This is a genomic window from Bradyrhizobium sp. Tv2a-2, assembly GCF_000472425.1.
GTDB lineage: Bacteria > Pseudomonadota > Alphaproteobacteria > Rhizobiales > Xanthobacteraceae > Bradyrhizobium.
Map to the genome: position 1 here is coordinate 227,481 of NZ_AXAI01000010.1, position 83,677 is coordinate 311,157.

Annotated in this window: 73 protein-coding genes and 2 pseudogenes (1 of these 75 running past the window's edge); 35 read left to right on the forward strand and 40 right to left on the reverse strand. The window is 63.1% G+C overall.

Translation table 11 applies throughout. The features are described from left to right. Positions 1 to 212: the 3' portion of a nuclear transport factor 2 family protein gene (locus A3AI_RS0122420; RefSeq protein ID WP_024517725.1), read on the forward strand. The gene continues 142 nt to the left of window position 1, outside the view; only the last 212 of its 354 coding nucleotides appear in the window; the start codon falls outside the window, past its left edge; it ends in the stop codon at positions 210 to 212. Between the two features lie 94 nt (positions 213 to 306). Here the strand turns inward: A3AI_RS0122420 and A3AI_RS0122425 are convergent, their stop codons facing one another. Together A3AI_RS0122425 and A3AI_RS0122430 are read right to left on the reverse strand one after the other, a co-directional pair. Beyond that, a complete protein-coding gene (locus tag A3AI_RS0122425; RefSeq protein WP_024517726.1) occupies positions 307 to 1,395 on the reverse strand; it encodes a Zn-dependent alcohol dehydrogenase in 1,089 nt (362 codons plus the stop codon). A 77-nt stretch (positions 1,396 to 1,472) separates the two neighbouring features. Then, positions 1,473 to 3,254 (reverse strand): acyl-CoA dehydrogenase family protein, encoded by a 1,782-nt coding sequence (locus tag A3AI_RS0122430; protein WP_024517727.1) that lies wholly within the window; start codon positions 3,252 to 3,254, stop codon positions 1,473 to 1,475. 109 nt (positions 3,255 to 3,363) lie between these two features. Between A3AI_RS0122430 and A3AI_RS0122440 the strand changes: the two genes are divergently transcribed. The 3 genes from A3AI_RS0122440 (at position 3,364) to A3AI_RS0122450 (ending at position 6,044) form a co-directional block, all read left to right on the forward strand. Beyond that, a complete protein-coding gene (locus A3AI_RS0122440; protein WP_024517728.1) occupies positions 3,364 to 4,359 on the forward strand; it encodes a glutathione S-transferase family protein in 996 nt (331 codons plus the stop codon). 36 nt (positions 4,360 to 4,395) lie between these two features. Then, positions 4,396 to 5,097, forward strand: a complete 702-nt coding sequence (locus tag A3AI_RS0122445) for an SDR family NAD(P)-dependent oxidoreductase (protein WP_024517729.1) — start codon at positions 4,396 to 4,398, stop codon at positions 5,095 to 5,097. A 116-nt stretch (positions 5,098 to 5,213) separates the two neighbouring features. Further along, entirely contained in the window at positions 5,214 to 6,044 is an 831-nt protein-coding gene (locus tag A3AI_RS0122450; RefSeq protein WP_024517730.1) for an enoyl-CoA hydratase, read from the forward strand. Position 6,045: 1 nt separating this feature from the next. Here A3AI_RS0122450 and A3AI_RS0122455 read toward each other — a convergent pair whose 3' ends face one another. Together A3AI_RS0122455 and A3AI_RS0122460 are read right to left on the reverse strand one after the other, a co-directional pair. Beyond that, positions 6,046 to 6,657, reverse strand: coding sequence for a GNAT family N-acetyltransferase (locus tag A3AI_RS0122455; protein WP_024517731.1), 612 nt, complete (start codon positions 6,655 to 6,657; stop codon positions 6,046 to 6,048). A 73-nt stretch (positions 6,658 to 6,730) separates the two neighbouring features. Next, positions 6,731 to 6,934 carry a DUF1127 domain-containing protein gene (locus A3AI_RS0122460; protein WP_024517732.1) on the reverse strand — a complete coding sequence of 68 codons (204 nt, stop codon included), beginning with the start codon at positions 6,932 to 6,934 and terminating at the stop codon, positions 6,731 to 6,733. Between the two features lie 115 nt (positions 6,935 to 7,049). Between A3AI_RS0122460 and A3AI_RS0122465 the strand changes: the two genes are divergently transcribed. From A3AI_RS0122465 to A3AI_RS0122485, 5 genes are all read left to right on the forward strand, one after another. Further along, positions 7,050 to 7,949, forward strand: coding sequence for a transcriptional regulator GcvA (locus A3AI_RS0122465; protein WP_024517733.1), 900 nt, complete (start codon positions 7,050 to 7,052; stop codon positions 7,947 to 7,949). 207 nt (positions 7,950 to 8,156) lie between these two features. Continuing rightward, on the forward strand, positions 8,157 to 9,470 hold the full coding sequence (locus A3AI_RS0122470) for an MFS transporter (RefSeq protein WP_024517734.1): 1,314 nt from the start codon (positions 8,157 to 8,159) through the stop codon (positions 9,468 to 9,470). A 102-nt stretch (positions 9,471 to 9,572) separates the two neighbouring features. After that, positions 9,573 to 10,970: an FAD-dependent tricarballylate dehydrogenase TcuA gene (gene tcuA / locus A3AI_RS0122475; RefSeq protein ID WP_024517735.1), complete on the forward strand. Its 1,398-nt coding sequence runs from the start codon at positions 9,573 to 9,575 to the stop codon at positions 10,968 to 10,970. Positions 10,971 to 11,043: 73 nt separating this feature from the next. Then, entirely contained in the window at positions 11,044 to 12,159 is a 1,116-nt protein-coding gene (gene tcuB, locus A3AI_RS0122480) for a tricarballylate utilization 4Fe-4S protein TcuB (RefSeq protein WP_024517736.1), read from the forward strand. A 384-nt stretch (positions 12,160 to 12,543) separates the two neighbouring features. After that, positions 12,544 to 14,040 (forward strand): AMP nucleosidase, encoded by a 1,497-nt coding sequence (locus tag A3AI_RS0122485; RefSeq protein WP_036049149.1) that lies wholly within the window; start codon positions 12,544 to 12,546, stop codon positions 14,038 to 14,040. On the opposite strand, the gene A3AI_RS0122490 is transcribed toward A3AI_RS0122485, so the two are convergent. The 4 genes from A3AI_RS0122490 to A3AI_RS0122505 all read right to left on the reverse strand — a co-directional run bounded on the left by A3AI_RS0122490 (position 14,034) and on the right by A3AI_RS0122505 (position 17,764). Further along, a complete protein-coding gene (locus tag A3AI_RS0122490) occupies positions 14,034 to 14,930 on the reverse strand; it encodes a bifunctional helix-turn-helix transcriptional regulator/GNAT family N-acetyltransferase (RefSeq protein ID WP_024517738.1) in 897 nt (298 codons plus the stop codon). The genes A3AI_RS0122485 and A3AI_RS0122490 overlap by 7 nt on opposite strands. A gap of 229 nt (positions 14,931 to 15,159) precedes the next feature. Continuing rightward, positions 15,160 to 15,573 (reverse strand): Rieske (2Fe-2S) protein, encoded by a 414-nt coding sequence (locus A3AI_RS0122495; RefSeq protein ID WP_024517739.1) that lies wholly within the window; start codon positions 15,571 to 15,573, stop codon positions 15,160 to 15,162. Continuing rightward, entirely contained in the window at positions 15,573 to 16,682 is a 1,110-nt protein-coding gene (locus A3AI_RS0122500; protein WP_024517740.1) for an amidohydrolase family protein, read from the reverse strand. The genes A3AI_RS0122495 and A3AI_RS0122500 overlap by 1 nt, the downstream gene beginning before the upstream one ends. Further along, positions 16,679 to 17,764 carry an amidohydrolase family protein gene (locus A3AI_RS0122505; protein ID WP_024517741.1) on the reverse strand — a complete coding sequence of 362 codons (1,086 nt, stop codon included), beginning with the start codon at positions 17,762 to 17,764 and terminating at the stop codon, positions 16,679 to 16,681. Before A3AI_RS0122505 ends, A3AI_RS0122500 begins: the two co-directional genes overlap by 4 nt. A gap of 237 nt (positions 17,765 to 18,001) precedes the next feature. Between A3AI_RS0122505 and A3AI_RS0122510 the strand changes: the two genes are divergently transcribed. Further along, on the forward strand, positions 18,002 to 18,484 hold the full coding sequence (locus A3AI_RS0122510; RefSeq protein WP_024517742.1) for a CinA family protein: 483 nt from the start codon (positions 18,002 to 18,004) through the stop codon (positions 18,482 to 18,484). A 228-nt stretch (positions 18,485 to 18,712) separates the two neighbouring features. On the opposite strand, the gene A3AI_RS0122515 is transcribed toward A3AI_RS0122510, so the two are convergent. The 10 genes from A3AI_RS0122515 to A3AI_RS0122560 all read right to left on the reverse strand — a co-directional run bounded on the left by A3AI_RS0122515 (position 18,713) and on the right by A3AI_RS0122560 (position 29,735). After that, on the reverse strand, positions 18,713 to 20,050 hold the full coding sequence (locus tag A3AI_RS0122515) for an HlyD family type I secretion periplasmic adaptor subunit (RefSeq protein ID WP_024517743.1): 1,338 nt from the start codon (positions 20,048 to 20,050) through the stop codon (positions 18,713 to 18,715). Then, entirely contained in the window at positions 20,047 to 21,792 is a 1,746-nt protein-coding gene (locus A3AI_RS0122520) for a type I secretion system permease/ATPase (RefSeq protein WP_198030173.1), read from the reverse strand. The genes A3AI_RS0122515 and A3AI_RS0122520 overlap by 4 nt, the downstream gene beginning before the upstream one ends. Before the next feature lie 208 nt (positions 21,793 to 22,000). Next, positions 22,001 to 22,270 (reverse strand): GlsB/YeaQ/YmgE family stress response membrane protein, encoded by a 270-nt coding sequence (locus A3AI_RS0122525; protein ID WP_024517745.1) that lies wholly within the window; start codon positions 22,268 to 22,270, stop codon positions 22,001 to 22,003. A gap of 107 nt (positions 22,271 to 22,377) precedes the next feature. Next, complete coding sequence (locus A3AI_RS0122530) at positions 22,378 to 23,361, reverse strand: ABC transporter ATP-binding protein (RefSeq protein WP_024517746.1); 984 nt, start codon at positions 23,359 to 23,361, stop codon at positions 22,378 to 22,380. Continuing rightward, the gene (locus tag A3AI_RS0122535) at positions 23,361 to 24,770 is read right to left on the reverse strand and encodes an Asp-tRNA(Asn)/Glu-tRNA(Gln) amidotransferase GatCAB subunit A (protein WP_024517747.1); all 1,410 of its coding nucleotides are present in this window, start codon (positions 24,768 to 24,770) and stop codon (positions 23,361 to 23,363) included. Before A3AI_RS0122535 ends, A3AI_RS0122530 begins: the two co-directional genes overlap by 1 nt. After that, on the reverse strand, positions 24,767 to 24,964 hold the full coding sequence (locus tag A3AI_RS0122540; protein ID WP_024517748.1) for a hypothetical protein: 198 nt from the start codon (positions 24,962 to 24,964) through the stop codon (positions 24,767 to 24,769). Before A3AI_RS0122540 ends, A3AI_RS0122535 begins: the two co-directional genes overlap by 4 nt. Beyond that, complete coding sequence (locus tag A3AI_RS0122545; RefSeq protein ID WP_024517749.1) at positions 24,961 to 26,028, reverse strand: ABC transporter ATP-binding protein; 1,068 nt, start codon at positions 26,026 to 26,028, stop codon at positions 24,961 to 24,963. Before A3AI_RS0122545 ends, A3AI_RS0122540 begins: the two co-directional genes overlap by 4 nt. 4 nt (positions 26,029 to 26,032) lie before the next feature. Beyond that, complete coding sequence (locus A3AI_RS0122550; RefSeq protein WP_024517750.1) at positions 26,033 to 26,935, reverse strand: ABC transporter permease; 903 nt, start codon at positions 26,933 to 26,935, stop codon at positions 26,033 to 26,035. A gap of 1 nt (position 26,936) precedes the next feature. Next, the gene (locus A3AI_RS0122555) at positions 26,937 to 27,890 is read right to left on the reverse strand and encodes an ABC transporter permease (protein WP_024517751.1); all 954 of its coding nucleotides are present in this window, start codon (positions 27,888 to 27,890) and stop codon (positions 26,937 to 26,939) included. A 171-nt stretch (positions 27,891 to 28,061) separates the two neighbouring features. Continuing rightward, positions 28,062 to 29,735, reverse strand: a complete 1,674-nt coding sequence (locus A3AI_RS0122560) for an ABC transporter substrate-binding protein (RefSeq protein WP_024517752.1) — start codon at positions 29,733 to 29,735, stop codon at positions 28,062 to 28,064. A 211-nt stretch (positions 29,736 to 29,946) separates the two neighbouring features. On the opposite strand from A3AI_RS0122560, the gene A3AI_RS0122565 reads away from it, so the two are divergent. Beyond that, entirely contained in the window at positions 29,947 to 31,542 is a 1,596-nt protein-coding gene (locus tag A3AI_RS0122565; protein ID WP_024517753.1) for an ABC transporter substrate-binding protein, read from the forward strand. A gap of 170 nt (positions 31,543 to 31,712) precedes the next feature. Here A3AI_RS0122565 and A3AI_RS0122570 read toward each other — a convergent pair whose 3' ends face one another. Together A3AI_RS0122570 and A3AI_RS45420 are read right to left on the reverse strand one after the other, a co-directional pair. Further along, positions 31,713 to 33,941, reverse strand: a complete 2,229-nt coding sequence (locus A3AI_RS0122570) for a CHASE2 domain-containing protein (RefSeq protein WP_024517754.1) — start codon at positions 33,939 to 33,941, stop codon at positions 31,713 to 31,715. 123 nt (positions 33,942 to 34,064) lie between these two features. Further along, complete coding sequence (locus A3AI_RS45420; protein WP_024517755.1) at positions 34,065 to 40,997, reverse strand: FecR domain-containing protein; 6,933 nt, start codon at positions 40,995 to 40,997, stop codon at positions 34,065 to 34,067. A gap of 607 nt (positions 40,998 to 41,604) precedes the next feature. Between A3AI_RS45420 and A3AI_RS0122585 the strand changes: the two genes are divergently transcribed. The 5 genes from A3AI_RS0122585 to A3AI_RS0122605 all read left to right on the forward strand — a co-directional run bounded on the left by A3AI_RS0122585 (position 41,605) and on the right by A3AI_RS0122605 (position 46,893). Continuing rightward, positions 41,605 to 42,402: a transglutaminase-like cysteine peptidase gene (locus A3AI_RS0122585; RefSeq protein WP_024517757.1), complete on the forward strand. Its 798-nt coding sequence runs from the start codon at positions 41,605 to 41,607 to the stop codon at positions 42,400 to 42,402. Between the two features lie 104 nt (positions 42,403 to 42,506). Continuing rightward, complete coding sequence (locus A3AI_RS0122590; RefSeq protein ID WP_024517758.1) at positions 42,507 to 43,622, forward strand: lysozyme inhibitor LprI family protein; 1,116 nt, start codon at positions 42,507 to 42,509, stop codon at positions 43,620 to 43,622. 299 nt (positions 43,623 to 43,921) lie between these two features. Then, positions 43,922 to 45,589 (forward strand): methanol/ethanol family PQQ-dependent dehydrogenase, encoded by a 1,668-nt coding sequence (locus tag A3AI_RS0122595; RefSeq protein ID WP_024517759.1) that lies wholly within the window; start codon positions 43,922 to 43,924, stop codon positions 45,587 to 45,589. A 15-nt stretch (positions 45,590 to 45,604) separates the two neighbouring features. After that, entirely contained in the window at positions 45,605 to 45,952 is a 348-nt protein-coding gene (locus A3AI_RS0122600; RefSeq protein ID WP_036049153.1) for a c-type cytochrome, read from the forward strand. 65 nt (positions 45,953 to 46,017) lie between these two features. Next, the gene (locus A3AI_RS0122605; RefSeq protein ID WP_245286934.1) at positions 46,018 to 46,893 is read left to right on the forward strand and encodes a substrate-binding periplasmic protein; all 876 of its coding nucleotides are present in this window, start codon (positions 46,018 to 46,020) and stop codon (positions 46,891 to 46,893) included. A gap of 102 nt (positions 46,894 to 46,995) precedes the next feature. On the opposite strand, the gene A3AI_RS0122610 is transcribed toward A3AI_RS0122605, so the two are convergent. The 6 genes from A3AI_RS0122610 to A3AI_RS0122635 form a co-directional block, all read right to left on the reverse strand. Continuing rightward, a complete protein-coding gene (locus A3AI_RS0122610; protein ID WP_024517762.1) occupies positions 46,996 to 48,198 on the reverse strand; it encodes an ABC transporter substrate-binding protein in 1,203 nt (400 codons plus the stop codon). An 86-nt stretch (positions 48,199 to 48,284) separates the two neighbouring features. Further along, positions 48,285 to 50,123, reverse strand: a complete 1,839-nt coding sequence (locus tag A3AI_RS0122615) for an AMP-dependent synthetase/ligase (RefSeq protein WP_024517763.1) — start codon at positions 50,121 to 50,123, stop codon at positions 48,285 to 48,287. A gap of 77 nt (positions 50,124 to 50,200) precedes the next feature. Further along, positions 50,201 to 50,980, reverse strand: a complete 780-nt coding sequence (locus tag A3AI_RS0122620) for an ABC transporter ATP-binding protein (protein WP_024517764.1) — start codon at positions 50,978 to 50,980, stop codon at positions 50,201 to 50,203. Between the two features lie 9 nt (positions 50,981 to 50,989). Beyond that, positions 50,990 to 51,748, reverse strand: a complete 759-nt coding sequence (locus A3AI_RS0122625; protein WP_024517765.1) for an ABC transporter ATP-binding protein — start codon at positions 51,746 to 51,748, stop codon at positions 50,990 to 50,992. Next, a complete protein-coding gene (locus tag A3AI_RS0122630; RefSeq protein WP_024517766.1) occupies positions 51,745 to 52,896 on the reverse strand; it encodes a branched-chain amino acid ABC transporter permease in 1,152 nt (383 codons plus the stop codon). Before A3AI_RS0122630 ends, A3AI_RS0122625 begins: the two co-directional genes overlap by 4 nt. 5 nt (positions 52,897 to 52,901) lie before the next feature. Then, entirely contained in the window at positions 52,902 to 53,777 is an 876-nt protein-coding gene (locus A3AI_RS0122635; protein WP_024517767.1) for a branched-chain amino acid ABC transporter permease, read from the reverse strand. A gap of 285 nt (positions 53,778 to 54,062) precedes the next feature. Here A3AI_RS0122635 and A3AI_RS0122640 point away from each other — a divergent pair, with 285 nt between their 5' ends. Beyond that, positions 54,063 to 54,815: an ABC transporter ATP-binding protein gene (locus A3AI_RS0122640; protein WP_024517768.1), complete on the forward strand. Its 753-nt coding sequence runs from the start codon at positions 54,063 to 54,065 to the stop codon at positions 54,813 to 54,815. Next, positions 54,812 to 56,338, forward strand: a complete 1,527-nt coding sequence (locus tag A3AI_RS0122645) for a hypothetical protein (protein WP_024517769.1) — start codon at positions 54,812 to 54,814, stop codon at positions 56,336 to 56,338. Before A3AI_RS0122640 ends, A3AI_RS0122645 begins: the two co-directional genes overlap by 4 nt. On the opposite strand, the gene A3AI_RS0122650 is transcribed toward A3AI_RS0122645, so the two are convergent. Continuing rightward, a complete protein-coding gene (locus tag A3AI_RS0122650; RefSeq protein WP_024517770.1) occupies positions 56,319 to 57,257 on the reverse strand; it encodes an alpha/beta fold hydrolase in 939 nt (312 codons plus the stop codon). The genes A3AI_RS0122645 and A3AI_RS0122650 overlap by 20 nt on opposite strands. Positions 57,258 to 57,382: 125 nt before the next feature. On the opposite strand from A3AI_RS0122650, the gene A3AI_RS0122655 reads away from it, so the two are divergent. From A3AI_RS0122655 to A3AI_RS0122665, 3 genes are all read left to right on the forward strand, one after another. Next, positions 57,383 to 58,198: an MBL fold metallo-hydrolase gene (locus tag A3AI_RS0122655; RefSeq protein ID WP_024517771.1), complete on the forward strand. Its 816-nt coding sequence runs from the start codon at positions 57,383 to 57,385 to the stop codon at positions 58,196 to 58,198. 70 nt (positions 58,199 to 58,268) lie between these two features. Then, positions 58,269 to 58,811: a hypothetical protein gene (locus A3AI_RS0122660; RefSeq protein WP_036049225.1), complete on the forward strand. Its 543-nt coding sequence runs from the start codon at positions 58,269 to 58,271 to the stop codon at positions 58,809 to 58,811. A 52-nt stretch (positions 58,812 to 58,863) separates the two neighbouring features. Then, a complete protein-coding gene (locus tag A3AI_RS0122665) occupies positions 58,864 to 59,913 on the forward strand; it encodes an amidohydrolase family protein (RefSeq protein ID WP_024517773.1) in 1,050 nt (349 codons plus the stop codon). Positions 59,914 to 60,011: 98 nt separating this feature from the next. Here the strand turns inward: A3AI_RS0122665 and A3AI_RS0122670 are convergent, their stop codons facing one another. Beyond that, on the reverse strand, positions 60,012 to 60,467 hold the full coding sequence (locus A3AI_RS0122670) for a cupin domain-containing protein (protein ID WP_024517774.1): 456 nt from the start codon (positions 60,465 to 60,467) through the stop codon (positions 60,012 to 60,014). Positions 60,468 to 60,610: 143 nt separating this feature from the next. Then, entirely contained in the window at positions 60,611 to 61,528 is a 918-nt protein-coding gene (locus tag A3AI_RS0122675) for a hotdog domain-containing protein (protein ID WP_024517775.1), read from the reverse strand. Between the two features lie 220 nt (positions 61,529 to 61,748). Here A3AI_RS0122675 and A3AI_RS0122680 point away from each other — a divergent pair, with 220 nt between their 5' ends. Together A3AI_RS0122680 and A3AI_RS0122685 are read left to right on the forward strand one after the other, a co-directional pair. After that, complete coding sequence (locus A3AI_RS0122680) at positions 61,749 to 62,534, forward strand: COG4705 family protein (protein ID WP_024517776.1); 786 nt, start codon at positions 61,749 to 61,751, stop codon at positions 62,532 to 62,534. Between the two features lie 158 nt (positions 62,535 to 62,692). Further along, a complete protein-coding gene (locus tag A3AI_RS0122685; RefSeq protein WP_036049157.1) occupies positions 62,693 to 63,112 on the forward strand; it encodes a DUF4399 domain-containing protein in 420 nt (139 codons plus the stop codon). 158 nt (positions 63,113 to 63,270) lie between these two features. Here A3AI_RS0122685 and A3AI_RS0122690 read toward each other — a convergent pair whose 3' ends face one another. The 5 genes and pseudogenes from A3AI_RS0122690 to A3AI_RS0122710 all read right to left on the reverse strand — a co-directional run bounded on the left by A3AI_RS0122690 (position 63,271) and on the right by A3AI_RS0122710 (position 68,557). Beyond that, positions 63,271 to 64,527 carry an aminopeptidase gene (locus A3AI_RS0122690; RefSeq protein ID WP_024517778.1) on the reverse strand — a complete coding sequence of 419 codons (1,257 nt, stop codon included), beginning with the start codon at positions 64,525 to 64,527 and terminating at the stop codon, positions 63,271 to 63,273. A gap of 113 nt (positions 64,528 to 64,640) precedes the next feature. Then, positions 64,641 to 65,621 (reverse strand): annotated as a pseudogene (locus A3AI_RS49375) (sensor histidine kinase); the annotation flags it as partial. A 427-nt stretch (positions 65,622 to 66,048) separates the two neighbouring features. Continuing rightward, positions 66,049 to 66,741 carry a response regulator transcription factor gene (locus tag A3AI_RS0122700; protein WP_024517780.1) on the reverse strand — a complete coding sequence of 231 codons (693 nt, stop codon included), beginning with the start codon at positions 66,739 to 66,741 and terminating at the stop codon, positions 66,049 to 66,051. A gap of 102 nt (positions 66,742 to 66,843) precedes the next feature. Next, positions 66,844 to 67,458: a hypothetical protein gene (locus tag A3AI_RS48825; protein WP_024517781.1), complete on the reverse strand. Its 615-nt coding sequence runs from the start codon at positions 67,456 to 67,458 to the stop codon at positions 66,844 to 66,846. 163 nt (positions 67,459 to 67,621) lie between these two features. Continuing rightward, positions 67,622 to 68,557 carry a Gfo/Idh/MocA family protein gene (locus A3AI_RS0122710; RefSeq protein WP_024517782.1) on the reverse strand — a complete coding sequence of 312 codons (936 nt, stop codon included), beginning with the start codon at positions 68,555 to 68,557 and terminating at the stop codon, positions 67,622 to 67,624. Between the two features lie 194 nt (positions 68,558 to 68,751). Here A3AI_RS0122710 and A3AI_RS0122715 point away from each other — a divergent pair, with 194 nt between their 5' ends. Beyond that, complete coding sequence (locus tag A3AI_RS0122715; RefSeq protein WP_245286931.1) at positions 68,752 to 68,961, forward strand: cupin domain-containing protein; 210 nt, start codon at positions 68,752 to 68,754, stop codon at positions 68,959 to 68,961. Positions 68,962 to 68,990: 29 nt separating this feature from the next. Here the strand turns inward: A3AI_RS0122715 and A3AI_RS0122720 are convergent, their stop codons facing one another. Beyond that, positions 68,991 to 69,791 (reverse strand): SDR family NAD(P)-dependent oxidoreductase, encoded by an 801-nt coding sequence (locus A3AI_RS0122720; protein ID WP_024517784.1) that lies wholly within the window; start codon positions 69,789 to 69,791, stop codon positions 68,991 to 68,993. A gap of 188 nt (positions 69,792 to 69,979) precedes the next feature. Here A3AI_RS0122720 and A3AI_RS0122725 point away from each other — a divergent pair, with 188 nt between their 5' ends. Beyond that, positions 69,980 to 71,155: a YncE family protein gene (locus A3AI_RS0122725; RefSeq protein WP_024517785.1), complete on the forward strand. Its 1,176-nt coding sequence runs from the start codon at positions 69,980 to 69,982 to the stop codon at positions 71,153 to 71,155. A gap of 86 nt (positions 71,156 to 71,241) precedes the next feature. Here A3AI_RS0122725 and A3AI_RS0122730 read toward each other — a convergent pair whose 3' ends face one another. Next, complete coding sequence (locus A3AI_RS0122730; RefSeq protein ID WP_502685756.1) at positions 71,242 to 71,730, reverse strand: hypothetical protein; 489 nt, start codon at positions 71,728 to 71,730, stop codon at positions 71,242 to 71,244. A gap of 210 nt (positions 71,731 to 71,940) precedes the next feature. Between A3AI_RS0122730 and A3AI_RS0122735 the strand changes: the two genes are divergently transcribed. Next, complete coding sequence (locus A3AI_RS0122735) at positions 71,941 to 72,234, forward strand: hypothetical protein (RefSeq protein WP_024517787.1); 294 nt, start codon at positions 71,941 to 71,943, stop codon at positions 72,232 to 72,234. A 159-nt stretch (positions 72,235 to 72,393) separates the two neighbouring features. Here A3AI_RS0122735 and A3AI_RS0122740 read toward each other — a convergent pair whose 3' ends face one another. Next, positions 72,394 to 73,584 (reverse strand): hypothetical protein, encoded by a 1,191-nt coding sequence (locus A3AI_RS0122740; RefSeq protein WP_024517788.1) that lies wholly within the window; start codon positions 73,582 to 73,584, stop codon positions 72,394 to 72,396. Between the two features lie 25 nt (positions 73,585 to 73,609). Continuing rightward, complete coding sequence (locus tag A3AI_RS0122745; protein ID WP_024517789.1) at positions 73,610 to 74,239, reverse strand: NUDIX hydrolase; 630 nt, start codon at positions 74,237 to 74,239, stop codon at positions 73,610 to 73,612. Between the two features lie 67 nt (positions 74,240 to 74,306). On the opposite strand from A3AI_RS0122745, the gene A3AI_RS0122750 reads away from it, so the two are divergent. The 6 genes from A3AI_RS0122750 to A3AI_RS0122775 all read left to right on the forward strand — a co-directional run bounded on the left by A3AI_RS0122750 (position 74,307) and on the right by A3AI_RS0122775 (position 79,537). After that, positions 74,307 to 74,732: a PaaI family thioesterase gene (locus tag A3AI_RS0122750; protein WP_084801001.1), complete on the forward strand. Its 426-nt coding sequence runs from the start codon at positions 74,307 to 74,309 to the stop codon at positions 74,730 to 74,732. 78 nt (positions 74,733 to 74,810) lie between these two features. Beyond that, positions 74,811 to 75,827, forward strand: a complete 1,017-nt coding sequence (locus A3AI_RS0122755) for an aldo/keto reductase (RefSeq protein ID WP_024517791.1) — start codon at positions 74,811 to 74,813, stop codon at positions 75,825 to 75,827. Further along, positions 75,824 to 77,146, forward strand: coding sequence for a tetratricopeptide repeat protein (locus tag A3AI_RS0122760; protein WP_024517792.1), 1,323 nt, complete (start codon positions 75,824 to 75,826; stop codon positions 77,144 to 77,146). Before A3AI_RS0122755 ends, A3AI_RS0122760 begins: the two co-directional genes overlap by 4 nt. 108 nt (positions 77,147 to 77,254) lie before the next feature. Next, positions 77,255 to 78,067 (forward strand): CoA transferase subunit A, encoded by an 813-nt coding sequence (locus A3AI_RS0122765; RefSeq protein ID WP_024517793.1) that lies wholly within the window; start codon positions 77,255 to 77,257, stop codon positions 78,065 to 78,067. Next, the gene (locus tag A3AI_RS0122770) at positions 78,068 to 78,811 is read left to right on the forward strand and encodes a CoA-transferase (protein ID WP_024517794.1); all 744 of its coding nucleotides are present in this window, start codon (positions 78,068 to 78,070) and stop codon (positions 78,809 to 78,811) included. Positions 78,812 to 78,913: 102 nt separating this feature from the next. Beyond that, positions 78,914 to 79,537, forward strand: a complete 624-nt coding sequence (locus A3AI_RS0122775) for a hypothetical protein (protein WP_502685757.1) — start codon at positions 78,914 to 78,916, stop codon at positions 79,535 to 79,537. Between the two features lie 85 nt (positions 79,538 to 79,622). Here the strand turns inward: A3AI_RS0122775 and A3AI_RS0122780 are convergent. Both A3AI_RS0122780 and A3AI_RS0122785 read right to left on the reverse strand, forming a co-directional pair. Further along, positions 79,623 to 80,222 (reverse strand): annotated as a pseudogene (locus A3AI_RS0122780) (glycosyltransferase family 9 protein); the annotation flags it as partial. Between the two features lie 284 nt (positions 80,223 to 80,506). Beyond that, positions 80,507 to 81,859 (reverse strand): metal-dependent hydrolase family protein, encoded by a 1,353-nt coding sequence (locus A3AI_RS0122785; RefSeq protein ID WP_024517797.1) that lies wholly within the window; start codon positions 81,857 to 81,859, stop codon positions 80,507 to 80,509. 447 nt (positions 81,860 to 82,306) lie between these two features. On the opposite strand from A3AI_RS0122785, the gene A3AI_RS0122790 reads away from it, so the two are divergent. The 3 genes from A3AI_RS0122790 to A3AI_RS48830 all read left to right on the forward strand — a co-directional run bounded on the left by A3AI_RS0122790 (position 82,307) and on the right by A3AI_RS48830 (position 83,604). Further along, on the forward strand, positions 82,307 to 82,729 hold the full coding sequence (locus A3AI_RS0122790; RefSeq protein WP_024517798.1) for a hypothetical protein: 423 nt from the start codon (positions 82,307 to 82,309) through the stop codon (positions 82,727 to 82,729). A gap of 186 nt (positions 82,730 to 82,915) precedes the next feature. Next, positions 82,916 to 83,431, forward strand: coding sequence for an AAA family ATPase (locus A3AI_RS0122795; RefSeq protein ID WP_245286932.1), 516 nt, complete (start codon positions 82,916 to 82,918; stop codon positions 83,429 to 83,431). 5 nt (positions 83,432 to 83,436) lie between these two features. Further along, on the forward strand, positions 83,437 to 83,604 hold the full coding sequence (locus A3AI_RS48830) for a hypothetical protein (RefSeq protein WP_198030177.1): 168 nt from the start codon (positions 83,437 to 83,439) through the stop codon (positions 83,602 to 83,604). The last annotated feature ends 73 nt before the right edge of the window (positions 83,605 to 83,677 follow it).

Sequence of the window (83,677 nt, forward strand, 5' to 3'; positions counted from 1 at the left end):
CCGGCTTCCTGAAGCAGACGGCCGAGCCAGTCACGATCAGGAATCTTCTCGAACATGATGTGAAGATTCGCGTGATGGGCGACTTCGCCATCATCCACGGCGCAACCAGCTACACCACCGCCGACGGCAAGCAGGCCTCCGGCCGCTACACCGATTGCTGGGCGAAACAGAACGGCCGCTGGCTGGCCGTCTCCGCCCACGTATCGCGGTGATCCCGTCATTCCGGGGCGCGCGATAGCGCGAACCCGGAATCTCGCGCCAAATAACAGTTGCGAGGTCGTCCCGGCTCTTCGGCCGGGACGACGGCTAAGCATCAAACATGATCACGCTGCGCAGCGTTTTGCCGGCTTTCATATCGGCAAAACCCTCATTGATCTCCGGCAGCTTCAGCTTGGCCGAGATCCAGTCCTCCAGATGCAGCTTGCCGCGCATGTAGAACTCGACCAGCCGCGGCATGTCGACGCGGAAATGGTTGGAGCCCATCGACGAGCCCTGGATGCGGCGCTCGCGCAGGAAGTCGAAGCCGTGCAGCTCGATCTTCTGGCCGAACGGGATCATGCCGACGATGGTCGCGGTGCCGCCAGGCGCAAGCATCGCAAAAGCCTGCTCCGCGGTCTCCTTGCGACCCAAGACCTCGAAGGCATGATGCACTCCGCCCTTGGTGAGTTCGCGCACCTGCTGCACCACCTCACCCCTGTTGGGATCGACGATATCGGTCGCACCAAGTTTGGTTGCAAGCTGCAGTTTGGCGGGATTGGTGTCGATCGCGATGATGCGGCCCGCGCCGGCAATCGCAGCTCCGTTGATCGCCGCCATGCCGACCCCGCCGCAACCGATCACGGCGACAGTTTCACCCGCCTGCACTTTCGCAGTGTTCACGACAGCGCCATAGCCAGTGATGACGCCGCAGCCGATCAAGGCAGCAAGATCGAGCGGCATGTCCTGGCGGATTTTGACGATGGCGTTCTCGTGCACCAGCATCTGCTCGGCAAACGATGACAGGTTCAGGAACTGGTTGAGCTTCTCCGGCTTAGACCATTGCATGCGGTTGGACACGCCGGGCAGCATCTTCACCGTGGTGTCGGTGCAGAGCACCGGCCGCCCCGTGGTGCAATTGTCGCAGGTGCCGCAGAATACCGAGAGGCAGGTGACGACGTGATCGCCCGGCTTCACATAGGTGACGTCGGAGCCGACCTTCTCGACCACGCCGGCAGATTCATGGCCGAGCACAGCCGGCAGCGGATGCGGATAGAGCCCTTCGATAAAATGTAGATCGGAATGGCAGAGGCCGGCGACCGCGGTCCGGATCAAGACTTCGCGCGGACCCGGATTGGGCAGGCTGACATCCTCGATGACAAGCGGTTTATTGACTTCATAAAGGACGGCGGCCTTCATCGGTGTTTCCTCATTTGTTTGTTTCTTCTCACAACTCCCCATCGGGAAGTGGTGAGTCCGTGTGTGCGGCTTCGAGCCTACGCTGCCAGAAGCAATTCGCCAACCTCCGCCATGCCGGCCGAACGCTCGCCAAGCAGCAGCGCTGCAATCGCGCCTTGCGTCACATTTTCCGTGAGCCGGAACGGATCGCCCGAGGAAAGCCGGTGATCGAGCACAAGGCGCGACAGCAGCAGCCGTCGTGCATCGCCGCGCATCTGATCGATGCGCGCGCCTTCCCAGGCGAGCGTCACCGCGCTTGCGACATGGTAGAGCAAGGTGGTGGCGCGCCTCGCATCGCCCTCATTGTCGGCCCGCGAAGCGACCTCACGAGCAAAGCCGACGGCGCGGTCGACGAGACCGCGCAGGCGGTCGCGCCAGGCCTGCGGCACTGTGACGCTCTCATCCAGCCGCGCGTGCAGGTCGGCGGCAAGCGCGGACTCCGCGCCATGTCGCCCGACCGCGCGCTTGAGCGCGTCGATCGCGACGATGTTGCCGGTGCCTTCCCAGATCGAGCCGAGATGCGCGTCGCGCAGCAGACGCGCAGTCGCAAACTCCTCGATATAACCGGTGCCGCCGCGCATCTCCATGGCGTCGCCGCAAACCTTTCGCGCATCGCGCGTGGCGCGGAATTTCAAGGTCGGGGTCAGGATACGCAGTAGTGCCGCGGCGTCCTGGCTACCGGCCTCCGCTCGGTCAAGCGCATCCGCGGTGACAAAGCTCATCGACAGCGCCTGCTCGGTCGCGAGCATGATCTTCATCAATTGCCGCCGCCCGAGCGGCAGATCGACGATGCGGCTGCCGAACACCACGCGATTCCTCGCCACCGTCATCGCGTCATGATAGGCGCGCCGCATCAGCGCAGTCGATTTGACGCCGTTGGAGAGGCGCGAGGAGTTGACCATCTCCGCCATCTGCACAAAGCCACGGTCGAGCCGACCGACCGCATAGGCAATCGCGCCTTCGAACTTGATCTCGCCCGAGGCCATCGAGCGGGTGCCGAGCTTGTCCTTGAGCCGAACGATCCGGTAGTGGTTCTGCGATCCGTCGTCGAGAAAGCGTGGCATCAGGAACAGCCCGACGCCGCGCGTGCCGTCGCCAGCGCCCTGGGGCCGTGCCAACAGCATCACGACCTTCGCATCGGCGTTCGAGCAGAACCATTTCTCGCCATGCAGACGCCAATGGTCGCCTTCCTGCACCGCTGATGTCGTGAGCGTGCCGACGTCGGAGCCGCCCTCCTTCTCCGTCATGAACTGGCCGCCCTGGGTCAGCTTGCTGATATCGGTCTGGGTCAGGCCGTCGAGATATCTTGCCTTCAATTCGTCGCTGCCGAAATTGTTAAGCAGCTTGGCGCAACCGTCAGTGACGTTGATCGGGCAGCCCAGCCCGAATTCCGCCTGGTTGAATAGAAAAGTAAAGGCGTGCTTGGCGGCGACAGGATATTTTTCCGGCCAGCCCATGATGCCCTTGCGGATGGACATGGCGTGGATGCCGAACTCGCCGAAAGCGGCACGCTCGAGCTCGCGATAGGCCGGATGATACTCGATCGACTGCACGTCGCGCCCGAAACGGTCGCGCGGGTGCAACACTGGGGTATGTCGATCGGCGAGCCGCGCACATTCGTCGAGATGGCCGCCGGCGAGTTCACCCAACCGATCCAGATGCGGCTCGATGTGCCGGAACAGCGCATCGGGCAGATGAATGCGCAAGAGATCGCTCAGCGCCGGATCGGCGCGATAGAAATTGATGCCCGTGGTATCGGGCGCCAACAGTCTCGACCGGTCGGTGTCGGCCGCAACGTCATCTTTGATGAGCTGGTGCATGTTTCAATCGCCCTCGTTCTTTTCCACCCTGTCTTCCCGGCTTTGAATGCTGTAGATCATTTGCCAGGCGGCCGCTGAAGCCGCGAAATTCTCAGGGAGGCATGATCCCATGGCGGACCTCTTTTCGCTCGTCGGGGCAGAAATGTCGCCCTACTCCGTCAAGGTCCGCTCCTATTTTCGCTATAAAGCCATTCCGCATCAATGGATTTTGCGTAACGCGGAAAGCCAGGCCGATTACCAGACCTACGCCAAGCTGCCGATCATACCGCTGGTGGTGACACCCCAGCAGAACGGCATCCAGGACTCCACCCCGATCATCGACCAGCTCGAGAAACTCTTTCCGGAACCCTCGGTGCATCCCGAAGGTGCGCTGCGATTCCTCTCGGCGCTGATCGAGGAGTTCGGCGACGAGTGGGGCAATAAATGGATGTTCCACTACCGTTGGGCGCGCGAGGTCGATCAGCTGGCGTCCGCCGGCCGCATCGCCCGCATGCAGGCACCGAACGCCAGTAATGATGTGCATGCCGCACTGGTCGAGAAGATCCGCACTCGCATGGTCGAGCGGGTCTGGTTCGTCGGCTCCAACGAGGTGACAGCGTCCCAGATCGAGACCGGCTTTGCCGAGATGCTCGGGATGCTCGAAACCCATCTCGCAACACGGCCTTATCTGTTTGGCGGCCGCCCCGCTTACGGCGACTTCGGCCTTTGGGGACAATTTTATGAGCTTTGGACGGACCCCACGGCCGGATCCTTGATCGAAGGGCGCGCGCCGCGCGTGCTCGAATGGATTCAGCGCATGCTGTGGCCGCGGGCGGATAGCGCCTTCGAGAACTGGGCAAGGCTACAACCGACACTGATGCCGATTCTGAAAAACCAGGTAGGCAGACAATTCATGACCTGGACGCAGGCGAACGAGAGAGCGCTTGCCGAGGGCAAGGAGGAGTTCTCAGTGACCCTCGGCAACAATGTCTGGGTCCAGAAACCGCAAAAATATCATGCACGCGCGCTTGCCCTGCTGCGCGGCAAATACGCCGATGTCTCGGACAAGGCCGCGCTCGATCCGATCCTCGAGGAGGCCGGTTGTCTCGCCGCCTTGTGCGCCTAGATAGAGAGTCCCAGTAAAGTCAGAAGGACGGCGCCCATGGATCTCCCGAAATACAAGACCGCACTTATTGTCGGCGCCGGCGAGGGCTTGAGCGCCTCGCTTGCCCGGCTGTTCGCCAGCAAGGAGATTCGCGTCGCGCTCGCCGCGCGCAAGATCGAGAAGCTCGGCGCCCTGTGCCACGAGACCGGCGCGCGCGCCTATGCCTGCAATGCTGCCGAGCCCGACGACGTCGAACGCCTGTTCGGTCTCGTGGAGCGCGAGATCGCCGCGCCCGACCTTGTCGTGTATAATGCAAGCGGTCGCGCCCGCGGTCCCTTCGTCGACCTGGTGCCTGCCGAAGTGGCGCAGGCGATCATGGTCAGTGCCTTCGGCGGCTTTCTGGTGGCGCAACAAGCGGCATCGCGCATGCTTCCCAAAAAGCATGGGGCGATCCTGCTCACTGGAGCGTCGGCCAGCGTGAAGGGCTATGCGCAATCCGCGCCCTTTGCGATGGGCAAGTTCGGCCTGCGCGGCCTCGCGCAATCGCTCGCGCGCGAGTTGTCACCGCAGGGCATTCATGTCGCCCATTTCGTGATCGACGGCGGCATCCGCAGCGCGGGGCGAACCGAGCCGGCGGACCGGCCGGATTCCATGCTCGATCCTGACGCCATTGCGCTAAGCTACTGGAACGTCCTGCAACAGCCGCGCAGTGCCTGGACCTGGGAGATGGAATTGCGGCCGTGGGTCGAGAAGTTCTGAAATCATCCCGGGCCCCGAAAGGCGAGCTCTGATGTGCTGTTACACATCCGAGAATCTCGAGATTGCGGGTTCGGTGCTGGCGCACCGCCCCGGTATGACCGAACAAGGGAGGCAACATGACCACCGAGACAAAGATCGACACCGGTACCGATGAGCTCCTCTGCGTTATCCGCGACCGCGTCGCGATCATCACGCTGAACCGCCCCGAGGCGCGCAATGCACTGTCGGACACTCTGTCGCCGGCGTTGCGCGCGATGATCAAGACGTGTGGCGAGAATCCCGATGTCGGGGTGCTGCTCCTGACCGGTGCAGGCACCGCCTTCTGCGCGGGCGGCAATGTCAAGGGAATGGGCGCACATCGCGACAAGGCAAAGCTCGCGATGTCGTTCGACGACAAGGTCGCCGACTTGCAGGAGCGGCAGCGCCTTCTCACCGGGGCTCTGGCCGCGCTGCGCAAACCGACCATCGCCGCACTTCCCGGCCCCGCGGTGGGCGCGGGGCTCGCGCTCGCGATGGCCTGCGACATCCGTATCGCGGCGCAATCGGCTTTCGTCTCCACCGGCTATCTGCGCGTCGCGCTCTCTGGCGATTATGGCATCGCCTGGCTCTTGACGCGATTGGTCGGCACCGCGCGGGCGCGCGAGTTGATGTTCGCGGCCGAGAAGGTCGATGCCGAACGCTGCGAGCGCATCGGCCTCGTCAATCGCGTGGTGCCGGACGCCGAGCTACAGGCCGAGGCTTTCGCGCTTGCCAAGTCCATGGCCGAGGGCCCGACGCTGGCGTTGCGCTACATGAAGGACAATCTCGATGAGGCTTTGTCTTTTGACTTCGCTACCGCGCGCGACCACGAGGCCGAACGGTTGATCCGCCTCACCTCCACGGCCGATCATCGCGAAGCGGTGCAGGCCTTCATCGAAAAGCGCAACCCGGTATTCGGGGATCATTAGATCAGGCGACCGCAAGCTGCCGAGCTTCCGCGGCGAGCCGCCAGCTTGCGCAGGGGATGTCCTTCGGCGCGACGTTGATCTCTTTCTCGAAACGTACCAGTTTCCAATCGTCGGGATGGTTGGTGAAAGCGAAGCCGGATTTGCGGGCGAGCGCAATCATTGCGCTATTGGAGCGCAGCGTATCACCAAACAGGATGGTCCCACCCAACGACGCGGCCCGGCATTCCAGATTCTTCATCAGCGCCGCGCCGATGCCATGACCCTGCCAGCGATCGTCGATCGACAGGCCGAACTCGATGCTCAGGTCCTCCGCGTGGAAGGCGTATCGCGCCTCGCCGACAATGCTCTCAAAGCCGTCCACCTCGATCGTGGCGACCACGGTAAACGAATCGTCCAGGCCGACATGGGTGAAATGATCGAGCACCGATTTCGGCAGTTCGCTCATCGCACCGAGAAAGCGCTTGTAGCGGGAGGCGGCCGACAGCGATCGGTAGTAGTTCTGCAGTTCTTCTGCATCGCGCGGCTCGACGAAGCGGACCGTCACCGCCTCGCCGCTCCGCGCGTGCAAAGTGTCGGAATATTGCGCAAGAGCATCAAACCGAAGCGATGTCATGGCCAACTCCCGTCATTTTCCGAAAAGGCCGCCGATCGGCATCCCCTGAGGCAATGCCAATCAGGCTGCTCGCTCAAGCCCGCCAGAACGGCTTTTCGGCTTCGTCGACGACGTCGCTCCAGGACAGACCGACATCGTGCAGATCGCGATCGGACCAGTGGGTCAGTTCCTCGCGGGTGCGATGACGCTCGCGCCACACATGGAGGGTTTCACCCAGGTTGGCCCAGAACCCGTTAACATGATGATTTGTCATCGTATGGTGGGTGCAGGTAGACATGATTAGCTCCTAAAGCTAAACTTTGAGGGCTAATATCTGCCCCCGACAGCTGTTCCACAAACGACACTTTGTCCCGTTTCAGATGACAAAACCTCATGAATTTGAGATTTGTTAAATGACTACGCGGCTGCCGTCCCTCAATGGTTTGCGGGCCTTCGAGGCTGCCGCGCGACATCTGAGCTTCACGCTCGCCGCGGCCGAACTGAACGTGACCCAGACCGCCATCAGCCACCAGATCAAGCGGCTGGAGGAGGAGCTCGGGCTTCGCCTGTTCCTCCGCAGGAATCGCGCGCTGGCGCTGACCCCGAAGGCCAAGGACTATCTCCCGGGCGTGCGCGCCGCCTTCAACGACCTTCGGCTTGCGACCGACAGATTGTTGCGCAAGGACGAGGACAACGTCCTGACCATCTCGACGCTGGCCTCGCTTGCCGCCAAATGGCTGCTGCCGCGCCTCTCCTCCTTTCAGGAGGCTCATCCCGGCATCGATGTGCGCATCACCACCTCGACCACCCTGGTCGATTTCAGGAGCGGCGATGTCGATGCGGCGCTCCGATATGGGCGCGGCCACTGGCCAGGACTGCGCGCGCAATGGCTGATGGCGGACGAGCTGTTTCCGGTCTGCAGCCCGGCGCTGCTCAAGGGCGACAAGCCGCTCACCTGTCCGCAGGACCTCGCGCGCTACACGCTGCTGCATTCCAGCGGTGGCTATGACGATGACTGGCGGCTCTGGCTGACGGCGGCGGGCTTGCCGACCGACATTTCCAAGCAGCCGGGCCTGACCTTCGACCTCATCTTCATGACCGTGCAGGCCGCAATCGACGGCATCGGCGTTGCGATGGGGCGGACCTCGTATGTCCAGGACGACATCGCCAAGGGACGCCTCGTCGTGCCGTTCAAGATCACCCTCCCCGCCGATGCCGGCTTCTACCTGGTCTCGCCCGAGGCGAGCGATGATCCGCCGAAGCTGAAGCTGTTCCGCCAATGGCTGCTCGCTGCGGTGCAGCACAAGTCTTGAAAATCGGCGCTTCCGCGCGACGCTAGCTGAAAATATAAGGCGCTTTCCGGTTGGTCGGCCGCCATGGGCGTGGCAGATTGACTTTTCATTGAGCGCGATCCGTTCGGAAAGCCGGCATCCACTTTTCCGGATCGCGCTCCCATCAACTGTCGGCTGGCGTGAAGTTTTCCCGCAACCGGCTATTCCTGACGGGGGAGGAAGCTCACGATGTCGCAGACGTCGACGACGACACAGGTACCAGCGATCAAGTCGCGCCTCGGCGCCATCATGCGCGCCACAAGCGGCAACTTCCTCGAGCAGTTCGACTTCTTCTTGTTCGGCTTCTACGCGCCCGTGATTGCGAAGGCGTTCTTTCCGTCCGAGAACGAGACCGCGGCGCTGCTCAACACCTTTGGCGTGTTCTGGCTGGGCGCCTTGATGCGCCCGGTGGGAGCGGTCGTGCTCGGTGCCTATATCGACCGCATCGGCCGCCGGCAGGGCCTGATCACCACGCTCTCCATCATGGCAGTCGGCACCGTGGTGATTGCGTTCTGTCCGAGCTACGCGACCATCGGGGTCGCCGCTCCGGTCATCGTGCTGATCGGCCGCCTGTTGCAGGGTTTCTCGGCCGGTGTCGAGCTCGGCGGCGTATCGGTATATCTCGCCGAGATTTCCACGCCCGGCAACCGCGGCTTCTACACCTCGTTCCAGTCCTCCAGCCAGCAGGTCGCAATCTTTGTCGCGGCAATCCTGGGTTATGTGCTGAACGAATCGATGTCCAGCGCCACCATCGCCGCCTGGGGCTGGCGTATCCCCTTCTTCATCGGCTGCCTGATCATTCCCGTGATCTTCTTCCTGCGGCGGACGCTGGAAGAGACCCCGGAATTCCTGGCGATGAAGAAGCACCCCACGGCGAGCGAAGTGTTCGCCTCGGCGATTGCCAACTGGCGCATCGTGATCCTCGGCATGATGATCGCGGTGCTGACCACCACGACCTTCTATTTCATCACCGTCTATACCCCGACCTTCGGCAAGACTGTGCTGAAGCTGTCGACGGCCGACGCATTGCTGGTCACGCTGCTCGTTGCCGTCACCAACTTCATCTGGAATCCGGTCGGCGGCGCAGTGTCCGACCGCATCGGGCGCAAGCCGGTGCTGATCGGGATTGCCACCCTGTCGCTGCTGACGGCCTATCCGGCACTGCACTGGCTGGTGAGTGCTCCCTCGTTCGGGAAACTCCTGGCGGTGCAGATGATGTTCTCCTTCTACTTCGGCACCTATAGCGGCACCATGCTGGGCGCCCTGGTGGAGATCGTGCCCAAGCACGTCCGCACCACCTGCTTCTCGCTCGCCTTTGCGCTGGCGGCGGCCCTGTTCGGCACCTTCACGCCGTTCGCAGCAACCTGGCTGATCGAAACGACCGGCGACAAGGCCTCGCCTTGCTACTGGCTGATGTTCGGCGCCGTGCTCGGCATCATCGCAGCGCTCACGGTCTACCGCGGAGGCGAGACCGTCGAGAACCGCGAAGCAGTCACCGCCTGATATCCCACGATATGAAAGGCGTCGCGCAGCGCATTCCTGCTGCGCGGCGCCTTTATCCTGTCCGGCCCTTCCCTTTCCATGCGAACCGGATAACAAGGGCGCATGGTTGATCTCAATCGCAAGTTCGACGTGCTGGTGATCGGCGGCGGCAACGCCGCGCTTTGCGCCGCGATCAGCGCGCGACGGCAGGGCGCCTCCGTGCTGGTGCTGGAGGGTGCACCGAAATTCTACCGCGGCGGCAACACCCGCCATACCCGCAACATGCGCTGCGCCCATGATGCGGCGACCGGGATTTTGACCGGTCCCTACACCGAGCAGGAGTTCTGGGAGGACCTGCAGCGCGTCACCGGCGGCGAGACCGACGAGGAGCTCGCGCGCTTCATGATCGCCGAGTCCAAGGACATCCTCAACTGGATCGTCGAGCAGGGCGTGCGCTGGCAACCCTCGCTCGGCGGCACGCTCAGTCTCGGGCGCACCAACTCCTTCTTCCTCGGCGGTGGCCGCGCGATGCTGAACGCGCTCTACCGCACGGCCGAGGCGCTCGGCGTCGAGATCATGTACGATGCCGAGGTGATCGATCTCGAGATCGACAACGGCATGTTCCTGTCGGCCACACTCAAACAGCGCGACGGCCGCATCAGCGTTCGCGCCGCTGCCCTGGTCGCCGCCGCCGGTGGCTTCGAGGCCAACATCGAATGGCTGAAGCAATATTGGGGGGAGGCCGCCGATAATTTCCTGATCCGCGGCACGCCCTATAACCGCGGCTCGATCCTGAAGATGTTGCTCGGCAAGGGCGTCAAGGAGGTCGGCGATCCCACCCAATGCCACGCCGTCGCGATCGACGCCCGCGCGCCGCGCTTCGACGGCGGCATCATCACGCGTCTCGACTGCGTGGTATTCGGCATCGTGGTCAACCGCAGCGCGATGCGCTTCTACGACGAGGGCGAGGACATCTGGCCCAAGCGCTATGCGATCTGGGGACGCCTCGTCGCCGGCCAGCCCGGGCAGATCGCCTACATCATTTTCGATTCCACCGTGCTGACGAGCTTCATGCCGTCGCTGTTTCCTCCGATCAAGGCGAACACGATCGCGGAGCTCGCGGGCCTGCTCGAGCTCGATCCGGCCGCACTGGAGAGGACGGTTGCCGGCTTCAACGCCGCGGTGCGGCCCGGCACCTTCGACCACACCGTTCTCGACGATTGCCGCACCGAGGGCATCACCCCGCCCAAGACGCATTGGGCCCGCAAGCTCGAGACGCCACCCTATTATGCCTATCCGGTGCGGCCAGGCATCACCTTCACCTATCTCGGCACCCGCGTGAACAGGGAGGCGCGGATGCTGATGAAGGACGGCAAGCCGTCGGCCAACATGTTCGCCGCCGGCGAGATCATGGCGGGCAACGTGCTGGGACGCGGCTACGCCGCCGGCATCGGCATGACCATCGGTAGCGTGTTCGGGCGCGTCGCGGGGCGGGAGGCGGCAAAGCATGCGCGGAATTAGCAACCGGCGCGGATCACCTCGCCTCGCCTGCGGGGAGAGGGAGATAGACGCACGCGGACAGGAAGCGGCATAGATGCACGGAACCAAGATCCTCGACGAAGCCGACCGGCTGATGACGGTCTGCAATTCCTGCCGCTATTGCGAGGGGCTGTGCGCGGTGTTTCCCGCCATGGAGATGCGCCGCGCCTTTTCGGACGGCGATCTGAACTATCTCGCCAACCTCTGCCACGCCTGCGGCGCCTGCTATGTCGACTGCCAGTTCTCGCCGCCGCACGAGTTCAACGTCAATGTGCCAAAGACGCTCGCGATCGCGCGCGCCGACTCCTACGCCGCCTATGCCTGGCCACGCGCTTTTGCCGGGCTGTTTGCGCGCAACGGGCTTGCGATCAGCCTGATTGCCGCGATCAGCGTGGCGGCTTTCATCTTCGGCTTCGCCGCGGTGAACGACCACGCGGTGCTCTACGGTATCCATACCGGCCCCGGCGCGTTCTACGCGCTGATGCCGCATAATGCGATGGCGCTGTTGTTCGGCGCCGCCTTTCTCTACGTGATCCTTGCGCTCGCGATGAGCCTGCGCGCGTTCTGGCGCGACATCGGCGAGCCCGTCGGCATGAAGGCCGATGCGCCCTCGCTGTGGCAGGCCATTCGTGACGCCGGCGAGTTGCGCTATCTCGATGGCGGCGGAGTCGGCTGCTTCAACGATGACGACCAACCGACCGACCGGCGCAGACTCTATCATCACTTCACGCTCTACGGCTTCCTGCTCTGCTTCGCGGCGACCTGCGTCGGCACGCTCTATCACTATCTGCTCGGCCGCGAGGCGCCCTATGCCTGGTGGGATCTGCCGGTCGTGCTCGGCACACTCGGCGGCATCGGCCTGTTCGTTGGCCCTATTGGCTTACTCGCTGCAAAGCGGCAGCGCGATGCCGTGCTGGTTGATGAAACGCGCACGGGCATGGACACCGCCTTCACCGTGATGCTGCTGCTCACCGGCGTGACCGGGCTGGCAGTGCTGTTGTGGCGCGACACCAACGCCATGGGCCCGCTGCTGGCATTGCATCTCGGTTTCGTCTTCGCGCTATTCATCACGCTACCCTACGGCAAGTTCGTTCACGGTCTCTACCGGTTCGCAGCGCTCGTGCGCTATGCGCGCGAGCGGAGGATGATGGCCGGCGGGGTAGCCGAGTAGCCGCTGTCTCCGATCTCCCTCGCACCGCTTGCCGGGCAATGCGGATTCAATTGTCCAACAACCCGCTCCGTCATTGCGAGGAGTGAAGCGACGAAGCAATCCAGAGCCATGCATGCGGCTCTGGATTGCTTCGCGATTCAATGACGAGGGAGGACTACACGCATTCGCGTTCTCGCGGCGCCGTTCGCCCGAGCTCTGCATCGTCCGTCACCCTCTCAGAAAGCAGAGGGCGTAGGCATGGCCGGGGGCCGCTACACCGCGGGCGCCAGCGAAACCCACCACGCCCGCCGGAACAGCAATCGGTTTTGCTTCGCTCTCACCAGTCTGCGGGGCTATACTTGGAATCGTTGAACCGTCTCCCGAGAAAAAGCCCGTATCCCGCAAATGTCGTCCGCACATCCCATCGAAACGCCACCAGCCATTGCAACCGAGGCCTTCACGGATGCGGCCGCGGCCGTCGCCCGGCTCGACGAGATCTACCAGCGCAACACCCAGTTCCTGCGCGATCGCTTTGAGGCCTATATCAATGGCGAGCCTCTCGCCGCGCGGGTGCGCGCGACTTACCCGTTCGTGCGCATCACCACCGCCACGCATGCGCGACTGGATTCACGTCTCTCTTACGGGTTTGTCGCGGGTCCCGGCGTGCACGAAACCAGCGTGACGCGGCCGGACCTGTTCCAGGCCTACCTCACCGAGCAGATCGGACTGTTGATCAAGAACCACGGCGTCTCGGTCGAGATCGGCGAGTCCAACGAGCCGATCCCGATTCATTTCGCCTATCGGCGCGACATCAACATTGAGGCGGCACTGACCAACAACGATCGTTCGACCGTCGTGCGGGCGCTGCGCGACGTGTTCGACATGCCCAATCTTGCGGGCATGGACGACGCCATCGCCGACGGCATGCTCGAGCTTCCGCCGGGCGCTCCCGAGCCGCTGGCCCTGTTTCGCGCCGCGCGCGTCGATTACTCGCTGCGGCGGCTTTATCACTACACCGGCACCGATCCGGAGCATTTCCAGAATTTCGTGATCTTCACGAATTACCAGTTCTATGTCGATGCCTTCGCGCAGCTGTGCCAGCAGCGCCTCGCCTCTGGCCGGATCGGCCCCGATGCCTTCGTTGCGCCCGGCAATATGGTCACACACAGCGCTCGTCTCGGTGGCGGCACGACCGGGGTCGCGCCGGCGCGAACACCGCAAATGCCGGCCTTTCATCTCGTCGAGCCCGGCTACCGCGGCATTACCTTGATCAACATCGGAATCGGCCCCTCCAACGCCCGCAATATCACGGACCATGTCGCGGTACTGCGGCCGCATGCCTGGCTGATGCTCGGCCATTGCGCGGGCTTACGGAACACGCAGCGGCTCGGCGACTATGTGCTGGCGCACGGCTATGTCCGTGAAGACCATGTGCTTGATCACGAGCTGCCGCTATGGGTGCCGATCCCCGCGCTGGCCGAGATGCAGGTCGCGCTCGAGGAGGCGGTCGGCGAGGTTACGGGATTGTCGGGCTTCGAACTCAAGCGGCTGATGCGCACCGGAACGGTGGCGAGCGTCGATAACCGCAATTGGGAGATCAGCGGTCCGGAGGTTATCAGGCGCATGTCGCAGTCGCGCGCCGTCGCGCTCGACATGGAGTCGGCGGCGATCGCGGCCAACGGCTATCGTTTCCGCGTCCCCTACGGCACCTTGCTCTGCGTCTCCGACAAGCCGCTTCACGGCGAGATCAAGCTCGCAGGGATGGCGAGCGAGTTCTACCGTCAGCGCGTCGAGCAACATCTGGAGATCGGCCTGAAGGCGCTGGAGCGACTGAAGCACCAGGAGTCCGAACGTCTGCATTCGCGCAAGCTGAGGAGCTTTGCGGAAGTGGCGTTTCAGTAGGACGGCCTGCTATCGGGCAACACGCTCTTCTCGAAGAATAGATCCGGATATGGATCATCGTTGAAGCGCTCGATTTCGGTCCAGCCGGTGCTGCGGTAAAGCTGACGAGCTTCGGGCAGCGCGCTGTTGGTATCCAGGCGAAGGATTTTGACCGACAGGTTCCGCGCGGCGTTCTCTGCGGAGTCCATGAGGCGTCGCCCGACTCCGAGTCCGCGTGCCGAGGGCGCGACCCATAGTCGCTTGATTTCGGCAAGCTCGCCTCCTGAGCCCTTCAATCCGACGCAACCCAGCGGCAGGCCATCGGACATCGCGACAAAGAATGCACCGCGCGGCGCCATCATATCGGTGGCGTCTGGATCGCGCGAAAGCGAAACCTCGAAGCCGCCTTTGAAGCGACGCGAGAGTTCGCCGTAATATTCGCCAAGGCAGTAGCGCGCCTCTTCGCCCTTCGGGTCCATTTCCTCGATGCGGATCCGGCTGCGTCCGAATGCGGAGGCAACCATGTCCATTGCAGCCAGCAGCGCTTCGGGCTTGTGGTGGCGGGCAAGGATGAGTTCGGCCTGTGAATTGGAGATCGCTTCATAAGCGCTGAATTCCTGCCGACCGCTCCTCGTGAGCTTCGCGATACGGCGCCGCGCATCATCCGGATGCGGCAAAGTGTGGATGAGACCTTCGTCCTCCAGGCCGCGGAGCAGACGGCTCATGAGCCCCGAGTCGAGGCCGAGATAGTCGCGCAGCTCTGCGACATCGCCGCGCCCGAGGCCGATCGCGTTGAGCACGCGTGCCGCGCCCAGCGGCCGGCCACGCCCGAGAAACGAGGTGTCGAGTGCACCGACTTCCGATGTGACGGCGCGGTTGAAGCGGCGGACGCGGGAGATGGGGTCCAGCATATTATCTGACTTTAGTCAGATAATATGCTTTGTCAATCCAGGAGGCCGTTACGTTTATGTCCGAAAGAACGGCGGGCTACGCAACGCCAACTCGCCCAACACTCGCCCTCATGGCCTGGCCTTGTCCCGGCCATCCACGTCTTGGCAGCGGTAGAGAAGGCCTGGATGCCCGGGTCAAGCCAGGTCAAGCCCGGGCATGACGAGTTGAGTATGCGGCTCGGTTGGAGTCCTACAACTCCACCACCACATAGTCGCTCTCGACCGCGACCTTGATGGTCTCCGCGACATATGGCCCTTTCACCACCGTCGCGCCCGCCTCGACATGCGCCGGATAGGCCTTCACCCGGAAGCGGCGTGGGTCGCAGTAGGACTGGCCGGTGCGGACGTCGAACTCCCAGCCGTGCCAGGGACAGCGGATGATCTCGCCAAGTTTTGTATATTCGATCTCGCCGGGATCTTTGGATCGCGCGAGCCCGATCAGCGGTCCTTCGCACAGAGCCGCGCCCTGGTGCGGGCAGCGGTTCAGGAGGCCAAAGAACTCGCCCTTGATGTTGAACACGGCGATGGGGCGGCCGTCGATGGTGAGAAATTTGCGCGTGCCCGGCGGCAGTTCGTCGACCGGAGCGATCACATGACGGGCCATCAGTCTACGCCATACACCTTCCGCGCATTGCCAAGATAGAACGCCGCGCGATTGTCGTCAGACACACCGGGCGGCAGCACGCGTGACGGCTCATCAAAATCCCAGTGCGGATAGTCGGTGGCGAACAGGAGCTTGTCCCAGCCGATCCAGTCGATCACGTCGAACAGGTCCTGCCGGCGCTCCGGGTCTTCCATCGGTTGCGTGGTCCAGTAGATGTGATCGCGGATATACTCGGACGGCGGGCGCTTCACATGCGGCACCTCGCTGCGCAGCCGCTGCCAGACCTTGTCCAGCCGCCAGGCGAGCGACGGCGTCCAGCCAAATCCGGCTTCGATCATGATCATGTTCAGCTTGGGATGACGCTCGAACACGCCTTCCAGCACGAGGCTTGCCAGCGCCGTCTGCTGGCATTGCGAATGGCCGACCATTTCCTCTATGTAGTAGCTCGGCCAGCCCGATGCGGTGATCGGATTGCCGCCGAAGCCGAAGGCATGCACGCCGACAGGAAGGCCGACTTCCTCGGCGGCCTCATAGATCGGCCAATAGCGGCGTTGGCCGAGCGGTTCGACATTGCGGCTCAACAGCAGCACCTGGACGAAATTCCTATCGCCCGCGCGCTTGCGGATTTCAGCGGCAGCGGCCGGGCCGTCTTCATTGGCGACGACGATCGACGCTTTCAGCCGCGAATCCTTGGACGTCCATTTTTCGATCTGCCAGTCGTTGATCGCCGAGCAGATGGCGGCGGCGAGATCCTGGTTGCGGATGCCCTGTCCGGTCTGCAGCGGGTTGAGCACGCCAAGCACGACATTGTTGGGGTCAAGATGCTGCTTCTGCATGAAGGAGAGCGAAGAGCCCTGCGGGCCGCCCTCCGGCGGATAGGCATCGCGGCGCGAGGCATTGGGCTGCGCCTTGGGATAGGGCGGGCCTTCCATCATGCCCTGATAGGCGTGCTTGTCGTAAGTCTCCAGATGCTCCTGCCAGCGCCTGGCGAGGAAGGGATATAGCTCCGTCTTGGTCGCGCGCGCCGGATGGATGTCGCAATCGGCGATCGCCGTCTTTGCCGCCGAGGTTGCCGACTGCTCGGGAAGGTCGCGGAACTGCATGTTCATGGCGTTATCTCCCTGGCCGCCTCTTGTCGCAGCCGGCCGTAGGTCGCAAACGGATTGTCGATCATGATCTTGCGCACGAGATCGGACGACAACCCTTTCGGCAGTGCGTCGTCGCCGTCGAACTGCCAATGCGGATAGTCGGTGGAGAATAGGAGCAATTCGTCCGACTGCATATGGTCAAACAGCCGATGCAGCACTGCGGGATCCTCGGGCGCATCAACCGGCTGCAGCGAGAAGCGGATGTTGCTTCGCACAATCTCCAGCGGGGCACGGTCGACCCATGGCGTCTCCATGCGAATGCCGCGCCAGAACTTGTGCAAGCGCCACAGGAACGGCGGCAGCCAGGTGAAGCCACTTTCCAGCATCACCATTTTCAGATTCGGATGGCGCGCGAAGACGCCCTCGACAATCAGGCTCGTTAATTGGGTCTGGAAGGCCTGCGCCTGCGCGACATAATCCTCGATGTGATAGGAACCCCAGCCGATCGACGATGGCGGGTTGTGATAGTTCGAGCCGGCGTGAATGCCGATCGGCAATCCCAGCAGCTCCGCCGCGGCATAGATCGGCCAGTAGTGGCGCTTGCCAAGCGGCAGGTCGCCCATCACAAGCATCAGCACCTGGACAAAGCGCTTGTCCTGGGCGCAGCGCTCGATCTCGGCCACGGATTTCTCGACGTTCTGCACGGGGATCACGATCGAGCCGCGCAGTCGCGTATCCTTGTCCAGCCACTCCCTCACCAGCCAGTCGTTGAGCGCACGGCAGAAGGCGACCGCCATGTCCTCGGAGAACACCATCTGCACGCCATAGAGCGGATTGCAGATGCCAAAGGCTGCCTGAAACGGGTCGAGCGCCTGTGCCTGCAGGTCCTGTAACCGCGATCCCGGCTTGCCCTGCGTCGGCCGCCAATCCGGGCGCGCCGAGATCGGCGAATTCGGCGGATAGGACTGCGACACGAGATCGACCATGCCACGGGTCGTCACCTGGTCGCGCCAATAGTCGTTCAGGTAAGGCAGCAGGCTGGTCAAATGCGGCACCGCCGGATGCAAATCGCAATCGACGCCGCCCGCGACGATAGACGTCATGGCGTTTCCTCGTGCTCGCCTCACGGCGCTTGGCGCCTTGTTGGTGGAGGCCATTGAAGCAGGCCCACGCGGGCCCCGCAACAGGCGCAAATGGCACGCGCCCATGCTAAAGCATGATCCGGAAAAGTGTGTAGCGGTTTTCCGAAAAGATCATGCTCAATCAAAGAGCTAAAGCACGATAACGATTCAACCAAACCTCATCGCGCTTTAGGAACGCGCGAAACGGGAGAGAAGCCAATGAAGGAACTTATCGGCATCGCCGGGCAGATCGCGACAAAGCTGGTGGCGCGGAAGCAAACGATTGCGGTCGCCGAATCCTCGACCGGCGGGCTGATCGCCTCCGCGCTGCTCGCGGTGCCCGGCGCGTCCGCTTATTTCAAGGGCGGGGCCGTGGTCTATACCCGCGAAGCACGCCGCATTCTGATGGACATTCCGGACGAGGCGATGAAGGGCATCCGCTCGGCGTCGGAGCCTTATGCAAGATTATTGGCCGAGCAGATGCGGCGGCGTTTTGAAACAGATTGGGGCGTGTCCGAAACCGGCGCCACCGGCCCCACCGGCAACCGCTACGGCGACGCTGCCGGCCACTCCTGCATGGCGGTTGCGGGCGTTGCGACCAAAGTGATCACGCTGGAGACGGCCAGCAACGATCGTGCCGGCAACATGCAGGTGTTTGCAAAGACGGCGCTGGAGTTGTTGTTGAAGGAACTATCGCAATAGCTGTCATTCCGGCGACGGCCGAAACCCAACCACAGGCAGCAGTGAAGCAGCAAACCGCCAACCCCACGCGTCATGGCCGGGCTTGTCCAGGTCAAGCCCGGGCATGACGGAGGAGAGAGATGGGCCGCAGCTATTGTCAGTGGTTATGAGCCTTGGCTTTCGTCCTTTGGACAGGACGACAACGCGATTCCGACGGCCGTCGAGGATTTATCACGCGCGATCTAACACTCATTTCTCCCGAAACGCGCGCATCAGCTGGTCGTGCAGGGGCTTCATCAGATAGGACAGCACGGTGCGGTCGCCGGTCTGCACGAAGGCTTCGACCGGCATGCCCGGGATCAGCTTGACGTCGCCGAGGCGGGCGATCTCTTCCGGCGGCATCGAGACGCGGATGGTGTAGTAGCTCTGGCCGGTGCGCTGGTCGGTAGCGACGTCGGGCGAGACGCGGCTTACCACGCCGTTGAGCTCCGGCGTGGTGCGCTGGTTGAAGGCGGACATGCGCAGAAGCGTCTTCTGGCCGACCTGCAGCTTGTCGATGTCCTGCGGATTGACCCTGGCCTCGACCTGCAGATCGTCGCTCTGCGGCACGATCAGCATGATGGCGTCGCCTGCATTGATGACGCCGCCAACCGTGTGCACGGTCGACTGCTCCACGACGCCGTCTTGGGGACTGCGGATATCGACACGGCGGAGCTGGTCCTCCGCGGTGACCTTGCGCTCGATCAATTCCCCGATCTTGTCATTGGTCTCGCGCAAATCCTTGGAAACCTCGCTGACCATGTCCTTGTCGATCTGGATGATCTGCAACTCGGTCTCGGTGATCTTGCCCTTCGCCTGCGCCTTGGAGGCGATGTATTGCGCGCGCTCGCCGTTCAGCCGCGCGGCGTCGCGCTCCAGCGTCGTCAGGCGCGAGATCTGCACCAAATGCTTGTCGTAGAGATCGCGCACCCCCGACAGTTCCTGCTGTACCAGCGCGATTTCCTGGTTCTTGGCGTTCTCTTGCGCGGTGAGGCCCTCGATCTCCTCGTTGAGCTGGCGGATGCGCTCGTGCAATTGCGACTTCTGCCCGGCCCGCCCGGTGACACGGACGTCGAACAATTTGCTCTCGCTCGCCATTACGTTGGCGACGTCAGGGTCGCTGGCACGGTTCGTCAGCTGCGGCGGAAACTTGATCTCGAACATGCCGCGCTGCTCGGCCTCCAGCCGCGCCGCGCGCGCCATGGCGCCATCGAGATTCTTGGTGACGATCGCGAGGTTAGCCTTGGTCACGGTGTCGTCGAGCCGCACCACGATCTGGCCGGACTTGACCATGTCACCGTCGCGCGCCAGCAATTCGCCGACGACGCCGCCGGTCGGATGCTGCACTTTCTTGACATTGGATTCGACCACGACCTGGCCCGGCGCGATCAATGCGCCGGAAATCGCCATGGTCGATGCCCAGCCGCCAAAGCCGCCGGCGACGATGGCGACCACCGCAAGGCCGGCGATCACATGGGCCCGGATCGAGCGCCGCGTGCTCTTCAAGCCATTGCCGGTGACCGGCGCCTGCACGACCGCGACACTCATGGCTTTCCAGCTCCCGCATCGGACACGATCTTGATCGGCGTCGGGCTTGCGACGCGTGGCTGCAGCACCTGCGCAAGGACCGTCTCTTTCGGCCCGAACGCCTGCACGCGACCGTCCTTGAGCACCAGTATCTGGTCGACCCCTTCGATGCCGACGGGGCGATGCGCCACTACAACCACGATGGCGCCGCGCTCCCGCGCGGCGCGCACCGCCCGTGTCAGCGCCTCGTCGCCCTCGGAATCGAGATTCGAATTCGGCTCGTCGAGTACGATCAGGAAGGGATCGCCATAGAGCGCGCGCGCCAGCGCCACGCGCTGCGCCTGCCCTGCCGACAGCGCCGTACCCTGCTCGCCAACCTGCGTATTGTAGCCGTCGCGCATCTTTACGATCATATCATGCACGCCGGCTTCCTTGGCGGCGGCGATGATCTTGTCCGAGGGTGCATCGGGATCGAAGCGGCAGATATTCTGCGCCACCGTGCCCGCGAACAGCTCGACGTCCTGCGGCAGATAGCCGACATAGCGACCGAGCACTTCCGACGACCATTGATCCAACGCCGCGCCGTCGAGCCGCACCTTGCCACGGAACGGCTGCCAGACGCCGACGAGCGCACGCACCAGCGACGACTTGCCCGAACCGCTCGGCCCGATCACCCCTAACCCCTGGCCGGCGGTCAGCGCAAAGGTCACATCGCCCACGATCATCTTCTGGTCGCCGGGAGCGGCGATGCTGATGGCTTCCACCGAGAGGTTTACGGCGGGACTCTGCAGCAGCGTCGGCGGCGGCAGTTGCGGCATCTGCTCCAGCAGCTTGTTGAGGCGGTGCCAGCTTTGCCGTGCCGCGACAAAGCTCTTCCAATGCGCAATCGCAAGATCGACCGGCGCAAGCGCGCGTGCGCTCAGGATCGAGCCCGCGATGATAATGCCGGCGGTGGCTTCCTGATGAATCACGAGATAGGCCCCGACCGCGAGCACCGCGGACTGCAGCGTCATACGCAGCACCTTGGCCATGGCGCCAAGGCCGCCGATGACGTCGCTGGCACGCTGGTGGCCGGCGAGATATTTCTCATTGGCCTCGCTCCAGCGCGCACCCAGCCGGCCGGCCATGCCCATGGCGACCAGCACCTCGGCATTGCGGCGGCTCGCAGCCGCAAGATCGTTGCGGCGCGAGGCCAGCGTCATTGCCTCCCTGGCGGGCCTTCGCGACAGATATTCAGTGATCAGCGTCAGCGTCACCAGGATGATGGCGCCGACCAGCGCGGTGATGCCGATCATGACATGAAAGGTGAAGCAGATCGCAAGATAGAGCGGCAGCCAGGGCAGGTCGAAGAAGGCGCTCGGGCCTGCCCCGCCGAGAAAGGAGCGGACATTGTCGAGATCGCGCAGAGGTTGCAGGCCCTCGTTGCGGTTTCCGATCAGAAGCGGCAGCTTCACCACCGTCTCGAACACCCGCGCATTGAGCGCCTCGTCCAGCGCGGTCCCGATCCGGCCCAGGATGCGGTTGCGAATGAGATCGAGCACGCCTTGCGCGATGTAGAGCCCGCCGGCGAGGATGATGAGGCCGATCAGCGTCGGCACCGACCGGCTCGGCAGCACGCGGTCATAGACCTCGAGCATGAAAATCGAGCCGGTGAGATAGAGCAGGTTGATGATGCAGCTCATCACGCCGACGCCAAGAAAGGCGCTGCGGCAGGCGCGCAAGGCATCGCCGAGTTCCGAACGCCTTAAAGGGGCGACTGCCATCACACTGATCTCAAATTGAGTGGGCCCGATTAATCGGGAGATTCAAACACTTACAATAGGGGAATATTACCGTTTCTGATGACTTGCGTCCAATGAAGTCGGATTAACCTAAATGGCCCGAGGTGAAACCGGTCTGAACGCAACGCTCCCGGACGGCCCCCTGGCTCATATTAGGCCTGCCCGCTTTGGGCGCCGGCCTGAAAGGCCCTCAAAATCTCCCGCCGCCCCGCACCAGCCGCACGATCAGGAGCAGGATGATGGCGCCGATCGCGGAATAAATGATCTTCGACACCAGGCCGACGCCAAGGTGAATGCCGATCCTCGGAAACAGCCAGCTCGCGATGAACGCGCCGATTATGCCGATCACGATGTCGCCGATGATGCCGAAACCGGCGCCGCGGACGATCTTGCCGGCCAGCCAGCCGGCCACCAGGCCGACGAAAAGGATGACAAGAAGGCTTTCGCCAGACAGATACATTGGATCCCCCCGAATGCGCGTGCTCACGCGTCGGGGGCGAGCCTACTCATAAGGAGCCGACGTGACGACCCAAAACGAGCGCTGTGCCCGGTTTTGGTCGGGACCTGTTACGGGGCAACCACAGTCCTGGCGGCTTGCGGCAGGATACAACGCGCAAAACGGCCGGCGCCAAGCTCAACGTTCGGTGGCAGAGCCTCGGTGCAGCGGCGTTCCGCAAAGCTGCAACGCGGCGCAAAAGAACAATGATGCGGCGGCTGTTGAAGCGAGGGCGGTGTGCCGGGAATCGTCTCCAGCCGCTCGCCGCGCCTGGCGCCGTGGACGGTGGAGGCGAGCAGGCCGCGCGCGTAGGGGTGAACGGGGTTGCGCACGATGTCGCGTAGGCTCCCCTGCTCCACGATCTGGCCGGCATACATCACTGCGACGCGGTCGCAGATTTCGATGGCCACCCCGATATCATGGGTGACGAAAATGACGGACATGCCGAACTCGCGCTGCAGTTCGCGCAACAACAGCAGGATCTGGATCTGGACGGTGGCATCGAGTGCCGTGGTCGGCTCGTCCGCAAGCAGGATTTTCGGCTTGCAGGCGAGTGCAAGCGCGATCATTGCGCGCTGGCGCATGCCGCCGGACATTTCGTGCGGATAGGCATCCAGCCTGCGCCTGGCCGAGGGGATGCGCACCACCTCGAGCATTTCGAGCGCGCGCGCTCTTCCTTCGGCAAAGCTCCTGCCTTCATGACGCATCACGGTCTCGGCGATCTGGCGGCCGATGGTGTAGACCGGATCGAGCGCCAGCGCCGGCTCCTGGAAGATCATCGAGACGGTCTGGCCGCGGAAGGCCGACAGCTCGTCGTCGGACAGTGCCAGCACGTCGCGGCCTGCGACCTTGACCTGGCCCGTGATCTCAGTGCGCTTTCTCGGCAACAGCCGCATCAGCGCGCGCAGGGTCACGCTTTTGCCCGAGCCGGATTCGCCCAGCAACCCCAGCACCTCGCTGTGCCCAAGCGAGAGCGAGAGATCGTTCACGGCATAGACCGTGCGCTCGCCGGTGAAGCGGATGTTGAGGCCATTGATCTCGACGAGGCTTGGCATCAGAGCGACGGCACCTTCTGGTGGAAGTCGGTGGCACGCTGGAACGCCGCGCCGATGGTCAGGATGGTCGCTTCGTCGAAGGAGCGGCCGATCAGCTGCATGCCGACGGGAAGGCCGGCCTTGGTGAAGCCGCAGGGGATCGCAAGCGACGGCAGGCCGAGATAGTTGATCGGCCGCGTGAATCGCGTTAGCCGCTGGATCACGGCTTCCGCGCCCGGGGTGTTGCCGACATCGCTTTCGGCGATGGTCGGCGCCGGCATCGGCGCGACAGGCGCGATCACCGCATCGACCTTGCTGGTCGCAGCGACATGCGCGGCGAGCGCCGGGCCGCGCCAGCGCATGGCCTCGAGATAAGTCACGCCGGGAACCGCAAGCCCGTTCTGCAGGCGCATCAGGACCTGCGGGCCGTAATCCTGCGGACGCTCGATCAGCCAGCGCTTGTGATAGGCGGCCGCTTCCACGGCGAGCAGGAGCTGGCAGGCCGCGGAGAGCTGGCGCTGGTCGGGCAGCTCGACCTGGACGATCTCGGCCCCTTCCTGCTTCAGGGTCGCGATGGTCTCGTCGAGAATGTGTGCAACGTCTTTGTCGAGATCGTCGACATAGAAACTCGTGGGCACGCCGATCTTGAGGCCTTTGAGAGACGCTTTGGTCGCGGCCATGTAGTCGGCAACCGGCGCATGGCTTGCGGTCGGATCCTCAGGATCCGGGCCGGCCATCAGGCCAAGCAGCAGTGCGCAGTCTTCCGCGGTCTGCGCCAGCGGCCCGACGGTGTCGAGCGACTGCGACAGCGGCATCGCACCGGCGCGGCTGACACGGCCATAGGTCACCTTCAGACCGGTGACGCCGCAGAAATGTGCAGGCATGCGGATCGAGCCGCCGGTGTCGGAGCCGAGCGCCGCAAAGGTCAGCCGCGCCGCGACTGCCGCGCCTGAACCGGAGGAGGAGCCGCCGGTGATGTGATCGAGCGCGAACGGATTATGCACGGGGCCATAATGGGCGTTGTGGCCGGTCGGGCCATAGGCGAACTCCGCCATCTGCAGCGAGCCGAGCCGGATGGTGCCGGCATCCTTCAGCCGCTGCAGCGCCGTCGAGGTCGAAGTCGCGACAAAATCGCGCCGGATCGCCGAACCGCAGGTCACGACCTTGCCTGCGTCGTAGTACATGTCCTTGTGCGCCAGCGGCACGCCATGCAGCGGGCCGCGGCTCGCACCTTTCGCGAGCGCAGCGTCCGCTTCGTCAGCGGCCTTCAGCGCGGCCTCCGCTTCGATTTCCATGAAAGCGTTGAGGCGCGGCTGCCACTGCGCGATACGATGCAGGAGCGCGCGTGTCACCTCATGCGAGGACAGGCGTTTGGTCCCAATCGCCGCGGCGACCTCGACCAGCGACATCAAGGCAGGCTCGGTGCTCACTTGCTACCCTCCAGCGTCTGCGCCAGCAGGAAGCTCGCGGGCTCGAGATCGAACGGCAGGGTGCCGGAGATCGCCGCAAAGCCTTCGAACGCCGGTCCGATGGAACCTGCGATGCGCTCGGCGACGTCGGCATCCACGGGAATGCCGGCGGCGTCAGCCACTGCCTTGATCTCTTTTGCGCTGGGCCTTGTCATATAGCCTCTTGCTCCTTTGCTGGCGCGCGGCTGTGCCCGGAACCGGGGATCGCCATGTAGCACGCGGCCTGATGGCCCATTTTACCGAGCGGGAAAAGTTTTGGCGTGGCATTTGCGCAGAGCGGCTCCGCAAATGGGCAACGGGTGTGAAATCGGCAGCCCGACGGCGGATCGATCGGATTGGGCGGATCGCCCGAGATCGGCGGCGTTTGCGTGCGGTTATCGGGATCGGACGACGGCATCGCCGCGAGCAGCGCGCGCGTATAGGGATGCGCCGGACTGTCCCAGACCTCGTCGACAGGGCCGAGCTCGACCACCTCGCCGAGGTACATCACCAGCACGCGGTCGGAGATATAACGCACCACGTTGAGGTCGTGGCTGATGAAGAGATAGGTCAGGCCGAACTCGCCCTTGAGATCGGCGAGCAGGTTGAGCACCTGCGCTTCCACCGATTTATCGAGCGCGGAGACGGCCTCGTCCAAGATCACCAGCCGCGGCGACAGGGCGAGCGCGCGGGCAATGTTGACGCGCTGGCGCTGGCCGCCGGAAATCTCGTGCGGATAGCGGTTGGCGAAATTTTCCGGGCGCAGGCCCACCTTGCCCAAGAGCTCGCGCGCCAGCGCCCGCGCGGCGCCATCTGCCATGCCGTGCACCTTGGGGCCGAACGCGATGGATTCCTCGATGGTCAGGCGCGGATTGAGCGAGGCATAGCTGTCCTGGAACACCATCTGCATGCCGCGGCGCAATTCGCGCAGCGAGAACGCCCGTCCGACTTGCATGCCGTCATAGATGATCTCGCCGGCATCGCGCGACATCAGGTGCATCAGAAGCCGCGCGGTGGTCGACTTGCCGCAGCCGGACTCGCCGACAATTCCGACGGTCTCCCCCTTCATCACCGCAAACGAGACGTTGTCGACGGCGCGCACGGTCTTGCGTGCGGACAGGAAATCGCCGCGCACCGGAAAGTGCTTGGTCAGGCCGTTGACCTGGAGCAGCGGCTGCGCGACGCCGCCGACGTCCTCGATCGGAGCAAGCTTTTCGACTGTAGCCGAGGTCTCGGTCATGGCGTCAATTCCTTATATCCATGGCCGAGCGCATGCCGTCGCTGAACAGGTTGAAGCAGATCGAGACCGCAAAGATCATCACGCCCGGCAGCGCCGCGACCCATGGGTTGACATAGATCGCGGTGCGCAGCGTGTTGAGCATGAGGCCCCACTCCGGCTCCGGCGGCTTGGTCCCGAGGCCGAGGAACGAGAGGCCGGCGGCGAGGATCATCGACACCGAAATCAGGCCGGTGGCGTAGACGAAGATCGGCCCCAGTACGTTGCCCAGGATATGCACGCGCATGATGGTGAGCGGACCGGCGCCAGACGCGCGCGCCGCATCGACGAAATCCATGTTGCGCACGCCGGTGGTGACGCTTTCGGCGACGCGGGTAATCTGCGGCACGAACACGATGGTGAGCGAGACGATAGAATTGAGGATGCCCGCGCCAAGCGCGCCGGAGATCGCGATCGCGAGCAGCACCGAAGGGAAGGCGTAGAACACGTCGACCGTGCGCATGATCGCGGTGTTGATCTTGCCGCCGGAATAGCCGGCAATGAGGCCGAGGCCGGTGCCGATACAGAAGGCGAAGATCACGGGCGAGATGCCGATGATCAACGACAGCCGTCCGCCATAGACCAGCCGCGCCAGCATATCGCGGCCGAGTTCGTCGGTGCCGAGAGGATAGCCCGGCGTCGCGATATGGCGCAGGCGGCGGATCATCGAGCCCTGATAGGGATCGGCGAGATGCAGCCATGGCGCGATCAGGGCCGCGGCAAAGATCAGAAGCAGGATCAGCGCGCAGGCCATCGACACCTTGTCGCGGACGAGGCGCCGGCCGACGGTCGCCCAATAACCGCGCGCCTTGGTGATGGGTGCGGCCTGCAGCGCGTGATCCGTGATCGCGGGGAGAGGAAGCTCGCTCATGTCACCCTCTCTTGATGCGCGGATCGATCGCGGCCTGCGCGATGTCGACCAGGAGATTGAGGATGACGAAGAACAGCGCCAGCACCAGGATGGTGCCCTGCAGGAGCGGCAGGTCGCGCTGAAAGATCGCGGAATTGAGCAGAAGACCCGAACCCGGCCAGGAGAACACGGTCTCGATCAGGATCGAGCCGCCGAGCATATAGCCGAGCTGCAGTCCCATCACCGCAAGCGCAGTCGGTGCGGCATTCTTCACGACATGCTTGAACACATCGAGCTCACGCAGGCCCTTGGCGCGCAGCGCCTCGACAAAATCCTGGCTCAGGATGTCGCCGGTCAGCGCGCGCACGGTGCGGGTGACGATGCCCATCGGAATCACCGAGGTCGTGATCGCCGGCAGGATCAGATAGCGGATATGCTCCCAGTCCCAGCCCCAGGCACCAGAGCCGCCGGGGCCGGCGCCGACCGCGGGCAGCCAGTTCAATTCCACCGAGAAGATGATCACCAGCACCATGCCGAGCCAGTAATGCGGCACCGAGACGCCGGCAATCGCGATGGACGTCGCGAGCTTGTCGACCCAAGTGTCGCGGAAATATCCGGCAATCAGCCCGAAGAACAGGCCGAAGGAAAAGCCGATGGCCGCAGCCGCGATCGCCAGCGTCACCGTGTTGCCGACCGCGCGGATGACTTCGGAGAGCACCGGACGCCCGGTGGCGATGGAATGGCCGAGATCGCCATTCACCGCACGCCACATCCACAGGCCGAATTGCACCGGTAGCGGCTTGTCGAAACCATAGGCTGCGCGCAGCTGGTCGGCGAGTTCCTGCGAGGCATCGGCCGGCAGCACCGCGACCAGGGGATCGCCGGGCGTGATGTGCACCAGCATGAAGCAAACGAGCGCCACGCAGATCACGATCGGAATGACATAGACGATGCGTCTCGCGATATAGAGAAACACGGGGTCACCTTAACTTGGTGCATTCCGTCATTCCGGGATGGTCCGGAAGAACCGGACCCGGAATCTCGAGATTCCGGGCTCGATGCTCGCGCATCGCCCCGGAATGACGGGGCAAGACATGGATGCCCGGGTCAAGCCCGAGCTTGACGAACGAGACGGCGGAACCACCACTCACTGCATGGCGATCGGCGAGAAATCGACGAACCAGCTCTTCGGCTGCACGAAATTCTTCACCTTCGGGCTCATGGCGCGGGGTGCGACATCATGCGCGACGTAGAGGAAGGCCGCGTCGTCGACGGACGCCGCATGCAGTTCGGCGAGCGCCTTGTCGCGTTCGGCCGGATCGAAGGTCTGGCGCGCCTTGGTGACCAGCGCATCGAACTTGGGATTGTTGATGTAGCCCCAGTTGTTCGACTTCGGCGGCGCCATCGACGACTGCAGGAAGCGCACCAGCGCGAAGAACGGATCCATCGCCGCATAGGTGACGTTGGTGGCGTTGGCGCCGTTCGCCGACGGATCCTTGGCCCCACGCCGCCAGTTGGTGAACAGCGTGTTCCACTCGATGACGTCGAGCTGCACATCGAAATAGCATTCGGCGAGTGCCTGCTGCAGATATTCGTTCATCGGCAGCGGCAGCATCTGACCCGACCCTGAAGCCGAGGTCTGCACCTTGACTGCAAGATGCTTGTTTGGACCATAGCCCGCCTCCCGCATCAGCTTTTGCGCAGCCTCCTTGTCATACTTGATCTCAAAAGTCGGATTGCCGCGCCAGGGATGGCCGGGCTCAAAGGTGCCGGTTGCCGGCACCATCAAGCCAGCGAGCAAACCGTCCTTCAGCCCTTCGCGATCGACGCAGAGATTGGCCGCTTTGCGCACACGGATGTCGTTCCACGGCGAGCCCTCGACGCGCGAAAACTGCCAGGGCCAGACATGCGGCTCTTCATTGGTATAGAGCGCGAAGCCGCGCTGCTTGATCTCAGGCAGCGCATCCGGCGCCGGCGCCTCGACCCATTCGACCTGCCCCGAGAGCAACGCCGCGGTGCGTGCATTCGCCTCCGGCATCGGCAACAACACCATGCGGTCGACGTGGGGAATGCGCGCCTTGTCCCAGTAATTGTCGTTCTTCACGAGCTCGAGCCGCTCGCGCGGCGTGAAGCTTGCCATCTTCCACGGACCGGTGCCCGAGGCATCGCGCGCGAAGGCCTCCCACGCGGCCTGCGATTTCGCTTTCGCATCAGTGCCGGAGGCGGCGTCATAGAACTTCTGCCACTTGGCCGGGCTCGCCATGAAGAGATTGGTGAGATTGATCGGCAGGAAACTGTCGGGCTCGGTGGTGGTGAGCTCCACCGTGAGGTCGTCGATCTTGCGCGCTGACGCCAGCGTCGGCATGCGCGAGGCGGTGACGCCGACCTGGCTTGCATCGAATTGCGGCGCGCCCTGCTTCAACACCTTGTCGACGTTCCAGACCACTGCATCGGCGTTGAAGTCGCTGCCGTCGTGAAACTTCACGCCTGGGCGCAGCTTGAAGATCCATTTGGTCTTGTCGGAATCCTCGACCTTCCATTCGGTCGCAAGGCCCGGAATCACCACGCTCGGCTTGTCGGCCGACGACAGGTCCCACATGGTCAGACCATCATACATGGTGACACCGGTGAAGCGGTTACCTTCAAAGCCCTGATCGGGCTGGCCCAGCGTGCGCGGAATATCGGCAGCTGTCATGCCTATGCGCAGCACAGTCTCCGCGGACGCCCCTCCCGGCCCGCTCAACGCCGCCACCATGGCCAGCGCGAGGCCCGCAAACACTGCGCGGTTTTTCCCGCTTTCCTTGGTTTTCTGAGAACGCATCGCCGCAAATCCTCTTGGCTTGGATGATTAAAAGTTATGCAGTCGTATGCAATGGCTGTGCCAAGGGTTGGCCTTGTCCGAACAAATTGCCCCTGACATCACAACTCTTTGTGCGTTGCCGTGACACGGGAAGATGGTGCCCAATCTGGCATCAGGCTTGCAAGCTTAGGCCGAAAGCTAAGCCCTTCCCGTAGCCAGCGGAGCCTAATTTATGCGCCACCGAATTTCGATGCTTTTCGCCATGTTCGCACTGGCGCTGTCCGCCGTTGCTGCGCACGCGGAGACCGTGGTGCGCTACGGAATCTCGATGGCCGACATTCCGCTGACCACCGGCCAGCCCGACCGCGGCGCCGGCGCTTATCAGTTTACCGGCTACACAATCTACGATCCCCTGGTTTCCTGGGACATGAGCACGGCCGACAAGCCCGGCAAGCTTGTGCCTGGACTCGCCACCGACTGGAAGGTCGACGACAAGGACAAGACCAAGTGGATCTTCACCTTGCGCAAGGGCGTGAAATTTCACGACGGCAGCGATTTCGATGCCGACGCGGTGATCTGGAATCTCGACAAGGTGCTGAACGACAAGGCGCCGCAATTCGACAAGCGGCAAAGCGCGCAGGTGAAGACCCGCCTGCCCTCTGTTGCAAGCTATGCCAAGATCGACGACGACACGGTCGAGATCACGACCAAGAATGTCGACTCCTTCTTCCCCTATCAGATGCTGTGGTTCCTGGTCTCGAGCCCCGCGCAATACGAGAAGCTCGGCCGCGACTGGGACAAGTTCGCCAGCCAGCCCTCCGGCACCGGCCCGTTCAAGCTCACAAAGCTCGTGCCGCGTGAGCTCGCCGAGCTCTCGAAGAACGAGAATTACTGGGACAAGAACCGGATTCCGAAGGTCGACAAGCTGGTACTGATCCCGATGCCGGAGGCGCTGACCCGCACCAATGCGCTCTTGGCGGGACAGGTCGACCTCATCGAGACGCCGGCGCCGGATGCCGTGCCGCAGCTCAAGTCCGCCGGCATGAAGATCGTGGACAACATCACGCCGCATGTCTGGAATTATCACTTGAGCGTGCTGCCCGGCTCGCCCTGGACCGACATCCGCCTGCGCAAGGCGTTGAATCTAGCGATCGACCGCGACGCCGTGGTCGGGCTGATGAATGGCCTGGCAAAGCCCGCCAAGGGACAGGTCGACCCGTCGAGCCCATGGTTCGGCAAGCCGACCTTCGACATCAAATATGACCTCGCCGCCGCCAAGAAGCTCGTCGAAGAGGCCGGCTACTCCAAGGACAAGCCACTGAAGACAACCTTCATCATCGCGCAAGGCGGCACCGGGCAGATGCTGTCGCTGCCGATGAACGAGTTCCTGCAGCAGAGTTTCAAAGAGATCGGCATCGATATCGACTTCAAGGTGGTCGAGCTGGAGACGCTCTACACCCACTGGCGCAAGGGCGCCGGGGACGAAATGAATGCCGGCATCACCGCCAACAACATCGCCTATGTTACCTCAGATCCCCTTTACGCCATCGTGCGCTTCTTCGCCTCCGACCAGATCGCGCCCGTCGGCGTCAACTGGGGAGGCTACAAGAACCCCAAGGTCGACGCGCTGATCAACGAGGCCAAACAGACCTTTGATCCCGTCAAGCAGGATGATCTGATCGCGCAGGCCCATGCGCTTGTCGTCGACGACGCCGCGCTGGTCTGGGTGGTGCACGACACCAACCCGCACGCGCTATCCCCGAAGGTCAAAAAGTTCGTGCAGGCGCAGCACTGGTTCCAGGACCTGACGACGATCGGGGTGGAGTGAGGCGCGGCCAATTTGGGCGTCGGAGCCGCATAACCGCTGTGATGCCCGGGCTTGACCCGGGCATCCACGTCTCTCCATTGCGGGCACGACGTGGATGGCCGGGACAAGCCTGGCCATGACGGTGGAGTGGAAGCTAAATCGCCGCCTGTCGTCAGGGTGAGCCAATCAGCCTACTTCGTCAGCAGCGCAAAGGCGCCGTTCCAGTCCTCCGGCGGCGGGTTTTTCTTGCAGTTCACGATGCGCGCCTCGTAGAGGTTGAAGAGGTAGCCAAGCGCGTGGACCTCGTCGCTCTTGCGGCCGCGCTCGATGGCATTCAGCGCGCCCTCCCAATCGCGGTTGCGGTAGCATGCGAGCATCTCGACGGTGAGATTGCGCAGGCGCTGGAAACTCTCGGAATGCGCCACATCCTCGCGCCCGGCGACAGCGTAGATCACCTCGGGCTCCTTCTTGCCCTTCACCATGATGAAGTCGAGTTCGAGGATCGCGAACTTGTCTTTCGCGGCGAGCGCCGTCTTCGAGCCGACGATGATGGGGAAGCCGTATTCCTTGGTCTGCCCTTCCAGGCGTGAGGCGAGGTTGACGGCATCGCCCAGCACCGAATAGTTGAACTTCAGGTCGCTGCCCATGTTGCCGACCACGCCAGCGCCGGTATTGAGGCCGATGCCGACATGGATGGGGATGTAGACAGGCCCGCCGTCCTTGGCCTCCTGCTCGCGCACCTGGTTCAATTGCTCGATGCATTCAAGCATGTCGACGGCGGCCTCGCAGGCGTTGATCTCGTGCTGCGCGTCGTCGAGCGGCGCGTTCCAGAACGCCATGATGGCGTCGCCCATATATTTGTCGATATAGCCTTTGCGCGCCAGAATGGCATTGGTGAGTGGAGTGAGAAAGCGGTTCATCAGCCGCGTCAATCCCTGCGGATCGCGCTTGTAGGTCTCCGAGATGGTAGTGAAACCACGCACGTCGGAGAACAAGATGGTCATCTCCCGCTCCTCGCCGCCGAGCACGAGCTTTTCCGGCGATTGCGCCAACTGTTCGACCAGGGCGGGCGACAGATACTGGTTGAAGGCCGAGCGGATCTGCCGCCGCTGCGCCTGCTCGCGGACGAAGCTGGAGAAGATCAGGGTGAGGTAGATCGCCGTGGTCGAGAGCAGCGGATAGGTGAAATCGAGCAGCAGCCGATAGTGCTGATAGAAATACCAGGACGTTCCGATCAGAAGGCTCGCGAACAACGCGCCGACCAGCACGAGCGTTACCGGCCCGAAGCCAGGCGCGAATGCGATCACCAGGAGGCCCAGGATCATTGCTGCCAAGAGCTCCACCGCGATGGCGTAGCTGGGCTGCGACACCGCGGCGCCTGTGAGCAGGCTCTCCAGCACCTGGGCGTGGACCTCGACACCGGGCATCACCGGCGACACCGGCGTGGTCTTGATATCGTGCAGTCCGACCGCCGAGGTGCCAATCAGCACCAGCTTGCCCTTGATCCTGTCGATCGGCGCGCTGCCGTCGAGCACGTCGACGGCGGGGACATAGATCGAGGGGTCCTGACGAGCGAAATGAACCCAGAGCTGGCCGTTCCCATCGGTCGGGATCTCCAGCTGCCTGAGCTTGATGCTCTTGATACCGGCCTTGTCGGATCTGATCAGCACCGTCGGCGTTCCGGTGATGACCCGTAATATTTCGAGACTGAGCGAGGGCATCATCGCACCTTGCGCGCGCACCACCATCGGCACGCGGCGAATGATGCCGTCGCGCTCCTGCACAATGGTGACCACGCCGCGACCGGCGGCGGCCTTCTCGAGCACCGGGATGTTGCGCAACAGGCCCGGAAATTCGGGCAGGAATGGCTCGATGTCCTCGCCAAGCGAGGCAAAGCCCGTCACCGGGAGGTCCTTGTCGAGCTGTGGCTCCGCGCCGGCGAGGCCGGTCTCGCCGAGCACCACGCGAGAGCGACGAATGGCGTCGGCCAGCACCTGGTCGTTGCTCGGCAGCTCGCGCAGTTTGGCGCGACTGACCTCGTCGAGATCGCGCATCGATTCGGCCGCGATCGACGGATTGAGCCGGTCGGGCTCGGAGAACACCACGTCGAAGGAAATCGCCACCGCGCCGAGATTGGTGAGGTTAGCGACCAGGTCCGCGAGCTGCGTTCGCGGCCAGGGCCACTGCCCGAGCTTGGCGAGGCTTTTCTCGTCGATGTCCACGATGGTGACGGGCCGGGCTGTCTTCACCCGGGGATCGATGCGCTGGAACGTATCGAAGATGCGAACGCGAAGCTCCTGGACGGGGCCGGGATCGAGCACGCGCAGTGCGGCAAAGCCGATCAACAGCCCAAGGCAGAGCAACCGCGAATAGCCGAACTTCCGCGAGAACCACCGTCGCAGGCTTCCGAGGCGTTTCATGCGTCGTTCAGACTTCCATTGGGATGGCCGGTTCCGGCAATGCTTGCATGCTCGCGGAGCCTAAGGCATCGCAATTTTCGCGGGTTGTCCAGACCTGTCTTCCGCGAAAATCGCGTCGACAGCCTAAAGGCCGGTATGCGGCGTCACGATGAAATCGCCGGCATGCAGATTGGCGACGAATACGTTCTTGAGCAGGATCGTGTCCTGACTGTCGATCGTGAGCAGCGTGTCGTTGCCATGCTGGGTGGCAGTGGCAAGCGCATCCGCCGTCGTGCTGATATTCGTGAACTGCCGCAGGTCGATCGTATCCAGGTTGACGTTGAAATCGGTGATCGTGTGTTGCACCGCCGCAGGCCCGTTGGTCGGCGCGAACACGAACTGATCATGGCCGCCATTGCCGGTCAGGGTGTCGCTGTTACCCGTTCCGAAGATGACGTCGTCGCCGCTGGTCCCCTGCAAGGTGATGTGCGGGCCCTGGCCGGCCTGGTTGAAGACAAAATGCACGGTGTCGCTGGCACCGAAATTGTCGGTAACCGTCACGTTGATCATGTCCGCCTGCGGCTGCGGCGTGCCGGGATTGTAGGTGATGCCGGAGGCAAGCTTGCTGTTGATGTCATCCAGCGTGCCGGAGCCGGAGGACGGAGAGATGGTGCTGTCAGGTGCTGCTTCCGTGCTTGCGGACAACGAAAGGCTCGCCGCCGAGGCCGGGTCACTATCCGACACCTGAAGACCGAAAATCGTATCAGTGCCGTCCTTGTTCTGCTGGATGCTGAAATGGGTCGTATCGATCACAGGATGGTTCAGCACGGTATCGGTGCCGCCATTGCCGTTGTCGGCGACCGCGAACTTCGTATCGAAGTCGCCGTCGAGCTTGCCGTTGATGGTAAGCTGGTCACCGGACCGGTAGCCCGACGAAATCCAGATGAAATCGGAGTGCTTGAGACCCTCCGAATCGACACCGAGCAGCGTCAGCACGTCGCCATGGCCGAAATCTGCGACGGTGTTGCCGTTGACATAGGTGATACTCGGCTTGCCGTTGAACCCATCCAGCTCGATCTTGTCGCCTTCGCTGTGGGTGAAGGTGCCGGTATCGCCTTGGTCGAAGTCGGTGATGGTGACCGCGCCGTATCCCTTCTGGTACTGGAACAGGTCGCTGCCTCCGCCGCCCGTCAGCGTGGTGTGCTCACCAGCAGGGGCGCCGACGCCAAAACTGTCATTGCCGGAGCCGCCGATGAAATCATACGCGAATGGCCCGGTGAGAGCCTTGAGGGGCCCCTTGACGCCGTGGGCATCGAGCTGGACGTCCGCCATCCAGATCCCGGCGTCGACGGAGAGGCCCGTGAAATTCGCCAGCGCGACCGGTTTCGCACCAGTCTTGAACTCCTCAAAGGAGGTGATGGTGCCGCCGGTGATGTCGCGGCCGTCATAGGTAAAATTGCTGCCGGTGACGACGAACTCGACGTGGTCCCTGGCATCGACCACCGTAAAGGAGGAACTCCCGCCCGGCCGCACGGTGCCGGCGCCCATCAGCGCCAGAACATCATGGTGGATGAAATCCATGCCGGTCGCCGTCTCGACCGTGATGGTGATGGTCGGCGTCTGCACCGCGCCAAGATCGTTGATCGCGCTCTGCGGACCGGCGGGACCGCCGGCAAACGTCGTCTCCAGGCGCAGATCCTGGTTCTCGTCCGCCACGACAGGCGTGTAGCTCGAGTGGCCGTTGCTGCCGTTGGCCTCGGTCCAATGGACACCGTCGCTGGAGACCTGCCAATCATAGGTCACGTCGGAGACGGGGCTGCCACCCTCGGTCACGCCCGTGACATGGATGGTCCTACCCTCCGACGCACTCGAACTGTCGAGCGTTACGCTCAGAGCGGCCTGCACCGTACCGGCGGAAACGATGCCCGTCTCCCGATTGCCATTCGCATCGGTGAACGACAGGGACACCCGCAGCTGTTGGCCATCGTCGGCGCCGACAGGCGCGTAGCCCGACTGGCCGTTGCTGCCGTTGGCCTCGTGCCAGTGCACGCCGTCGCTCGACACCTGCCAGTCATAGCTGACGCCGGTAACCGCGGCGCCGCCGTCCGTGATCGAGACCGTCAGCGCGTCGCCCTCGTCCGCATTGCCGTTCGCATCGAGGCCTGCGATGACCCCCGGCACTTCCTTCAAAGTGGTGCCGTGCTGAGAGGTCCCGTCGTCGCCGAGGATCCAGTGCACCCCGAGATAATCGCCCACGAGCTTGATGTTCGAGACATCGAGGCCGTTGACGAGGACCGAAAGAATCCCGCCGGCGGCGTTTCCCGAATAGCTGACGGTCACGTTGCAACCGTAGGAGATGTCGGCCAGATCGATCGTGCCGTCGTCGAGCCCTTTGATCGTCCCGGTAAAGCTCTCGGCATGATCGAGCACGAGCGTGCCGGTGGCCTCGGCTTCGAAAATCACCGCGGTCGCTGCATAGGCGGTCGCCCCGCTCGCGCCGAGTTCCACCGTCGATGAGCCTGCGATCTTGACGTCACCCGCAACCGAGCCCGCCAAATCGAGCGAGCCGCCGGTGACGTTGATGCTGCCGCCATCCTCGGTGATGGCGGCCGTGATGACGTTGCTGCCCGCGACGCTGTCGAGCGTGCCGCTGATGATCAACGTGCCACCCGAGATGCCGGAATGATCGAGGTCGAGGGTCGAGCCGACGCCGACCGTCACCGTTCCGTCACCGCTATTGTCGATCGTGCTCGAGATCAGCTTCAGCGTGCCGCCGCCGATTGCGCCAATGGTGCCGGTATTGCCGACAGTCTCGCCGGAAATGTCGAGCTCGCCGCCGTCGGCTTCGAGCCGGTTGGAATTGGTCAGCGTACCGGGATCGATGGTCAGCGTGCCGCTGAGCGCCGCAATCAGTCCGTCATTGGTGATGGTGGCGCCGTCGATCGCGCTGGTGCCGGTGGAATTGATGGTGCCGTCATTGACCACGCTGCCGCCGGTGATCGTGCTTCCGTCCAGCGCCAGGACCGAGCTCTCGTCCACCTGGACCAGGTGCGAGTTTTCGACCGTCACGCCGGACAGCGTCGCGCCGGTGGTCGATACCTCGAGCGTGCCCGCGCCGCCGATGTCGAGATGACCGCCCGCGATCGACGTGCCGTCGTCCAGGATCAACGTAGCCAACTGTTCGGCAAGATCGACATGGATCGTGCCGGCGGAATTGTCGACTGCGACGCCGTCGAGGGTGGCGCCGGTGGAGGCCTCTATATAGATATTGCCCGCGTTGGTGAGCTCGCCGCCGACGATGGAGGAGGTGTCGTTCAGCGTCAGCGACCCCGTGCTCTCCACCGTCTCGGCGTTGCCCTCGCCATTGGCGATGTTCGACGCATCCTTCAGTGTCAGCGCGCCGATGATGTCGATCGCGCCACCGCCAGTATTGCTGACGGTCTCGCCATCCAGCACATTACCGGCGCCGGAGACGTTGATCCGTCCGAAATTGCCGAACGAGCCGTTGCTGATGACCGCTGCGCCGCTCAGGTCGATGGTGCCGCCGTCATTATTGATAACCGCGCCGCCGGTGATGGTGGCGTCGTTGACGCGGAGAGACGCGGAATCATAGACCGTGATGGTGCCGCTTATGGTGCTTGGGCTGCCATCCTCGCCCGTCGCAGGAACCGTGACGCTGTTCGTAACGGTCGTGCCCTGGTCGATCAGCAGCGCACCGCCGGCCTGGACCTCGAGCGCGTTGTTTTTGAATGTCTCATTGTCCAGCGCGTTGCCGGCACCCGATACATTGATTTGGCTCAAATTGGAGAGCCAGCCGCTCTCGAGCACGACATTTCCGGTGAGATCGATGATGCCGCCGGCATCGTTGTTAACGGCGCCGCCATCAAAGGTCGCATCGTTCGATATCAGCGTTCCGTCGACATACACATCCGGATTGGTGATCGTCGAACCGTAATCGATGGTCAGCACGCCGTGCTGCTCGACCGATATCCCCCCAAGACCTGAGATCTTCTCATTGTCGATCGAATTGCCGAGGCCATATGCCAGCACGGATCCGGGGTTCTGCAGCGTGCCGTTCTTCAGTACACCGCCGCCGTTGAGGTAAATGAGGGTTCCGTTTACAATCAGGCCACCATTGATGGCCGCATCGTTCAGGACAAGTTCGGCGCCTTCGAGTGGGTCGAGTTTGATGGTCCCGGAGTTGGAAACCGTCGAGCCCTGATCAATTGTCAGCGTGCCCCAAACGATCTCCAGCGTCCCCTTGTTGATGACAGTCTCGCTATGCATCGCGACAAAGGGACCGGCGACGGTGACCTGACCGCTATTGTCGAGCGTGCCATTTTGCAACCCGGTAGAGCGCAGAAATTCGAGAGTGCCGGGAGTCCCCCCCTGCTCCGAAGGGCCGTTGATCGAAACCGTTCCGCCATCGATCGTTCCAGCGGTCGTAGCGCTGGATTCCAGCGTGAGAAGCGCACCGGCGTCGACGGTGATCTGTCCGTAGTTGGTGACAGTGACGGCCACAATCAGTTGGCCGCCAGAAACTTCGATCGTGCCTCCCTCGTCATTGGTGATGCTGCTGGCACCCTCGAACTCGCCGCCACCCTGCAGCATCAGCGTGCCGGAATTCTCCAGCACGCTCTGATCGTGGAATGTAGCCAGGCCGCCAAAAGTAAACGTGCCGGAATTGACCAGCTGGCTCGTGTCATAAAAATCCGCCGTGCCGACGCTGGCCGTGCTGAAATTCTTGAAGATCGAGTCTGCGTTCAGCGAGAGCTGACCACTGACCGTTAGCGAGCCCGAATTGTCCAGCTCCGGCGAGCTCGAGCCGGCGTAGTCCGAATAGTCATTCATCGTCAGCGAGTGGGCGAAGGCCGCTGTCTTCTCGTCGATGGTGACGGGGTAACTGGGCGTGAGCCCGATCAGCTGATCGGTGATGATCTTGACGTCGTCGCTCGCAGTAGGAGCGCTGCCGGTTTCCCAGTTCTGCCCATTCGACCAGAGATTGTTCGGCGAACCGTCACCGTCGGTATGAATCCAGACCACGGCCGGACTGTCGGTGCCGGTGATCTTGACGGTAACGGTCTGCTTGGAGGTCGCGCCTTGCGAGTCCGTTACGATGACCGTGTAAGTCACCGTGAGCGTTTTCCCGTCGGGGATGAAGTCCGCGATATAGACCGGAAGAGCCGCCAGCTGCCAGTCGATGACGCCGGTACCCGTGCCGGTGCTATCGGTTCCGATCGATGCCGTAAAGGTGGTTGCCTTTTCGAGCAGATCGAGCGGCCCCTTCGGAACCTCCGTCCCATCGGACATCACCGCGCTGGTGAACTTGACGGCCACCTTGTGGGCGTCGTCGAGGTCGACATCGGTAAAGGTCAGCTTTCCCGTGGTCAGATCATTGAGCGCACCGCCGTCGACATTGGTGCCGCCGGAGAAGGCGATTGTCTGCGCGCTGGTGGTGATGACGGGCGCGTCGTTGGTGCCGGTGACCGTGATGGTGATGGGGATCGTGGCGTATTCGTCGTTCGGCGCGTAATTGTTGTCGACCCGGACGTTGTAGGTGAGCACCAGCGTCTCGCCGGCAGCGAGGAAGTCGAACGCGTTGTCGGCGACGCTGTAGGTCCAGGTTGCCGAGCCGTTGTTGTTGTTCGTGGATGCCGGTACCACATTGATGGTGACCCCGGCCCCCTGGAGGTCATTAAGCTCCAGCTTGCTCAGCGAGCCGCTGACCAACTGAGCCTTGCTGTCGACCACCGCACCTTTGTAGTTGATGTGATCCAGCGCGATCGACACGGTCGGCTGATCACCGGCGTTGGGGTCGGTGAACCTGATCGTGCCGCCGACTGTATCGACATTGCGGTCGGTCGGACCGGTCTCGCCCGGAAGCTCCGTGAGCGCAAAGCTTGTGGCCAGATCGCCGTGGGAGTCCAGGACCCTGACCTGCGGCGGTCCGGCGATATGCAGGATACTGGGCGACTGCGTGGTTGGATTCTGGCCCGGCGACGAATTGCCGGTGACCGACGTGACCTGGAAGATCGGCTGCGCCGTATCGTTATTCGCGAGCTTGATCACTGGCCCGAACAGCAGCGGGTTGGTCGAATCGGTCTGCGCCGTCGTCGTCTTGGGATTGGTGTCGTTGGCGCTGAACTTCAGCGTGAACACATCCTGGATCAATTTCTCCACATCGGGCGACAGCGGCGCGCTGCTCTGGCTGATGATGCCATTGGAGATGTTGATCTGCTGGCCGGCCTGGTTAACGACCGCGAGCGGCTGCAGCGTGGTCTTGTCGAACAGGATGTAGGAGCCGGTGGTCCCATCAGGCTCGACCAGCACCTGGAATTTGGCGTCCGGCGTGTCGCCTTGGCCCGGAATGGTGAAATCGATCTCGACCAGCACCGCAGTGCCGCGGATGCCCATGGTGGCGACCGGCGTGTCGACCTTCATGTCGCCATGCTTGGCGGTTTCGCCCGCGACAAAGGTAATGGTGCCGGCAACCAGGCTCAACAATGACGAATTGTTGCTGCCGTTTGGGTCGTAGACCATCTCGTTGAGCACCATCCTCGCATTCGAGGATAGGCCGAACACGGTGCCGTCGATGAAGGTGACGCCGAGCGTGGAATCGGAGCCGGACTGGACGACGTCGCCTTTCTCGACATTGTCGCCCATGTTGAGAATGATCGAGACGCCGTTGCGGATCGCGGTCGCGCTGCCTGCGAGCTTGGTGACGTGGCCGATGACCTGGCCGGCTACCGCCGCGCCGCCGGCCTGCGCGACATCGACCGAGCCGGTCAGCGCATTGACGATATCGCCAGTGAGATGGGCCCCGTCGGGCGAGGCAATCGCCGCGCGTTTGTCGCCCTTGAAATAGTCATGAAGGACGAGCTCGTGGTCGTCCTTGTGCAGGATCAGGTCGAGGCCGGACCGCTTGAAATCCGCATGAAAAAGAAACTGCGCGTCGGGAACGATAATGGCGTTCGCCGGCGCATGGCCATGGACAGAATCGACGTGAACATCGGAATGCGACGCCTCGCCCTGGCCAGCAGAAGAAATCGTGGCGTCAAATTTGCCAGCGTAATTCAATAGGCACCGCAATAAGGTTAATATCTACATAAAAATTGGCGAGGAATGCTTACATATCATTGGAAGCGCCGCTGCGGAACCATCTTCAGCTTGTATTAGGGATGAGAGGTAGGTACTAAGATTTCAATCTATTCTGAAACATCACGTATACAATAAGGTATTTTTTGATGATATTTTAAGCATGCAAAGGTATTTGCATGAATGAAAAAAGCAATATTATGTAATCCAACGTCTAGATTTAATAGCGGATACTTCGAAGATCTTTCCTCGGTCCACTCCAGCGGGATAGTGCCCCATTTTCCGCGCCACAATTGTGAACCCGATAACAAATCCTTTGAATCACGGACGTTAGCCATAAGCTGCGGAAGTCGACGCAAGCACAACCAATGCGGGTATTTCCTGATGCTTCGCAGCAACGCTTGCCAAAATTGTTAAAATTGTCCCCAACGGCCCAAGGCGGATTTCAGCCTGTTTCGCGCTTTCCGTGTCCCCTCGGCCGGTCTTAAGCAGATGAAAAGCCGCCTCCCCGATCATCTCCCACGAAGCGATCCGGCTACGCGCGGGCACAACAAGAAGGCCTCGCCGATGGCACGGACAGGGGTGTCAGATGGGGATTCTCAGCCGTCAGCGTGTTGCACGCGTGGCCGCACTCGCGTGCGGCCTGCTCAGTTTCCAGACCGCGAGTGCCTTTGATGCGGCCGTGCCGCTGCAACTTGGCCCGCAGCTGCGTGCGGTTGCTTCCAGCGAGCCGTTCGGCCTGATCGCGATTCCCGTAAGCGCGGGCTCCGTCCATGACAAGTGGAGCATGCTCAAAGGCAAGCTCGACGATGAGCGGGTGCAGCTCGCGCTTTGCGACGGCGACCGCGACGGCTGCGCCTCCGACGCCGCACTGCAATTCCTGGCCATTGTCGACACCGGCCGTGCCCGCGAGGGTCGCGCTCGCCTCGGCGAGATCAACCGCGCCATCAATCTCGCCATTCGCGCAGCGAGCGATCTTGCAGAATATGGCGAGATCGATGTCTGGAGTTCGCCGCTTGCGACCTTCGCACACGGCGCCGGCGATTGCGAGGACTACGCGATCGCCAAATTCGTAGCGCTCCGCCAGGCCGGTGTGCCGGCCGAAGATTTGCGTATCATCATCATGCGCGACATTTCCCACGGCGAGGACCATGCGGTCGCGGCCGCGCGGCTCGATGGACACTGGCTGATGCTCGACAATCGCCACATGGCCATGGTCGAGGACGCCTATGTCCGCAACTATCGGCCGCTGTTCGCGATCGGCGAGACCGGCCTGAGCCGATATGTCGATCAGCCGCTCGAAGCCCGCGCAACCGGTCGCAACATCGCGCCCTCTCCCGCGGTTAACCCTATCGCTCAGCCCAGCCTGATCACCGCGTCGAACTAAGGCCGCGGCAGCCGCCGCAACGCGGCCAAAATCTCGTTTCGCTGCAGCTTGTGGGAAGCTAGCATGGCGAAGCGACAGTCTTGGAAGCGGGGGCCTTTCTGCACATGCGGTCTTTTTGGCTGGCCATCGTGGCGCTGCTGTCTGGCCTTGTGTCCGCGCTCGGACAGGATTCGCCGGACCAGGATCGCTCAATCGGGGAAATGCTGCCGCTGTTTGCGCAGAACCATTGTGAGCAGCGGCGCGAGGCGGCCAATCAGCTGTTCTGCGGCGATTCCGAGCTCAACGCCATCGGCACGAAGCTCGCAAGCGCTGTTGAAGCACGCTTGAACCGCCTGCCCGATCGTCTCGTCGCAGTCGAGGAGAACGCCGAATGGGCCAGGGACCGCAACCTGAGCTGCGGCATCTTCCCGGGCGAGGCGGTTCGTTTCGCCGACATCGCGCCGATCAAGGCCTGCCTGTTGAAGGAGACGGAAGAGCGGATTGTCATCCTGCGCGATCCGAATTTCGACTGTCTGGCCTCGAACACCGCCGCGGGCGCGCTGATCTGCAGCGATCCCGCGCTCGCTATCGCCGAAGGCGAGCTCAACGATCGCGTGCTCGCGCTGATCGCGCGGCTGAACGACAGCGACGCCAAGAACGCCTTCGTCGAATACGCCAGATGGATCAGGGAGCGTGACCGCAAATGCGACCTCGCCGGCAAGGAGAACGTTCCGCTGGAGGAGCTCGAGGCCGCCGCGGGTTGCCTTGCCAGCGGGCTCGCCAGCCTGGCGACCGAAGTGGCGGCAGCAGGGGACGAGCCCGGGAAACTCTTCGGCCACCGCGCCCTCGCACTACGGCCGAATGCTGACGCCGTCGACATCTGCGTGGCGCAGATTCACCTCGCCAACGCGTGCGGGGACTTCCTGCGGGTGAGGCAGGTGCGCGAGATTGGAAGCGACGTGACCGACAAGAGCGCAAATGTGACCGCCGAGGTCGAAATGGTCGTGCTGGCGCCCTTCACGGAGTGCAGCCCGGTTGCCGCGAGCTGCACCGGAACCTGCTGGGATGCCAGAGCCGGCAGGCCCAAGCCCCCGCCAGGGACCCGCAACAGTTTCGTAGTGGCGCACCGGATCAGGATCGAGAGGGCCTTTGCCCTGCAAAAGGGCGATGACGGCAGCTGGCGCTGCAATGCCATGGCACTCGCGCCTGTCGACGCCGGCATTGCGGCGGGCGGGCCTTGAAGTTTGCAAGGGGGCACTGTCATTGCATGGCGATGCGCTGGCATCGAGCTTTGATGTGGACTCGCACAGCCGAGAATCTCGGGATTCCGGGTCTCGTGCTACGCGCGACCCCGGAATGACCAGGCGGCGGAGCCGTCACGCCACCCGCCAGCATTTTTCATTTGGCGAAAAAATGACATTACAAATCTTCTCTTTTTGATTTCAGTTCGACCGTTTGATTGACGCCATCACTTCCCCGCGACTAGCATCGCGCACGATCCGCTAGAGATCGCCAAAGAGACTGTCATCGGAGGAAACGAATGAACCGCATTGCGATTGCGGCCTGTCTTGTCGCGCTCGCACCGTTGGGTGCGAATGCGCAGACAGCCGATCAGTTGGTCAAGGGCGCGACCGACACGTCGAACGTCCTGAATTACGGCATGGGCTACAACCTGCAGCGGTTCAGCCCGCTGACGCAGATCACCAAGGACAACGCCAAGGATCTGGTCCCGCTGTGGAACTACAGCTTCGCCGACGATCGCAGCGAGGAATCCCAGCCGCTGGTGTACCAGGGCGTGGTCTACGTCACCACCCACAATGCCACCATGGCGATCGACGCCAAGACCGGCAAGCAGATCTGGAAGAGCAAGGTCGAGTATCCGGCGGAGACGCCGCGCATCGTGTGCTGCGGCATCATCAACCGCGGCGCGGCGATCCAGGACGGCAAGCTGTTCCGCACCACGCTCGACGCCAATGTCATCGCGATCGACATGAAGACCGGCAAGGAGCTGTGGCGGCAGAAGGCGGCCGACATCAAGGAAGGGTACTCGATGACGGTCGCGCCGCTCGTCGCCGACGGAGTGGTGCTGACCGGCATCTCGGGCGCCGAGTTCGGCACTCGCGGCTTCATCGACGGCTGGGACCCGGAGACCGGCAAGCATCTCTGGCGCACCCACAGCGTCCCGAGCCCGGACGAACCCGGCGGCGACACCTGGAAGGGCGACACCTGGAAGCTCGGCGGCGGCTCGACCTGGATCACGGGCTCCTATGACCCCGAGCTGAACACGGTCTATTGGGGCATCGGCAACCCGGGCCCGTTCAATTCGGCGGTGCGGCCGGGCGACAATCTCTACACCTGCTCGGTGCTCGCACTCGAGCCGAAAACAGGCAAGATCAAGTGGCACTACCAGTTCTCGCCGAACAACCCCTTCGACTATGACTCGGTCGCCGAGATGGTGCTCGCAGACATGAACGTCGAGGGCAAGCCGACCAAGGTTTTGATGGATGCCAACCGCAACGGCTTCTTCTATGTGCTGGACCGCACCAACGGGAAACTGCTCGCGGCCAACCCCTATGTGAAGGTGAACTGGGCGACCGGCATCGACATGAAGACCGGCCGGCCAATCGAGACCGACGTCAGCAAGGATGCTCGCGAGGGCAAGAAGGTCACGGTCTATCCGTCGATCCTCGGCGGCAAGAACTGGGAGCCGATGTCGTTCAACCCGCAGACCGGGCTCGCTTATGCCAACACGCTTCTGATGGGCGGCCATTACAAGACCGAGCCTGCCACCTACAAGGCCGGCGAATGGTATCTCGGCATGGACCTGACCGACCTCTGGGACTGGGGTAATGGCCCGCGCGGCGCGCTCAGGGCGATCGATCCCATGACCGGCAAGGCCAAGTGGGAAGCGCCGAGCGACATTCCGCGCTTCTCGGGCGTGCTGTCGACCGCGGGCGGGGTCGTGTTCTCCGGTCAGTTGACCGGCGAGTTCGAGGCGTTCGATGCCGACACCGGCAAGAAGCTCTGGCAGTTCCAGACCGGCTCCGGCATCGAAGGACAACCCGTGACCTGGCAGCAGGACGGTGTGCAATATGTCGCCGTAGCAAGCGGATATGGCGGCGTCTACTCACTGTTCTCCGGTGACGAGCGGCTGGCGCAAGTGCCGGCCGGCGGATCGCTGTGGGTATTCGCGGTCAGGCCCAAGTAAGACGGTTCGCGCGTGATGGATGTACGTTTCGGCTGGGCGGCGGCATTCGCCGCCCTTGCAGTTCTGTCGCTTGCGCTTGCGATGCCGCAACGCGCGACAGCCCAACATGCAGGCGATGAGCAGGCCAAGATCGATGTCGGAAAATTGACCTTTGCCGAGAAGTGCTCGCACTGCCACGGCCCCAACATGGTCAACTCCGGTACGATCACGCCGGACCTGCGCCGGTTTCCTGACGACCAGCAGCGCTTCATCACCACAGTGAAGCAGGGCAAGAACAACAGAATGCCGCCCTGGGGCGACATTCTGAGCGACGACGATATCGCCAGTTTGTGGGCCTATGTGTCGAGCCGGAGAAGTCAATGAGGACCGCGACGAAAGCGATCGGGGCGGTGGCGCTGCTGGCGACGGCGCTCACGGCATTGTCGGTGATGCCGGCCACAGCCTCGGATGAAGTCCTCAAGATTTGCCTCGACGAGGACCTGCCGCCGCTATCCTTGCATCGCCGCGGCGCGCCGGACTCCGGCTTCGATGTCGCGCTGGCGCAGGCGATGGCAAAGGAGCTCAACCGGCCGCTTCAGATCCAGTGGTTCGAAAGCAAGCTCGACGAGGATTCGAGCCCGGCGCTGGAAGCGAACGCGCTGCTGTCGGACGGCCGCTGCGCGCTGATGGGCAGCTACGCGCTGACAAAGGACTCGCTCGTCGTCCCGGGCGTGAAGACGGCAAAGCTGCCCGATTTCGCCGGCGCCACGCGCGACGACCGCCGGCGCCGCATCCCCCTCGGCGTGCTCACGCCAAGCCAGCCTTATGTCTACTCGGCGCTGACGGTCGTGCTCGGCGCCAAGGCGCGGGATCGCCATATCAGCGATATCGGCGATCTCAACGGCCTTCGGATCGGCATCGAGAGCGGCACGCTGGCGGACGCCATCCTGATGAATTTCCGCGGCGGACAGCTGATCGACGAGATCACGCATGTGGTTCCGGGACGGCAGGACCTGCTCGGCGCGCTCGAGCATGGCGAGTTCGATGCCACGCTGTTGGATTTGCGCCGCTTCGACGCCTATCGCACCGCGCATCCGGATACGACGCTTGCAGCATCGGGCTACTACTATCCGATCGGCGCCAATCGCGGCTATGTCGCGCTGGCGAGCGATCCGGCGCTGCTCGCCGCAGTGAACAAGGCGCTCACCGATCTTGCGGCGAAAGGCACCATCGTCGAACTCGCCCGCGACGCCGGGCTTACCTATCTGCCGCCACGCGAGCCGATCGTGCTCGGGGATGTATTGCAGCAGATCTTGCAGAAGTGAGGAGTGCACGGTCATTCCGGGCTGGTGCGTCAGCACCAGACCCGGAATCTCGAGATTCCGGGTTCGCCTCTTCGAGGCGCCCCGGAATGACGGTGCGGGCAATCAAAACATCAGATTATCCTTTACCAGGACCCAACGCCCGTTCTTCACCTGCTGCACCTGGGTGATGGTGTTCGCCAGATGATCGGTCTTGGAGAACTTGGTCGGCGGCGAGCTGAAGATGTCGTTGAACTTCTCGCCTGATTCGAGCGAGTCCAGCACCTTCTGCCCCGTGAGGTCCTTGCCCGCCTTCTGCACATAGAAGGCAAAGGTCTCGATCGCGTTGTAGCCGATGATCGCCTGTGTATTGGCGTCGGTGCCGAACATCTTCTTGTAGTTGACGAGCCAATCCTTGACCTTGCCCTTGGCCGTGTCCTCGTAAGGAATCTCGAAGCCGGAGGCCGCATAGAGGCCCTCGACCGCATCCTTACCCAACGTCGGCACTTCCAGCACGTTGGTCGGCGTAGCGCCGAGGAAGGTAACGTCCCAGCCGAGCTTCTTCGCCTCGCTCATCGCACCAATGGTCTCGCGGATCACGGTGCCAAGCACCACGAGGTCGCAGCCGTCCGCCTTCATCTTCGCGACCTGCGCGCTGAAATCGGAGGCGCCGCGCTTGTAGCTTGTGACTGAGGCTGCATGGATCTTCATGGCCTCGAGCTGCTGGTTGAAGCCGTCGAGCACGTTTTTGCCGTACTCGTCATCCTGGTGCATGATGCAGGGCTTCTGGAAATGCTTCCAGTCCATCATGTATTTGAGCGCGGCGCGCGTGCTCTCGACATAGGGCAGGAGGTTGTTGAACTTCAGCCGTTCCTGCGGCTTGTTTGGATCGAACTTGAAGGTGAACTCGGCGGCGGTGAGCGGAAACAGCTGCAGCACGCCGGCATCGAACAGGATGTCCTGCGCGGCGAGCACGGTGGGCGAGCCCATCGGGCCAATCATGGCAAAGATCTTGTCGCGCTCGACCATCTTCTGCGAGGCAAGCACTGCCTTCTTCGGATCGTAGCCGTTGTCTTCGAGGATCATCCGCAGCTTGCGGCCGTTGATGCCGCCGGCGGCGTTGATCTCCTCCACCGCCATCTTCATGCCGTTGGACACCGGCACACCCCACACCTTGATCGGACCCGACAGATCCTGGTGCGTGCCGATCACGATCTCGTTGGCCGAGATGCCCTCATTGGTGACTTTGGTCGCCTGTGCGAAGGCCGGTCCGCACGCCAGCGCCAGTGCGCCGAAGGCAAGACCGAACGCCCCGGATGTTCTAGACATTCCATTCCTCCTCTTCCCTGTGCTTGCTTTTTCTCCGGCCCTTTTCTCGACGAAGGCGTGGGCCTTCCGATTCTTCGTCTTGTTGGTCACGCCACCGCGCGGTCGCGATACATCGCGTCGATCTCGGCGGCGTAGCGCTGGTTGACGAATTTCCGCTTCAGCTTCATGGTCGGCGTCAGTTCTTCGTCCTCCGGCGTGAGCTGACGTTCGATCAGGAAGAATTTCTTGATGGTCTCCACCTGGGCGAAGTTGACATTCACCGCCTCGATCTCGCGGCGGATCAGGTCCTGGATTTCGACCGCACGGCAGAGGCTGGCGTAATTGGTGAAGGGAATGTCATGGTCCTGGGCGAACTTCTCGACATTCTCCTGATCGATCATGACGAGGCAGGTGAGATAAGGCCGCTTGTCGCCGATGACGACGGCGTCGGAGACGTAAGGCGAGAATTTCAGCTGGTTCTCGATCTCCGACGGCGTGATGTTCTTGCCGCCCGAGGTGATGATGATGTCCTTCATCCGGTCCGTGACCTTGACAAAGCCCTCATTGTCCATGGCGCCGACATCGCCGGTATGCAGCCAGCCACGCGCATCGATAGTCTCCGCGGTCTTTTCCGGCTGATTCAGATAGCCCATGAACAGGAAGTCGCCACGGATCAGGATCTCGCCTTGCGGCGAGAGCATGACTTCGCCCCATGGCACGGCCTTGCCGACCGAGCCGAGCTTGATTTCACCTGTTGGCATCAAGGTCGCCACGCCGCAATTCTCGGTCTGACCATAGACTTCGCGCAGGTCGATGCCGAGCGCGAGATACCAGCGGATCAGGTCCGGTGAGATCGGGGCAGCCCCTGTGAAAGCGACGCGACAGCGGTCGAGCCCGATCATGCGGCGGATGTTGCGGAACACCAGCCAATAGGCGATGCGGTCGGCCAGCTTCAGCCATGCCGGCGGAGTGTCGCCCGCAAGCTTGTACTCGGTCATGCGATAGCCGACGGCCATGGCGCGGCGATAGGCCCAGTTCTGGAACGCGGTTGCGTCCTTCAGCGCGATGGTGACGCCTGAATAGAATTTCTCCCAGATGCGCGGCACCGCGAGAAACAGCGTCGGCTGCACCTCGCGCAGGTTGTCGGGCACCGTCTCCGGGCTCTCGGCAAAGTTCATCACCGAACCCAGCGCGAGCGAGGTGTAGTAGCCGCCGACGCGCTCGGCGACATGGCAAAGCGGCAGGAACACCAGTCGCTCGTCATGGCCGGTCGACGGAAAGAGATCATTGGCGTGGAGCATCTGATGCACGACGCTGCGGTTGGCGTGCATCGCCCCCTTGGGCGGACCTGTAGTGCCGGACGTATAGACCAGGATCGCGAGATCATCAGGCCCGCGGCTTGCGATCATGTCCTCCCACAGCGCCTCACGGCCCTGTCTTTGGTTCTGCCCGAGCGCCATGAATTCGGCGAGCGACATCACCATGGGATCGGAGAACCCGGACAGGCCCTCCATGTCGAACACGACGATGCGCTCCAGCGCCGGACAGCGCGAGCGGCACACGAGCAGCTTGTCAAGCTGCTCCTCGTCTTCGGCAAACACCACGCGGGTGCGGGAATCGTTAATGAGATATTCGACTTGTCCTGCCGAGTCGGTCGGATAGATGCCTGAGGAGACGCCACCGGCGCAGAGAATGCCCATGTCGGCATAGACCCATTCCGGCACGGCATTGGCCATGATCGAGGCGACGTCGCCGGGGCGGAAGCCGATCGCATTCAGCGCGTAGGCGATGTCTTTGGAGATTTCCAGCCATCCTCGCCAGCTGGTCGGCTGCCAGATGCCGAATGTCTTTTCGCGGATCGCGGGAGCATCGCCGCGCGTCTTGACCGCCAGCACAAAGCTCTTGGCGATCGTGTCGGCGACCGTCAGCACTGCGGATTCCGCCATGCCCGTTCCTCCTCTCCGCACCCGCTTCGCAACGCCGGCTTTGCGACCGGTCTTTTATCGGCGAAGCAGTGTCATATTTAACGCCACGTTTTCTTCTTTTTCCAGCGCCGTTCGCCGCGCGCACCGGCTTCCTTGGCGCCAAGGTAGAATTCCTGGATATCGGCCGACTGCATCAGCCGCGCGCAACTATCGTTCATGACGATGCGGCCGATTTCCAGCACGTAACCATAGTGCGCCGTCTCCAGCGCAACCTTTGCGTTCTGCTCGACCAGCAGGATCGAGACGCCCTGCTCCTCGTTGATCCGCCGGATGATCGCGAAGATCTCTTTCACCAGGATCGGCGACAAGCCCAGCGACGGCTCGTCGAGCAGCAGCAACACAGGCCTGTTCATCAGCGCGCGGCCGATCGCGAGCATCTGCTGCTCGCCGCCGGAAAGTTGGCCGGCCGGCTGGTCGAGCCGCTCCTTCAGCCGCGGGAAATAGCCGTAGACACGTTCGAGGTCTTCCGCGACGCCTTCGCGATCCTTGCGCGGGAAGGCGCCCATCATCAGATTCTCGCGCACCGACAGGAACGGAAAGACCTCGCGTCCCTCCGGCACGTGGCTCAGGCCCAGCCGCACGATCCTGTCGGCCTCCATGCGCTGGATCGGCTGACCCAGGAACTCGATCGAGCCTTTCTGCGGATCGAGTATGCCGGAAATCGTCTTCAGCACCGTAGTCTTGCCGGCGCCATTGGCGCCCAACAGCGTCACGATCTGCCCGCGCGGGACCTCGAGACTGATGCCGCGAATCGCCATGATCGGCCCGTAATAGCTCTCGATATTGCTGAGCTTGAGGATGATGTCGGGCGCGCTCATGCGTTTCCCTCATGCCCCGAGATAGGCCGCGATGACGTCGGGGTGGCGCTGCACCTCATGAGGGGTGCCCATCGCCAGCACGCGGCCATAGTTCAGCGCGATGACGCGGTCGGAGACGCGGTTCACCAGCGTCATGTCATGCTCGACCATGATCACGGTGATGCCGAGCTCGCTTTTCATGTCGCGGATCCAGAACGACATGTCGTCGGTCTCCTCGACATTGAGCCCCGAGGACGGCTCATCCAGAAGAATCAGCTTCGGTTCCGAACAGAGCGCTCGCGCGAGCTCGATGACCTTGCGCACGCCGTAAGGCAGGCCCGAGATCAGCTTGTCGCGATAAGGCTCGAGATCGAGGAATTCGATCACCTGCTCGACGCGGCGGCGGTGCAGCTTCTCATTGGCGCGAACGCTCGGCAGGAACAGAAGCTCCTGCCAGAGCTGGGTCGTAGAGTGGCGATGCCGCCCGACCAGGAGGTTGCTGAGTACGGTGGCATTTTCGAACAGCTCGATGTTCTGGAAGGTGCGGGCAATGCCGAGCCGTGCGATCGCATAAGCCGGCTCCTGGGTGATGTCCCGGTCCTCGAAAAAGATCTTTCCAAAAGTCGGCGAATAGATGCGCGAGATCAGGTTGAAGATCGAGCTTTTTCCGGCGCCGTTGGGGCCGATGATGGAGAGGATCTCGCCCTTCTCCACCGCAAAGGAGACGGCGTCGACCGCCTTCAGGCCTCCGAAATGCAGCGACAGGTTTTCGGCGCGGAAATAGCTCATCGGTTCCGCTCCGATTTCACATAGATCTTCTGCCGCTTGAAAGTGGCGCGCTTGTAGAGCGGGAACAGCTGGAAAAACAGTCTGATCTTCAGCCAGCGGCCGTAGAGCCCGAGCGGCTCGAACAGCACGAAGAGAACGATGATCACGCCATAGATCGCTCCCTTTAGCCCGTTGGCTGAAGCAAACGCCGCGACGCTGTCCTGGATATGGCCGGCTCGTTCGCTGCCCGCACCCAACGTGGCGGCGAGGCTGCCGACCATGCCGGGCACGTCGTCCTTCAGATAGGTAAGGAACGGATCTAACATCACGATGAAGATCGCACCCAGCACGGCGCCATGAAGGCTGAACGTGCCGCCGATCAAGATCACGATGATGAACTCGATCGAGAGCTGCAGCGTGAACATTTCCGGGCTGATGAAGGAGAGCTTGTGCGCGAACAGGCAGCCCGCGAAGCCGGTGATCCCTGCTGAAATCGCGAACGACTTCACCTTGTAGAGCGAGACGTTGATGCCCATGCTGCGCGCGGCTGTCTCGCTGTCACGGATGGCGATGAAGGCGCGCCCGGTCGGCGAGCGCAACAGATTCAGCGCGCCGACGATGGTCAGCACCAGCACGGCTAGGCAAAGGAAATAGAACGCCGGGCTGTCGCGCGGCACCGTTGTGCCCAGCCATTGGATGGTCTTGACCCGCATCCCCTCATTGCCATGGGTGACGCTCTCCCAACGCGCCAGGATTTCCTCCACGATGAAGGCAAAGGAGATGGTGGCGATGACGAGGTAGATGCCCTGCAGCCGCAGCGCCGGAAAGCCGACAATGGCGCCGATCGCGCCGGTCAGCAGCCCCGCGGCCAGGAAATAGACCGGAAACGGCACGTTGTATTGCTGCAGGTAAGCCGCCGTATAGGCGCCGATCGCAAGGAACGCCGCGTGTCCCAGCGACGCCTGGCCCGTGAAGCCGGTCAGGATCAGCAGCGCCACGCCGACGGTTGCGTAGATGCAAACAAAGACGACCTGGCTCATCAGATAGCTGGAGAGCACGTAAGGCGCGATGATGAGCAGCACGAACAGCGCACCATAGGACAGCACGTAGCCTGAATGCGGGACCAGCCGGATATCGTCTTCATAATCGGTCTTGAAGAGAAATCGCATGCGGTTCAGACCTTCTTGCGCATGGGAAGACCGAACAGGCCTTGAGGCCGAAGCAGCAGCACAAGCAGCAACACGATATACGGTGCGACGTCCTTCCATCCTTCCGGCAAATAAAAGCCGGCCATGCTCTCGATCACGCCGATCAAGACGCCGCCGACAACCGCGCCCGGGATCGAGCCGAAGCCGCCGAGCACCGCAGCCGGAAACGCCTTCAGCCCCAGCACCAGACCGACATTGGAATGGATGAAGGTGATCGGCGCGAGCAGGACGCCGGCGCAGGTCGCAACGGCCGCGCTGATAGCCCAGACGATCGAAACCACCCGCTTGACCGGAATGCCCATGTAATAGGCCGCGAGCATGTTCTCGGAACTCGCGCGCATCGCCGTGCCGAGCGTGGTCTTGTTGAAGAATAGATAGAGCAGCGCACAGAGTATGATGGTCGCCGCAATCACCGAGAGCTTGTCATAGGCGAGCACCAGGCTGCCGATCCGCAAGACCCCCTGGCTGAACGGCGTCTCGATCTTGAAATCATCGGTACCCCAGATCATGCCGGCGATCGAGCGCAGGAAATAGCCGAGCCCGATGGTCGCCATGATGATGGAGAATTGCGGATAGCCGAGGATCGGACGCACTACCAGCCGCTCAGCCAGCATGCCCAAGGCGGCCATGCAGGCGACCGCAGCGGCGAAGCCGATCCAGTAGTTCAGCCCCAGGATACCGATGAAAGTAAAGGCGAAGAAGCCGCCCAGCATCATCAGGTCGCCTTGGGCGAAATTAACGACCTCGGTGGCCTTGTAGACGAGCACAAAGCCAAGCGCGATCAGGCCGTAAACGCAGCCGAGCGCAATGCCGCTGACCAACTGCTGAACGAAGTCCAGCATTGTCTCCTCCCCGAAAGCGGCGGGCGGTTCTTTGATCGCCTCTGTCACGCTCACGTATCAGGTCTTTCGCAGGCGTCAGCCGCCTGCCGAAAGATCGTGCATTTGTCCCGCCGCGTATTCAGCCCAAAGGCGGAACTTCTGTCAACAAAGCGCTCATCATCCTCTTGGCTTACGGCCGCCCCTCTCCCGGCTTACCGCATTTGCGGCCGCCGATTCACGGTGCCGAAACATGTTCTGGTCCATTTTGGCGCCCGAAAACGCGCAAACCATCTCGGTGATGATTTCATGAAATCCGAACAGCCGGCCCTGCATGTGCAAGGGTTAACAAAGCGTTTCGACCGGCCTGCGGTCGATGCGCTCGACCTCACGGTCCACGCCGGTGAGTTCTATGCCCTGGTCGGCCCAAACGGCGCCGGCAAGACCACGACCTTGCGCATGGTCGCTGGCCTGTTGCGGCCCGATGCCGGATCGGTCGCGATCTTCGGCGTCGATGCCTTGCGTGATCCCATCGCCGCCAAGCAGATCATGGCCTGGGTCTGCGACGAGCCGATGATCTATGACAAGCTGACGCCGCTGGAATATCTGGAATTCGTCGCCGGCCTTTGGGGCGTCGATCCCAGGGTCTCGACCCCTGCCGCGCGCGACCTTCTGGCTTCGCTTGGCCTCGAGCCGCATTTGAACGAGCGCTGCGAGGGCTTTTCCAAGGGCATGCGCCAGAAGGTGGCGCTGGCCGGTGCGCTGGTGCACGATCCGCGCCTGATCATCCTGGACGAGCCGCTGACCGGGCTCGACGCGGTGTCCGCGCGCCATGTCAAGGGCCTGCTTGGTGAGCGCGTGCGCGCCGGGGACACCGTGATCATGACCACGCATATTCTCGAAGTCGCCGAGCGCATGGCCGACCGCATCGGCGTGATCGCCGCCGGCCGGCTGGTCGCCGAGGGCACGCTGGCCGAACTGCGCGCACAGAACGGCCATGGCAACACCAGCCTTGAAGATTTGTTCATCGCGCTGGTCGATGTAGAGGCGGAAGCCGCATGAGCGCGGCCACTACGCTCAGCTGGTTCGCCCGGCACGAGCTCAAGCTCGCCTGGCGCGAATGGCTTGCCATGATGACCGGCGGACGGCGCGGGCGAAAGCGCGCCGCGGCGATCGGGCTCGTCGCCTTCGCTGCGCTGATGCACCTGCCGGCCTATGCCGTGATCGGCCGTTTCGCGAATTTGCAGCCGCCGCTGGACAAGACCTCGCTGATCGTCCTCACCTCGACCATTCTCCTGGCCTGGGCGTTGATGCTGTCGCAGGCGATCGAGTCGGTCACGCGGGTATTTTATGCCCGCGCCGATCTTGACCTCATCATGTCCTCGCCGGCAAAACTGACCAACATCTTCTCGGTGCGCATCGCCGCGATTGCAGTGATGGTCACTGGCATGGCGCTTTTGTTCTCGACGCCCTTTGTCGATGTGCTCGTTCTCAACGGGGGCGCCCGATGGCTCGCCGGCTTCGGCGTGGTCGTCGTCATCGGCTCTTCCGCGGCCGCATTCGCTATTGCGATCACCATTCTCCTGTTCCGCCTGATCGGGCCGGCCCGCACCCGGCTGATCGCGCAGATCCTCGCCGCCATCATCGGCGCGGGTTTCGTCATTGCCCTGCAGATTGCCGCGATCCTCTCCTATGGCACCTTGTCGCGCTTTGCAGTGCTGACCTCGGATGCCGCGGCAGCTTTCGTGCCGGATGCCGACAGCCTCATCTGGTGGCCGGCGCGTGCAGCGCTCGGCGACATCCAGCCACTGCTATTCCTGTTGTCGGCAAGCCTCGTCCTGCTCGGCTGCGTGATGGCAATCTTCTCGCCGCGCTTTGCCGATACCGCGATCGTCGCCTCCGCCCAGGCAATCACGAGCCGCCGAGGCAGCAGGGCGCTCGCATTTCGCGGCGGATCGCGGCAGCAGGCGCTGCGGCGCAAGGAATTCCTGTTGCTCAAGCGCGATCCCTGGCTGATCTCGCAGACCCTGATGCAGCTGCTCTATCTCGTGCCGCCGGCGCTTTTGTTGTGGCGCAGCTTTTCCGACAGTTCCGCAGCGATCGTCCTGATCACGCCGGTCGTCGTGATGGCGGCAGGTCAGCTCTCCGGCGGGCTCGCCTGGCTGACCATCTCCGGCGAGGACGCAGCCGATCTCGTCGCGACCGCGCCGCTCTCTCCCTCGGCCGTGCTGCGCGCCAAGATCGAGGTGGTGCTGATCGTGATCGGCGCGATCTTTGCGCCGCTGATAGTAGCCCTTGCCCTGGCTTCACCGCTGCAAGCTGCGGTCACAGCCTGCGGCGTCACCATCGGCGCGGCGTCGGCGACTGCGATCCAGCTCTGGTTCCGGGTGCAGGCGAGGCGCAGCCAGTTCCGCCGCCGCCAGACCTCCTCGCGCCTTGCGACCTTCGCGGAGGCCTTCTCCTCGATCGGCTGGGCCGCGACCTCAGCACTCGCGCTGTCGCTTCCGGCTGGCGCTGCGGTCAGCGGCCTGATAACGGCAGCGATCGTGGCAGCCACGTGGAAGCTCAGCCCTCGGCGCGGCTGAGCTCGATTACGTCCATCACCGCTGTCGCGAAGGCTTCCGGCTCCTCCTGGGGCAGATTGTGCCCGGCATGCGGGACGACGCGATGGCGGCGAGGGCCGGTGAACTTCGCCGCCTGCGCCGTGCCGTCGGTGACAGGCGCAACGCCGTCGGCATCGCCATCGAGCGTGATCGCCGGCACCGTGATTGGCGGCAAGGCAGCGAGCCGGCGCTGGATGTCCTGATAGCGCGGATCGCCGGCCGCCAGGCCATAGCGATGGCGGTAGCTGTGGATCGCAACGTCGACATAATCAGGGTTGTCGTGCGCCTGCGCGGTCCGCTCGAGACACTCCGCATCGAACTGCCAATTCGGCGACCATTGCTGCCAAAGGATTTTGGTGATCTCGCGCCGATTGGCGGCAAGTCCTGCGCGGCCGCGCTCGGTCTGGAAATACCACTGGTACCAATAGGCCAGCTCCTGCTTCACCGATGCCGGCCGCAGCGCGTTGGCGATATCCTGGATCAGATAGCCATTGACCGAGACCAGCCCGGTGCAGCGTTCCGGCCACAACGCGGCACCGATGCAGGCGGCGCGGCCGCCCCAATCATAGCCCGCGAACACCGCGCGCTTGATTGCAAGCGCATCGATCAGCGCGATCAGATCCGCGCCGATCGCTGCCTGCTCGCCCGACCGCGGCGTGGCGGCATCGCAGAAGCGCGTCGGCCCATAGCCGCGCAAATAAGGCGCGATGACGCGGCAGCCTTTCTCCGCAAGCTGAGGGGCAACATCGACATAAGAATGGATGTCATAGGGAAAGCCGTGCAACAGCACGACCGCCGGACCATCCGCAGGCCCCGCATGGTGATAGCCGATGGTGAGCACGCCCGCATCGACAGAACGGAGCGGCTCCAGCCGGCTGGATGGGGATGCCCGATTTGCCATCGATCGTTACTCCGGATCGGCTGCCTTCCACGGCGGTCGTGACATTCTGTTGATTGACGGGGATTATAGTGCTTCCGCGGGTTCGACGATACAGTCTTGCGGCCAAGCGAGAGACGGGCCTTCAAATGCTGCGTGCTGTTTCCGCAATCATCGCCTTCCTGGGCCTTTTCACTGCAACTGCCGCAGCAGAGGGCACGCAACGCAGCGAGTGCCTGGCGATCTCGCGAAACGGCCCGCGCGCTACGCCGGTGAGCCTGCGCCAGACCGCCGCTGCAGCCGACGAGGTAGCGATCACCTATGGCGGGCACTCCACCTATTTCATCGATACGCCGGGCGGCGTGCGCATCGCGACCGATTATAGCGGCGCCTACCAGATCGGCCGGCTGCCCGACGTCGTCACCATGAACCGGGCTCATTCGACGCACTACACATTGTTCCCCGACAAGCGCATTCCCCATGTGCTGCATGGCTGGCGCGACGACGGGCAGCCGGCTGAGATCGCGGAACGGATCGGCGACGTCTTCATCCGCAACGTTACCACCGACATCCGCCGCTATTTCGGCGACACCTCCGGCACCGACATGATCAGGGACGGCAACTCGATCTTCATCTTCGAGGTTGCGGGCCTGTGCATCGGCCATCTTGGCCACCTCCACGTCAAGCTCGACGACAGCCATTTCGCCGCAATCGGACGACTCGACATCGCGATGGTGCCGATCGACGGCACCTACACCATGTCGCTCGACGGCATCTCCGACATTACCCGCCGCCTGCGCGCCTCGATCGTGCTGCCGATGCACCGCTTTGCGACGCCGCTGGATGAATTCATGGACCGCATCGGCAAGCAGTTCGAGATCGATGTCCGCGGCGAGCGTACCTTGCGGATTTCCCGCGAGACACTGCCCACGACACCAACTGTGATTATCCTCGACGGCGTCTAGCCGGACGGCGCAATTTTCTCCAAGTCCAGCGGCGCGACCCGTGTTGATCTCGACAGACAAGGAGATCGACATGACCATTGCCAAGCCTGACTTCCGCACCGTGCTGCACGCCGAGGGCCCCGATCCCGCGCGTGCCGAGGCGCTTAAGCTTTATGGACGCTTTGTCGGCAGCTGGGACGCCAAAATCACCGCACATGGCACCGACGGCGTCAGCCATCAGGCCACCGGCGAAATCCATTTCGGCTGGGTATTGCAGGGGCGCGCCATCCAGGACATCTGGATGATCCCACGGCTCGCCGAGCGCACCACCGCACCTGCCTTTCCGATCGCCGGCCACTGGTACGGCACGACGCTACGTATCTACGATCCGACCATCGAAGCCTGGCGCATCTACTGGATCGATCCCGCGACCAACTCCTTCCGCCAGCAAATCGGCCGCGCGCACGGGGCTGACATCGTCCAGGAAGGCACAACGGAGAGCGGGGCGCATACGCGCTGGAGTTTCACAAAGATCACGCCGGATTCATTCCACTGGCTCGGCGAAAACAAGCCGGCCGCTGGCGCCGATTGGCGTCTCGTGACGGAAGTACGCGCGCAACGCCAACAGTCCTGATATCGTCGCAAAGCCCAGACATAAGGGCCTAAGATATCAGGGAGTGAAACCGATGGCCGCCAGCAGCGCACCGATGTCAAAAAGCGGGCTCTATGCCGATCCACGTTCGGACTGGCTTGCGCTCTACAACGAGGAGATCATCGATGCGGCGCGCCCCATTGTCGATCCGCATCATCATCTGTGGGATCGTGGCGGCCAGCGCTATCTGATCGAGGAGATGGCCGCCGATGTCGCAAGCGGCCACAATATCGTCGCCACCGTCTATGTCGATTGCCGATCGATGTATCGCGCCACGGGGGCGGAAGCTTTCCGACCGGTCGGCGAGGTCGAGTTCGCCGATGGCATCGCCGCCATGAGCGCGAGCGGCGGCTATGGCAAAGCGCAGATTTGCGCCGGCATCGTCAGCCACGTGAACCTGCTGCTCGGAGATGCCGCAAAGCCCGTGCTTGAGGCCGAAATCGCGGCAGGCGGCGGCCGCTTTCGCGGCATTCGCCACTCCTCCGCCTGGGACGCCGACGCCGACATCGCCGGCATGTATGCGACGCGACCGCAGGGGCTGCTGCGCGATCCCGCTTTCCGCAAGGGTTTTGCGTGCCTCGCGCCACTTAATCTCAGCTTCGATGCCTGGCTATTCCATCCCCAGATCGGCGAGCTCGCCGACCTTGCCCGCGCCTTCCCCGACACCAAGATCGTGCTCGATCATTGCGGCGGTCCGGTGGGCCTCGGCCGTTTTGCCGGGCGACGCGAGGAGACCTTTGCGCTCTGGAAGGCGTCGATCCTGGACATCGCGCAATGTCCGAATGTCGTGGTCAAGCTCGGCGGGCTCGCGATGCGGCTGTTGGGCTACGACTTTCACGAACGGCCGAGGCCGCCTTCGTCCGAAGAACTCGCCGCGGCGTGGCGGCCCTATATCGAGACCTGCATCCAGGCGTTCGGCACCAAGCGCGCAATGTTCGAAAGCAATTTCCCGCCGGACAAGGGCCAGTGCAGCTACCAGGTGATCTTCAACGCCTTCAAGCGCATCGCGACGTCCTGCTCCGAAGACGAGAAGACCGCGTTGTTTTCGAAGACCGCTGCCGACTTCTATCGGCTGGAAATCTAAAGCGCGATGAGATTTGGTTGAATCGTCATCGCGCTTTAGGTCTTCGATTGAGCATGATCTTTTTCGGAAAACCGCTACACACTTTTCCGGATCATGCTTTAGCTCGCACCCATCAGCCTCGCAGCCTTCTGGCCTGCAGCCGGGATAAACATGCGCTTGATCTTGCCGATCACGCGTATGGCGAAGCCGAGCCACACTGGCTGGGTCTTGCGACAGAAGGCCAGCTTCTTGACGTGACCTTCGACGTGCCATTTGGCATGCGCGCCATCCTTGAAGAAGATGACAGCGCCTGGACCATAGCGCGTCGGGCCCAGGTTTTCGTTCTCGAGCACGATCGATCCCTCCAGGATCAGGATCGTCTCGTCGAAATCATAATACCAGTTGAACTTGCCTTCGGTGCAATACCAGACGATGGTCGTCGCCGTCCCGTCGGCACTCTGCGACAGCGTGCAGGCACTTGCAGCAGGCTTCCCCTCGATGATCCAGGACGGCGCGATCGGCCGCGGCGTCAGTTCAACGTTGAGATTGCCGATTTCGATCAGCCCGCGCGACATCACTCTACCCCGCCCAAGAGTCCGCTCATGAACAAGCGGCGCGCTGTCGAAAACGACCCGGCCGCCTTGTTCCAGGCTAGCCGGGTACTTTTAAGCATTCCTTACGAAATCCTTTACAATCGGCTGGAAGCTAAGCAAGGGGTCTATTCGTCGTCGCCGTCAGGCGTCCGTCGCAGCATGAAATGGCCGAATGCCGAGGCGATGGGTTTGGCGCGGTCGCGCTGCCAGGCCTGCGCCTCGAATGCAACGACGCGTCTGCCCTGCTTGACGATCGACACGGTGGCGTAGCTGTCGAGCGCACGCCCCGAGCGCAGATAATTGATCGTCAGCCCGATCGGCTTTGGCCATTCAGAAGCGCCGAGCTCGCGGGTCACCCCGATGATCGCAGTTGTCTCGAGAAAGGCGCCGGTCATGCCGCCATGGATGGCGGGCAGAATCGGGTTGCCGATGATCTTCGGCGAGAACGGCATCACCAGCGTGCCATCGTCGCCGATGCGGATGCCGAGACAGCGAGCAAACGGGCTGTTGGCGAACGGGCTTGACGGATCGTCCGGCGCCTCGAGCACCGGCAGCGGGCCGTCGAGGCTCGACCTGTCCTTGAGCATGTTGGTGCGGTTGGCGCCGATCATAAAGCAGGCTGTTGCGGTGGCGACCGGATCGTCCTCGGACTCCTGGTAGGCGGTCGAGCGCACGAAGGCGATGGAGCGAGTGACGCGGTAGCACTTTGAATGCGCCTTGATGGCAAGACCGGGCGTCGCTGGCCTCTGGTAATCGATGCGCAAATCGAGCGTCGCAATGGCGCTGGAACCGTCGAGTGCGAGCTGGACGGCCATGCCGCAGCTCTCGTCCAGCATCGCCGTGACGACACCGCCGTGGAGGACGCCGGTGCTGGCGTCGCCGACAAAGACGGGACGATACGGCAGGCTCGACCAGGCCTCCCCTGGCTCGGCGCGATCGAGCATCAGCCCGCTGGTGGCGCCATAGACGGAGCGGCGGCCCTTGATGGCCTCGGCGAGCTCGTCAAACGACAGCGGCGCGGCAGGAATCGATGTGTCGGACATGACGGAACTTTTAGCCCAGTGGCGCGGCGCGGGCAAAACTCGCGCGCATTGTTCCCCAGGGGATTTGACCCAATGGCTTGGCCCTCCGCCGACCCAGCCGGGGAAAGTCCGGGCAGCCAATCCGGATCAACTCCGCTTGAGAGGCAGGCGGCGGCCTTAAATGAACCGTCTCCGCGCTTCAGCGTTCACGCTCCGTCGCTCCAGCGCAGGAACCCCCACCTTGAATCACTCCAGACAAGAAGCCCTGAGCAAGGTTCCAGAAGTCACACTGATCTTCTGGATCATCAAGATCGCCGCCACCACGCTCGGCGAGACCGGCGGGGACACGGTCACCATGACGCTCGACTGGGGCTATCTCGCGGGCAGCCTGCTGTTCGTCGTCGCGCTGATCGTGCTGGTTGCGGCACAGATCATGGCGAAGAAATTCCATCCCCTGCTCTATTGGGCGACGATCGTGGCGTCCACCACCTTTGGCACCACCATGGCCGATTTCGCCGATCGCTCGCTCGGCATCGGCTACACCGGCGGCTCAACATTGCTGGCGCTGCTGCTCGCCGCAACGCTGCTGCTGTGGCGCTTCTCGCAAGGCACGATCGACGTCAACACCGTCGCGACGCCGAAGGCGGAGGCCTTCTACTGGGCGGCGATCACCTTCTCCCAAACACTCGGCACCGCGCTCGGCGACTGGATCGCCGATACCGGCGGGCTCGGCTATGAGGGCGGTGCACTGGTGTTTGCTGCAGCCCTCGCGGTGGTCGTGCTGCTCCATTATTTCACAAGCGCCTCGCGCGTGCTCTTGTTCTGGGCCGCCTTCATCCTGACCCGGCCGCTGGGTGCAACCGTCGGCGATTTCCTCGACAAGCCGATTGCCGACGGCGGCCTCGCGCTGAGCCGGCCGCTGGCGTCCGCTGTGATTGCCGCCTTCATCATCGTCTGTGTGCTCGTGCTGCCACAGCGCGCCGGACGACATCCGGGTGTGAGCGAAACGGAATTTGCGCGAAATTAACCAGCTCCGCGGTTGTCATGGCCCGGGTAGAGCCTGGGCATGACGACCGCGCTTGTGGCTGCGCGGATGCCCGGTCGCCCGACGGTCACATTTTCTTCGCTCCGGCACGGCAAGGTCGCCGCGCCCGCGCCCTCCATGCAACCTCCCAAGGAATCCCCATGCGACTTTCTTTGCTGACCATCGCCCTGTTCTCGACCATCGCGGTGGCACAAGCCGGCGAAACGCCCGCGCCCGCCAATGCCAAGGTCTATTTCATCAATTTGAAGGACGGCGACACCGTCACCTCGCCGGTGACCATCCGTTTCGGCCTTTCCGGCATGGGGATCGCGCCGGCCGGCACGCAGGTCGCCGACACCGGCCATCACCATCTGATCATCGACGACAAGATCGAGGGCGATGCGCTGAACGAGGCGATCCCCGTGGACGAGCATCACCTTCATTTCGGCAAAGGCCAGACCGAAGCGTCCGTGACGCTGCCAAAGGGCAGCCACACGCTGCAACTCGTGCTTGCCGACTGGAGCCACATTCCCCATAAGCCGCCGGTGATGTCAGAGCGCATCACGGTGAATGTGGAGTGATGCTGCAATCGATGGTGTAGCGGGCTTCGGTCGCAATGAAGCTCTCTCCGCCATCACTCCCCGGGGATGCGACGCATCGAACTCCAATGTGCAATCGCGCATCTGAGAATCCCGGGATTCCGGGGTCGCCTCTTCAAGGCGCCCCGGAATGACCGCGCCTATTTCGCCCACTCGCCTTTGCGGAACACCGGCACGCGGCGGCCGTCGGCGTGGACGCCGTCAATATCGGTCTGGTCGGAGCCGATCATCCAATCGATGTGGATGAGGCTCCGGTTGCCGCCTTGGGCTGCGATCTGCTGCGGCGTCAGCTTGTCGCCGCCCACGAAGCACTTCGAGTAGCACTGGCCGAGCGCGATGTGGGAGGCAGCGTTCTCGTCGAACAGGGTGTTGAAGAACAAGAGCCCGCTTTTCGAGATCGGCGAGGAATGCGGCACCAACGCCACCTCGCCGAGCCTGCGCGCGCCCTCGTCGGTGTCGAGCACCTTGCTCAGGACTTCCTCGCCGCGGCTGGCGCGCGCTTCGACGATCCGACCCTCCTCGAACTTCACCGCGATGTTGTCGATCAGCGTGCCCTGGTAGGACAGGGGCTTCGACGACACCACATGGCCTTCGACGCGCCGGCAATGCGGCGTGGTGAAGACTTCTTCGGTCGGGATGTTGGCGTTGCAGATGATGCCATTCTTGGCCTGCGACGCGCCGCCTTCCCATTCATGGCCGTCGGCAAGCCCGATGGTCAGGTCCGTGCCGGGCCCCGTGTAATGAAGCGCGGCAAAGCGCTGGCCGTTGAGCCATTCGGTGCGTTCGCGCAAGGCGGCATTATGCGTCTCCCAGGCGGACAGGGCATCGGCGCGGTCAACGCGCGACGCTGCAAAGATCGCGTCCGCAAGCTTTGCGACCGCGACGTCTTCCGGCTCCTCCGGAAACACCTGCTTGGCCCAGGACGGGCTCGGATAGGCGATGATGTTCCAATTGGTGTCGAAGTTGACGATCTTTTCCAGCGCCGGCTGGTAGGCCATCGAATTGGCCTTGCTGGCGCGCGCGACCTTCACCGGATCCTCGCCCGACAGCAGCATCGGGTTGTCGCCGACGATGGCGAGCCGTGCGGTATTGTCCCCGAACGCCTCCGCCATCCCCTTGTAGAGCCAGTTGGCGGCATGATCGAAACCGCCGTCATGGCCGTAGCGATAGCGTGCCAGCGTCACCGTCTCGTCGGACAGAATCGGCGTGACGATGCCGGCGCCGGCCTTGTAGGCATATTCGGCGATCTTGCGCACCAGCGGCAGCGCCACGGCCGGCGCGGTCAATAGCAAGTCCTGCCCTTCGCGCAGGTGCAAGCCGACCTTGATCGCGACTTCCGCGAGACGGTCGAGCTTGACGGGATCAATGGGCGAAGGATTGCGCTGAGATGCGGTCATAGGTGGCTTGGCCTGTTGTTGAGCACGAATCCAATATAGTGCGATTGGCGCGCCGTGGAAGCACCATAGGCACACACCGGTGTTTTACCGTTGTCGCGGCTTTTCGCTTGACGTCAACGCGGAACGCCGTTGGACGCGCCGGATGCCCCCGCCTGCACCTGCGACGGCGCCGCCGCAAACGACAGTCTGGCCTTCAGCCCCGGCGCGTTGGGCAGGAGCTCGATCTGCGCCCCATGCAGGCGGGCCACCGCGGCGACGAGGCTGAGGCCGAGCCCGTTTCCCGGCGCATAGCGGGACTGTTCGAGGCGGTAGAAGCGCTTGAAGACGTGCTCATGCTCGCAAGGCGGGATGCCGGGTCCGTCGTCAGCGATTGAAATGACCGGCCGGCCGTCAATCGTCTCGCAAGCCACGACGACCTCGCCACCGGCGCGGCCATGCTTGAGCGCATTGTCGACGAGATTGGCGATGGCATCGAAGATCAGATCGCGGTCGCCGGTTGCCATCACTTCGCGATCGCCTGTCAGCACGAGGCGGGTGCCGTCCCGCTCCGCCGCGGCATCGTATAATTCGACGACCCCGCCCGCGATTTCGACCAGGTCAACGGTGCGGAAGCCGCCCTTGCGGGCCTGGGTTTCGATCTGCGCGATCCGCACGATAGAGGCGAAGATGCGCAGTACGGCATCGAGGTCGGCGATGGCATCGCCGATCAGCGCCTGGTCGCTCTCGGCGGCACGCTCGCCGAGATAGGCCTTCTCCAGCCGGCCGCGCATGCGCGTCAGCGGCGTCCGCAGATCGTGCGCGACATTGTCGCTGACCTGCCTTACCTCGCCCATCAGCGTCTCGATGCGATCGAGCATCTGGTTCAGGCTTTCAGCGACGCGGTCCCATTCGTCATGGCTGCCGCGCAAGGGGATGCGCTGATCCAGTCCGCTTGCCATGATGGCGCGGCTCGTGGCGTTGATCTGCTCGATCCGCCCCACGGTGCGCCGCGTCACCAGGATGCTCGCCATGACAGCGAGGGCGAAGATCAGCAAGACGCTCGAGATCACCGCCGCCTTTATCGACGCCGTGAAGCTGTCGAGATCGCTGATATCGCGCCCGGCTATCAGGCGATCGCCGTTCGGAAATGTCTCGACGATCCCGCGCAGCAGTGGCTGACCTGCGCCTCCCGATGCGGATTTGGCTCCGCGAAATTCGACCCATCCCGAGGAAGCAGCGGCCTGCGGCCATTCCCTGACATTGCCCGCAAGCACGCGCAACGAGGGATCGACGAGAAGGTAGACACGGTCCGCAAAACTTTTGTCGGCCCGGCGTGCGTCGATCTGCGCAATCACCCCCTCGCGGCCCAAGCGTTCATAACTTTCCCGCAGGCTTGCAATTTCGGTCAGGATGGCGCGATCGGACCGGCTGCGGACATAGGAGGCGGTCGACAGATAGACATAGGCGAAGATCGCAGCCGCGATGACGCCGAAGGTTCCGATCGCGATCAGCGCGAGCTTGAACGTCGACGAGGTGAGGGTCTTAGCCAGGAGCACGGAGGCGATATCCAACACCACGGACCGTGTGAATCAGCGGATAGTCCTGCTGGTCGTCGACCTTGCGACGCACGCGCCCGACGTAAACGTCGATGATGTTGGTCGACGGATCGAAATGCAGATCCCAGACGTGCTGCAGCAGCATCGCGCGCGACACCACGCGGCCCTCATTGCGTACCAGGTACTCCAGCAGCTCGAACTCCTTCGGCAGCAGCATGATCTCCTTGCCGCGCCGACTCGCGGTGCGCGAGATCAGGTCGACCGCGAGGTCGCCGACGCGCAGGATAGTCTCCTTAACGACCGTCTCGCTGCGGCGAAGCAGCGCTTCGAGCCGCGCGAGGAGCTCGACGAAGGAGAACGGCTTGACCAGGTAATCGTCGCCGCCTGCACGCAGTCCGCGCACGCGATCGTCGACCTCCCCGAGCGCGCTGATGATCAGGAAAGGCGCCGAGATGCCGTCGTCGCGGAGCTGACGCATCACGGCAATGCCGTCGATGTCGGGCAGCATGCGGTCGATCGTGATCACGCCGTAATCGCGGCATCCGGCGCGGCTCACCGCTTCGCGGCCCGTTGTCGCAAGGTCGACGAGATAGCCGCTGCTGGCGAGCTGTTCGGTCAGCTGACCGGCGGTTTCCGGATCGTCCTCGACGACGAGAATGCGGCGATGACCTCCCGTCATGATCTTCCTCCGAGGAGTTCTGCACCGAGGGTCGCCACCAGCCGATGCCCAGGTTTACGCAAATCCGCCGGTGGCGATCATCACAATGACGTGGATCGGCCGTCAGTAATAGCCGTAGTCGCCGCATACATTCACCCACTGCGGCCCGTACGCTGTCCAGACGCGGCTCCAGCAGGTGTCGTAGCCGTAGTCGTAGCCGTAGGGGAAGCCGAAGCCAACGAATGCAAAGCGGCGGAAGCGGTTATGGAAGAAGGGGTGATGGAAGTGAGCGAAGCGCGGGCCGAAGGCGCCGTGCGCAAAGCGCGAGCCGACAAAGCCCGGGCCGCCAACAAAGCGTGGGCCGCCAAAGCCGGGACCTCTGACGCCAGGTCCTCTGAAGCCAGGCGCTGCGAAGCCGGGACGACTGAAACCAGGCCCGGGGCCGATGGCGGCGAAACTCCCGCGGCCGCCCATCCCGCCGAAGTGCGCGCCGCCGCCCATGCCGCCGCGCATACCACCCCCAAATCCACCCCCGAATCCGCCTCCTCCCATCCCGTGCCCACCGCCGCCAAAGCCACCACCACCACCGAAGCCACCTCCGCCCCCGCCGTGCCCACCTCCACCTCCACCGCCACCGCCTCCACCGCCGCCTCCTCCGCGGCCGAGAGCGGGCGAAGCCAGGGCGAGCGCAGCCACGACCACGCCCGCGACAAGTGATTTCGCAAATTTATGGTTCATCGTGAGTCTCCATTTCGCGCAGCAAGCGCTGAATGCCGCCGCTGAGAAGATCAGGAGACCGAAGTCGCGATGTCACTTCAAATGAAAAATGCGCTAGATTCTGACACCGAAGTTAGTCTCGCGCACATCGCCGTGAAGTATCGGCACGCTCTTGTTACGAATGTCACGAAGCGTCCCACGTGAAGGCTTCGACCTCGCGGCGGCGGCCGAGCATGAAGGCATCCGCCACGAGCTGCAGCGGCGAGAGGTCGACATCGCTCTCGCCGTTCCGCACCAGCTCAACGAAGCGGCGGTAGAGCAGTTGGTAGGACTGCTTCTTCTCGTCGACCACTACTTCGTCGCCTGCAACGAGTCGGGAGCCACCGCCGGAGAGCACAACGGTTCCCTTGTCGGTCTCGAAGCGCATTTCCCAGCTGTGATTCTTGGTCTCGCGAAAATCGAGGCTCGCGTGGACCGGCAAGCCTGCGCTGTCGGAGAGATCAAGCTCGGCGGCGATCGGGCCCGCACGGTTGGCGGGAACGTCGAGGCTTGCCGAAGTTACAAACAAGGGCTGTGGCAGGATACGGGTGAGGATCGACAGCGCATTGATGCCGGGATCGAACACGCCGAAACCGCCCGGCTCAAAGATCCAATCCTGGCCCGGATGCCAGACGCGGACATCCTCTTTCCAGTTAATGACGACACGTCCGATCTTGCGTTCGGCAAGCAGGCGCCGCGCCGGCTCGACAGCCGGCGAGAAGCGCGCATGCCAGCTCTGAAACAGCGTCCGCCGGGCCTCGCGCGCAGCGGCTACCAGGGGAGCGATCTCGGTCACGGCACACGCCGGCGGCTTCTCCATGAACACATGTTTTCGCGCAGCAAGCGCGATAGTGGCCTGCGCGCGCCGGATCTGCGGCGGTGTGGCGAGCGCGACCGCATCGATCTCTGGTCCGTCACGCAACAGCGCCTCCAGCGAACGGAAAAGCGGCACAGCAGCGGTGACGGAATTGGGATCGGCCACGGCCACCAGGGCCACGCCGTCGGTTGCCGCGATTGCCGGCACATGCTGGTCATGCGCGATCTTGCCGAAGCCGACAATCGCCAGTCGAAGCTCGCTCACTTTGAATCCTTTGAATTGAGTGCCGGAGCCGGCGGGGACGAGGGCCCGAGCATACCGGCAGCGGGCCCCACCGGGAAGCCGCTGCGACGTCTCACCTCTCCGCGCCCACGCTGAAGGAAGGCGCTTTCGAGCCGCTCGCACTCGCCGCGGGGCGCACGCGCAAAATGATGGAGCCGCTTCTCCTGAGGCCGCCGATGAAATCGGCAGCGCGCGCCTCCCATCCCGGTGAGGAGATGCTGTGCGTCGTGCACGGGCGGATCGCGATTCTGCTCGACGGCGAAGAACTCGTGCTGTCGAAAGGCGACTGTCTTTATTTCTCCGGCGAGACACCGCACGAGGTGCGGAGCCTCGGCAAGCAGAAAGCCGAAGTGTTGGTCGTGGTGGCACAGACCGGTGCAACTTAAAACACGAGTCTCAGCAGATCTGCGCTCGCTCAGGCGCGGCAGGTCAGCCCGCCATCGACCACGAGCTCGATGCCGGTGATGTAGCGGGATTCGTCGGAGGCCAGAAACAGCGCGGCGTTGGCGACGTCCCAGGCTTCGCCCATATGCCCCATCGGCACCTGCGCGTCGCGGGCGCGCCACATCGCCTCGATATCGCCCTTGGCATAGCTCTGCGCAAGGCCGGCGGAATGCTCGACCATCGGGGTCTTCATCAGGCCGGGCAGGATGGCGTTGACGCGGACATGTTTCGGCGCGAACTCGACCGCGGTCGTGCGCGTCATCTGGTTCATTGCCGCCTTGCTGGTGCCGTAGCTGACGTAGGAGATGCCGACATGGCGGATCGAGGCAATGGATGAAATATTGATGATGGAGCCGCCGCCCTGGCCGATCATGACCGGGATGACGTGCTTCATGGCGAGATAGGCGCTCTTGAGGTTGACCGCAAAGACGCGGTCCCATTCCGCCTCCGTCACCTCGACCACGCTGCCCATTTCGGCGATGCCGACATTGTTGTGCAGCACGTCGATGCGGCCAAAGGCCTTCCGGCAGGCGGCGACCATGGCTTCGACCTCGGCTGCTTTCGAAACATCGGCCGCGAAGGCTGCCGCGTTGCCGCCCTCGCCGGTGATGATCTTCACCGTCTCTTCCGCAGCCGCGAGATTGCGGTCGACGCAGAACACCTGCGCACCCTCGCGCGCAAAGGTCACCGCTGTCGCCTTGCCGTTGCCCCAGCCCGGGCCGATCGATCCGGCGCCCACCAGCAATGCCGTCTTGCCCTTGAGCCGATCCATGGCGCCTCTCCCTTGCCGTTTCTTTTGCCGATGTGCTCGGCTTCGCCTACACGGCGGCCGCTCGTCAAGCCGTCCGAATGGCCGACCTTCCCTGCCCGTTTCGCACTGGCAACGGCTACCTCCACCGCGTAGTGTGCCCCGCGCCAAGCCGGCCCGTTCAAGAGGCCGGCCATTCGGGAGAACGCCTAATGCCTGCCAATCGCTTTGTCCGCATATCGCTATCGGCCGCCCTGCTGCTTTGCGGTTCTAGCCTGCTGAGCAGCGCGCTTGCCAAACCCTTCATGATCGTAGGTCTCGACGAGAAGACCGTGTGGGATGACGACGGCAAGCCGATCCTCTCGCTGCCCGGCAAGGATCAGGTCCTGATCGTCGATCTCGCCAATCCCGAGAACCCCAAGATCGTGGCGAGCCTGCCGCTGAAGAATTCCGTGGTGGGACCGCCAGTCAATGTCGACATCGATCCCACCGGCTCCGTCGCGCTGGTCGCCGATTCCGTCGACGTCACCAAGGACGGCGATGCGCTGAAGCAGGTGCCGGACAACAAGATCTATGTCATCGATCTCAAGGCGAACCCGCCGAAGCTCGCTGCGACCATCACCGGCGGCAAGCAGCCCTCGGGCCTCAGCTTCAGCCCTGATGGCAAGATGGCGCTGGTCGCCAACCGCGGCGACAACACGATCAGCGTGCTCTCGGTCAATGGCACCGACGTCAAGATCACGGACACCGTACAGATGCCTGACAGCGTCTCGCAGGTGGTGTTCACGCCGGACGGTAAGCGCGCGCTGACCACGCGCTTTCCTGCCCACAAGGTATCCCTGCTCGACATCGCCAATGGCAAGGTGACCTACGGCAAGATCGACCTGCCGACGGGACAGTGGCCCTACAATGTCGTGGTCTCGCCCAACGGCAAAATTGCGCTCACCTCTGACAATGGCGGCGCCGGCTCCTCCGACGGCAGCGTCGACACCACCAGCGTGATCGACCTGGAGGCCAACCCGCCGCGCATCATCGACCGCGTCGTGGTCGGAGACGGCCCCGAGGGCCTGGCGATGAGCCCGAAGGGCGATCTCGCGGTGGCCGCGATCCTGCGCGGATCCAACATGAAGAAGGCGTTCTTCTACAAAAAGGACGGCAGCCTCTCGATCCTGAAGATCGACGGCAAGAAGGTGACCAAGACCCAGGACATCGAGGTCGGCGGCCTGCCCGAAGCCGTCGCCTTCACGCCTGACGGCAAATATATCCTGGCCGGCAACTTCCTGAGCGAGGATTTCTCCATTCTCAAGGTCAACGGCACCAGGGTCACCGATACCGGCAAGCGCTTCAAAGTGCCGGGTCATCCGGCATCGGCGCGCATGGGGCATTGAAGTCGGTAGAGAGGCGTGGCGCCCGTCCGCAGTTCACCTCGCCCCGCGAAGAGCGGGGCGAGGAAGAGCTTCTACTTCCTCGGCCGTCACTGGAACGTCATGTCCAGGCATTTCGAGATATCGGAGCCGAGCCCTGACGAGATGATGATGCAGCCGCGCACCTTCTGTTCGGTGGTGTCGGCGGCCCAGATCGAATAGCCGCCCTGGCCGAAGAAGGAGTTGGTGTTCGGCGGCTCGGTTTCGGTGGCATCGAAGGCGTAGTTGGAATCGGTCTCGAAAATCCGCGGCCTCTTGGTGCAGCTGCCGTCGGTCTGCACGTTGATCACTTCCTTGTTGTCACGGGTCAGCGCCAGCGAGACCTGACAACGGTAAGACTCCGAAGTCTTGGTGTTGAAGATATAAGTGTAGGACTTGCAGGTGGCGGTGTTGAGTTTGCCCGGCGCCAGCCCCCGGCTGCAGGATATCTTCTGGTTGTTTGCGAGCTTGAACAGTTCGTCGGCCTGCGCTGCGCCAACCAGCATCGACAGCAAGAGCGCAGTTCCCCCAAGAAATCTAACGACGGTCATACGAATCATCCCTATGGCCTGCTTTTGTCCAATTGGTTCTAGTTGAATTGCGGAACATAGTCGTGGCGCAAGCGGCGGGAAATCACAAAGTCATGTCGCGACCTGTGATCGCATGCCTGGCCGCGATCATGTTGATCAGCCGCACTCGTTCGTGATTTGTTCGAAGCGGGGCAACCTTTTCGGTTGGGGAGGACGACAATGAGACGATTTGCAAACGGGATGGTTGTGTCCGCGCTCGTGCTGGGTGCGTTGTCCGGCGCCGCTTTTTCGACGGCAGCCCGGGCGCAAGCCGCAGCCCCCTGGGAGCTCAGGCCCGACACCGGCTATGCCTATGACAAGGAAGGCAAGACCTTTTCCTACAAGATGGGCACCAACAATGCCGGCGAGCTGCTGAAGGGTGCCAAAAAAGTGCCGAAGGGCACACTGTTCTTCATCGGCCAGAACGGCCAGCTCTATATGCGCACCGGGCCCTATCTCGAAGGCGACGGCAAGTTCAAGTTCGGCGGCAATTAGCCTCGCGGCGCACGGGCAAAGCCGTGACTTACGGTCCGTTTGCCCAACGTGACGGCAGCTAGAGCATGATCCGGAAAAGTGTGTAGCGGTTTTCCGGAAAGATCATGCTCAATCAAAGACCTAAAGCGCGATGACGATTCAGCCAAATCTCATCGCGCTTTAGAATGCCGCACCCAGCTCCTTCGCGCCGGCCTGCTTGCAGTTGGCATCCATCCGCGCATCCGTCACCGCAAGCAGTTTTGCGACGGTGTTGTGATGGATCGCGACCGGGTTGCGCTCATAGCCGCCGCGCTGGAAAAAATTCGAGGTCGGCACCTGCTCGCGCATCACCTGCGGCATCGTGACCATGTCGAGCCCGGTGCCGTCGCCGGTGAGGTTCATCATTTCGAGCTCGGCTGCGGTGAGCGGACGCGTAAAGCCACGCTCGCGAGCGAACACCACCGAGGTCATCAGCTTGTGCGTCTGCAGCATGGGGCCGACGTCGATGTCCAGAACCATGGCATGCAGCGCCCAGCCCTGCGGCGTGTCGGCGATCTTCTGATGCTCCGACCAATCGTCCGGCACCGAGCGCGCCAGCGCCACCATCTTCTTGAGCACCGCAAGCTTGTGCTCCATGGCCTGGCGCGCAGGACCCGACAGGCTAGCGGCCCGCTGGGCGAGAATTTTCATGAACTCCGGCCCCTGTTCGGCCAACAGCTCGACAGTGTTGGTGGTGAGCAACTGGTTATAGCCGATCGCGGTCGAAATCGCGTGCGAGCTGTGGATCAGGCCGGATTGCGAATCATGCCTGCCGTCGCCGCCGGTCTCGAAGGAATAGACCCGCACCGCCTGCTCGCGCGTAAGCCCGGTTTCAGAGGCAAAACGCGCATAGGCGCGCTTGAACTCGATTTCGTTGGCCGGGCGCTGCGGCGTCCATTGGAAATAATCCGCTGCAGCCTTCAGCAGATCGGCGACAATGGGAATGTGCTTGCGCTCACGCGGCGGCTCCGGCTCGGTTTCCGGCGCCGGGTTCACCGGCCGTTTCGGCCCGGTATAGACCGGCGGCTGGGTCAGCACATAATCGTCGAGCGTGATCTCGACATGCGCCCGGCGCTTGGCGTTGCGGCCGCGCCGCTTCTCGGCGATATCGGTCCAATAGGCGGCCGCCTCCTGCTCGAAGGCGTCGCGCGCCTCCAGATACTCCTTGAGCCTGCGGCGATAATCCGCAATAACATCGGACGACGCCTGCGCATTGGCGCCGCTGACCGATGGCAGCAGCGAGTTCAAATCGAATGCGGAAGCTGGCACCGCGAGCAGCGGCAGCGTCAGTGCAAAGGCCAATGGGGCCAAGCGAATCGTTCGGTGATGCATACGGTCGTTGTACCGCAAACCGCGGCTACTTCCAGGCAAACACCGGCTGTTCCAGCTCGGACACCCGGGTCTGCCGTCCCGCCAACAGTTCGCGGAACTGGTAGATCAAGGCCGCGGTCGGCGCGTGGATCAGCCGGCCCTCATAATGAAAGCGGATCACCTGGCGCGTGCTCTCGGGGATAGTGACGAAGTCAAACGCGCCTTCGCCCTCAATCGTGCTGAGCACGATCTGGTGAACGGATGCGACCTCATCCGGGTTCGGCACGATCGGCTCTGCAGCCCCCACCCACACGACCACAGGGGTGATCAGGTAGCCCGAGCGGGTCGGATAATCGTCGAGCATGCCGAGCACCGCGTCATTTTCCAGCGCGAGCCCGAGCTCTTCATGCAATTCGCGCAAGGCCGCCTGAGGCGGCGTCTCGCCGGCGTCGCAGCGCCCGCCCGGCAACGCCCATTGCGCACGATGGGTGCGCAGGCTCGCGGCACGACGCGTCAGCAAAAAGGCGGCCTCGCCTGTTGCGCCCGCGCCGGTAAGCGCGATGGCAACCGCCGCACGCTTGAGCACGGGCGCAGGATCGACAGTCGTTGCACGCACAAAATTCGCGCAGAGCGCGGCGATATTCCGCCGTGTGGCATCATCGAACGGTCTCATGATGCTTGACTACATCAGTCCCGCATTCGATGAAATGGCCTGACATGCATGACTTGGAATGGAATGTGAGATGATCGACAAGGCCGTCGCCGCACAACTCAAAGCCGACGGCTGGTCGCTCGTCGAAGCGACCGGCTTCATTCAGCTGGTCGGGCCACTCTGGGAGCGCAATGTTGACGGCGTCCATGAATACGCACTGCCGACCGTGGACAAACACCACAACCGCCGGGGCCTCGTACAGGGCGGCGTGCTGATGACCTTCGCCGACCGGACCTGCGGCATGACCGCGCGTTACGTGACGGGCAAGCAGACCATGGCGACCATCCAGCTCGACGTGCATTTCGTCGAGGCCGGCCAGATCGGCGATATCCTGATCTCGCGCCCGCGCGTGGTGCGCGCCACCCGAAGCCTCATCTTCATCAATACCGAAGTCACCGTCGGCAAGCGCTGCATCGTCACGGCCAATGGCGTGTTCAAGATTTTGCGAGCGGAGTAGCTGTATCGCGCGCCATTCCGGTGCTCGCAATGTCAGGCGCAAGCCGCTATCCTCACCCCGCGCAATGAGGACATGTCCATGCAATACCGCCAGCTCGGCCGCAGCGGCCTGAAGGTCTCTCCAATCTGCCTGGGCACCATGATGTTCGGCGGGCCGACCGACGAGGCGACGTCGTCCCGGATCGTGGCCAAGGCACGCGAGGCCGGCATCAATTTCATCGACACCGCGGACGCCTATTCCAAGGGCGGATCGGAGCAGGTGGTCGGTCGCGCCATTTCCAACAACCGGCCGGGCTGGATCCTCGCCACAAAGCTCGCCAATCCCATGGGCGACGATCCCAATCGCGGCGGGCTGTCGCGTCGCTGGGTGCTGCAGGCGGCCGACGAAAGCCTGAAGCGGCTCGGCACCGATTACATCGACGTCTATTATCTGCATAAGGAGGACCATGCGACGCCGCTGGAGGAGACGGTGCGGGCGATGGCCGAGCTGATCCGCGCCGGCAAGGTGCGCTATTTCGGCGTCTCCAACTACCGCGCCTGGCGGCTCGCCGAGATCTGCAACATCTGCGACCGCCTCGGCATCGATCGCCCGGTGGCGAGCCAGCCCTATTACAATGCGATGAACCGCATGCCCGAGGTCGAGCATTTCCCGGCCTGCGGCTATTATGGTCTCGGCATTGTGCCCTATAGCCCGCTGGCGCGGGGCGTGCTCACCGGCAAGTACAATCCCGACACCGCCCCGGGCAAGGACACCCGTGCAGGACGCAACGACACTCGCATGATGCAGACGGAGTGGCGGCCGGAATCGCTCAAGCTAGCCCAGGAGATCAAGCATCACGCCGAGAGCAAGGGCATCACCGCCGGCCAGTTCGCTGTCGCCTGGGTCTTGAACTCGTCGTTCGTCTCGTCCGTCATCGCCGGCCCGCGCACCGAGGAACAATGGGACGACTATATCCGCGCGCTCGACTACAAATTCACCGCTGAGGACGAGGCGCTGATCGATCGCCTCGTCGTGACCGGCCATCCCTCGACACCGGGTTTCAACGATCCCGCCTATCCGATCGAGGGACGTCGGGCACGAACGGGTAAGTCATGAACAGCGCAGCTCACCACGACCGCTACGGCCTGCCGCTCTCGACATCCTCTGCCGAAGCGGCCGAGGCCTATCGCGAAGGCGTCGACCTGATGTTCTCCGCCTGGACGGGCGCGGCCGAAGCGTTCGAGCGCGCGATCACGCTCGATCCGGATTTTGCGCTGGCGCAGATCGGTCGTGCACGCATCCACGTCTTTTATCAGCAAGGCGACGTGGCACGGGCGAAGGCGGCAACCGCGCGCGATATCGTCGCGCGACACGGCACGCTGCGCGAGCGCTCCCATGTGGAGACGCTGGCGCTCGCGATCGAGGGACGGGGCGATGCGGCGATCGCGTCCGTGCTTGGACATGTCGAGGACTGGCCGCGCGATGCGGTGGTGCTGTCGCTGCCGCTCGGCGCCTTCGGCCTGTTCGCCTTTTCCGGCATGGCCGACCATGACCAGGCGCGGCAGGATTTGTGCGAGCGTTACGCGAGCCATTACGGCGACGACTGGTGGTTCCTGTCGAGCTATGGCTGGGCCATGACCGAGAACGGCGCGGTCGCCAGGGGCCGCGCGATGACCGAGCGCGGCTTTGCCATGCGCCGCGACAACGCCCATGCCGCGCACGCGCTGTTGCATGCGATGTTCGAGGACGGCTCGGTCGATGATGCCGATGCACTGGTCGAGGAATGGGCGCCGGGTTACGACCGCGACGGCATCCTCTACGGCCATATCCTGTGGCACCAGGCGCTCGGCGCGCTGGAGCGCGACGATGCGGCCAAGGCGCTCGCCATCTACCGCAACGTGCTGGCGCCACAGGTCAACGCGGCTCCGCCGTTGAACGTGGTGTCCGATTGCAGCGCGTTGTTGTGGCGGCTGTCGGCCTATGGCCACGCCGTGCCGGGCGAGCTTTGGCGCGAGGCCGAGGATTATGCCAAGCGTTATTTCCCGAAATCGGGCCTGCCCTTTGTCGATGTGCACATGGCGCTGCTCGCGGCGGCAACCGGCGACAACACTGCGCTCGAGGCGCGCTTGCGAGCGATCGAGCAGCGCTTGTCGGACGGCAAGCTCGCGGCCGGCCCCGCGGTGCCGCAGATCTGCCGCGCCATGCAGGCCTTTGCCGCCGGTGATGCGCGCGGCTGCGCCACATTGCTGGAGCCCGTGCTCGACGATGTCGTACGCATCGGCGGCAGCCATGCACAGCGCGAGATCGTCGAGGACACGTTGATCGTCGCGCTGATCCGCACCGGTGACCTGCCGCGGGCGCGCGAGTTCCTGGACCGGCGGCTGCACCGCCGCCCGTCGCCTCGCGACGTGCGCTGGCGCGCGGCCGCCGCCTGAACCTGCGCTCCTGGAAAGCCGCTGACAGCCTCGGCAGATCCGGCTAGGCTGCCGGACAATGGCGGCGCGTCGACGCCGCCGACAACAAGCGCGGACGGAGGGATGTGCATGACCGAGATCGTCTCGCTGGAGGCGCTGGCCGCGCGCATGGCACCGGGACAGTCGCTGGCCATTCCGGTCACCGGCGTCGCGATGGCCGCGACCGCCGCACTGATCGAGACTGGCATAACTGGCCTCAAGCTGATCTGCGTTCCCACCTCCAGCCTCCAGGCCGACTTCTTGATTGGCGCCAAGGCGGTTGCCGCCATCGAGACCAGCGCCGTCTCGCTGGGCGAAGCAGGTAGCGCCCCGCGCTTCACGGCCGCGGTGCGTGAGGGCGCATTCGCGCTCACCGATTCCACTTGCCCTGCCATCCTGGCCGGCTTGCTCGCGGCGCAGAAGGGTGTGCCGTTCATGCCGATCGCCGGCATCATCGGCAGCGACCTGCTCAAAGTGCGTCCCGACTGGAAAGTCATCGACAGCCCGGTCGGCGAACAGCGCCCGGTGGTCGTGGTGCCCGCGATCGCCCCCGATGTTGCGTTGTTTCATGCGCCCGAGGCAGACCGTGCCGGCAATGTCAAGATCGGCCGCCACCGCGAACTCGCAGGGATGGCCTATGCCGCCAAGCACACGCTGGTGACGGTCGAGCGTATCGTCGACCACAATCTGATGGAGACCGAGGATTCGGCGGCCGCTGTGCTGCCCTCGCTCTATGTCGACGCCGTTGCGCTCGCGCCGCGCGGCGCCTGGCCGCTGTCGCTGTGGGATGAATATGAGACCGACACGGCCGAGATCGCGCGCTATGCGGCGATGGCGCGCAGCGACGAGGGTTTTCGCGCCTATCTCTCGGCATTCCTGACCCGGCGCCGCGAGGTCGCCTGAATGCTTCCACTGCGTGAACAACGTGAATTGTTGATCACCACAATCGCCGACCTGCTCGACGGCGTGCGCCACGTCGCGGTCGGCGCCTCCTCGCCGATCCCGGCGGCCGGCGCCATGCTGCTGCGCGCCCGCAACGAGGCCTGTGGGAAGGCAGCGGTTCGGATATCGATCCTCGGCTCGGCGCAGCACAATTTCTTCACCAATGGCACGATCGAGATTTTCGACTGCGCCGCGCAGGGTCGCATCGACGCGTTCTTCCTCGGCGGCGGCCAGATCGACGGCAGCGGCAACATCAATCTGGTCGGCACCGGCGGCTATCCGCAGTCGCAGGTGCGCTGGCCGGGCTCGTTCGGCTCGGCCTATCTCTATCACCTGGTGCCGCGCGTCATCCTGTTTCGCACGGAGCATTCGCCGCGCGTGCTGGTGCCGAAGGTCGATTTCGTCAGCGCCGCCGCCACGACCCCCGAAGTGCCTCGGCGCGGCGGGCCGCATGCGCTGCTCACCAATATGGCGCTGTTCGCCTTCGATCGGGGACGTGCGCGCTTCGGCCTGCGCTCGGTGCATCCCGGCTTTTCCGCCACTGACGTCAGCGATAACACCGGCTTCGACTACGATACGCCCGACATCGTACCGGCGACGCCAGCCCCGGATACCGCGACGCTCGACTTGTTGCGCGGGCGGATTCTCGATGAGCTTGCCGAGACCTATCCGGCCTTCGCAAATTCTATGGCGGAGGCGGCGTAAAGTCGTCCAGTTATTGCCCAAAGTCGTGCTATTGAGAGCCGGAGCGACAGTGGTCCAGGGGTAGGGATTCGCGCGCGTGTTCGGGGGATTCTGGTTCCATTCATGACCAAGTTGGGTGTGACACGACGCTGGTCCGGCCTTCGGTCGGCGCGAGGAGATACCATCACGCGGCGGCTCCGGCATGCCCTCGTCATTGGCGGCATGCTCGCCGCGACGTCCGCTCTCGCCCAGACGACGCCGCCCGAAGAAGTCGGCCCTGACATCGACCTCTATGCCCTGATGTCGGGCCGATGCACCACGCTCAAGATCGACGGGCACGACTTCGCTTGCAAAATGGTGGCCTATTTCCACACCGAGAAGGGCCGCGCCGATTTCACCGTGGCGCTCGACGATCCCGCCGACGACAGCCATGTGATCTCGTTCTCGGGCGACAACGGCCACCGCACCCAGGAAAATCTCTATGTGCTTGCCATCGACCGCATGCTCATGAAGTCGAAGGAGCGGCCTAAGGTTGACGGCCTGCCGGTGCCTTCGGTGCAAACCTCGTCCGGCGTGTGCAGGCAGGTCGGCAATTTCGCCGCCGCCAAAGTCTCCAGCATCTCCTGCGAGGCGACCGACGGCGCCGGCAAGATCTATCAATTGCAGTTCGAATCCGACGGCTCGCCGATCACCATCCGCCGCGTCCGGGCATCCGAGCCGACCATCAGGCAGGACCCGTATCGCTGAGAGCGACGAGCGCGCAATGAACGCCCCGCTGCGAGAGCCTCCCGTCGCCCTTCGAGACGGCGGCGATTCGCGGCCTCCTTAAGGGTCACGGGGATCTATGAGCGCGCGCTTCATTCTCAAACGACGGCGGCCACCGCAGCGCTTCTTCGCCTGCCGCAACACGGGCGAGTTCGGTTACGGCGCTGGCGATGACGCTGTCCCAAGCCCGCGGCCTCTGCTGCCGAAACAGCCGCATGGTCGGATACCACGGCGAGTCCTCGCGGTCGCGCATCCAGCGCCAATCGAGCGCGTAGGGCAGCAGCATCCAGACAGGACGGCCGAGGCCGCCGGCCATGTGCGCGACCGACGTATCCACTGAAATCACGAGATCGAGTGTCTCGACTGCGGCCGCGGTGTCGGCGAAACTGCCGAGCGCCGGCGCGAGATCGGCAATACCGGTCCCGAGCGACGCCAGCACCGCGCCATCCTCAGGCCGCGTCTCCTTCTGCAAGCTGTAGAGCTGCACGCCCGGCATGACGAGCCGCGGCAACACGGCCTCCGCCGCGATCGAACGCTGCTTGTCGCCCTTGTGCAGGGCATTACCGGCCCAGACCACACCGACTTTCAGCTTCGTCTCATTGCGAAGCGCGCGCTGCCAGCGCGACACGATGGCCGGCTCGGCCTGCAGATAGGGCACGGCGGCCGGAGATGGGCGTTAAACGGGCGACCGCGGGGTTTCAGGCTGGCAGGTGATTCACCAGGCAATTTCTTCCGCCACACACACAGTCGTCATTGCGAGCCAACGGGTCCGGTCGTTCGGCCGGCCCGATGAGCCCAAATCTCGGCCGCATCAGCGGCTTCACCTGCGCCATCTCCAGATGGCAGATACTTGTGATGCACAGCGCCCCTCAGCAATTCTTAAAGGCCCGGCGCATGGTTGCGACAAACAGGGTCGATGCAGACATCATGACGGTTTTCGACCTTGTTCGTTCACCTCGGAATAGTATTTTTGTAGATGACGCCGTCTTTCATGATGACCAGGAACTTATTCGTCGGGTCTGCGATCAAGTTGATGTTTTCCAGCGGGTTGCCGTCGACGAGCAAAAGATCTGCCAGTGCACCTTGTTCGATGACGCCCAGCTTGCCGGGATACGGATTGCGCGGGCCCGACAAACTGAGCAACTCCCCGTTTTTCGACGTCGCCATGATCAATGCCTCTCCTGGCGTGAACCAGCGGGTCAGATCCACGATCGCTTGCCCCTGCCGTTCCGCCAATGCTTTCGAAAACAGGATGTCGGTTCCAAACGCGGTCTTTATTTTGTATTTCTTGACAAGGTTGTACATCAGATCAGTTCCTCTCACGACTTGCATCATCTGCTGCTGCTGATCGGGAGGAAGAACTGCTGCTCCGCCAAGGTCTGTGAAGGGTTGCGTGCTCAACCAGATTCCCTTCTCTGCTATGAGTCGGGCCGTAGTTTCATCCATGAGATGACCGTGCTCGATCACCTTCACGCCTGCTGCAATAGAGCGCTGAATTGCACTCGGCGTGTAGGCATGTGTGGCCACGTAAGTGCCCCAATCGGTAGCCACCTCGACAGCCGCCCTTAGTTCAGCTTCTGTGAAGGTGGTCACGTCGAGCGGGCTGAAGGGCGAAGCAACACCTCCGCCAGCGGTCAGTTTGATCTGGGAGGCGCCTTGCATGAGCTGCTCTCGCGCACGCTTTCGAACCTCGTCGGGACTGTCCGCAACGATGCTTCCCCCGAGCTGTTCGGCCCGGCTCAGCGGTCCGCCGAGCGTTCTCGGCAAATCAGCCAGTTCGCGAAAATCGCCATGACCACCGGTGACGGTGATAACTGCCCCCGACGGGTAGATGCGGGGACCCGGCAATATGCCCTCATCGATGGCCCTTTTGAGAGAGAATGCGGGCCCGCCCATATCGCGGACAGTCGTAAAGCCGCGCATCAGGGTGGCGGTGGCCTCCTCGCCTGCCAAAAGCGTGGTGTAGCCGATGTCGCTGGAAAGCAGCTGGGCCGGGGTGGGCCTCACCAGCATCGCGTGCCAATGCACGTCGCTGAGGCCCGGCATCAGAACGCGACCGCCGCCCGCAATAATTTGAGTATCTGAGCGCCGGTCTGCAGGAATGGGATCTTGTGCAATTCTCTCGATGAGATGACCGCGGATGAGAACGTTGGATGGAGCAGATAAAGCGGCGGTCTTCCCATCGAAAATGCGAACATTTTCAAAGATCGTGGTCGCTGAGCGCTCCTGCGCCTGAACCGGAGCGAGGAAGGCGGTCACGTACGCCAGGCAGGCGGCGGCTAAACTGGTCACTTTTTGGAGCATTTGCTTGCCATCATCAATTCGTCCCCGCAGCCGCGATTGGTCGCAACCGTCGTGAGTAGGTCACGTCCTGCCTACGTCGCTCCATCCGGCGAAACCCGCGCGAAAGCAAGGGAATATTCCCATGGATTGAGCCGAGCTTATAGAAGGTGTCCCAAGTCTGCTTCGAGTCGCGCGATGCGCGGCATTTCACGTTGAGTCTCAAAAACAATGAAAGGAGCCGCATCCGTCCATCAGGCCAGCCTTGAGGATTATTTCGCGCGCGAATTTCAGAGGATGGAGTGTCGACCACGGCCAGGCCGGATCAGGCACATCCCGTTCTGGTCCGAGCGCGTGACGCGCAACATTTGATGCATGCTCCTATGGAAGAGCTCTGCAACAACTGGCGGCAGGGACGGACTTGGATATAACCATCCGATCCGCTACCCCAGGGCTGTTGGGCAATCACGCATGAAGCGAATTTCTTTCAAGGGTGTTGCGATCGGCAATGTCGTCGACATCGCCAGCACCAATATCATCATGATCCCCGTCATGATCTATGTCTTGGCTTCGGCAGGGACGGGATCTCTGTCCGATCACGATGCCGGCTCTGCGACGTCCCTATTGCGGGGAAGCGCCGTCTTCCTGACAGCGTCGAGCATTCTTGGTGGACTCTGTTCGGTGCTGGGTGGCTACGTCTCGGCACGCATCGCGGGGCGTGAGCAATTGCTCAACGGCGCGCTCGCCTCCATCCTCTGCGTCGGATTTGGAATTTATGCCGTGGTCAAGGGCACCGGCCACCTGTGGCTGAACCTCCTCGACCTGCCGCTGAGCCCCGCCCTCGGCGCACTTGGTGGCTACTTGCGGTCGCGGCAAACCGGGCGAGCTGACTGATCAAAGCAGAGGCTGAGGGGGATGGTGCCCAGGGGCGGAATCGAACCCTCGCCTATCCAACTGAAAGTCCATCATTCTTTGAATGGCGACTTTCCAGTGTACCTACCAGTGGACCCGGCGCTTTCTTCGCGGCCGGGAGGATGCAACACTGTGCCGTCATAACAAAGTCGTGTGCGTGTCTCCAATTTGAAAGGCGAACTGAAGCGGCTTGTTACCGTCCTGTTGCAGGAAATTGACGACTGGCCTGCCACAGGATTGCTCATTGCCGCCACCAATCATGCCGATCTTCTGGATCCGGCGGTTTGGCGTCGCTTTGAGATGCGGGTGGAATTCCCGATGCCGACCGACGCGGCTGTTCGCCGGGCCGTGGACATATTCCTTGGTGCGACTAAGGCGCCCGCGGCGTGGACGGATGTGCTGGCGGTTACCCTTCGCGATCTGTCATTCAGCGACATCGAACGCGAGGTGATGCTGGCGCGCCGAGCCGCCATTACGCGAGACATCCCAATCGAAGATGCCCTCGGACAAGTTGTGCAGAACCGCGTTGAACCTCTGCCGCGGCGAGAGCGAGGCCAGATTGCCATGTGGCTAACCGAAGCCGGCATTTCGCAGCGACAGGTGCATGAGTTGACGGGTGTCAGCCGCGACACGATCCGTAAGAAGACAAAAGCCGTGGGTGAAGCTCCCGAGGGCGAGGAATAGAGAAAATGGTCCAGCGCAGCAATTTCCTGATCGGATACGGAGAAAGGCTCGCGTCGGACATGGCGGCGCCCATCGCGGGCGCAGCGAAAAAGCATCCCTATTCGTTCGCCGAAGCGCGGCACTATTTAGCGCGACAGGAAGCTGGTGACCCCGTAACCGCGCCCCGAACGTAGGATGGTCACGCGCTACGCGGCGCCTCGCCCGACGGCACCTCAACCGGCGGATCATCATCGGCGATCGCGCGCC

Bases quoted from the DNA above. Each gene is read 5' to 3' on its own strand.
- A3AI_RS0122765 (WP_024517793.1), top strand. From the start codon at position 77,255: ATGACCGAGATCGTCTCGCTGGAGGCGCTGGCCGCGCGCATGGCACCG.
- A3AI_RS0122770 (WP_024517794.1), top strand. From the start codon at position 78,068: ATGCTTCCACTGCGTGAACAACGTGAATTGTTGATCACCACAATCGCC.
- A3AI_RS0122500 (WP_024517740.1), bottom strand. From the start codon at position 16,682: ATGAACATGCAGTTCCGCGACCTTCCCGAGCAGTCGGCAACCTCGGCG.
- A3AI_RS0122615 (WP_024517763.1), bottom strand. From the start codon at position 50,123: ATGGCGGAATCCGCAGTGCTGACGGTCGCCGACACGATCGCCAAGAGC.
- A3AI_RS0122700 (WP_024517780.1), bottom strand. From the start codon at position 66,741: ATGACGGGAGGTCATCGCCGCATTCTCGTCGTCGAGGACGATCCGGAA.
- A3AI_RS48830 (WP_198030177.1), top strand. From the start codon at position 83,437: ATGGTCCAGCGCAGCAATTTCCTGATCGGATACGGAGAAAGGCTCGCG.
- A3AI_RS0122565 (WP_024517753.1), top strand. From the start codon at position 29,947: ATGCGCCACCGAATTTCGATGCTTTTCGCCATGTTCGCACTGGCGCTG.
- A3AI_RS0122605 (WP_245286934.1), top strand. From the start codon at position 46,018: ATGCCGGCCACAGCCTCGGATGAAGTCCTCAAGATTTGCCTCGACGAG.
- A3AI_RS0122545 (WP_024517749.1), bottom strand. From the start codon at position 26,028: ATGACCGAGACCTCGGCTACAGTCGAAAAGCTTGCTCCGATCGAGGAC.
- A3AI_RS0122520 (WP_198030173.1), bottom strand. From the start codon at position 21,792: ATGGCAGTCGCCCCTTTAAGGCGTTCGGAACTCGGCGATGCCTTGCGC.
- A3AI_RS0122720 (WP_024517784.1), bottom strand. From the start codon at position 69,791: ATGGATCGGCTCAAGGGCAAGACGGCATTGCTGGTGGGCGCCGGATCG.
- A3AI_RS0122450 (WP_024517730.1), top strand. From the start codon at position 5,214: ATGACCACCGAGACAAAGATCGACACCGGTACCGATGAGCTCCTCTGC.
- A3AI_RS0122485 (WP_036049149.1), top strand. From the start codon at position 12,544: ATGTCGTCCGCACATCCCATCGAAACGCCACCAGCCATTGCAACCGAG.
- A3AI_RS0122510 (WP_024517742.1), top strand. From the start codon at position 18,002: ATGAAGGAACTTATCGGCATCGCCGGGCAGATCGCGACAAAGCTGGTG.
- A3AI_RS0122750 (WP_084801001.1), top strand. From the start codon at position 74,307: ATGATCGACAAGGCCGTCGCCGCACAACTCAAAGCCGACGGCTGGTCG.
- A3AI_RS0122755 (WP_024517791.1), top strand. From the start codon at position 74,811: ATGCAATACCGCCAGCTCGGCCGCAGCGGCCTGAAGGTCTCTCCAATC.
- A3AI_RS0122495 (WP_024517739.1), bottom strand. From the start codon at position 15,573: ATGGCCCGTCATGTGATCGCTCCGGTCGACGAACTGCCGCCGGGCACG.
- A3AI_RS0122460 (WP_024517732.1), bottom strand. From the start codon at position 6,934: ATGTCTACCTGCACCCACCATACGATGACAAATCATCATGTTAACGGG.
- A3AI_RS0122550 (WP_024517750.1), bottom strand. From the start codon at position 26,935: ATGAGCGAGCTTCCTCTCCCCGCGATCACGGATCACGCGCTGCAGGCC.
- A3AI_RS0122530 (WP_024517746.1), bottom strand. From the start codon at position 23,361: ATGCCAAGCCTCGTCGAGATCAATGGCCTCAACATCCGCTTCACCGGC.
- A3AI_RS0122640 (WP_024517768.1), top strand. From the start codon at position 54,063: ATGAAATCCGAACAGCCGGCCCTGCATGTGCAAGGGTTAACAAAGCGT.
- A3AI_RS0122505 (WP_024517741.1), bottom strand. From the start codon at position 17,764: ATGACGTCTATCGTCGCGGGCGGCGTCGATTGCGATTTGCATCCGGCG.
- A3AI_RS0122560 (WP_024517752.1), bottom strand. From the start codon at position 29,735: ATGCGTTCTCAGAAAACCAAGGAAAGCGGGAAAAACCGCGCAGTGTTT.
- A3AI_RS0122595 (WP_024517759.1), top strand. From the start codon at position 43,922: ATGAACCGCATTGCGATTGCGGCCTGTCTTGTCGCGCTCGCACCGTTG.
- A3AI_RS0122600 (WP_036049153.1), top strand. From the start codon at position 45,605: ATGGATGTACGTTTCGGCTGGGCGGCGGCATTCGCCGCCCTTGCAGTT.
- tcuB (WP_024517736.1), top strand. From the start codon at position 11,044: ATGCACGGAACCAAGATCCTCGACGAAGCCGACCGGCTGATGACGGTC.
- A3AI_RS0122775 (WP_502685757.1), top strand. From the start codon at position 78,914: ATGACCAAGTTGGGTGTGACACGACGCTGGTCCGGCCTTCGGTCGGCG.
- A3AI_RS0122525 (WP_024517745.1), bottom strand. From the start codon at position 22,270: ATGTATCTGTCTGGCGAAAGCCTTCTTGTCATCCTTTTCGTCGGCCTG.
- A3AI_RS0122730 (WP_502685756.1), bottom strand. From the start codon at position 71,730: ATGATTCGTATGACCGTCGTTAGATTTCTTGGGGGAACTGCGCTCTTG.
- A3AI_RS0122455 (WP_024517731.1), bottom strand. From the start codon at position 6,657: ATGACATCGCTTCGGTTTGATGCTCTTGCGCAATATTCCGACACTTTG.
- A3AI_RS0122635 (WP_024517767.1), bottom strand. From the start codon at position 53,777: ATGCTGGACTTCGTTCAGCAGTTGGTCAGCGGCATTGCGCTCGGCTGC.
- A3AI_RS0122430 (WP_024517727.1), bottom strand. From the start codon at position 3,254: ATGCACCAGCTCATCAAAGATGACGTTGCGGCCGACACCGACCGGTCG.
- A3AI_RS0122785 (WP_024517797.1), bottom strand. From the start codon at position 81,859: ATGCTCCAAAAAGTGACCAGTTTAGCCGCCGCCTGCCTGGCGTACGTG.
- A3AI_RS0122735 (WP_024517787.1), top strand. From the start codon at position 71,941: ATGGTTGTGTCCGCGCTCGTGCTGGGTGCGTTGTCCGGCGCCGCTTTT.
- A3AI_RS0122465 (WP_024517733.1), top strand. From the start codon at position 7,050: ATGACTACGCGGCTGCCGTCCCTCAATGGTTTGCGGGCCTTCGAGGCT.
- A3AI_RS0122660 (WP_036049225.1), top strand. From the start codon at position 58,269: ATGACCATTGCCAAGCCTGACTTCCGCACCGTGCTGCACGCCGAGGGC.
- A3AI_RS0122625 (WP_024517765.1), bottom strand. From the start codon at position 51,748: ATGAGCTATTTCCGCGCCGAAAACCTGTCGCTGCATTTCGGAGGCCTG.
- A3AI_RS0122425 (WP_024517726.1), bottom strand. From the start codon at position 1,395: ATGAAGGCCGCCGTCCTTTATGAAGTCAATAAACCGCTTGTCATCGAG.
- A3AI_RS0122610 (WP_024517762.1), bottom strand. From the start codon at position 48,198: ATGTCTAGAACATCCGGGGCGTTCGGTCTTGCCTTCGGCGCACTGGCG.
- A3AI_RS0122655 (WP_024517771.1), top strand. From the start codon at position 57,383: ATGCTGCGTGCTGTTTCCGCAATCATCGCCTTCCTGGGCCTTTTCACT.
- A3AI_RS0122515 (WP_024517743.1), bottom strand. From the start codon at position 20,050: ATGAGTGTCGCGGTCGTGCAGGCGCCGGTCACCGGCAATGGCTTGAAG.
- A3AI_RS0122540 (WP_024517748.1), bottom strand. From the start codon at position 24,964: ATGACAAGGCCCAGCGCAAAAGAGATCAAGGCAGTGGCTGACGCCGCC.
- A3AI_RS0122760 (WP_024517792.1), top strand. From the start codon at position 75,824: ATGAACAGCGCAGCTCACCACGACCGCTACGGCCTGCCGCTCTCGACA.
- A3AI_RS0122570 (WP_024517754.1), bottom strand. From the start codon at position 33,941: ATGAAACGCCTCGGAAGCCTGCGACGGTGGTTCTCGCGGAAGTTCGGC.
- A3AI_RS0122675 (WP_024517775.1), bottom strand. From the start codon at position 61,528: ATGTCCGACACATCGATTCCTGCCGCGCCGCTGTCGTTTGACGAGCTC.
- A3AI_RS0122740 (WP_024517788.1), bottom strand. From the start codon at position 73,584: ATGCATCACCGAACGATTCGCTTGGCCCCATTGGCCTTTGCACTGACG.
- A3AI_RS0122715 (WP_245286931.1), top strand. From the start codon at position 68,752: ATGAAATCGGCAGCGCGCGCCTCCCATCCCGGTGAGGAGATGCTGTGC.
- A3AI_RS0122670 (WP_024517774.1), bottom strand. From the start codon at position 60,467: ATGTCGCGCGGGCTGATCGAAATCGGCAATCTCAACGTTGAACTGACG.
- tcuA (WP_024517735.1), top strand. From the start codon at position 9,573: ATGGTTGATCTCAATCGCAAGTTCGACGTGCTGGTGATCGGCGGCGGC.
- A3AI_RS0122690 (WP_024517778.1), bottom strand. From the start codon at position 64,527: ATGACCGCATCTCAGCGCAATCCTTCGCCCATTGATCCCGTCAAGCTC.
- A3AI_RS0122790 (WP_024517798.1), top strand. From the start codon at position 82,307: ATGAAGCGAATTTCTTTCAAGGGTGTTGCGATCGGCAATGTCGTCGAC.
- A3AI_RS0122585 (WP_024517757.1), top strand. From the start codon at position 41,605: ATGGGGATTCTCAGCCGTCAGCGTGTTGCACGCGTGGCCGCACTCGCG.
- A3AI_RS0122725 (WP_024517785.1), top strand. From the start codon at position 69,980: ATGCCTGCCAATCGCTTTGTCCGCATATCGCTATCGGCCGCCCTGCTG.
- A3AI_RS0122590 (WP_024517758.1), top strand. From the start codon at position 42,507: ATGCGGTCTTTTTGGCTGGCCATCGTGGCGCTGCTGTCTGGCCTTGTG.
- A3AI_RS0122445 (WP_024517729.1), top strand. From the start codon at position 4,396: ATGGATCTCCCGAAATACAAGACCGCACTTATTGTCGGCGCCGGCGAG.
- A3AI_RS0122665 (WP_024517773.1), top strand. From the start codon at position 58,864: ATGGCCGCCAGCAGCGCACCGATGTCAAAAAGCGGGCTCTATGCCGAT.
- A3AI_RS48825 (WP_024517781.1), bottom strand. From the start codon at position 67,458: ATGAACCATAAATTTGCGAAATCACTTGTCGCGGGCGTGGTCGTGGCT.
- A3AI_RS0122645 (WP_024517769.1), top strand. From the start codon at position 54,812: ATGAGCGCGGCCACTACGCTCAGCTGGTTCGCCCGGCACGAGCTCAAG.
- A3AI_RS0122490 (WP_024517738.1), bottom strand. From the start codon at position 14,930: ATGCTGGACCCCATCTCCCGCGTCCGCCGCTTCAACCGCGCCGTCACA.
- A3AI_RS0122620 (WP_024517764.1), bottom strand. From the start codon at position 50,980: ATGAGCGCGCCCGACATCATCCTCAAGCTCAGCAATATCGAGAGCTAT.
- A3AI_RS0122630 (WP_024517766.1), bottom strand. From the start codon at position 52,896: ATGCGATTTCTCTTCAAGACCGATTATGAAGACGATATCCGGCTGGTC.
- A3AI_RS0122685 (WP_036049157.1), top strand. From the start codon at position 62,693: ATGCGACTTTCTTTGCTGACCATCGCCCTGTTCTCGACCATCGCGGTG.
- A3AI_RS0122650 (WP_024517770.1), bottom strand. From the start codon at position 57,257: ATGGCAAATCGGGCATCCCCATCCAGCCGGCTGGAGCCGCTCCGTTCT.
- A3AI_RS0122440 (WP_024517728.1), top strand. From the start codon at position 3,364: ATGGCGGACCTCTTTTCGCTCGTCGGGGCAGAAATGTCGCCCTACTCC.
- A3AI_RS0122470 (WP_024517734.1), top strand. From the start codon at position 8,157: ATGTCGCAGACGTCGACGACGACACAGGTACCAGCGATCAAGTCGCGC.